This window comes from Streptomyces sp. NPDC001970, from assembly GCF_053594115.1.
On sequence record NZ_JBSFDW010000024.1, the window covers coordinates 1 to 113,963 of the forward strand.

A 113,963-nucleotide genomic window follows, 5' to 3' on the forward strand; every position below is an offset into this window, starting at 1 on the left:
ACTTCAGAACCAGTGAAGTCAGGATGATCAAGAGATCGCAGAGTGGCTCACTTTTCATCCGCCGTCCGTGGCCCTCGTTTCACCCGTTGCCGAGACTTTGCGAGAAGGGACCACAGCCTTCATGGCCGGCCACATCCAAGACCGCTGGTTCAAGACCGAGAACGGCCCCGACGGCAGGCCCCGCCGGGTCAAGACCGAACGCCACGGCACCGGCATGCGCTACCGCGCCCGCTACGTAGGCCCCGACGGCACCGAGAAGAGCAAGTCCTTCCCCGACAAGCAGAAGCGACTTGCGGAACAGTGGCTCTCACAGATCGAAGCAGACATGGCGCGCGGCCAGTACATCGATCCGAAGGCGAGCCGCATCACGTTCCAGCAGTACGCCGAGAAGTGGCTCAGCGCGCAGACCTCGGACATCGGTACACGCCACGCTGTGGAGATGCGGCTCCGGCTGCATGCCTTCCCATACATGGGTACGCGTCCGCTCGGGTCCTTCCAGCCGGGACACGTTCGAAGCTGGGTTCGTCAGCTTGAGGACACGGTGCCGGCCGCGTCGTACCGGCGCGCCATCTTCGGGAACGTCTCCGCTGTCCTCACTGCGGCCGTAGACGACGGACTTCTGTCGAAGAATCCGTGCCGAGCTGAGTCCGTCAAGGCCCCCAAGCCGTCGCCGACTCGGGTGAAGCCGTGGCCTGCCGAGTGGGTGTTCGCCGTGCGCGCCGGTCTCCCCGGTCGGTATCGTGCCACGGCCGACCTCGGGGGCGGCTGCGGACTGCGGCAAGGGGAGATCTTCGGACTTCCCACCGACGAGGCTGACTTCCTCGGCGGTTGGCTGCACGTTGCCTATCAGGTGAAGCTCGTAAGGGGGCAGCCGGTCTTCGCACCCCCCAAGGGTGGAAAGGAGCGGGACGTCCCGCTCCCCGGGGCGGTGGGCGAGGCTCTGGCGATCCACATGACGACCTACCCGCCCGTGGAGATCACCCTCCCGTGGCGCGAGCCCGACGGACCGCCCGTGACCAAGACGCTGTTCTTCACGAACGGCGAGGGGCAAGCCATCCGGCGGAACGCGCGAGCGCTGGAGTCATCCCCACGCCGGCCGCGGGCGAGAAGTACGAGAAGGCTCCTGAGCACGGTATGCACGCGCTGCGCCACTTCTACGCATCCGTGCTGCTGGACGCGGGGGAGAACATCAAGGCTCTGAGCCAGTACCTCGGGCACAGCGACCCGGGGTTCACGCTCCGGACGTACACGCACCTCATGCCCAGCAGCGAGGGACGCACCCGGAAGGCGGTGGACAGCGTCTATCGGACGGGCAGTGAGGCGAACGACGGCCCACAGACGGCCCAGGCGGCATGACCGAGCCCCCTACTGGCGGGAAAGACGCTGGTAGGGGGCTTCTTTGCGGTCTGATGCACTCAGATCATGCCGGACTGTCGCCGTCGCTGCGCGATGCACCCGCGAGTTCCGCCTTGCGCCGGTGCTCCGCGGCCTTCGCCTCGTAGATCGCGGCCATCCGAAGGTGGTACTCCGGTTTGTCCTGCTCGTAGATGTCGGGGATGCCGTCGAGGTCCTCGTCGCGCACCTCCTCCTCGTACAGCGCCTGGTACTTGCGTACGCGCAGCTTGAGCAGCACACCGGCGAACACAGCGGCGATGAGCGAGCCCATCAGGACCGCGGCCTTGACCTCGTCCATCAGGGCGACGTCCCCGGCGAAGGCCAGCTCGCCGATGAGGAGGGAGACGGTGAACCCGATCCCCGCGAGTGAGGCGACGGCGAACACGTCCGGCCAGGCCAGTTCGTCGTTGAGTTCGGCTCTGGTGAACCGCGCGGCGAGCCAGGTTCCGCCGAATATGCCGATCGTCTTTCCGACGACCAGACCGAGGACGACGCCCAGGGGCTCGGGCCTGCTGAAGACGTCGTGCAGCGAGTCGCCGGAGACGCTCACCCCGGCCGAGAGGAGCGCGAACAGCGGCACGGCGAGCCCGGCCGAGATGGGCCGTACGAGGTGCTCGATGTGCTCACCGGGGGAGTGCTCCTCGCCCTTCTCGTGGTGGCAGCGCAGCATCAGGCCCATCGCGACACCGGCGATGGTGGCGTGGACGCCGCTGTTGTACATCAGGCCCCAGATGACGAGGGCCAGCGGGATGTAGACGTACCAGCCGCGGACACCCTTGCGCAGCAGCAGCCAGAAGACGCCGAGGCCGACGACCGCCCCGCCGAGCGCGGCGAAGTTCAAGTCGTCGGTGAAGAAGATCGCGATGATCAGGATCGCGAAGAGGTCGTCGACGACGGCGAGGGTGAGCAGGAAGGCCCGTAGCGCGGCCGGCAGCGAGGTGCCGATCACCGCGAGGACGGCGAGCGCGAAGGCGATGTCGGTGGCGGTGGGCACCGCCCAGCCGCCCAGGGAGCCGCCGCCCGTGACGTTGACCAGGGTGTAAACGAGCGCGGGGACGGCCATGCCGCAGATCGCGGCGATGACGGGGAGTGCCGCGGCCTTGGGGTCGCGCAGCTCGCCGGCGACCAGCTCACGCTTGAGCTCGATACCTGCGACGAAGAAGAAGATGGCGAGCAGTCCGTCGGCGGCCCAGTGCTGGAGGGAGAGGTCGAGGCCGAGCGCGGCCGGGCCTATGTGGAAGTCGCTCACGGCGTCGTAGCCGGCGCTCAGCGGTGTGTTCGCCCAGATGAGGGCCGTGACCGCGGCGGCGAGCAGCAGAACACCACCGACGGTCTCGGTGCGCAGCGCGTCCGCGACGAAGGTGTGCTCGGGGAGCGACAGGCGTCCGAGGAACTTGCGGGTCGGGGGAGTGGGCGCGGCCACGGCAGGGACCTCCGGTCGTGTGGGCAAGGCGAAGCACATTGCCGACCAGACTTCCCGGCACACCTAGTTTTTCTTGTCACGCTCTTGATGTGTTCCTTAGTTTACCTAAGAGCGCGAGATGCACCGGAATCCTCACTTTAAGTGCAAACGCGACAAGCAGGGCACCCCGGCGATGCGCCGTGGATGCCCTGCTTGTCGTCGTGTCCTTCTGGGCTGGTCAGTCCTCCGAGGCCGCGGTCGGCAGCTTGGACTGGATGAGGTCCATCACCGAGGAGTCGGTGAGGGTGGTGACATCGCCGAGCTGACGGTTCTCCGCGACATCACGCAGCAGCCGACGCATGATCTTGCCGGAACGGGTCTTCGGAAGCTCGGCCACCGGCAGGATCCGCTTGGGCTTGGCGATCGGTCCGAGCGTGGCGGCCACGTGGTTGCGCAGATCCGCGACGAGTCCCTCGTCCTCGCTCGCCGTGCCGCGCAGGATCACGAACGCCACGATCGCCTGGCCCGTCGTCTCGTCCGCCGCGCCGACCACGGCCGCCTCGGCGACCTTCGGGTGGGAGACGAGCGCGGATTCGACCTCGGTCGTCGAGATGTTGTGCCCGGATACGAGCATGACGTCGTCGACCCGCCCCAGCAGCCAGATGTCGCCGTCGTCGTCCCTCTTGGCTCCGTCGCCCGCGAAGTACTTCGCCTCGAAGCGGGACCAGTAGGTGTCGATGAACCGCTGGTCGTCGCCCCAGATGGTGCGCAGCATCGACGGCCACGGCTCGGTCAGGACCAGATAGCCGCCGCCGCCGTTGGGGACCTCGTTCGCCTCGTCGTCGACGACGGTCGCGGAGATGCCGGGCAGCGGGCGCTGGGCGGAGCCGGGCTTGGTCTCGGTGACGCCCGGCAGCGGAGAGATCATCATCGCGCCGGTCTCGGTCTGCCACCAGGTGTCGACGATCGGGGTCTTCCCCGCGCCGATGTGCTCCCGGTACCAGATCCAGGCCTCGGGGTTGATCGGCTCACCGACCGAGCCGAGGATGCGCAGGCTGGAGAGGTCGAACTTGGCGGGGATGTCGTCTCCCCACTTCATGAACGTACGGATCGCGGTCGGCGCGGTGTAGAGGATCGTGACGCCGTACTTCTGCACGATCTCCCAGAACCGGCCCTGGTGCGGGGTGTCGGGCGTGCCCTCGTACATCACCTGCGTCGCGCCGTTGGCCAGCGGGCCGTACGTGATGTACGAGTGGCCGGTCACCCAGCCGATGTCGGCGGTGCACCAGTAGACATCGGTCTCGGGCTTGAGGTCGAAGACGGCGTGGTGGGTGTAGGCCGTCTGGGTGAGGTAGCCGCCCGAGGTGTGCAGGATGCCCTTCGGCTTACCCGTCGTACCCGACGTGTAGAGGATGAAGAGCGGGTGCTCCGCGTCGAACGCCTCGGGCGTGTGCTCGGCCGACTGGCGCGAGACGATGTCGTCCCACCACACGTCCCGGCCCTCGGTCCACGCCACGTCCTGGCCGGTGCGGCGCACGACGAGCACGTGCGACACACGGTCCACGCGGCTGATGGCCTCGTCGACCGCGGGCTTGAGCGCGGAGGGCTTGCCGCGCCGGTAGCCGCCGTCGGCGGTGATGACGAGCTTGGCGTCGGCGTCCTCGATGCGGGTGGCGATGGCGTCTGCGGAGAAGCCGCCGAAGACCACCGAGTGCGCGGCGCCGATCCGGGCGCAGGCGAGCATCGAGATGACGGCCTCGGGGATCATGGGCAGATACACGGCCACCCGGTCGCCCTTGGTGACGCCCAGCTCGGTCAGGGCGTTGGCCGCCTTGGAGACCTCGTCCTTGAGCTCGGCGTAGGTGAGGGCCCGGTGGTCGCCCGGCTCGCCCTCGAAGTGGATGGCGACGCGGTCGCCGTGGCCCGCTTCGACATGGCGGTCCACGCAGTTGTACGCCACGTTGATCTTGCCGTCGGCGAACCACTTGGCGAACGGCGGGTTCGACCAGTCGAGGGTCTCGGTCGGCTCGGTGGCCCAGGTGAGGCGCCGGGCCTGCTCGGCCCAGAAGCCAAGCCTGTCCGCCTCGGCCCGCTCGTACGCCTCGGCCGTGACGTTGGCGTTCGCGGCCAACTCGGCCGGCGGCGCGAACCGCCGCTCTTCCTTGAGCAGGTTGGCCAGGCTTTCGTTGCTCACGACATCTCCCTTTCCCAGGGCGTCCTATGTGCCTATGTGTCCCAGGCCATAGCTCACCAGCCGGATGGCCGGGTGACAAGAGCCTTCCGGGAATTGGTTTAGACCTGTGCGGCGCGGGTGGCCCCTCATCCCCGGGCGGTGGGGAGGAGGGGCCATACGTTCTCACGTATCTCGCGCCCGAACGGTTCAGGACGCGCAGCGTGCCCGGCCGGCCGGGCGGCTCCGCGCCGGGGTGGGCGGCCGACCCGGTGCCAGGGCGGGTGGCTCGGCGCCGGGACGGGTGGCTCGGCGCGTGGAGGGGAGGGCCGCGGCGCCCGGTCAGGCGGGCGTGTCCTTCAGCGCCGGCGGTACGGCGGTGACCCGGTCGAAGACCTCGTCGATACGGTCCGTCTCCTCGCCGCCCGCCAGCAGATACGCCTGAGCCTCGCCGACGTGGAAGTACATCCCGTGCAGCTGCAGAGTGCCCTCGGCGAGCCGTCGCGCCACCGCCTTGTGCGCGCGCAGATGTTCCAACTGCTGGACCACATTCGTGAGGCACAGCTGCTCCACCGCATCGGCGGGCAGCCGCCCGGAGATCCGAGCCAAGGAGTGCTGCCGCGAGGTCATCCGCTTCAGGCTGGGCCGGCCGTGGCGCAACCAGCGCCACAGCGGGGTCCGCGTGTCCGCGCCCTCCGGCGGGCCGGCCATCAGGGCCTGCATCGCCCCGCAGCCCGAGTGGCCGCATACGGTGATCGAATCCACCTGCAGGACGTCCACGGCGTACTCGATCGCCGCCGCGACCGAGTCGTCCCTGCTCTCCTCGCCGGGCAGCGGCACCAGATTGCCCACATTCCGCACGGTGAACAGATCTCCAGGACCGCTCGCCGTGATCATGCTCGTGACGAGGCGGGAGTCGGCACAGGTGAGGAAGAGCTGGGACGGGCGCTGGCCCTCGCGCGCCAGCCGCGCGAGCTCCTCCCGCACCAGCGGGGCCGTGTTGCGCTGGAAGGAACTGAGCCCGCTGGCCAGTTGGTGCTTGGGCGGCACCGGCCACCGCTCGGGCGCGGCGGCAGGGTGCTCTCCGCAGTGGTGGTTCCGCCAGGGCGTCCAGGGCCTGCAGCAGGCGTGCGACTCGGAGGCGGGCTCGGCGATCCGGCCTCCGGAGCGGCCGGTGAACGCGACCGTCCCGCCATGCGCTTCATGGGCCGCCTGCCAGTCGTGCAGCGCCTCGAAGGCCGCGTGGTCCATGAACGAGCCGTCCAACTCGACGACGGCGTCGGCGTCATGGGGCACTTTTCCCAGCACGCGGCTCAGCCGTGGCACGGCCAGAAACGTCAACTGGCCCCGCACCCTGACCCGGTGGATCCCCTTCTGCTCCTGCACGGTGATCCGGGTCCTGGTCAGCCGGTGCAGCGCGACCGCGACCGCCACTGCGATCCCGATGGCCACGCCCTCCAGCACCCCGGTGAACACGACGGCGGTCATGGTCGCCGCGTACACCAGCATTTCGCGGTTCCGCCGCACGCTGCGCAGATGCGTGATGTTGACCATCTGGATACCGACGACCATCACCAGGGCCGCCAGGGTGGCCAGCGGGATCAGATCGAGGGCGGGGACCAGCAGCAGTGCGGCGACCGCGATCCACAGCCCGTGCAGCATCGTCGAGTGACGGCTCACGGCGCCCGCCGCCACATTGGCGGAGCTGCGCACGGCAACACCGGTGACCGGCAGCCCGCCGAGCGCGCCCGACACGACGTTCGCCGCGCCCTGACCGGTCAGCTCGCGGTCGAGGTCGGCGCGCGGGATGCGGACCGCGGGCTTCTTGCGGCCCGAGATCAGCTTGTCGACGGCGACCGCGGACAAGAGGGACTCGACGCTGCCGACCAGCGTGATGGTGAGGACGGCGGCGGCGATGCCCAGCGCCGGCCCTTCGGGCAGCTCGGGCAGGGCGTGGCTGCTCCAGGAGGGAAGATCGACGCGCGGCAGCCTGAGCCCGGCGGCCACGGCCAGGGCGGTCGCGACGCCCACAGCCGCGAGCGCGGCCGGGATCTTCCGTACGGCCCGGCCGGTGCGCCCCGGGATACGTGGCCAGGAGAGCAGCACGGCGACGGTCAGGATGCTGACCGAGAGCGCAGCGGGATGGAGAACGGCCAACTGGCCGGGCAGCCCGCGGGCGTTGTCGACCGCGGAGCTCTGCGGGGTGCCGCCGAGGACGATGTGGAGTTGCGCGAGGGCGATCGTGACGCCGATGCCGGCCAGCATGCCGTGCACGATCGCCGGACTGACCGCCAGGGCGGAGCGGGCCACTCGCAGCGCGGACAGCGCGAGCTGAGTGAGGCCGGCGAGGACGGTGATGGCGCACGTGGTGCGCCAGCCGTACTGCTGGATCAGGTCGGCCGTGACCACGGTGAGTCCCGCCGCGGGCCCACTGACCTGCAGCGGGGCCCCGCCGAGCCGCCCGGCGACGACACCGCCGACGGCGGCTGCCACGAGGCCCGCCTGGAGGGGCGCGCCGGTGGCGAGCGCGATGCCGAGAGAGAGCGGCAGCGCGATCAGGAAGACGCCGATCGAGGCGGACAGATCGGCGCCTGAGATCCGGAAACCCTTGCCGGGGCGCCCGGGGCGCCCGGAGCCGCGGGACCCGCGACCGGATCCGACGGGCTGGGGGCGGCCGGGTCGGCGATCCTCGGGACCGTGGTCCTCAGGCTGGTGGTCCTCAGGCGGTTGCTCCTCGGGCGTCTGCTCGGCCTGCCCGGGTGTCTGCGGTGCCTGCCCGGGTGCAGTCCCGGGCGGACTGGGCGGGCGCTGGAGGCGGGTCGTGCCGACGTGGGCGGTGGTGGCCGAGGTGGGGGTGGCCGGCAGGGTGGCCGCACCGCGATCTTCGGGCTCGTCGCGGTTGGGGCCATTCATGCGAAAGGGGACGCAGGCGGACATGGTTCCCGTCTCCTCCGGGGCAGCGCGGTCGCGGAATGTGGGGGTCGCGGCCGTGGGTCACGGCGTACAGCGGCGGGATGGTCGAACCCGGAGCCTCGACCTGCCGCGCCTGGCTCGGCGTCAGCGCAGTCTCAACTCTCGGTAAATGGATCGTAATGCAGAGTAAAGACTGCGGCATGATTTTCGGGGCAAATAGGGCAGCTGTTCACCCGTTTCGGTGATTAATCACTTCGCCTCGGCTTGTCGCGATTCCGCCTCCTCGAATGGGTGCGAATTTGACGAACGCAGTCATATCCGCAGATAAGCAGAGAATCACTGCAAACGAGGGAAGAGGGTGGACGAATGCTGCCCGCCACGAAGAAGTTCGCTCTCGGTGTCGCCGCGGTGCTGGCCGTCGGCATGGCCAGTTGCTCCGGTGCCGACGGTTCCGGTCCCGGGTTCGGCCTACCCGGGACGAAGGACGGAGCCGCCGCCCCCGTCAGGGTGATCCGCCTCATCGGCGACGGCTCGACCGCCTACACGGGAGCCCAGCCCGGAGTGCCCAGGCCGAAGCGCCTGGAGCCCGGTCAGAAACCACCGCAGTTCGTGGTGTTCTCCTGGGACGGTGCCAGTGAGGACAGCCAGAAGCTCTTCTCCCGTTTCCGTGCGGTGGGCAGGAAGTACGACGCGACGATGACCTACTTCCTCAGCGGTGTGTATCTGCTGCCTGAGGAGAAGGCCACGAAGTACGACCCGCCCCAGCACCCGCGCGGCCGCTCCGACATCGGCTTCAACAACACCCGGGGAATCAGGGGCACCGTGCGAGAGCTGCGCGGTGCCTGGCTCGAGGGCAACGAGATCGGCACCCACTTCAACGGTCACTTCTGCGGCCCGGAGGCAGGCGTCGGCACCTGGTCGGTGGAGGAGTGGGAGAGCGAGATCAGCCAGGCCAAGTCCTTTGTGAAGCACTGGAAGACGAACGCCGGACTGAAGAAGGAAGAACCGCTGCCCTTCGACTACGAGAAGGAGCTCATCGGCGCCCGCACCCCCTGCCTGGAGGGGCGCGAGAACTTCATGAGGGCCGCGAGCCGACTGGGCTTCCGCTACGACACCAGCGGCGTCGGCGACCAGGTCTGGCCCAGGAAGGAGCGTGGCCTCTGGGACCTTCCGCTCCAGAGGATCCCCGTCCCGGGCCGCGCCTTCGAAGCGCTCGCCATGGACTACAACTTCATGGTCAATCAGTCGAGGACGAGCAAGGACGCGCCCCATATGCACAGGTACTGGGGAGACCAGATGCGCGACGGTCTGATCCAGGGCTTCGAGCGGGCATACCAGGGCAATCGCGCACCGCTGATCATCGGCAACCACTTCGAGTCCTGGAACGGCGGCACGTACATGCGCGCCGTCGAGGAGGCCATCGGGGCGGTCTGCGTGAAGCCGGAAGTCCGGTGCGTGTCGTTCCGGCAGCTCGCCGACTGGCTCGACGCTCAGGACCCGCAGATCCTGGCGAAGCTGCGCACGCTCAAGGTCGGCCAGTCGCCGAAGCGGGGCTGGGAGGCCTTCACGACCCCCCAGCCTGTCAGGCCCGCCAAGCCCGAGAAACCGGCCGGAGCCGCTGGGTCGGCCGAGTCCGACCGGTCGACCGCGTTCGCCAAGTCGGTCCTGGGCGGCGACGCCGTTTCGGGACCGGGGCTTGGAGTGCCGGGCCTGGTGTGGCCTCCTCGGAGCTTGACGGCTCCGGGTGGGTTGGCTCGCGGTGAGGTGCCCCTCGGCAGGGTGACTCGTGACCTTGTTGCTCCGCACCGACCCGGCGCGGTCGGGCCGGGCGCCGTCGGGGCCGGCCCGGGCCGGCCCGGCTCGCTCAGGCCGGCTGCGGGGCGCTGATCTCCGCGGCCGGTTCCCCGAGTACGAAGGCGGGGTCGATCTGCGCGGCCAGGTCGACCCCCGTCTTCGCGTTTCCCCAGCTCTTCGCGTTCTTCAGATGGAAGTGCACCATCTGGCGCGTGTAGCGCTCCCAGTCGCGGCCGCCGTACGACGCGTCAGCCTCGGTCTGCAGCGTCCGCAGCGCCGCGCGGTTGTGCTCCTCCAATTGCCCGAAGTGGGTCGGACGGCCCTTCTCCATCGCCCGCACCCAGTCCGAGTGCCCCACCGCGACGAGCAGATCCTCGCCCACCTGCTCACGCAGGAAGTCCAGATCGTCTTGACCCTGCACCTTGTTGCCCACGACCTTGAGCGAGACGCCGAAGTCCCGGGCGTACTCCTTGTACTGCCGGTATACGGAGACGCCTTTCCGTGTCGGCTCCGCGACGAGAAACGTCATGTCGAATCGGGTGAACATCCCGGAGGCGAAGGAGTCCGAACCGGCCGTCATGTCGACCACGACGTACTCGTCCGGGCCGTCGACGAGATGGTTGAGGCACAGCTCCACCGCCCCGACCTTGGAGTGGTAACAGGCCACCCCGAGATCGTCCTCCGTGAACGGGCCGGTCGCCATCAGCCGGATCTCGCCGTCGTCCAGCCGGACGGTTCGCGCGCAGGCGGCGTAGACGGGGTTGTCCTCCCGTACCCGCAGCAGCCGTGAACCCTCGCCCGGGGGCGTGGTCTTGATCATCGTTGCGGCGGACGCGATCCGCGGATTGGTGCCGCGCAGATAGTCCTTGATGAGCGTGAGCTGCGCGCCCATCGCGGGCAGCGCCCTGGCCTCGTCGTCGTCGAGTCCGAGCGCCGCGGCCAGGTGTTGATTGATGTCGGCGTCCACCGCGACGACGTGGGCCTGCTGTGCCGCGAGGTGGCGGATGAAGAGCGAGGACAGCGTGGTCTTGCCGCTGCCGCCCTTCCCTACGAAAGCGATCTTCATGTTCACCTACGGTAGCGGCTCGCATGCACACGGTGTCCGGAGTGCGTGAAGAAGACCACTCCAACGTGGGGTGGGCCTCGGTTGCGCGTAGCCTCGTTACCTATGAGTACGAACGCCTCTGACCCTCTTGCCGCACTGGGCGCCCTGCCCGGAGTCGCGGATGCCGTGGACTCCGTACGCAAGGCCGTGGACCGGGTCTACGGCCACCGGGTCATGCGCCGCCGCAGCAATGAGGTCGCATCGGAGGCGGCGCTGCGCGGAGCCCGTGCCTCCGCGGCACTCTCGGGTGCCGACTGGGCGCTCGAAGAGGTGCGCCGGCGGAGCGACTTCGGCAGTGACGGCGAGGCCCGTACCGTCGGCGCGGCCCTGAGGCTGACCGCCGAGTCCGGCCAGCTGCTGTCCATCTGGCGGCAATCCCCGCTGCGGGTGCTGGCCCGGCTGCATCTCGTGGCCGCGAGCGGCGCGGCACCGGACGAGACGGTCGGCCGTCCCCGTCTCGCGGGCGAGAAGGTGGACGAGCCGCTGATCGAGGCACCGCTGCCGGACGCGGACGAGATGGCGGGCCGGCTCGAAGGGCTTTCCGGGCTGATCATCGCGGGCAGTTCGGCTCCGGCGCTGGTGATGGCCTCGGTCGTGCACGGCGAGTTGCTCGCCCTGCGCCCGTTCTCCTCGTCCAACGGGCTGGTGGCCCGGGCCGCCGAACGCATCGTTCTGGTGGGCAGTGGGCTCGACCCCAAGTCGATCTGCCCGGCCGAGGTCGGCCACGCGGAACTCGGCCGCGAGGCGTATGTCACGGCCTTCGACGGCTACGTGTCGGGAACCCCGGAGGGGATGGCGGCCTGGATCGCGCACTGCGGCCGTGCGGTCGAACTCGGCGTACGGGAGTCGACGGCGGTCTGCGAGGCATTGCAGCGGGGCGCGGCGTAGGAGATCCGGGCGAGCCCGGCCCGTACAGGCCCGTAGCAGGCCCGTACAAAGGGTTGCGGCGGTACCGGAATTGGTACCGCCGCTGGCATGTCCGCCCAGTTACCAAGCGTCCTCGATATGTTGCCCATCAGGTCGGGAACTTTGCCCGTCACCTGGTGCGGCTGGCCCGTAATCGACGGGTCGACGTCGCGTGGGTGCCCGGCGTCCATACTTCGGTCCGTGGGCCTTTTTCTGCGTGATTGGTGATCCTCTCGGATGTCCCAGGTCTCGCGGGCCGTAAGTCCTTTGTACTCCAGCGGTCCGGTGAGCGGAACCCCTGGCTGCACTTCTTTACTTTTAACCTCAAATGCGGGCAAAGTTCGCGCTGCGGCGCCGACTGGCGAACCAGACCAGCCCAGCGGTGGCGACGGCGGCGCCGACGGCGGCCGCCGCGACCAGCCCCGGACGTGCAGGCATCGTGAACGCGGGGATCCGCTGCTTCAGCCGTACCGGACGGTTGAAGACGAGAATCGGCCAACCGCGTGACGCCGCCTCGCGGCGCAGCGCTCGGTCCGGGTTGACCGCGTACGGATGGCCGACGGACCGGAGCATGGGGACGTCGGTGACGGAGTCGCTGTACGCGTAACAGTGCGACAGGTCGTAACCCTCGGACTCCGCAAGCCCTTTGATCGCCTCGGCCTTGGTTGGCCCGTAGGCGTAGTACTCGACCTCTCCCGTGTAGCAGCCGTCGTCGCCGACGACCATGCGGGTCGCGACGACACGGTCGGCGCCGAGCAACTCGCCGATCGGTTCGACGACCTCCGCACCGGAGGTGGAGACGATCACGACGTCGCGACCGGCCGCGTGGTGCTCCTCGATGAGAGACGCGGCCTCGTCGTAGATGATCGGGTCGATCAGTTCGTGGAGGGTCTCGGCGACGATCTCTTTGACCTGGCGAACGTTCCAGCCTTTGCAGAGGGCGGACAGGTACTGGCGCATCCGCTCCATCTGGTCGTGGTCCGCGCCGCCTGCGAGGAAGACGAACTGGGAGTACGCGGTCCGCAGTACGGCGCGGCGGTTGATCAGTCCTCCTTGGTAGAAGGACTTGCTGAAGGTCAGCGTGGACGACTTCGCAATGACCGTCTTGTCCAGGTCAAAGAAGGCTGCTGTGCGCGGCAAGGAGTGGTTTTCCACGACGCTGAGCATAGGGGCCCACCATTCGGCGTAAGCTGGGGCGCGTGGGTTTGCCTGAGAAGGCTCTCGGGTACACCATGGAAGTCACGGATCGTTCGCGACCGTGCTAACCCGGTCCGACTCCTCCCCCCCCGAGTCGGCCGTGGGGACGACCCCCGCTCTCCCCCCCGGCGGGGGTCGTCGCATGTCCGGACGCATTTTCGTCCCTCGCGGTTGACCGCTTCCCACTCCTTCAGGCCTCTGCGGCGCTGTTCGTCGACGGTCCGGGTTCGTCACGCTGTGTAGTTGACAGGCTGCGCTCCGGAAGTTGCGCGGGAAGTCACCGGTATGGGCTACCGGGATATTCACAAGCCGCGAGTTGTCCACAGTTTTAGAGCAAGATCCACACGATTTTCGGGCGCGCTGCACGGTGATTCCGTCCGCGAACTTCGCGGGCCGAAGGAATCACGGATCAGGGCCGGTGCGCCGGCCTCGTGGCGCCCACTGCGGCAGTGGGTGAGAGGGGGAGAAATCGTGGCGAGTTCCATCACATCTGATACGTCCGGTACATCCGCAGCGTCCGGCGCGTCGGGAAGGTTCAGGGCACCCGGAGGGTTCGGCTCGCCTGGTGTGCGTGGTGCGCCCGCGGCCGGTGCGTCCGGGGTCTCCGGCGGACATTCGGGCTTCGGGGGGCGGCCGGTCGCCGGTGAACGGCGGAGTGGGCCTCTCATCGTCACGGAGGACCTGGAGCTTCTCGACGATCTGCTGCGGCTGTGCGCCGCGGCGGGCGCCGATCCACAGGTCCACCATGCGGTGCCCGAGGAGAGAGCGAGCTGGGAGAGTCCGCCGCTGGTTCTGGTCGGGGACGACGCCGCCGCCCGCTGCCGAGGGGCGACCCGCAGACCCGGTGTGCTTCTCGTCGGGAAGGATCAGGACGATCCGCAGGTGTGGCGGCGGGCGGTCGAGATCGGCGCCGACTGCGTGCTGCGGTTGCCCGACGCCGAGAGCTGGCTCGTCGACCGGATCGCCGATGTGGCCGAAGGCGTCGGACGGCCGGCACTGACGGTCGGCGTGATCGGCGGCAGGGGCGGCGCGGGTGCTTCCACGCTGGCCGGTGCGCTCGCGGTGACGGCGGCTCGGGAGGGGCGGCGCACGATGCTCGTGGACGGCGACCCGCTGGGCGGCGGTCTCGATGTGCTTCTCGGCGGGGAGCAGGCGGAGGGCAGACGCTGGCCCGACTTCGCGGCATCGAAGGGCCGGGTGGCGGGTGGTGCCCTGGAGGAGTCGCTTCCGTCGGTGCACGGGCTTCGGGTGCTGAGCTGGGACCGGGGTGATTCGGTGGTGGTCCCTCCGGAGTCGATGCGCTCGGTGCTGGCGGCGGCCCGCAGGCGTGGCGGAGTGGTCGTCGTGGATCTGCCCCGCCGCGTGGACGAAGGTGTCGCGGAGGCACTGGCCCAGCTGGATCTCGGGCTGCTGGTCGTGCCGGGCGAGCTGCGTGCGGTGGCCGCGGCGAGGCGTGTCGCGGCGACGGTGGGCATGGTGCTCGGCGACTTGCGCGTCGTGGTGCGCGGACCGTACGCATCGGGACTGGACGAGCGGTGGGTGGCCGACGCACTCGGGCTGCCGCTGGCGGGCGAACTGCCGGTGGACACAGGGCTGTTCGCCGACGTGGACGAGGGTATTCCGCCCGGCGCGGGTGCCCGGGGTCCGCTGGCCCGGTTCTGTTCGGCCCTCTGGGAGCGGGCATTCGCGGGCGGTGAGCTCTCATGACCGCGACGCTGCTCGATGCCGTACGGCAGCGGCTTGCCGAGAGCGGGGCCGAGCCGACCCCCGCCAGGGTGGCGGCGGCGCTGCGTGCGCAGGGCCGACTGCTCGGGGACGCGGAAGTGCTGGGCGCCGCTGAGGAGTTGCGTTGCGAGCTGGTGGGGACGGGGCCGTTGGAGCCGCTCCTCGCCGACCCCGAGGTGACGGACGTCCTGGTGTCGGCACCGGACCGGGTGTGGGTGGACCGGGGCGGCGGGCTCCAGCTCACCGATGTCAGCTTCTCCGACTCGGCGGCGGTGCGCAGACTGGCCCAGCGCCTCGCGGCGGTCGCCGGGCGGCGGCTGGACGACGCCCGCCCCTGGGTGGACGCCAGGCTCCCGGACGGCACCCGCATGCATGCGGTGCTGCCGCCGGTCGCGGTCGGCTCGACCTGCCTGTCGCTGCGGGTGGTGCGACCCCGGGCCTTCTCGCTGAGCGAGCTCGTAGCGGCGGGGACGGTTCCGCCGGGCGGAGACCGAGTGCTCGGGGCGCTGATCGAGGCCCGGGTGTCGTATCTGGTCAGCGGCGGCACCGGCTCGGGCAAGACGACCCTGCTGTCGACGCTGCTGGGGCTGGTCGGTGAGCGGGAGCGGATCGTGCTGGCCGAGGACTCGGCGGAGCTGCGGCCCGACCATCCGCACGTGGTGCGCCTGGAGTCCCGCCCGGCGAACCAGGAGGGCGCGGGCCGGGTCACGCTGCGGGATCTGGTGCGCCAGGCCCTGCGGATGCGGCCCGACCGGCTGGTGGTGGGCGAGGTGCGCGGTGCCGAGGTCACCGATCTGCTGGCGGCCTTGAACACGGGCCATGACGGCGGCTGCGGCACCGTCCACGCCAATACGGCCACCGATGTGCCGGCCCGGCTGGAGGCCCTGGGCACGGCGGCCGGGCTCGACCGGGCCGCGCTGCACAGCCAGTTGGCGGCCGCCCTGTCGGTGGTGGTCCATCTCGTACGGGACCGGGACGGGCGGCGCCGGATCGCCGAGGTGCATGTGCTGGAGCGGGATGCGGCGGGGCTGGTGGTGACCGTCCCGGCGCTGCGGTGGGGCGCGGCGGGCTTCGGGCGGGAGCGGGGCTGGGAGCGGCTGCGGTCGCTGATCGGGGGTGCGTGGTGACGACGGTGGCGATGTGTGCGGCGGTCTGCGCGGGCGTCGCGGCATGGACGACGGCCGGCGGAGATCGGGGGACGCGGCGGGCGAGGCTGGTGCTTGCGGGGGCGGGCGCCGCGGACCTGGCCCCCCGGTGGGACTGGGAGCGGCAGCTTCGGGTGGTACGGCGCCTGCGGCGGGAGTGGCTGTGCCTCCCGGTGGCGTTGGTGCTCGCTGTACTCGGGGCGTCCGTGCTGCCGCTGGTCGTCGGCGTGATCGCGGTGCCGCTCGTGAGGCGGCGGCTGCGGGCCGGTGAGCGGAGACGGGCGCAGGAGCGCAGGGCCGATGCGGTGATCTCGCTCTGCGGGGGGATCGCGGGCGAGCTGCGGGCGGGGCGCCAGCCCGGGCAGGCGCTGTTGACCGCGGGCCGGGCCACGGGGGCGCTCGGCGGGGCGGAGGCCGCGGTGCTCGCGGCCGCACGCTTCGGCGGTGATGTGGCTGCGGAGCTTCGGCGGGCGGCCCATGAACCGGGTGCGGAGGGGCTGGCAGGACTCGCGGCGTGCTGGCGGGTGTCGGTGGACGGCGGGGCGGGGCTGGCCTCCGGTCTTGACCGACTGGAGGCCGCGCTCCGGTCGGATCGGGACCAACGGGAGGGGCTGCGCGCCCAGGTGGCGGGGGCGTGGTCGACGGTCGTGGTGCTGGCTCTGCTTCCGGTGGTCGGGCTGGGCCTGGGCTGGGCGCTGGGAGCCGATCCGCTGCGGGTGCTGCTGCACACCCCTGTTGGCGTTGGATGCCTTCTGGTGGGCGGGCTGCTGGAGGCAGTCGGGCTGTGCTGGGCGGCGCGGATTGTGCGGGCGGGGGAGCTGCCATGAGCGGTGAGTTCGTCCACAGGCTGGGGGCGGCGATCCCGGCGGCGTCCGTCGCTGTCCTGCTGTGCTGCCTGGCCGCGGGATGGCGGCACGAGCGGCGGGTGCGCAGGCGGGTCGGAGCGCTGCTGGCGGTGAAGTACGGGCAGCAGCACAGGAAGTGGCTGCCGGAGTCCGATTCCGAGTCAGGTTTTGGGGCCTGGGTGCGGGAGTGGGTACTCCCGGCGGGAGCGGTGATCACCGGCTGGATCCTCGCGGGCGGAGTGACGGGATGCCTGCTGGGCGCGGCGGGGGCGTACGGCCTCAGGAAGTGGCAGCGGGGCCGTGCACGAGACAAGGCCGCGGGCGTGGACGCCTCGGCGGAGCAACTGCCGCTCGCCGCCGATCTGCTGGCCGCGTGTGTCTCGGCAGGAGCAGGGCCACGTGAGGCGGCGGAGGCGGTCGGGGAGTCGCTGGGCGGCCCGGTCGGCGGGCGCCTGGCGAAGACCGCGGCGGAACTGCGGCTCGGCAGTGAACCGGCGCAGGCGTGGGGGCGGTTCGGTGAGATACCGGGCGCGGCCGGGCTGGCCCGTTGTCTGGAGCGGGCCGGTTCCACGGGGGCGCCGGCGGCGGAGCCGGTCTCCCGGCTGGCCGCAGGTCTCCGGGCGGAGCGGGCCAGGAGCGCCGCGGCGCGGGCCCAGCGAGCCCAGGTCCTGATCACGGCACCGGTGGGGCTCTGCTTTCTGCCCGCGTTCCTGGCGATCGGCGTGGCCCCGGTGGTGATCGGCCTGGCGAGCGGGCTGCTGAAGGGCCACTGAAACGACCGAGATGAAGATCGAACAACGACCGAGACACGACCGAGATGGCAATTTGCCATCGGATTCTGGGGGTTGAGATGAGTTTCATGGCACGACTGAAGAGCCGGGCGACCCGTACGGGGACGAGTGCGCGGACATGGCTGGGCAGGAGGCGAGCGCGTCACGACGCGGGGATGACCACGTCGGAGTACGCGATGGGAACGATCGCGGCATGCGCCTTTGCCGCGGTTCTCTACAAGGTGGTGACGAGCGGGACGGTGTCGACGGCGCTCGAGTCGGTCATCGGGAAGGCGCTCAGTGCCCAGTTCTGACACCGCGGCTCCGGCTCCGCTTCCGGAAACATCGGTGTCGGCGGACCGGGGTTCGGTGACGGCGGAGGCGGCGGTGGCCGTTCCGGCGCTGGTGGTGTTCACGATGGCGCTGGTCTGGGCTCTGATGGCGGTGTCCGCGCAGATTCAGTGCGTCGACGCCGCCAGGGCCGGGGCGCGGGCGGCCGCACGATCGGAGCCCGAGGCAGCCGCGCTCGCCGCCGCCCGGTCGGCCGCCCCGAGCGGAGCTCAGGTCTCCCTGGGCCGGGACGGCGACCTGTGGCGGGTCCGGGTGGAGGCCCCGACACCTGGTCCGGGAGCGCTGTCGTTGACCCTCACGGCGGAGGCGGCCGCGCTCGCGGAGGACACGGTGGGGAGCGGCGCGCCATGAGGAGAAGCCGCGACCAGGGCTCGGCGACGGTGTGGGTGGCCATGGCGGCCTGCGCGATGTGTGCGGTCTTCGCCGTGGTGCTTGCCATGGGCCAGGCGGTCGTCGCACGCCACCGAGCGGGCGCCGCAGCCGACCTGGCGGCGCTCGCCGCGGCGGACCGGGCTCTCGACGGCGCGGGGACGGCGTGCGATGCCGCGGCGCGGGTGGCCCGCGCTCAGGGGTCGGCCCTGCTGCGGTGCGCGGTGACCGGCGAGATCGCCGATGTGACGGCCGGCGCCGCCCTCGGCCCGTACCGCCCGGAGATCAGATCCCGGGCCGGTCCTCCGGATGGCCCAGTGCCCCCTCAGCAGATTCGGGGAGTGCGCCCTCAGCTGCCTCCGGGTCCGGTGGGGAGGCCTCAGGGGCAGTGGCGTCCGGGGCCGGAGCCTCCCTGAGGAGGACCGTCAGCAGGCGGACGGCGGCGCGCTTGTGCAGCGGGTCGTTGCCGTTGCCGCACTTGGGGGACTGAATGCAGGACGGACAGCCCGCCTCGCACTCGCAGGAGGCGATGGCCTCGCGGGTCGCGGTCAGCCACTCACGGGCGGTGTGGAAGGCCCGCTCGGCGAAGCCCGCGCCGCCCGGGTGGCCGTCGTAGACGAAGACGGTGGGCAGCAGGGTGTCCGGGTGCAGCGGGACGGAGACCCCGCCGATGTCCCAGCGGTCGCAGGTGGCGAAGAGCGGCAGCATCCCGATGGAGGCGTGCTCGGCGGCGTGCAGAGCACCGCCCAACTGCTCCGGATTCACCCGTGCGGTCTCCAGCTGGTCTTCGGTCACCGTCCACCACACGGCCCGGGTCCGCAGGGTGCGCGGCGGCAGATCGAGCGTGGTCTCGCCGAGCACCTCGCCGGTGATGAGCTTGCGGCGGAGGAAGGAGACGACCTGGTTGGTGACCTCGACGGACCCGTAGCAGAGCCGGCCGGCGCCCCATGGGATCTCGGTGTCGGTGTCCAGGATGGAGATGGAGGTGGTGTCGCGGGCGGTGGTGGAATACGGCGGGTCTGCCTCCTCGACGAGGGCCACCGAATCCTCGAGATCAAGCTTCTTCACCAGATACGTGCGGCCCTGGTGGAGGTGGACGGCCCCGTCGTGGACGGCCGCGTGCGAGGCGGGCTCGTCGACCGTGCCGAGCAGCCGGCCGGTCGCGGCCTCGACGATCTGTACCGGCCGGCCGCCCTCTCCCCGGATGTCGGTGAGGTCGGCGGCCCGCTCGCGGCGCGTCCAGTACCAGCCTGCGGAGCGCCTGCGCAGCAGTCCGGCGCTCTCCAGCTGGGGCAGCAGCTCCGGCACGGCAGGGCCGAAGAGCGCGAGGTCGTCCTCCGACAGGGGAATTTCCGCGGCGGCAGCACACAGGTGTGGAGCGAGGACGTACGGGTTGTCGGGGTCGAGGACGGTGGACTCGACCGGCTGCTGGAAGAGCGCCTCGGGGTGGTGGACGAGGAACGTGTCCAGGGGGTCGTCGCGTGCGACGAGGACGGCGAGGGCGCCCTGCCCTGACCGTCCGGCCCGGCCTGCCTGCTGCCACAGCGAAGCCCTGGTGCCGGGATAGCCGGCGATCACGACCGCGTCCAGACCGGAGACGTCCACCCCCAGCTCCAGGGCCGTGGTGGCGGCCAGGCCGAGCAGCTCGCCGGAGTGCAGGGCCTGCTCCAGGGCACGGCGCTCCTCCGGCAGGTAGCCGCCCCGGTAGGCGGCGACCCTGCGGGCCAGCGAGCGGTCGACCTCGGCCAGACGTTCCTGGGCGATGACGGAGATCAGCTCGGCTCCGCGCCGGGAGCGTACGAACGCGACCGTGCGGACGCCCTGGACGGTCAGATCGGTGAGGAGGTCGGCGGTCTCGGCCGTGGCGGTACGGCGCACCGGGGCGCCCTTCTCGCCGTGCAGCTCGGTGAGCGGCGGCTCCCAGAGGGCGAAGACGAGCTCGCCGCGCGGCGAGGCGTCGTCGGAGACCTCCGTGACGGGCAGACCGGTGAGGCGGCGGGCGGCGACGGCGGGTTCCGCGGCGGTGGCGGAGGCGAGAAGGAAGACGGGGTTCGCGCCGTAGCGGGCGCATACCCGCCGGAGGCGGCGCAGGACCTGGGCGACATGCGAGCCGAAGACGCCCCGGTAGGTGTGGCACTCGTCGATGACGACATAGCGCAGGGTGCGCAGGAAGGAGGACCAGCGCGGGTGCGAGGGAAGTATTCCGCGGTGGAGCATGTCCGGATTGGTGAGCACGTAGTTCGCGTACTGGCGGACCCATTCCCGTTCCTCGACGGGCGTGTCGCCGTCGTACACGGCCGGTCGCACACGGTTGCCCAGCGGAGCCGCGAGCTGCTTCACGGCGCGACGCTGGTCGGCGGCGAGCGCCTTGGTCGGGGCGAGGTAGAGGGCCGTGGTGCCGCGTCCGTTGGCGGCCTCGGCGCCGTCGAGCAGCGTGCTGAGCACCGGCGCGAGATAGGCCAGCGACTTGCCGGAGGCCGTGCCCGTGGCGATCACGACGGATTCGCCGTCCAGGGCATGCTCTGCGGCGGCTGCCTGGTGGGCCCAGGGGTGCTCGATGCCCGCCTTCTGGATGGCGTTGATCACTTCCGTGCGGATGCGGTGGGGCCAGACTGCATGGCGGCCCGGTCTCGGGGGCAAGTGCTCCGTATGAGTGATGCGCGCAGCCCGGCCCGCCCCCGCGGTGAGCCGGTCGAGGACCGTGCCGGGGGAGGGGCGGCTTTCCCCGCTCTCGGGCGGTCGTCTGGGACGCTGATTCATGGCCATCGGCACCGAGTGTGTCACTGGGCTGACGGACAATGGTCCCAAGGCGTCGTGCATGGCTGCTGGTAAGTGATTGAATGCCATCGCGGCTGGCGATCCGTCCCTGGCTCCGTCGGGGAGACCCGAGGGGCGACCGCTCGATAGCAAGGTGCTGGAGGATCCGTGGACCTGTCCCTGTCGACTCGCAATGTGTCCGGCCCTGGTGGCGACCGCACGGTCGTCGAGGTCGGTGGCGAGATTGATGTGTATACCGCGCCCAAGCTGCGCGAGCAGTTGGTCGAGTTGGTGAACGACGGCAGCTACCACCTGGTTGTCGACATGGAGGGTGTGGACTTCCTCGACTCGACCGGCCTCGGCGTGCTGGTGGGCGGTCTCAAGCGTGTGCGTGCGCACGAAGGCTCGCTGCGCCTGGTCTGCAACCAGGAGCGCATTCTCAAGATCTTTCGGATCACCGGTCTGACGAAGGTGTTCCCCATCCACACGACGGTCGACGAGGCCGTCGCGGCGACCGACTGAGTCGACCGGAAGGCCCCGGCAGGGCCTCCGGACCGTTCTGTAGGGTCCGGAGACCTCCGGGGTGATCCGGAGAGTTCTTGAGGAAGGGCAGGGGTTCCGGGTGTGAATGCCCGGGCCCGGGAGATGCACGCTCGCACGCTCGCTCGTATGTCCGAGGGGGACCGCATGGCCACCGTTGAACTGCGCTTCAGCGCCCAGCCTGAGCACGTCAGGACGGCCCGTCTGGTGGCCGCCGCAGTGGCGCGCCGGGCAGGGGTCGACGAGGCCGTGCTGGACGAGGTCAGGCTCGCCGTCGGTGAGGCCTGCAGCCGGGCGGTCGGGCTGCACCGCAGCATCGGCATCACCGCCCCCGTGCGTGTCGTGCTCACCGAGGAGGAGAAGACCTTCTCGGTCGAGGTCGGTGACGAGGTGCCCGCTCCGGGAGCTTCGTCGGCCGGCGGCTCACAGGCGTCCGGCACCGGTATCGGCGCCGGCACGGCTTCCGGCTCCGCAGCGACGTCCGAGGACACGGACGGTGACGGCGGCGAGGACCAGATGGGGCTCGCGGTGATCAGCGGGCTCGTCGACGACGTCGAGGTCATCTCGGGCGAGGGCGGCGGCGTGATCCGGATGAGCTGGCCCAAGAATCCGGCCACGGTCGTACCGTGACCACTTGACCGGCGGTACGCGTCACGCTGACGAAGACGCGTTCGCCCACCCACCCGACAGGCCCTGCTGAGCAGGGCCTTTTTTCATTTCCCCGGATGACGGGCCAGGCGTCAATGCTTTTGACCCATTACCGCTTTCGGGGTGAATCTTGGGGCGCGATCTATTGCTGAGGAGCGAGTGAAGGTCAATTCCATTTGTCGCGCCCTGTTTTGATCAGGTTCCGCTCCCTACAATCCGTCCATCTTGAGCGCTGAACGTCAAGGAGGACGAATGGCGGGGCTCTTCAACCCACATCTGACCGACCACCCCACTTCACTCGCTGCCGCGGTACTCACCGACGACAACCGGATGATCGTGATTGTCATCGCGGCTGTCGCGCTCGCGGCGCTGATCGTCGCCCAGTTGCTGGTACGCCAGGTCCTGGCGGCCGGTGAAGGCACCGATTCCATGAAGAAGATCGCGGCAGCCGTGCAGGAAGGCGCGAATGCCTACCTGGCACGGCAGTTGCGCACACTCGGCGTCTTTGCCGTCGTCGTGTTCTTCCTGTTGATGTTGTTGCCGGCCGACAACTGGTCCCAACGCGCCGGACGTTCGGCGTTCTTCCTGGTGGGTGCGCTCTTCTCGGCGGCCACCGGATACATCGGCATGCGTCTTGCCGTACGGGCGAATGTGCGTGTGGCAGCTGCCGCGCGTGAGGCGACTCCGGCGGAGGGCGAGCCGGCAAAGGATCTGACGGCCGTCGCGCACAAGGCCATGAAGATCGCTTTCCGGACGGGCGGCGTGGTCGGCATGTTCACGGTGGGCCTCGGCCTGCTCGGTGCCTCCTGCGTGGTCCTCGTCTACGCCGCGGACGCCCCCAAGGTCCTGGAGGGCTTCGGTCTCGGCGCCGCGCTCATCGCCATGTTCATGCGTGTCGGCGGCGGCATCTTCACCAAGGCCGCCGATGTCGGCGCCGACCTCGTCGGCAAGGTCGAGCAGGGCATCCCGGAGGACGACCCGCGCAACGCCGCCACCATCGCCGACAACGTCGGTGACAACGTCGGCGACTGCGCGGGCATGGCCGCCGACCTCTTCGAGTCGTACGCCGTCACGCTCGTCGCCGCGCTCATCCTCGGCAAGGCCGCCTTCGGAGATCTGGGCCTGGCCTTCCCGCTGATCGTCCCGGCGATCGGCGTGGTCACCGCGATGATCGGTATCTTCGCGGTCGCCCCGCGGCGCGCCGACCGCAGCGGGATGAGCGCCATCAACCGTGGCTTCTTCATCTCCGCGGTGATCTCGCTGGCCCTGGTGGCCGCGGCGGTGTACGTGTACCTGCCGTCGTCGTACGCGGAGCTGGACGGCGTCACGGAGGCCGCGATCCTGGCCCACGGGGGCGACCCGCGCATCCTCGCGCTCGTGGCCGTCGCCATCGGCATCGTGCTGGCCGCCCTGATCCAGCAGCTGACCGGGTACTTCACCGAGACGACCCGCCGCCCCGTCCGCGACATCGGCAAGTCGTCGCTGACCGGTCCGGCCACTGTCGTACTCGCCGGTATCTCCGTGGGGCTGGAATCGGCCGTCTACACGGCGCTGTTGATCGGCCTCGGTGTGTACGGGGCGTTCCTGCTCGGCGGTACGTCGATCATGCTCGCGCTGTTCGCGGTGGCGCTGGCCGGCACCGGCCTGCTCACCACCGTCGGCGTCATCGTCGCCATGGACACCTTCGGCCCGGTCTCCGACAATGCCCAGGGCATCGCCGAGATGTCCGGCGACGTCACGGGCGCGGGTGCGCAGGTTCTCACCGACCTCGACGCCGTCGGCAACACCACCAAGGCGATCACCAAGGGCATCGCCATCGCCACCGCCGTTCTCGCCGCGGCCGCGCTTTTCGGCTCGTACCGTGACGCGATCGCCACCTCCGTCGCAGAGGTGGGGGCCAAGGCCGCGGAGATGAACCTCAGTCTGGACATCTCCCAGCCCAACAACCTGGTGGGCCTGGTCCTTGGCGCCGCGGTCGTCTTCCTCTTCTCGGGGCTGGCGATCAACGCGGTGTCCCGGTCGGCCGGTTCGGTGGTCTACGAGGTGCGGCGGCAGTTCCGCGAGCACCCCGGGATCATGGACTACACCGAAAAGCCGGAGTACGGACGCGTCGTCGACATCTGCACCAAGGACGCGCTGCGCGAACTGGCCACGCCCGGTCTGCTCGCCGTGCTGGCCCCGATCGCCGTCGGTTTCACCTTCGGCGTCGGCGCGCTGGGCTCGTACCTCGCGGGCGCCATCGCCACCGGCACCCTCATGGCCGTCTTCCTCGCCAACTCCGGCGGCGCGTGGGACAACGCCAAGAAGCTCGTCGAGGACGGCCACCACGGCGGCAAGGGCAGCGAGGCGCACGCCGCGACGGTCATCGGCGACACGGTCGGCGACCCGTTCAAGGACACCGCGGGCCCCGCGATCAACCCGCTGCTGAAGGTGATGAACCTCGTTGCCCTGCTGATCGCGCCCGCGGTCGTACAGTTCAGCTACGGGGACGATGCCAACGCGCCCGTGCGGGCCGTGATCGCGACGCTCGCGATCCTGGTCATCATCGGCGCCGTGTTTGTGTCGAAGCGGCGTTCCGTCGCCGTGGGTGACGAAGGCGACGCCGCGGAGCGTACGTCGAAGTCACCGGACCCGGCGGTCGTTTCGTAGGAACACGTCACGCCAGAGCGAAAACACCTGCTCAAGACACGGGCGGGCAGAGCGGATTGACGCGCTGCCCGCCCGTTCGCGTGCCCGGTGCCGCCTCGGTGAGGGCCCGTGGTGAGAGCCTTATCTCTCTTGGTGCAAATGGCTGCAATGGCCTACATACCGGACGTTTGTCATGCGATTGTCGTCCACTTGGCGTGTATGTTCCGGGCCGAGAGCCTTGGAAGGGACCGATCCGGTGAAGGTGAACAAGAAGCTTGCGGCCGCGCTGTCCGGCGGCGCTGTGGTGGTACTCGCGCTGTCGGGCTGCACCAGCGACGACGGCGACGACAAGGTGAATGCCTGGGCCAAGACGGTCTGCGACCAGGCACAGCCGCAGATCCAGAAGAGGGCCGACGCCCAGCAGACGATCATCTCGACCGCCGCCGACGGCAAGCCCGCGGACATCCAGGCCGCCGACTCGAAGGCCTTCCAGGACATCGCCGACGCCAACAAGGCGCTGGCCGCGGCGGTGCAGAAGGCCGGCACGCCTCCGGTCGACAACGGCGCGAAGCTGCAGCAGGACGCCGTCAAGGAGCTCAATGCCACGTCCGCGGCCTACGTCGAGCTGAAGAAGCAGATCGACGCGCTCAGCCCGAAGGACCAGCAGAAGTTCGCCGACGGCCTGCAGGAGGTCGCGGACGGTCTGGCGAAGATCGAGAAGATGGACCAGGACTCGCTGGCCAAACTGCAGTCCGGCGAGCTGGGGCAGGCGATGGCCAAGGAGCCCGGCTGCCAGAAGGTGAAGCCGTCGGGAACGGCGACCGCGAACCCGGGCTCGGGCGCCTCCAAGCAGGCGACCTCGCCGTCGAACGCCACGGGCCCGTCCAAGTCCGCCGGTTCGTAGAAGTCCTCCGGCGAGTAGTCGCCGGTCGCCCGCCGTCCACGATTCACGTTCACGGTCACCCGGGCCCGCATCCGGCGCGGGTGACCCCGTATCGGTCCGGCTGACCCGGCACCCGGCTCCTGCCCCCGCATCCGCGCGGCAGGAGCCGCCGCCGTATGCGACGGGTGAGAATGGGGCAGTGAGTACGACCAGCCCTGCCGCAGGCCTTCCCGCCCCCGACCGGTCCGCCCGGCTCCGCGACGCCCTGCTCGCCGCCGAGTTCACCGCCGACGGGCTGCTCGAGCTGCTCGGCGCGCCCGCCTACGCGGCGCTCGCCCGCAGCGAGACCGTCCCCGCGCTGCGGGCCACCCGGGGGGACTCCCCGCTGGAGACGCTCGTACGGCTGTTCCTCCTCCAGCAGACGGTGTCGTACGAGCGCGCTCGCGCGGCCCTGGCGCTGGACGAGGCGCTCGCCGACGGCTGGGTGGTCAAGGACGGCGACGGCGTACGCGCGACGGTGGACGTCCGGCCGTACGGCGGGCCCGAGGGCCAGGACTGGTTCATCGTCTCCGACCTGGGTTGCGCGGTCGGCGGTGCCGGCGGGGCGAGCGGTCGCGAAGAGGGTGTGGTGCTCGGCGTCGGCGGTGCGTCCACCACTCTCGCCGGCATCACCGTCCGCACGCCGGTGTCCTCCGCCCTCGACGTCGGCACGGGTTCCGGGATCCAGGCCCTGCACGCCGCCCAGCACGCGACCCGCGTCACGGCGACCGACCTGAACCCCCGGGCGCTGGCGTTCACCCGCCTCACGCTCGCGCTGTCGGGGGCGCCCGAGGCGGATCTGCGGGAGGGCTCGCTGTTCGCGCCGGTCGAGTCGGAGACGTACGACCTGATCGTGTCCAATCCCCCCTTCGTCATCTCTCCCGGTGCCCGGCTGACGTACAGGGACGGCGGGATGGGCGGGGACGATCTGTGCCGCACGCTCGTTCAGCAGTCGGGGGAGCGGCTCAGCGCCGGGGGGTTCGCGCAGTTCCTCGCCAACTGGCAGCACGTGGAAGGGGAGGAGTGGCAGGAGCGGGTGCGCTCCTGGGTGCCGCGCGGCTGTGACGCCTGGATCGTGCAGCGCGAGGTGCAGGACGTGACGCAGTACGCCGAGCTGTGGCTCCGGGACAGCGGTGACCACCGCACCGCCCCCGAGGAGTACGCGGCGCGGTACGACGCGTGGCTGGACGAGTTCGAGGCGCGCGGGACCAAGGCGGTCGGCTTCGGCTGGATCACGCTCCGGAAGTCCGGGGCGGAGCAGCCGTCGATCGTCGTGGAGGAGTGGCCGCACCCCGTCGAGCAGCCCCTCGGCGAGACCGTACGGGCCCACTTCGAGCGCCAGGACTATCTGCGCACGCACGACGACGCTGCGCTGCTCGCCGACGCCTTCGTGCTCGCCCCGGAGGTCGTGCAGGAGCAGGTCGGCCTGCCCGGCGCCGAGGACCCCGAGCACGTCGTGCTGCGGCAGAACCGCGGTATGCGCCGGGCCACGAAGGTCGACCATGTCGGCGCGGGCTTCGCCGGGGTGTGCGACGGCACGCTCAGTGCCGGGCGGATCCTCGACGCGATCGCCCAGCTCGTCGGGGAGGACCCGGTACTGCTGCGCGACCGTACACCGCAGGCGATCAGGCTCCTCGTGGAGGAGGGCTTCCTGGTGCCGGCGTCGGCCCCGGCTCGCGGGTAGCCGGTGCGTGGTTCCTCCGGGCTCGGGGCAGGCCCTGGCCAAGGGTTCCCATGTGAATCCGGCCATTGTTCGCACTGCGCTGCACTGTGGTGCACGACACGAAAACCGGAGGCAGCTCCTCCGATCTTTTCGGTCCCGAGGGTTCCGGACCGGGGTGCGAGCGGCGCCGCCCGGGTGAACCCTCGTCGCGTTCACCCGGAATTCGCGTGGGTGACGTCCGGAGGTGTCAGCCTCGGCCCCTGGGGCATCCCGGGACCAGGCCGAGGAGTGGGAGACGCGCATGGAGAGCGGGCCGGCGATCTTCGCGGGAACGGCATTCGCGCTGTTCGGAGCCGCACTGCTGGTGTGGACGGGGGCACGCGTCCTGCACCGCGCACCGGTCGCCCACGGAGCCAGTCCCGCCGCCGCGGCCACGCTCACCGCGATCTTCGGCACCGTTTTCCTCGTCGTCGGCGTCTGGTGTTTCGGCCGCGTCTGAGGAGTATGGAAGGAGCATCCGAGTAGTGCCCCAGCCGTCGCCCGCGTCGCATACCGGCCGCACTCCGACCGGCACGCCCTGAGGTCGGCCTGGGAGTCCGGGCGGCAGGAATGCCTGGAGTCGGGTTACCGTTCGAGTGGCCGTTGCGGGCTTTTGCCGTTTGACACGGGGGCGGGTTGTACCGTCACACTCCGCAGCGACAGCAGTGGCAGTGCGGCCCGTACGCCGTACGCCGTGCGCGTATGTGCCCACGAGCGTCGACCGGAGAGAAGAGCGAAGTTGTCCCCGACCAGCGAGACCGCACAGGGCGGCCGCCGACTCGTCATCGTCGAGTCGCCTGCCAAGGCGAAGACGATCAAGGGCTACCTCGGCCCCGGCTATGTCGTCGAGGCGAGTGTCGGGCACATCCGCGACCTCCCGAACGGGGCCGCCGAGGTCCCCGAGAAGTACACCGGCGAGGTCCGGCGCCTCGGTGTGGACGTCGAGCGCGACTTCCAGCCGATCTATGTCGTCAACGCCGACAAGAAGGCACAGGTCAGGAAGCTCAAGGAGCAGCTCGCCGAGTCCGACGAGCTCTACCTCGCCACCGATGAGGACCGCGAGGGCGAGGCCATCGCCTGGCACCTGCTGGAGGTCCTCAAGCCCAAGGTCCCGGTCAAGCGGATGGTCTTCCACGAGATCACCAAGGCCGCGATCCAGGAGGCCGTCGCCAATCCGCGCGAGCTGAACCAGCGCATGGTCGACGCCCAGGAGACCCGCCGCATCCTCGACCGTCTCTACGGCTACGAGGTCTCGCCGGTCCTCTGGAAGAAGGTCATGCCGCGGCTGTCCGCCGGCCGCGTCCAGTCCGTGGCCACCCGCCTCGTCGTCGAGCGCGAGCGCGAGCGCATCGCCTTCCGCTCCGCCGAGTACTGGGACCTGACCGGCACGTTCTCCACCGGCCGTCGCGGTGATGCGTCCGACCCCGCCGCCTTCACCGCCCGCCTGACCGCGGTCGACGGGCAGCGCGTCGCCCAGGGCCGCGACTTCGGCCCGGACGGACGGCTCAAGTCCGGCCAGGTGCTCCACCTCGACGAGGCGAACGCGCTCGCCCTCAAGGCGGCCCTCGAGAACGCGTCGTTCTCGGTCCGCTCGGTCGAGTCGAAGCCGTACCGCCGCTCGCCGTACGCCCCGTTCCGTACGACGACCCTCCAGCAGGAGGCCTCGCGCAAGCTCGGCTTCGGGGCGAAGGCCACGATGCAGGTCGCGCAGAAGCTGTACGAGAACGGCTTCATCACCTACATGCGTACGGACTCGACCACCCTGTCCGAGACCGCCGTCGCGGCGGCCCGGGCGCAGGTCACGCAGCTGTACGGCGCCGACTATCTGCCGGAGAAGCCGCGCACGTACGCCGGAAAGGTCAAGAACGCGCAGGAGGCGCACGAGGCGATCCGCCCCTCGGGCGATCGTTTCCGCACGCCGGCCGAGACCGGGCTGACCGGCGACCAGTTCCGACTGTACGAGCTGATCTGGAAGCGGACCGTCGCCTCCCAGATGAAGGACGCGGTCGGCAACTCCGTCACCGTCAAGATCGGTGGCGTCGGCTCCGACGGCCGGGACGCCGAGTTCTCCGCGTCCGGCAAGACGATCACCTTCCACGGCTTCATGAAGGCGTACGTCGAGGGCGCGGACGACCCGAACGCCGAGCTGGACGACCGTGAGCGTCGCCTCCCGCAGGTCACCGAGGGGGACAGGCTCGCCGCCGAGGAGATCACGGCGGACGGCCACGCGACCAAGCCGCCGGCCCGCTACACCGAGGCGACGCTGGTCAAGGAGCTGGAAGAGCGGGAGATCGGCCGCCCGTCGACGTACGCGTCGATCATCGGCACCATCCTCGACCGGGGCTATGTCTTCAAGAAGGGCACCGCCCTCGTCCCCTCGTTCCTCTCCTTCGCCGTGGTCAACCTGCTGGAGAAGCACTTCGGCCGGCTCGTCGACTACGGCTTCACCGCCAAGATGGAGGACGACCTCGACCGCATCGCGCGGGGCGAGGCCCAGGCGGTGCCGTGGCTGAAGCGCTTCTACTTCGGTGAGGGCACGGGCGAAGGTGGTGCGGCGGAGGCCGGGAACGGCGACGGCGACCACCTTGGCGGCCTCAAGGAGCTCGTCACCGACCTCGGTGCGATCGACGCCCGCGAGATCTCGTCCTTCCCCGTCGGCAACGGCATCGTGCTGCGCGTCGGCCGCTACGGCCCGTATGTCGAGCGCGGCGAGAAGGACGCGGAGGGCCACCAGCGCGCCGACGTCCCCGCCGACCTCGCGCCCGACGAGCTGACCGTCGAGCTCGCGGAGGAGCTGCTGGCCAAGCCGAGCGGTGACTTCGAGCTGGGCACGGACCCGGAGACGGGCCACGAGATCGTCGCGAAGGACGGCCGCTACGGCCCGTACGTGACCGAGATCCTGCCGGAGGGCACACCGAAGACCGGCAAGAACGCCGTGAAGCCGCGGACCGCTTCGCTCTTCAAATCGATGTCCCTCGACACGGTGACCCTGGAGGACGCGCTCAAGCTGATGTCGCTGCCGCGCGTCGTCGGCAAGGACGCCGAAGGTGTCGAGATCACCGCGCAGAACGGCCGCTACGGCCCGTATCTGAAGAAGGGCACGGACTCGCGCTCGCTGGAGAGCGAGCAGCAGCTCTTCACCATCACGCTCGAAGAGGCTCTGGCGATCTACGCCCAGCCGAAGCAGCGCGGGCGGGCAGCGGCCAAGCCGCCGCTGAAGGAGCTCGGCACGGACCCGGTGAGCGAGCGTCCGGTCGTGGTGAAGGACGGGCGATTCGGTCCGTACGTCACCGACGGCGAGACGAACGCGACCCTGCGGACCGACGACAGCGTCGAGACGATCACGCCGGAGCGCGGCTACGAGCTGCTCGCCGAAAAGCGCGCCAAGGGTCCGGCGAAGAAGGCCGCCAAGAAGGCTCCCGCGAAGAAGACGGCCGCGAAGAAGACGACGGCAGCCAAGAAGACGGCCGCGAAGAAGACGACGGCAGCCAAGAAGACCGCCGCGAAGAAGACGACGGCGAAGACAGCCGCGACGGCGGCCGCGAAGAAGACGGCGACGCCGGACGAGTAGCGGGACGCCGGACGCACGAGAGAACCGCATAAGAGAAGGAGGAGGGGGTCGCCGGCGAGGCGGCTCCCTTCTCCTCGATCTCGCCGCCCGCCGTTCTCGCCGCCCATTTGTTCGGGCTCGGCCTCCGAGGAGCAACCCGCTCCGGATAGGCTGGGCGGATGACGCGAGCCGAGCAGCCAACGGCCCCGAGCCCCACCTCACCCCCCGACGGCCTTGCCGCGGACTCACGCGAGCGCGCCGTACGGTCACTGCTGCGCGTACCCGCGCTGCGGCGCCTGTGGGAGGCACAGCTCGTCGGCGGCATCGGTGATGCCCTCGCCCTGCTGGTGCTGGTCCTGCTGGCACTTCAGGCTGCGGTCACCGAGGGGGCCTTCGGCGGCGGGTACCGGGGCGCGGCCTTCGCCGTCGCGGCCGTGTTCGGCGCGCGTGTCCTCGCCACGCTGCTCTTCGGAGCCGTACTCCTCGGTCCGCTCACCGCACTGACCGCGCCCAGCGGGCCTCTCGACCGCCGGTGGACGATGATCGGCGCGGACGGTGTCCGTATGGCGCTGCTCGTCATCGCGCCGCTGTGGATCGACTGGACCCCGGACACCGCGCTGGGGTACCTCCTGGCCACGGTCTTCGTCGCCGGTGTCGCCGAGCGGTTCTGGACGATCGCCCGCGAGAGCGCCGCGCCCGCGCTGCTGCCGGCGCCGCCTCTGGAGGGCGCTGCGGTACGTCCGCTTCCGGATCACCAGGACGCGCTGCGCAGGCTCTCCCTCCGGACGGCCTTCGCGGCCGTTCCCGCGGGGGCCGCCGCCCTGCTCGTCGCCACTCTGATCGGCAATCTGCTCGGCTCCGGCATCGAGTGGTTCTCGCTGCACCAGGCGGCCCTCGGCTCGTATGTCGCAGCGGGACTCTTCGCCGCGTCGCTGTCCGTCATGGCCGCCGTAGAGCTGCCGGACGCGCAGACTCCGCGCCCCCGCTCCCCGCTGGAGGGCCTGCGCCGCCCGTCCACGGGCAGCGGTCTCGACAAGGGGCGTACGGGTGCGGTGCCGCTGCTGGTCCTGGCCTGCGCAGCGATCGCCGGAGCCATCGCCTCCGCCGCGGCCGTCGCCGTGCTGCACGCCCGTGACCTGGGCGGCGGCCCGGCCGCCTTCGCGCTGCTCGTGCTCGCGCTCACCGGCGGCACGGGGGTGGGCATCCGCCGCGCCAAGGCCGTGCTGCCCGCCCTGTCGCGCCGCAGGCTCCTCGCCCTCGCCATCGCCGTCGCCGGGATCGCGCTGCTGGCGCTCGGGCTCGTGCCGGACACGGCGACCGTGCTGTTCATCGCGGTCGTCGCGGGTGTCGCGGCCGGTGTCGCCGCGCACACCGGGCATGCGCTGATCGACCTGGAGACCGAGGAGTTCCGCCGACCGCGGATCACCGAGCATCTGCAGGCCGTGGTCCGCGTCGCGATCGCTCTCGGTGCGATCGTCGCCCCGCTGCTCGCCGCCGCCATCGGCCCGCACCGCCTCGCCAACGGCGACTTCGTCTTCGCGCACGGCGGCGCCGCCTTCACCTTGATGCTGGTCGGCGCGCTGCTGCTGCCCGTCTCGGTGATCGTCCTCGCCAAGACGGACGACCGCTCGGGCGTGCCGCTCCGCCGTGATCTGGCCGACGCGGTGCGCCGCGGCGCGGACCCCGCGCAGTCACCCTCCGCGACCGGGTTCTTCATCGCCGTCGAGGGCGGCGACGGGGCCGGCAAGTCCACGCAGGTGGAGGCGCTCGCGGAGTGGATCCGGGCCAAGGGCCACGAGGTCGTCGTCACGCGCGAGCCCGGTGCCACGCCTGTCGGCAAGCGGCTCCGGTCGATCCTGCTCGACGTCTCGTCGGCCGGTCTGTCCCACCGCACGGAGGCGCTGCTGTACGCCGCCGACCGCGCCGAGCACGTCGACACGGTCGTACGCCCGGCGCTGGAGCGCGGTGCCATCGTCATCTCCGACCGCTACATCGACTCCTCGGTCGCGTACCAGGGTGCAGGGCGTGACCTGTCGCCGACGGAGATCGCCCGTATCTCGCGATGGGCGACGGACGGACTCGTTCCGCACCTGACGGTGCTGCTGGACGTCTCCCCGGAGACCGCGCGCGAGCGCTTCACGGAGGCGCCGGACCGGCTGGAGTCGGAGCCCGCGGAGTTCCATCAGCGGGTACGCGCCGGGTTCCTGACACTGGCCGCGGCCGACCCCACCCGCTATCTGGTGGTGGACGCCGGCCAGGACCCCGAGGCCGTGACCACGGTCGTACGCCACCGGCTCGACCAGATGCTTCCGCTCTCCGAGGCCGAGGTGAAGGCCCAGCAGGAGGCGCGGAAGGCCGCCCAGGAGGCGGCCCGCCGCAGGGCCGAGGAGGAGGCCGCGCGGAAGGCGGAGGAGGAGCGCCTGGAGCGCGAGCGCCAGGAGCAGCTCGCCAGGCTGCGTGCCGAGGAGGGGGAGCGCAAGCGCCGCGAGCTCGAGGAGACGCGGCAGCGCGAGGCCGAACGGCAGGCGGAGGAGGCCCGGCAGCGCGCCGAGGAGGCGCGCCGGCTGGCCGAGGAGGAGCGCCGTCGGCGCGAGGCCGAGGAGAAGATCCGCCGCGAGGAGGAGGAACGCCGTCGCCGTCAGGCCGAGGAAGAGGCCCGGCTGAGGGCGGAGGCCGAGGAGCGGCGCCGAGAGAAGCAGCGCAAGGCAGAGGAAGCCCTGCTGCGGGCCGAGGAGGCGCGGAGGGCGGCGGAGGCGGCGGCAGCCGTGCCGGGGGCGGACGCGCCGGGGGCGAACGATGTGACACAGACCGTGGAGACGCCGCGCCCGCGCATGGAGATGACGAAGCAGGACGACGAGACGACGGTCCTGCCGCAGGTCCCGGACGCGGCGGAGACGGCGGTGCTTCCTCCGGTACGGGACGAGAGGGCCGGGACCGCGGCCGACGAGACGGCGGTGCTTCCTCCGGTACGCCCGGACGCGGTACATCCGGATGTGGCGCGTCCGGGCGCCGGAGGCCCCGCGGACCGCGTGCCTCCGGGCATCTTCCGGGACGAGCAGCCCCCGGGCCCGGCCGAGCGCACACGCGAGCTCCCGCAGATGGACGAGGAGGGCCGCCCGCGGCGCCGCTCGGACTGGGCGGAGGAGACCCCGCTGGACGACCTGCCGACCCTGGCGGACGAGCTGCTGGGCCCGCATGACGACGACGAGGACGGCCGCCCGTACGGGAACAGGCGCTAGCGGGCGGCGAAGGGCGTAGGCCGCGCCGGCGTGGAGCTGCGCCGTCGGCCGCGTGCACCGAGGCTGCTCCGGAGTTGTCCACAGGGGACGGGGGCTGTCGGACCCCTGCCCCACAATGGGAACCCGGGGCAACACCTCGTACGACGTCGGAAGGCGGTGACGGCTGCATGGCCGTGTGGGACGACCTGGTCGGGCAGGAGCGTGTCCAGGAGCAGCTCGCCGCCGCTGCCCGGGACGCCGACGTGCTGGTCACGGCGGCGTCGGCGGGAGAGCGGCCGCCCGAGGCGTCCAAGATGACGCACGCCTGGCTGTTCACGGGCCCGCCCGGCTCGGGCCGCTCCACCGCCGCGCGGGCGTTCGCCGCCGCCCTGCAGTGCACGAGCCCGGACCGGGCCCTGGGCGGCGCTCCGGGCTGCGGATTCTGCGACGGCTGCCACACCAGCCTGGTCGGCACGCACGCGGACGTCGAGGTGGTCCGCACCGACCTGCTCTCGATCGGTGTGAAGGAGACCCGCGACCTGGTCCGTCGCGCCCAGCTGTCCCCGGCGGTCGGCCGTTGGCAGGTCATCGTCCTGGAGGACGCCGACCGTCTCACCGAGGGCGCGGGCAATGTTCTGCTGAAGGCCGTCGAGGAGCCCGCCCCGCGCACGGTCTGGCTCCTGTGCGCGCCGTCCCTGGAGGACGTGCTCCCGACGATGCGCTCCCGCTGCCGCCACCTCACCCTCCGCACCCCGCCCGTCGCGGCCGTCGCGGACGTCCTGATGCGACGGGACGGCATCGAGCCCGAGGTGGCGACGGCCGCCGCGCGCGCCACCCAGGGCCACATCGGCCGGGCCCGCAGGCTGGCCACGGACGAGCGGGCCCGCGCCCGCCGTGCCGCTGTCCTGAAGGTCCCGCTCCGGGTGGAGGACATCGGTGGGTGTCTCAAGGCCGCGCAGGAGCTCGTCGACGCCGCCGCGGAGGACGCCAAGGAGGTGTCGGAGGAGATCGATGTCAAGGAGACCGAGGATCTCAAGGCCGCTCTGGGCGCGTCGGCGGGCGGCCGGATGCCGCGCGGTACGGCAGGGGCGATGAAGGAGCTGGAGGACCGGCAGAAGCGCCGCAAGACCCGCACCCAGCGGGACAGCCTCGACCTCGCGCTCACCGACCTGACCGGGTTCTATCGCGATGTGCTCGCACTGCAGCTGGGGTCCGGGGTCGCCCTGGCGAACGAGGACGTGCGCGACGCGCTCGACCGGGTCGCGCTGAACTCCGGCCCGGAGCGGACCCTGCGGCGGATACAGGCGGTGCTGGCCTGCCGCGAGGCCCTGGAGGCGAACGTGGCACCGCTGCTGGCGGTGGAGGCGATGACGATGGCGCTCCGCGCCGGCTGACCCCGGGACCGAGACCGGGGTCCGAGACCGGGCGGCAGGGACCGTGACCGGGGGACACGAATTCCGGAAGCGCCCATACGGGTGCTAAGGGGCACGAAACCGCGCTCGGCGGTTAGGCTCCCAGAATGGACACCAGGCAACGCCTCCGGACCTCCGCCCTCGTGTGTGCCGCCGCCGTCGGGATGCTCATCTCGGGTTGCAGCAGTGGCAGTTCATTCTCGGAGGCGTCCGCGCCGTCCGGGTCCTCGGTCGCGTCCCCTCCGGGCGCGGTGTCGGCCGAGGAGCTGAAGACGTACTACGCACAGCGGCTGAGCTGGCGGGACTGCGGTGTGCCCGGCTTCCAGTGCGCCACGCTCAGGGCCCCGCTGGACTACGCGAAGCCGGACGGCCGGTCGGTCGACCTGGCAGTCGCCCGGGTGAAGGCGACGGGGCCGGGGAAGCGGATCGGCTCGCTCCTGGTCAACCCCGGAGGGCCGGGCGGTTCGGCCGTCAGCTACCTCCAGGGGTACGCGGGCATGGGCTACCCCGCCCCGGTCCGGGCCCGGTACGACATGGTGGCCATCGATCCCCGCGGCGTGGCCCGCAGCGAGCCCGTCGAGTGCCTCGACGACAAGGACATGGACAGCTACACCCAGACCGACCAGACCCCTGACGACAAGGCCGAGATCGCCAAGCTGAGCACGGCGTTCAAGGGCTTCGCGGCGGGCTGCAAGAGCCGGTCCGCCACGGTCCTGCCGCATGTCTCCACAGTGGACGCGGCCCGCGACATGGACATCCTGCGGGGCGTGCTGGGCGACGAGAAGCTGTCGTACGTCGGGGCTTCGTACGGCACGTTCCTGGGCGCGACGTACGCCGAGCTCTACCCCGACCGCGTCGGCCGGCTCGTCCTGGACGGGGCGATGGACCCCTCGCTCCCGGCCCGTCAGGTGAACCGCGATCAGACGGCGGGCTTCGAGACCGCCTTCAAGTCCTTCGCCGACGACTGTGTGCAGCGCGCGCTCTGCCCGCTCGGCACCACCTCCCCCGAGGACGCGGCGACTCGACTGAAGGACTTCTTCGCGAAGGCCGACGCACAGCCGATCCCGACCGGCGACAGCCGCCCCCTCACCGAGTCGCTGGCCACGACGGGCGTGATCGCCGCGATGTACGACGCGGGCGCCTGGCCGCAGCTCCGCGAAGCCCTGACCCAGGCGCAGGCCGGCGACGGGTCCGGGCTGCTGGCGCTGTCCGACTCGTACTACGAGCGGGAGCCCGACGGGACGTACACGAACCTGATGTATGCCAACGCGGCCGTGAACTGCCTCGACGCGCCGCCCGCCTTCACGACCCCCAACGAGGTCGATGCGGCCGTCGCCGACTTCGAGAAGGCGTCCCCGGTCTTCGGCAAGGGCTTCGCCTGGGCCTCCCTGAACTGTGCCTACTGGCCCGCCCCGGCGACCGGTTCCCCGCACCGCATCGAGGCGAAGGGAGCCGCCCCGATCCTGGTCGTCGGCACGACCCGAGACCCGGCCACCCCGTACAAGTGGGCGCAGGCACTGGCGGACCAGCTGTCCTCAGGAACGCTGCTCACGTATGAGGGCGACGGCCACACCGCGTACGGCCGCGGCAGCGACTGCGTCGACACGGCGATCAACACCTACCTCCTGGAGGGCACGCCGCCACGGGCGAACAAGCGCTGCACGTGACCGTGACCGGTGACTTGTGACCGACGACCGGCGAACGTGACAGCTTGGCCCTGAGGCTCCGGCGGCCCCTGCCCGGCGCCCCCGCTGCGTCGCGCCCCGCCCTCTCCGGCGGGGCGCACAGGTGATCGCCGGGCTGGTCAGGGGCACCCGGATTAACCCTGTAGACTTGGCGCCGCTGCTGATGCGAGCCTTCTCCTGCGGGGAGGGGTACATCCGCAGCTTGCCGCCTTAGCTCAGTTGGCCAGAGCAACGCACTCGTAATGCGTAGGTCTCGGGTTCGAATCCCGAAGGCGGCTCCGCTGAAGCCCAGCTCAGATTTCGTCTGAGCTGGGCTTCTTCGTTCGGTGGACGCGGTGGTGCCGTCGGGCCCGCGAGAGGTGACCTGAGTCCCTGTCCGCGCATTTTGTTCAGTGGCGATGCTTTTTATGAGCTCAGAGCCGAGCCGATCCCGTTCGACCCGACCGCATCGACTCCGAGGACTCCCGTGAACACGCTGGACGCCGCGATCGTCAATGTGAACGCGCGAGTCCAATATCGCATTCATGACCGGCGGCCGTGCCGACCGGAAGAGGGTCCTCCCCAGCTAGCGTGCGCTTGTACTCGCCGTCGTCCTCCTCGGTGCGCTGGGGTCCGTCAGCGTGGGTGTGGAACCTCGGACGTCGCCATGGGCTTCATGGCCCTGGCCAACATCCTCGCGATCCTCCCGCTGAGCGGGATCGCCTTCCGGCTGCTGAACGACTACCAGGCGCAGCGTCGGGCGGGCCTGGACCCGGTCTTCACCCGGGACCGGTTGCCGGACCTGAAGGGCGTGGAGTGCTGGGACGCGGACGCCACCGGCCCGGATGGACGTGCGCTGCCGGCGGTGCAGACCGACGCGGCTCCCGGGCCCGGCACAGGTTCCGCCGGCGGTCGGCGGGCCGTGCAGCCGGAGCAGATCGGCGCGCGCTGAGCCGCCTGTACGGATTCCGTACGGCCCGTACGGATCGAGGGCGGCACCTCACACGGGGCGCCGCCTCGGCGCTGCGTACCGGCACGCTCACGCAGCGGCCCGCACGCAGACGCACACCTCCGTCACTTGGCGTCGGAGTACCGCTCCACCACCGCCGTCGTGAACGGAAACCGCACCGGAGTCTCCCCGAACGCGATCCGCCCGGCCAGATCACCGGCCGCGCGGATCGCTTCGGCGACCGCCGCCGTCTCCTCCGCCGGGCAGTGCACGATCACCTCGTCGTGCTGGAAGAAGACCAGCTCCGCCCGCATGCCGGCCGTCTCCCTGCGGAGCGCGGCGAGCATCAGCAGCGCCCAGTCCGCCGCGCTGCCCTGCACCACGAAGTTACGGGTGAAACGGCCGCGGGCCCGCGCGTTCGTCGACGCGTAACCGGGGACGAACTCGCCCTGTACGGAGTCCTCGTCCGCACCGCCCTCCTGGGGGATGCCCGCTTCGTCGTCCTCGCCCGCGCCGGCCGCCGGAGGGCTTGTGCGGCCCAGCCAGGTGCGGACGAGGCGGCCCTCCTCGCCCGCGCGGGCCGCGTCGTCCACGTACGCCACGGCGAGCGGGAAGCGGCGCCGCAGGGCCGCGAGGTTCTTGAGGCCGTCGCCGCTGGTCTGGCCGTAGATCGCGCCGAGCAGGGCGAGCTTGGCATGGGCGCGGTCGCCCGAGAACGCCCGGTCGGACAGCCGGGTGTACAGATCGTCCGCGTGGCCCGCGACCTCCATCAGGCCCGGGTCGCGGGAGATCGCGGCGAGGACGCGCGGTTCCATCTGGTCGGCATCCGCGACGACGAGCCGCCAGCCGTCGTCGGCGACGACCGCCCGCCGGATCACCTTGGGGATCTGGAGAGCCCCACCGCCGTTGGTGGTCCACCGCCCGGAGACCGTGCCGCCGGGCAGATACTCGGGCCTGAAGCGCCCGTCCCTGACCCAGTCCTGGAGCCAGGCCCAGCCATGGGCCGTCCAGATACGGTACAGCTTCTTGTACGCGATCAAGGGCTCCACGGCCGGGTGGTCGATCTCCTCCAGTTCCCAGCGCCGGGTGGACCTCACCTTGACGCCGGCCTGCGCGAAGGCCTTCACCACGTCGGCGGGCAGATCGGGCCGCACCCGGCGCCCGAACGCCGCGGACACCTCGTCCGCCAGCTCGGCCAGGCGGCGCGGCTCACCCCCGCCCGCGTACCGCTCGCCCAGCAGCTCGTGCAGCACCTCCCGGTGCACGTCCGCCCGCCAGGGCAGGCCCGCTCGGTTCATCTCGGCGGCCACCAGCATGCCCGCCGACTCGGCCGCGGTCAGCAGCCGCATCCGGCCGGGGTGCTCGGTGGCCTGGTGTCGTCGCTGCTGCTCCGCGTAGACCTCCAGCAGTCCCTCGAAGGGGACGGTCACCGGCTGGGGCTCGAAGAGCGAGGACTGCGAACCCGGTTCGGCGGCGCGCTGCGGGGGATCGGGCGGTACGGGCGCGTTGCGCAGCCGCGCCCATGCGGCCGCCGCGGACCGGGGCTCGCCGAGGCGGCCCTCGTGTCCGAGCAGGAGCAACTCGGCGTCCTCCATGTCGTAGCAGCGCCCGACATGGACACCGGCGGCGAGCAGGCGCGGATAGACCTCGGCGGTGGAACGCCACACCCACCGGCCGTCCCGTGTCACCTCGGGCCGCGCCCGCACCGCCTCGACGAGATCGGGCTCCCTCCGGACCTCCCCCACGGGCAGCCCGTCCGGGCCGAGGGGGACGAGCAGTGCCCCGTCATCCTCGGCCGGGGCCAGGGCCCAGCGCTCGGTCATGGGTGCGAGTCTGGCACCGGCCACTGACAATGCCCGCTCTGGTCCGCCCCGGGCGTGGGGGGTGCCTCTATGTCCTTCGTCACGGTTGAAGGGCTCATGCGGTGATCGGTTCAGGGGTGCGGGATTCGTAGAACGTGCCGTCTCGGAGCATGGCGAACAGCACGCTGATGCGGTGGCGTGCGAGCCGGAGGGGGGCTTGGGTGTGAGGGTGGGGGGGGCGGCGGGACCTCCGGCTGCGGCCCCCACCTGGTGGAGCCGCGTGTCCAGGTCCTCCCTCAAGCGCCGGACAGGCCGAGAACGCACCGGTTCCGTCCCGGTGGCCCGGTTGTCCTCACGACAGCGTCCGCACCACCCGGGCCGGATTTCCCACCGCCAGTACGCCCGCCGGCAGGTCCTTGGTGACCACGGCCCCCGCCCCGACCACGGTGTTCTCGCCGATGGTCACCCCAGGGCAGACGATGACGCCGCCGCCCAGCCACACGTTGTCGCCGATGGTGATCGGCTCACCCTTCTCCCAGCCCTCCATCCGCCGCTGCGCGTCCATTTCATGGCTGGGGGTGAGCAGTTGGACATTCGGCCCGATCTGGACGTGCGCGCCGATCGTGATGGGTGCGGTGTCCAGGAAGACCGCGCCGAAGTTGATGAACGTGCCCTCGCCGATCCGGATGTAGCGGCCGAAGTCACACTGGAACGGCGGCCGGATGCGGACGTCCGCGCCGACCGAGCCGAGGAGTTCGGCCAGGATCGCGGCCCGGTCGGCGGGCGCGGCGCCGCCGTTGGCGTTGTACGCCGCGCAGAGGACGAAGCGTCGCTCCGATTCGGCGGCGAGCTCGGGGTCGTCGGGCAGATACCAGTCACCGGCCAGCATGCGCTGTTTGTTGTCGCCCACGACAGCCACCGTACGTGCCGTGCCGTGCCGTGACGAGGCACACTCCTGACGGCCTGTCACTCGCCGTTGCCTGCCCGGCCGCCGTTCCTCGTGACGGCGACCCTCGCGTACCACCACCGCCGTCGGCCTGTCCGACCGAGGGCGGGAGCCACCCCGCCGACCCCCGCCACCACCGCGATCAGCGCGCACGCCCCGGCCGATGCCCCGAGGGCCGTCCAGGGGACGTCCACCGTGACCGGGGCCGACAGGGTGGCCAGCGCCGCGGCCAGTCCCGTCAGGTTCACCGCGGTCACGGCTCCGCCCAGCAGCACGCCGATCGCCACGGCCAGCAGGGACTCGCCCGCGACGACCCGTACGACCTGGCCGCGTGTCGCACCGGCGAGCGTCAGCGAACGGAGTTCGGCGGACCGTACCGACCCCGCCATGAGCAGGGTGTTGGCGAGCACGATCGCCGTGTACACGAGCGCGATGCCCAGCACCACGACCAGTCCGAGGCGGGTTCGGGGGCTCGTACGGGGATGGGTGGCCGCGGCCCACGCGTCCGCCGTGCGCACCTCTCCGCCGGTGGCACGCAGGGCCATGGCGACAGCCGTCCGGTCCGCACCGGCCGCCGGCCGTACGTCGATACGGTCGAGGGGTGCCGCCGGCGCGTTCGCGGCGGTGACGTACGCGCCGTTGTTGCCGGTCCCGCCCGCCAGGACCGCCGCGATCCGCAGCGAGGCCGGCCGCCCGTCGCCGAGACGGACGTCGACGGTCTCGCCGACCCGGTGCTCGGCCCACTCCTCGTTGACGACGATGGACCGGTCGTCCAGGTCCCGCAGGTCTCCCGCGACGACCGGCAGCCGCGCGACGGTCGCCAGGGCCGCCGGGTCGGTGACCGCGCGGGCCTCGGACCTGATCAGGGCGGTGCGGTCCACCCGTACGAAGACGGCGGTCGTCGCCGAGCCCGAGACGACCGTCCCCGGCATCCGCCCCGGATGCCTCAGCGCCTCGCCGGTGACGATGAGATCGGCGGACGTCTGCTCGCGCGCCTCCGCACCCTTCGCGGCCGTCACGGTCGCCGCCGACCCCATGAGCGAGCCCGCCAGCGCCACCGTCACCAGCACGGGTGCCGCGACGGCGGCGGTACGGCGCAGTGCGGCAGCCGCGTTGGCGCCGACCAGCAGCCCGGTGGCCCCGGGCAGGCGCACGAGCCGGGCCAACGGCCGTACGAGCAGTGGGGACAGGGCGGCCACGGCCGAGATCAGGACCATCGGCTGTGTCGTGTACGTCTTGCGCTTGAGCAGATCGGCCGGGTCGGTCGCGAGCGTCCAGCAGAGCAGCACTGCGCCGGTCAGCAGCAGTGTGCCGCCCAGCAGCAGACGCCCGAACGGCATCGCACCGCTGTCGGCGTCGGCCTCGCGCAGCGCCTCCGCCGGGCCGGTCCGGCCGGCCCGGCGCGAGGCCGCCCACACCCCGGCGAACGCGACCGTCAGGCCCGTCCAGAACGCGGCGTGGTACGGCCAGGTGTGGTCGCCGATCGCGAACCACTCCGGCGCGATCCCGCCGTCGACCAGCAGTCGGGCGAGCCGCGGCGCCCCCCACGCGCCCAGCGCGCACCCGGCCGCCGAGGCGAGCACTCCGACGGCCGCGGCCTCGGTGAGCAGCAGCCGACGCAGCTGGCCGGGCGTCGCGCCCGCCGTGCGCAGCAGCCCGAACTCGCGCCGGCGCAGCGCGACCGCGAAGGCGAAGGTCGACGCGACGACGAAGACGGAGACGAAGGCCGTGACGCCGCCGGCGGTTCCGAGGAGGGAGTTCACGGTCATCAGCGCCTCCGCGTCCCGCTGGGGGTCCGGATCGGCGCGGCGGCGGTCGTCGCCGGTCAGGACCTGGGCACGGTCGCCGACGACGCGTCGTACGGCGGCGGGGTCGGCCGTCACTCCGACGGCGTTCGGGTGGGCGTCCGTGGCGACGGGACCTAGCGCCTGCAGGTCGTGCAGAAGTTCGATATCCACAGGCTGTGGATGAGCGAGCTTCTTCGACACCTCGGCGGTGCCGGGCCCGCGCTCGACCTCCACGGTCAGCGTGTCCCTGCCCATGACGACGACGGGAGCCTCCGCGAACCGCTCCGGCGGCCTGACCGGCGCGTCGAACGTCGACGCCAGCCCGAGCCCCATGGCGGCGAGCAGCCCGACCCCCAGCGCCAGGGCGACAAAGCTCCCGAGGAGCGTGGCCCAGCGTGTGCGCAGAGCGGCGAAGGCGACGGTCAGCACAGCGCACCTCCGGTCACGGCGGCGCCGTTGTCGCTGCAGCCCTCCAGATGCGTCATCGCCGCCGCGACCTGCCCCGCCGAAGGCGATGTCAGCTCGCCCACCACACGCCCGTCGACCAGGAACACGACCCGGTCCGCGTACGACGCCGCCACCGGGTCGTGAGTGACCATGACCAGCGTCTGGCCCTCCCGGTCCACCAGCTCCCGCAGCATCACCAGAACGGCCCGCCCGGTCGTGGTGTCGAGCGCGCCGGTCGGCTCGTCCCCGAACAGCACCGCGGGCCGTGTGATCAGTGCCCGCGCGAGCGCGACGCGCTGCTGCTGGCCGCCGGACAGTTCGGAGGGCCTGTGCCGGGCGCGGTCGGCGAGGCCGACGGCTGTGAGCGCCTCGCGCACCTGTGCACGGGACGGGCGGCGGCCCGCGAGACGCAGTGGCAGGGCGACGTTCTGCGCGGCGGTCAGCGACGGGATGAGGTTGAAGGCCTGGAAGACGAACCCGATCCGGTCCCGCCGCAGCAGCGTCAGCCGGCGCTCGCTCAGCCCGGTGAGCGTGGTCCCGCCCACCTGGACGGTCCCGGAGGTCGGCCGGTCGAGCCCGGCCGCGCACTGCAGCAGCGTCGACTTGCCGGAGCCGGAGGGGCCCATCACGGCGGTGAAGGTGCCGGAGGGGATGTCGAGGTCGACACCGTCGAGGGCCACGACGTCACGGTGCACGCGGCGCAGGCCGGTGAGCCGCACGGCGGTTGTTGCGGTCGTTGTCATGACGTCCAGGCTTCCGTCGCGAAGCCGCACGATCACGACCACTGGCGGGCGTCCTGGAGGTATGCCTGTCCCTACCCCCGCCCCTACGCCGCCTCTGGCCCTACCCCCGCCGCCGGGCCGGCCCCACGAGGGCATGCCCTTCGGGGCAGTCGTTCCGCCACGGCTCCTCCGGCTCGACGGAGAGCCGGTACGCGGCGCGCGGCCCCGCCCCTGGCCCTGCCCCGCCTCTGGCCCTGCCCCGCCCCCGGCACTACCCCCGCCCCTGGCTCTGCCTCCGCCCCTGGCTTCCGCTCCGGTCCTCGCTCCCGCTCCGGTCCCCGCTTCCGCTCCTGGCTCCCGGAATCGCAGGCCACGCTCGCTGTAGGCTCCGTCGACGTGAACGTGGTGGAGCGGGCGCTCGGCGGTGCGCTGTACGCCGACGACGACGAGGCGCTCGACACCGGCGCGTCGCTGCTGGCGGCCGACCCGGCCGTCGACGCGGAACTGACCCGGCGTGGCGAGGAGTTCGTCCGCCGGGCCTGGGAGCGGGGCTGGCAGCCCGCCGACGTCGTACGGATCGTCCGGCGCGACCTCGACGAGATGCACGTACGGCTGGCGGCCGGGCTGATCGCGAGCGAGACGCGGCGTTACGGGAAGGACCTGCCGCCGAGGTGGGCCGCGCAGCTGAGCGAACTGCCGAGTGCGTACGAGGGCCGGGCCGGTGACCGGTTCTCGTACGCGACGGCGCTGCTGGAGCTGTACCGGCTGCTCGTACGGCTGCCGGCGATCGAACCGGTGGGCCCGGTGCCCGGCTCACTCGTCCATCCGGCGCCGGCGGCGGGGGACGAGCCGCGCATGCTGACCCGGATCCGTGCGCTCCTCGCGAAGGCGGAGGCCACCGGATTCCCGGAGGAGGCGGAGGCGCTCACCGCGAAGGCGCAGGAGCTGATGGCGCGGCACAGCATCGACGAGGCGCTGCTCGCGGCGCGCGGCCACCGCGCGGACGTGCCCACCGCCTGCCGTATCGGGGTGGACGCGCCGTACGAGACGGCCAAGGCGATCCTCCTCGACGCCGTCGCCTCGGCGAACCGCTGCCGCGCGGTGTGGAACAGCGCCCTCGGCTTCTCCACGGTGGTCGGCTTCGAGCCCGACCTCGAAGCCGTCGAGCTGCTCTACACCTCCCTGCTGGTCCAGGGCACGACCGCGATGACCCGTGCGGAGGCCGAGCAGCGCGCGGGCGGCCGCAAACGCACCAAGACCTTCCGCCAGTCCTTCTTCCTGGCCTACGCCGACCGCCTCGGCACCCGCCTCACCAGGGCGGCTTCGCATGCGGCGGACGAGGCGGGCGCCGGGGAACCCGGTGTGCGCGGTGAACTCCTGCCGGTCCTTGCCGCCCGCGACGTCGCGGTCACGGCCCACACGGACCGCCTCTTCCCGGCGACGGTGAAGACCCGGGTCCGTGGCGCGACCGACGCGGCGGGCTGGCAGCACGGCAGGACGGCCGCCGACACGGCGCACATGCCGCCGCGCGCCGGCCGCGGCGAACTGCCTGGTCCGTAGGGCGGTTCCGCCGCCGGACCGCGGCGGATCCGGGCGGCAGTCCGGAGGGCGGCCGTGTGGTGGAGGGCCGGTCAGGACTGAGGGAGCGTCGTCGGCAGTTCGGTGGGGAGGCCGGACGGGAAGACCGACGGGGCGCTGCCCGGTTCCGTCTTCGTCAGGGAGTCCTTCGCGCCGGTGGACCAGGACACCACCAGGGTCGTGCTGTCGTTGGAGTCGACCGTCCCGGAGGTCCGTTCGGTGTCCCCGTCCGTGCACTTCAGGGACAGCGTCACCGTTGCGTCGTCCTTGACCTCGCCGTTGCAGACGTGCTGACCGGCGACGAGCGTGGCGTGGCTGTCCTTGACCGAGAGAGCGATGACCTTGCTGTCGCTCAGTCCGGCCCAGGTGCCTTCGAGGTCCGTGGGCCCGGCATCCCCGGAACCGGAGCCGCCGCCCGGGCCGCCGCCGGTCGCCCCGCTCGGCGTCGCCGTCGCCGGTGCGTCGCCGCGGTCCTTGTCCGGGCCGTCGCCGCTGCCGCAGCCGGTCAGCACGAGGGCCGCGGCCAGGCCTGCCGGGGCAACTCCCTTACCTACGAGCTTGTGCACGGTCCTGTCTCCTCGTCGCGTTCAAGACCGCGCCAAGCTACCAGCCCGCTACCAGGAGGACTTGGTCACTCCGGGCAGGTACCCCGCGTGTGCCTGCCGGCGCAGCCGCACCCGCGACAGGCCGAACTTCCCCACGTATCCGCGGGGCCTGCCGTCCACGCTGTCCCGGTTGCGGACCCGTGTCGCGCTCGCGTCGCGCGGCTGACGTCGCAATTCGGCCTGGGCTGCGGCCCGTTCCGCCCCGGGCGTGCGGGGCCCGCGGATGATCTCCTTCAGCTCCGCACGCCGCGCCGCGTACCGCTCCACGACCTCCTTGCGCCGCTCATTGCGTGCGATCTTGCTCTTCTTCGACATCAGACCTTCACCCCTCGGGCACGGATCCGGGCCACCGCGGCCTCGATCCCGATGCAGTCCACCGTCTTGATCGCCTTCGTGCTGAGCGTGAGCCGCACGTAACGGCCTTCGCTCGGCAGCCAGTAGCGCTTCTTCTGGATGTTGGGGTCGAAGCGGCGCGAGGTGCGCCGGTGCGAGTGGCTGATGGTGTTGCCGAAGCCGGGCTCGGCCCCGGTCAGCTCGCAGTGTGCGGACAACGTCACACGCCCTCTCTTTTGGAAATGGAAACCATTTCCATTTATCCTAGCGTGCATGGCCCGCAACGAACTACGCCCGATCATCAAGCTCCGCTCCACGGCGGGGACCGGCCACACGTACGTGACCCGCAAGAACCGCCGTAACAACCCCGACCGCATGACCCTGCGCAAGTACGACCCGGTCGTCGGCCGGCACGTCGACTTCCGAGAGGAGCGCTGAACCCGAGCCATGAAGCCCGGAACCCATCCCCCGTACGGCCCCGTCGTCTTCCGCGACAGGGCGGCGAACCACGCCTTCCTCATCCGGTCCACGATGACCGGCGACAAGACGATCGAGTGGGAGGACGGCAACACCTGTCCCGTCGTCGACGTCGAGATCTCCCACGTGAGCCACCCCTTCTGCACAGGCACGGCCCGCGTGCTCGACACGGCAGGGCGCGTGGAGCGCTTCGAGCGGCGTTACGGACAGCGCGAGGCCCGCTGATGGGAGGAACGCTCTCTGTCGCCCTGGTCGGCGGGCTGCACTCCGACGCCCGCAGGGCCGCTGTGGAGAAGCTGCTGGCCTCCGTGCCGGGCAGTGTCGCGCTCCACCACGACCTCGCGACCGCCGTCCAGGGCACGGTCGTCCGTACCGTCCGTGACGCCACCGGCGTCCTGTCCGCCGGCGACGCGCCGCTCGTCAACGACTGCGCCTGCTGCGCGCTGCGCGAGGACCTCGTGCCCGAGCTGGAGCGGCTCGCCGACGGAGGACTCACGCGGCTCGCGGTGGTCGAGTTGTGGGACTCGGTCGAGCCCAAGGCGATGGCCGAGGTCGTCGCCTCGCACGGCGGCGAGCGGCTGCGCGTCACGAGTGTGATCACCGCGGTGGACCCGGCGCTGCTCCTGCCGTATCTCGCCGACGGCGACGACCTGATGGACGCGGGGCTCGCCGCCGCCGCGACCGATCGGCGCACGGTCGCCGACACCTGGGCCCGGCAGCTGGAGTACCCGTCCGTGCTGGCGCTGGTCGACGGCGAAGGACCCCGAGAGGCTTCCGACGAGGACCGGGCGCTGCTGGCGCAGCTGCACCCGACCGCCCGTCAGGTCCGCCTGGAGGGCGGCGAGCTGGCCGAGGCGGCGCTCGCCGGTTTCGACGTCGAGGCCGCGGCGGCCGCGCAGCACCCGGCGTGCGCCCTGCTGCCGCAGGATGCGGAGGAGGCGGGGGTCACCACGTACGTGTGGCACCGCCGCAGGCCCTTCCACCCCGAGCGGCTCTACGCGGCCCTCGAGGACCTGACCTGCGCGGCCGCCCGCAGCCGCGGCCGGTTCTGGCTGGCCGACCGGCCGGACACGCTGCTGGCCTGGGACGCGGCGGGCGGCGCACTCTGCGTGGAGAGCGCGGGCCCTTGGCTGGCCTCGCTCCCGGACGCCGCCTGGGAGATGGTCCCGCCGGTACGCCGCGCCGCGGCCGCGCTGGACTGGCACCCCGAGCACGGCGACTGCTGCCAGCACCTGGTCTTCACGTCGCCCGGCCTGGACCGCGACGGACTGACAGAACTCCTGGAGTCCTGCCTGCTGACCGATGCCGAGTACGCGGAGGGGCCGGAGGCGTGGAAGCGCCTGCCGCCCGCTTTCGATTCCCTACTGGAGGTATGACGTGGCCCCGCGCCGCTCCGACCGCAAGCCGGTCGAGTCCCGCCCGAACCCCCTGGACCAGGCGGGCATCACATACATCGACTACAAGGACTCGGACCTGCTGCGGAAGTTCGTCTCCGACCGGGGCAAGATCCGCAGCCGCCGGGTCACCCGCGTCTCGGCCCGGCAGCAGCGTCAGCTGGGCCGGGCGATCAAGAACGCGCGCGAGATGGCGCTGCTGCCGTACGCGTCGCGCTGACGTACGTGCTCCGGGGCGGTCCGGCGGTCGCCCCGGAGGACGGACCACAATAGGTAGGGATTCCCCTACGCTTGACGTGTAGGGAAATCCCTACCTGTCGTGGTGCGCATGAACATCACCCACGCCTCGTTCGTCACCCTCCCCGTCTCCGACCAGGGCCGCGCCCTCGCCTTCTACCGCGACGTGCTCGGCTTCGAGGTCACCGCCGACGTCCAGATGCCGCCCGGTCGCTGGCTCCAGGTGGCGCCCAAGGGTGCGCAGACCGTCTTCACGCTCTCCGGGCCCGGGATGGGTGGCTTCACGCCCGGATCGGCCCGGGGGATCATGTTGGTCACGACCGATGTCGAGGCCGACTGTGCGAAGCTCGCCGCGGCCGGGGTCGCGGTGGACGGGCCCGACGACCTCCCCTGGGGGCGGATGGCCGGCTTCACCGACCCCGACGGCAACGGTCTGATGCTGCTGACGGAGAAGGAAGGCATGTAAGCCCCCATGGTCACCACCGGTGAACGCGAGGACCGGCTCTTCGCCGCGCTCGCGAACACCACCCGCCGCGAAGTGCTCCGGCTGCTGCGCGAGGGCGGCCCTCAGCCCGTCCAGGCCATCGCCGACCACTTCGACATGCGCAGGCCGAGCCTCTCGGAGCACCTCAAGGTGCTGCGGGAGGCCGGTCTCGTGTCCGAGGAGCGGTCCGGTCGGCAGCGTATCTACCGCCTCGAGGCGGCTCCGCTCGCCGACGTACAGGACTGGCTCCATCCGTACGAGCGGTTCTGGCGCGAGCGGCTCACGGGCCTCGGTGAACTGCTGGACCGTATGCCTGACGATGAGTCATGAGTTTCGCACGTGACGACGACGACCTCACCACCATCCGGGTCGACCAGTTCCTCGCCCACCCGCCCGCCAAGGTGTGGCGTGCGCTGACCGAGCCCGAGCTCATCGCCCAGTGGCTGATGCCCGGCGACTTCCGACTGGAAGTGGGGCACCGCTACACGATGACCTCCGTGCCCCGCCCGGGCACCGGCTTCTCGGGGACCGTGGAGGCCGAGGTCAAGGCCTTCGAGCGGGAGCGGATGCTCCGTGTCCGCTGGGCCGACGCCGACCCCGGCTCCAGCGTGAACTGGACAATTACGTGGACCCTGGAGCCGGAAGGGCGCGGAACGCGTCTCTTTCTCGTGCACGAGGGATTCGATCCGGACGACCCCGCCCAGCGAATGGCTCACAAGATCATGGGCGGCGGCTGGCGCTCGCATGTGATGCGGGCGCTGGAGGCCACGCTGGACCGGCTGTGAGCGAGGTTCGGCCGGGCCTGTAATCAAAGGACCACCCCGCGTGCACGTGCATTTGCTCATGCATCCGCACGTGAAACACAGCTATGATCCGAGACAGTTGACACCTGCACCTTGTAACTCGGGGAGCGTCCTGTGCACGACGTGTACAACGGCATGGCGGCGACAGAGCTTCACGGGGTCGTCTGGCAGAAGAGCAGGCACAGCAACTCCCAGGGCTCATGCGTGGAGTTCGCGAAACTGCCTGGTGGGAACGTTGCGGTGCGTAATTCGCGCTATCCGGACGGGCCCGCACTGGTGTATACGCCGGCCGAGATCGAGGCGCTGCTGCTCGGTGTCAAGGACGGGGAATTCGATCATCTGGCAGGCGGCTGACTCCCCGGATCCCAAGGGCGGTGAGTCAGCCGTACTCGGTCGTTCAGTCGTTCAGTCGTTCAGTCGTTCAGTCGTTCATGTCGTTCGGCTCGCTCCACAGGCAGCCGGAACAGCGCCCACACAACTTTCCCCGTCAGTGGCCCGGCCAGCGGATGCCATCCCCAGCTGTCGCTGAAGGAATCGACGAGAAACAGCCCCCGGCCGCATTCGGCGGAGTCCTCCGCCTCGCTCGCCACCGGGCTCTCCTGGCTCGGATCACGCACCGCGCACACCAGTCGTCCCGTCCAGCGCAGCAAGTGCAGCCGCACGGGCGGCTCCTGATCGCGCTCGCGCGGGGTGTCCGCCGGCAGGGCGTGGCGCAGCGCGTTGGTGACGAGTTCGGAGACGACGAGTGCGACGTCGTCGAAGCGGTCGTCCAGTTCCCACTGGGTCAGCGTTCTGCTCGTGAACTTCCGGGCGCCACGAACGGCTTCGTAGCGGGCGGGCAGGGCGCAGGACGCCGAGCTGGAGACGGCCGCGGGATCGATAGGCGGAAGCCCCTGCCGTAACGGCTCGAGCATGGTCGATCCATTCGTCCCCATGCGAGGCACTCCCGGGAATCGCGGCTGTGGCGCTACAACACGAACGAGTACGCAGGTGCGCGGGGTCCATGGTTCCGAATGAGGTGGGCAGATGCAAGGGCAGATGCACGTGCACGCGCCCGTCCTGTCCTGCCCCGTGCCGGTTCACTCTCTTTTCTTCCTCGAGCTTCTTTCACCCCCTTCCCATAGGCTTCCTATTTCCGTAATCGTTTGAGTACGGGGTGAAGCGTTTTGGTGGCAGAATCCGGGGCTCGGGGTTCGGGGGTGCTCCGTGACAGGGAAGAGATGGGGAGGGTGGGAGACGTGACCGCAGTGGAGTCGAGCGGAAGTGTGGTGCGGCGCATCCTGCTGGGCTCACAGCTGAGGCGGCTCCGGGAGTCCCGCGGCATCACCCGTGAGGCGGCCGGCTACTCGATCCGTGCATCCGAATCCAAGATCAGCCGTATGGAGTTGGGAAGGGTGAGCTTCAAGGCCAGGGACGTCGAGGACCTCCTCACGCTCTACGGGGTCACCGACGAGGCCGAGCGCGACGCCCTGCTCGGCTTGGCCCGGGAGGCCAATGTGGCCGGCTGGTGGCACAGCTACGGCGATGTGCTGCCCGGCTGGTTCCAGACGTACATCGGCCTCGAGGGCGCCGCCTCGCTCATCCGGATCTACGAAGTCCAGTTCGTCCACGGCCTGCTGCAGACCGAGGGGTACGCGCACGCGGTCGTCTCCCGGGGCATGCCCGGCGCGCCGCGCGCCGAGATCGACCGCCGGGTCGCGCTGCGGCTGGAGCGCCAGAAGGTGCTCGTGTCCGAGCGGGCGCCGCGCTTCCATGCCGTACTCGACGAGGCGGCGCTGCGCCGGCCCTACGGCGACCGGTCGGTGATGCAGGGTCAGCTGAGGCATCTCATCGAGATCTCCGAGCAGCCGAACATCACGCTGCAGGTGATGCCGTTCAGTTTCGGCGGCCACGCGGGCGAGTCCGGGGCGTTCACGATGCTGAGGTTCCCCGAGTCGGACCTCTCGGACATCGTGTATCTGGAGCAACTGACCAGCGCGCTGTACCTCGACAAGCATGAAGAGGTCGCCCTGTACGAGCGGGTGATGGAGCGGCTGCAGAGCGACTCGCCGGGTCCCGCGGAGAGCCGGGACGTGCTCCGTGGCCTACTCCAACTGAGCTGAGAACGACAGTACGATGACATGCCATCAGGGGTCTGCACCGTTTGCGCCTGCAGTAAGGGATCGTATGTCCTTCTTCACCGACCTGGCCCACCAGTACATCGACGGCGAGTGGCGGACCGGCAGCGGCTCGTGGGACATCATCGACTTCAATCCGTACAACGGTGAGAAGCTCGCCGCCATCACCGTGGCCACGGTCGCCGAGGTCGACCAGGCGTACCGCGCGGCGGAGCGGGCGCAGCGCTCCTGGGCTCGCACGAATCCGTACACCCGCAGGCTCGTCCTCGAGCGCGCCCTGCGCATCGTCGACGAGCGCGAGGACGAGATCGTCGAGGCGATCATCGAGGAGCTCGGCGGCACCCGTCTGAAGGCCGCGTACGAGCTCCATCTCGCCAAGGAGTTCCTGCGCGAGGCGATACAGCTGGCGGTCCGCCCCGAGGGCCGGATACTGCCCTCGCCGGTGGACGGCAAGGAGAACCGCGTCTACCGCCTGCCCGTCGGCGTCATAGGCGTTATCACCCCGTACAACTTTCCCCTCCTGGTGACCCTCAAGTCGGTCGCGCCCGCGCTGGCGCTCGGCAACGCGGTCGTCATCAAGCCCAACCAGAACACCCCGGTGGTCGGCGGCGGGCTGATCGCCAAGATCTTCGAGGACGCGGGCCTGCCGCCCGGTCTGCTCAACGTCCTCGTCACGGACATCGCCGAGATCGGTGACGCGCTCATCGAGCACCCGGTCCCGAAGGTGATCTCGTTCGCCGGCTCGGACCGCGTGGGCCGCCACGTCGGAGCGGTCGCGGGAAGCAACTTCAAGCGGTCGATCCTGGAGCTGAGCGGCAACAGCGCGCTGGTCGTCCTCGACGACGCCGATGTCGACTACGCCGTGGACGCCGCGGTCTTCAGTCGCTTCGTGTACCAGGGCCAGGTCTGCATGGCCGCCAACCGGATACTGGTGGACCGGTCCGTGGAGGCGGAGTTCACCGAGAAGTTCACCGCGAAGGTGGCGGCACTGCGCACCGGCGACCCGCGGGACCCGGAGACCCAGATCGGTCCCGTCATCAACAACTTCCAGGCAGAGGCGCTGTCCGGGCTGGTGGACCAGGCGGTGGCGGACGGGGCCGAGGCGCTCGTCCGCGGGCGTACGCAGGGCAATCTCGTCGAGCCGACGGTGCTGGCGGGCCTGCCGGAGGACTCGCCGCTGCTGCGGCAGGAGATCTTCGGCCCGGTGGCGCTGCTCGCGTCCTTCGACACCGAGGAGGAGGCCGTACGGATCGCCGACGACAGCCCGTACGGACTGAGCGGCGCGGTGCACACGAGCGACGTGGAGCGCGGTGTGCGGTTCGCACAGCGCATCGAGACCGGCATGTTCCACGTCAACGACTCGACGATCCAGGACGAGCCGCTGATCCCCTTCGGCGGCGAGAGGATGTCCGGGCTCGGGCGGCTCGGCGGGGACGCGACGGTGGAGGCGTTCACCACGCAGAAGTGGATCTCGGTGCAGCACGGCCGGACGAGGTTTCCGTTCTAGGTTTCCCGGGTTTTCCCGCTCGGCTCCCGCTTGAGGACAGAAGCTGACCGCAAGGGTTCGTAGCGTGTGAGGTGTCAGGACGGCACTTCATCAGGAAGGCGGACATCATGGTCACTCACGTTCCCGCGGAGGCCCAGGGCGACGAGCGCGGCGCGCTGCTCGCCTTCGTCGAGGCGCAGCGCGGCGCGGTCCGCAGGTCGGTCCACGGGCTGACCGAGGAGCAGGCGGCGAGCCGCCCCAACGCCAGTGAGCTGTCGCTCTCGGGATTGCTGAAGCATGTCGCCGAGACCGAGCTGAACTGGCTGCGGCTGGCGCAGCAGCGGCCGAACGAGCGGGCGCGTACCGAGGCGACCTGGGGCGACAGCTTCCGGCTCGTCGACGACGAGACGATCCCGGGGATGCTCGCCTTCTGGGAGGGCGTGGCAAAGGAGACCGAGGACTTCATCCGCTCGGTGCCGAGCCTCGACGACACGTTCCCGCTGCCGGAGGCGCCCTGGTTCCCCAAGGAGGGACGGTGTCCATGCGGTGGCTGATGCTGCACCTGGTCGAGGAGGTCGGCCGGCACGCGGGCCACGCGGACATCGTCCGCGAGTCCCTCGACGGCCGGAACGCGTTCGAGCTGGTCGCGCTGGAGCGGGGCGAGGTGTGGGGCGGCTGAGCCCGAGCACCTGGGGAAAGAGCCGCCGGCCTCCGCTCGACGTGTGCCCGCCGCGTCGCTGCCACACGCTTGAGGCATGACCAACGATGCCAATGACGTCCAGGCGGCGGCAGGGAGTCCGATCGTCGTGCTCGCGGTCGTGCCGGCCGATCCGCCCTACCGGTTGGTGGAGATCAACGGGGCCATGGCCGGAACCGCCCGCGACATGCTCGATGTGATCAAGCTCGCCTACCAGGCGGGCATGACTCACGTCGACCTCGACGACCCCTCGGTCGTGAGGTGGGTCGGCGGCGGCAAGTACAAGTGGCTTCCCTGACCAAGGGCTCCCCGTACCGCGCGTACCCTAGTCAAAGTTGAATAGGAGGGTACGCGGATGTCAGCGATCAGGTTGCTGGTCCTCGGAGCCGTACGGCAGCACGGGCGGGCCCATGGCTACCAGGTCCGCAACGACCTCGAGTACTGGGGCGCGCACGAGTGGTCCAACGCCAAGCCCGGGTCGATCTACCACGCGCTCAAGCAGATGGCGAAGCAGGGCCTGCTGCACGCCCATGAGATCGCGCCGTCGACGGCCGGCGGTCCGCCGCGTACCGAGTACGAGGTCACGGAGCAGGGCACCGCGGAGTACTTCGCACTGCTGCGCGAGTCCCTGACCTCGTACGACCAGAACATGGACGTGCTCTCCGCGGGAATCGGCTTCATCGTGGACCTGGGGCGGCGCGAGGCCGTGGAGCTGCTTCAGGAGCGGGTGCGCCGCATCGAGGAGTGGCGTGCGTCGGTCACCGAGTACTACACCCCCGAGGAAGGCCCCGAGTCGCTCGGCCACATCGGCGAGATCATGAACCTGTGGGTCCACTCGGCAGATGCCGGTGCGGCCTGGACGCGCGGGCTGATCGAGCGGGTCGAGGGCGGGGCGTACACCTTCGCGGGGGAGGGGGAGCCCTTCGTGGGGGTGCTCGCGGAGGGACAGGAGAACCCGTACGCGACAGGCGTCCCTCATGAGGGAGACCACTCCTAATCAAGTTTGACCAGTTGTGCTTGATGGCCTACCTTCAATGCCAGTAGTCAAGTTTGACTAATCTCCCCCTGGAGGGAAACGGATGACCGACGCGATCGTCGTCGAGGGAGTGGGCAAGCGGTACGGCGGCAAACGGGCCCTGGACGGTCTCGACCTGGCCGTCGGGCGCGGCACGGTCCACGGGGTGCTCGGGCCGAACGGAGCGGGCAAGACCACGGCCGTACGGATCATGGCGACCCTGCTGCGCCATGACACCGGCGTGGTGCGGGTGGCGGGCCACGACGTACGGACGGACGCCGCCGCGGTGCGCCGCCGCATCGGGCTGCTCGGGCAGCACGCCGCCGTGGACGAGGAGCTCGGCGGGCGGCAGAACCTGGAGATGTTCGGGCGGCTCCACCACCTGGGCGCCCGGCGGGCCGGCGAGCGGGCCGACGAGCTGCTGGAGCGGTTCGGCCTCGCGGACACGGGCCGCAAGGCGGTCCAGCAGTACAGCGGCGGCATGCGGCGTCGGCTCGACCTGGCCGCGTCGCTGATCACCGAGCCCGACGTGCTGTTCCTGGACGAGCCCACGACGGGGCTCGACCCGCGCGGCCGGGCGGAGGTGTGGGAGTCGGTGCGCTCGCTGGTCGGCGGCGGTACGACCGTCCTGCTGACCACGCAGTACCTGGAGGAGGCCGACCAGCTGGCCGACCGGATCTCCGTGATCGACCAGGGCCGGGTCGTCGCGGACGGCACGGCCGACCAGCTGAAGGCGAAGCTCGGCGGCGACCGGATCGACGTCGTCGTACGGGATGCGGCGGACCTGCCGCGTGCCGCTGTGCTGCTGCCGGGCGACCCGGTCGTGGACGCGGACCGGCGGCTGCTGAGCGCGCCGGTGAGCGACCGGATGGCCGCGCTGACCGAGACCGTACGCGCACTGGAGGCGGCCGGGATCGAGGCGGAGGACATCGCACTGCGCCGCCCCACGCTCGACGAAGTCTTCCTGCACCTCACGAAGGAGGTCGCCGCGTGAGTACGTACGTACTGACCGACTCATGGACCATGACCCGGCGCGAACTCGCCCACTGGGCGCGCCGGCCCGTGGAGGTCGTCATCGGTCTGCTCTTCCCGGTGATGCTGCTGCTGATGTTCGGCCATCTGATCGGCGGCGGACGGGGCGTCGACGGGCCGTACATCGGCTTCCTGGTGCCCGGCATGCTGGCGCTGAGCATGGCCTTCGGCCTCGAGGCGACGATGACGGCCGTCACCCAGGACCTCAACAAGGGGGTCATCGACCGCTTCCGGTCGCTGCCGATGGCGGACTCCGCGGTGCTCGTCGGCCGCAGCGTCGCGGATCTGCTCCAGTCGGCGCTCGGCCTGGTGGTGATGATCGGGGTCGGGTACGCGATCGGCTGGCGCTGGCACGGCGGATTCGGGGCGTTCCTCTGGGCGTTGGGGCTGCTGCTCCTGCTGCGCTTCGCGATGCTGTGGGTCGGCATCCATCTGGCGATGGTGGCGGGCAGGCCGCAACTGGTGCAGGCCGTCCAGATCCTGGTCTGGCCGATCGGTTTCCTCTCCAACGCCTTCGCGACGCCCGAATCGATGCCGGCCTGGCTGGGCGCGACGGTCGAGTGGAACCCGCTGTCGGCGACGGCGACGGCGGTACGGGAGCTGTCCGGCATCCCGGCCGGCAGCGCCTCGTGGGCGGCGGAGCACGCACAGATGCTGGCCCTGGCGTGGCCGTTGGTGCTGGTCGCGGTGTTCTTCCCGCTGGCGGTGCGCCGCTTCGTACGGCTGAGCCACTGAGGAGGCGTGGACGCCGACTCCTCGCGTGCTCCTCTCCGTCTCGCGCGCCGGACCCGCTCATCCGACAGTGCCGGCACGGCACGTCCCGGCTTCGTCGGGGCCGCTTCCGCCCTCCCCGGAACCTCCCGGATCAGGCTGCCCCCAGCTTCGACCGCCCTGCTGCGGCAGGACGACGGTGGTGGTCGTTCACTTCCACACGAACAACAAGCGCCTCACGGCGCACGCTCCGGCCGCCACAAAAGGCAGGGCATGAACGTCCAGGTCCTTGTCGATCCACTCGGAAGCCTGCCGTGGGCGTGACCCGCGCTGCGCGGCGCGGGCCAGGCCCACGCCGCGCAGCGCGGTGCACGCCCATCCGCGCCGCCAGCGCCCACGGCGTCACCGACGCCCTGGCACAGTCACGCGTGCCCTGCTGGGCCTCCGGGCTCCGCTCCGCGCCCTGGGAGGGACACCGCACCTCACAGGAAGAAAATTGCTACCGTAACGGTTTCAGACATAACCCGGGATGGCTTAGCCTTCCTTCGAGGTAAGGAGGTCGACGATGCCCCCGCGCACGACCGAGCGCAGCCCGCTGGCTCAGCAGCCGGAGGCTGATGTCGTCCTGCAATTCGTCAACACGCACCCCGCGGGACCCCACCGGTTGCAGGAGCGCTTCGGAAGCGCCCAGGACCTGCACGCATGGCTGCTGGAAAACGCCATGGGCTCGCAGACCACCCGCGTCACGGAGGCCGACGCGGCCGCTGCACGCGAGCTGCGCGAAGCCTTGATCACCGTGCTGCTCACCCACTCCGGCGACAAGGACACCACACCCGAGGTACTCGCTCGGGCGGAGGAATACCTGCGCCTCATCGCGTCCCGGTATCCGCTGATAACGGTCGTCACCGCCTCGGGGGCATCTTTGGAGACCGCACAGACCGGCGTCCCCGGGCTGTTCGGCGCCGTATTGGCGAACGTCACCGAACTCGCCCAAGCGGGCGTGTGGGACAGGGTGCGGGCGTGCCGGCACGAGCCGTGCCACTTCGGCTTCTTCGACCGGACGCGGAACAGCTCTGCCGTCTTCTGCGGCACGAAATGCGGCTCGCGGGCATCCATGCGGGCCTACCGGCAGAGGAAGAAGGAACTGGCTGCCACTACGCCGGCCTGACAGCGCCGTGACGCATGAGGGGAGAGCTTGCGGCCCCTGGGGATGCGGTGTCCGGCTGCACCGTTTGGAGGTCCGCCCACTTGCGTGCGTGGCGGGGACCACGCCGTCACCATCGCCTTCAGGACGGGCTGGGAAGGTCTGCTGCGGCGGTGACGGTTTTGCGGCGTCCATCGGATCGCCGGTGAGCAGCACCCAGGCCGCATCCCGTTTCTCCAGTCAGTGCAACACCTCGGTGATCCCGTCGTACGGGCGCGTCGGCGTGCGCAGGACCGCCTTGTAGTCGAACACACCGCGCGCACCGTCTGGCGGGTCGCCATCGGCCGGCTTCTCGGCGCCGGCGGGGTGGGTGAGGTCTGGCGCGGCGTCGACGAGCGGCTCGATCGCCCCGTCGCGGTCAAGGTCCTCGCCCGGCCGGGCGAGGAGACGCCGGCCACGTGCCTGTACGGGGAGGCGCGGGCCGCGGCCGCTCTGTCCCGCGGGCAGGTCGTCACCCCGCACACGCCGGCGAGGCGCAGGTGACCGGCGGCTCGTGTACCTGGTGATGGAGCTGGTCGAGGGCACACTGCTGAACCGGGTCCCCAAGCGCGGCCTGGCCGCCATGGCGGACGTGGTGCGCTGAGGACGGCAGATCCGCCAGGCACTCGAGGCGGCGCTCAGCGCCCTGCGGTCCACCGCGACGTCAAGCCCGCCCAAACCTCATCCGCCCTGGTGGGGGCGGGTGTACCGGGTGCCGTGGATGTCGACCGCGATTGCTCGAGTCGGCGCTCTCGCGCGGCCGGAGGTCGCAGTGGCATGACGATCGACCGTCCTGCTGCGACTGGCTGACTCGGGCCTGACGAACGCCTTCGCGATACCGCGCCTGCTGGTGCGACCGGTACACGGTGCTGCGCCGGCACCACGACCTGACCGCACGCCGACATGGTGCCGCCTCCCGGCCGAAGCGCCCGGCACGACCCCCGCACCGTCATCTCCATCAGGGCACTCTCGCTCGACGACGAAGTGACCGTGCCGTTGTGCGGGCGGCAGGAAATGTACGAAGAGCGCCGTCACCCGTTGCTGTCCGGCCTGCCGGCCGTCGTCCATCTCCCGAACGGGCAGGCGAAACGGCCCGAGCTGGGTTTGCCGTCGAACTGCGCGCAGCCGAGCCCGACGGCCCGCGCAGGCCGGGTAGTGACGTTCGCCTCCCCGCGAGAAGTTGCCCGTTATGAGCTAACGTATTACGGTCCTAACCATGGCGAACATACCCCGCCATGCTGAAGAGCCTCGGCGCGGCCCGTCCGAGCCCTTCTCCCGTCCCGCACGTGCCGCGCAGGCACTTTTGGTGTGGTGGTCGCCGACAAGCCGCCGCCTCGCCGCTGTAGGCGCTCGACGGAGAAGGGCATGCGGAGCCGCTCTGGGAGCACGGCTCAACGGCCGCGTCGACGACCCGGGCCGAGCCCGCTCGCGGAGTGGACCAGGGAACAAGCGCCTCGGTGCCGACCTCGGACACCCATGGAACCGGTGACTCGCGGGTGCGAGATTCACCGACGTCAAGAAAGAAAGAGCCCCCACATGTACATGAAGCTCGAAGTCACCGTGCTGCCCGTCTCCGACGTCGATCGGGCCAAGGCCTTCTACGAGGCGGTGGGATTCCGTCTGGATGTCGACAAGGCCGTCAGTGAGGACTGGCGCGCGGTGCACCTCACGCCGCCCGGCTCCGAGTGCTCGATCATGTTCGGCACCGGGATGACCTCCGCCGTGCCGGGCTCGGCGCAGGGCCTGTACCTCGCCGTCTTCGACATCGAGGAGGCCCGCGCGGAGCTCGTCGGTCGCGGCATCGAGGTGAGCGAGGTGTTCCACGACGCCGGAGGACTCCTGTACCACGGCCACGAGGCCGGAGAGGTCACCCACCAGGTCGAGGGACAGGGGCGGCTTGCCGGCCTGCACCCCGACCGCGCCTCCTACGGCTCCTTCGCCACCTTCAGCGACCCCGACGGCAACGGCTGGGTGCTCCAGGAGATCAAGCAGCGGTTCCCCGGCCGCTGACACCGCGTCAGTCACTCACAGGTGCGACGGGCCGCGACCAGCCTGGTGGCGGCCCGTCCGTTCAGCCCTTGGACGCGGCCCGGCGTGGCCGGCGGCCGGATCCCGGCACCGCGCGCACACGATCCTCAATCGCGCACGCGCTCCTCGATATCGGGGTCCCGCCTACGCCGTGACGCTCGAGAAACATTGCCAAAGGAAATTCTCACGAACATGTCTCCCATGGAGCCGCCGGCCCAGGACGGCTCCGGACGAGAGACGTCGTCACACCGCGCCCGGCGCGGATTCTCGCGACGCTCCTTCGTCGGCGGCGCGGCTGCCCCTGGGAGAGCACCTCCGCGAGCTGCGAAACCGCCTGATCAAGGCGGTCGGAGCGATCCTGCTCGTCACGGTCGTCGCAGCGCTCTTCTACAAGCAACTGATCGGATTCCTCATCGATCCCCTGCCTGGCTGTGCCCCGGGCGGACTGGTCGGCGAGAACGATGCGGAGCGCTGCGGCGTGATCTCCCTCAACGGTCTTCTCTCACCCTTCTCCCTCGCGCTGAAAGTGTCGATCACGGCGGGTGTCGTCGCCGCGAGCCCGGTGTGGCTGTATCAGTTGTGGGTTTTCGTCGCACCGGGGCTGCACCGCCACGAGAGGAAGTACACACTGGTCTTTCTCGGGGCCGGTATCCCTCTGTTCCTGTCGGGCGCCGCGGTGGCGTACTGGATCCTGCCCACCACGGCACGCGTGCTGATCTCCATCACCCCGGACAAGACCACCAACCTCCTGCCCGTCGACGACTTCCTCGACCTGGCCACCCGCATGGTCGTCATCTTCGGTCTCTCCTTCGAACTCCCGGTCTTCCTCGTGCTGCTCAACCTCGGCGGCGTGATCACCGCGCGCCGGATGACCGGCTGGTGGCGCGGCATGCTCATGGGCATCGCCGCCTTCGCAGCGCTCGCCACTCCCAGCACGGACCCGCTCAGCATGCTGCTGCTCGCCGCACCGATCAGCCTGCTGTACCTCGGAGCGTGCGCGACCGCCTGGTGCAACGATCGCCGCCGGAAGCGCACCGGCAGAGCCGAGCCGGGCGGAAGCCTGCAGGACACGGAAGCATCCCCCATGGACCTGACACCGGCGCCCATCGCCCCCCGCGACAGCACCGCCGTCAGCCGGCCGTGACGCGCCACTCCGGGCAGGCGGCGGACCACGCCGCCCGTGTCTCCACGACCCTGGCACAGAGGGAGGAGCCGGGGCGCGGCGCGCGCCGTTCCCCTGCTCCGTGCCCGTGCCCGTGCCGTACCTGTGCCTGTGCCTGCGCCTCAGTGGTGGAAGCCGGTGGCAGCCGCCTTGTCCTTGCTCTGCGGTGCGGTCTGGGCCCGCAGATCCGGCATGACGCGCTTCAGATCCTCCACCAGCAGCGCGGCGAGGTCCGCCGAGAAGCCGTTGCGGCAGACGAATCGGAGGACCGAAAGGTCCTCGCGGTTGGGCGGGAAGGTGTAGGCGGGTACCAGCCAGCCGTTCTCCCTGAGCCGCCGGGACACGTCGAAGACGTCGAAGTTCTTGACGCCCGGGGCCGTCGTGACGGCGAAGACCGGCAACTGGTCACCCCGGGTGAGCAGTTGGAAGTCGCCCAGTGCGTCGATCTTCTCGGCCAGACTCCGCGCCACGTCCCGGGTGGTCTGCTGCACCGCCCGGTAGCCATCGCGGCCGAGCCTGAGGAAGGTGTAGTACTGGGCCACCACCTGGGCGCCGGGCCGCGAGAAGTTGAGCGCGAACGTCGGCATGTCGCCGCCGAGGTAGTTGACCCGGAAGACCAGCTCCTCGGGGAGGTCCTCCGGCGCGCGCCACAGCGCCCACCCCACCCCTGGGTAGACCAGCCCGTACTTGTGCCCCGAGGTGTTGATCGACGACACCCTCGGCAGCCGGAAGTCCCAGACCAGGTCCTCGTCCACGAAGGGCGCCACCATCGCTCCGGACGCCCCGTCCACATGGACGGGGATGTCCAGGCCGGTGCGCTCCTTCAGCGCGTCCAGCGCCGCGCAGACCTCGGCGACGGGTTCGTACGACCCGTCGAAGGTGGACCCCAGGATCGCGATCACGCCGATCGTGTTCTCGTCGCAGAGGTCGGCCGCCGCCTGCGGGTCGAGGTGGAAGCGGTCGCCCTCCATCGGGACCAGCCGCGGCTCCACCTCCCAGAAGTTGCAGAACTTGTCCCAGCAGACCTGCACATTGACGCCCATGACGAGATTCGGCCGGGCTCCGGGGTACCGGTCCGCGTTCCGCTTCGCCCACCGACGCTTCAGTGCCATCCCGGCGAGCATGCAGGCCTCGCTCGACCCCGTCGTCGAGCAGCCCACCGTCGACGGCGGGTCCGGCGCGTGCCAGAGGTCGGCGAGCATGGCCACGCAGCGCCGCTCCAGTTCGGCCGTCCGCGGGTACTCGTCCTTGTCGATCATGTTCTTGTCGCGGCACTCCGCCATCAGCACGGCGGCCTCCGGCTCCATCCACGTCGTCACGAACGTGGCCAGGTTCAGCCGCGAGTTGCCGTCCAGCATCAACTCGTCGTGGACCAGCTGATAGGCCGTCGAGGGCGCCATCGGCCCGTCCGGCAGCTGGTGCTTGGGCGGCGCCGAGGTCATCGAACCGGTCGGATCCGCCTCCCCGTAGAACGGGTTGAGCGAGAGCCGGCGCCGCTCCTCGCTCTCCTCGTGGTGGGTACCGCCCTTGTGCAGTGCCATGTCCGATCGCCTTTCAGCGCAGGGGTGTGCCGTCGTCGTGGAGTTGCATCTGGGGCCGCCCGGTCACCAGCAGCCAGGCCGGCAGCAGGGCGATGCACAGCAGCGGGAACACGTGTGGGTCGGCGGCCAGGATCGCCGCGGCGAACAGGCTCAGCCAGCCCTGCCGGGTCACCGCCAGCAGCACCCCGAGCACCGCGCAGACCACCCCGAGCGTCGGATGCACCTCGGGCACGAGCGCGCTCACGCCAAGACCCAGGGCGACCCCCACGAAGATGCTGGGAAAGATCCGCCCGCCCCGGAATCCGCACGTCGCCGCGACAGTGAGGGCGGCCAGCTTCACGATCGTCATCAGCGCGAACTGCCCGGACGACCAGCCCGACGGGTCCGCCGCCAGCACCTTCACCTCCTCCAGGCCCTTGAACAGCGTGAGCTCGCCACCCAGCGCCCCGAGCAGCCCGAGCACCAGCCCGCCGACGGTGAGCGTCAGTACGGGGTGCCCGAGCCGCCGGAAGGCGGCATGGAGGTACGGGAACGCGTGGACGGCCGCCATCCCCACCAGCGCGCCCAGCGACGAGACCGCCAGCGCCGCCGGCACATCGCCCCAGCGCGACCCCGAGAGGGCAGGCAGCGAGAGATCGAACGTCGGATGCGCGATCAGTACGGTGGTCAGCGCCCCGGCCCCGCCCGCGATGAGCGGGGCGAACAGCTTGTCCCACAGCGCGCCGGGTGCCGGGCGCGCGGCGAGGGACTCGGTGAGGATCAGCGCGGCCGCCACGGGCGTGCCGAACAGCGCCCCGACGGTCCCCGCGGCCGCCAGAGCCGCCCACAGCTCCACGTCCGAGCCGCGCATCGCCTTGCTGCCCAGCCAGGCCGCGAGTGCGATGTTCGCGGCGGTGATGGGGTTCTCGGGGCCCAGGCTGACGCCGCCCGCCAGTGCGAGCATGGCCGCCAGCAGCAGGCTCGGCACGACCGAGGCGGGCAGCGGCGGGTCGACGAGCCCCGTCGTGGCCGGATCGGGCCCGGCGTGCCCGTACACCTTCCACACCACGAGCCCGACCGCGAGACCCGTCGCCGTGAGCACGGCGATCACCCAGGGTGCCGAGTACCGGCCGATGCCGATGGCGTCGGGCAGGACCTCCCACAGCACGTTCTTGAGCTGGTCCGAGACCTCGGTCACGGCGAGCAGAAGCAGGCTCGACGCGGCGCCGACGACCAGCGCGGGGAGGACCAGCGGCAGCAGTGCCCGCGCCGGGGTTGCCGCCGGGGGACGGTCGGTCGTCGTCACGCGGCTCACGATAACGGCACGAATGGTGCACAATCGGTGAACTCACCGCGCACCCGGGCTCCTCGATACGCCCACCGGCGCCCGACCCGGTGCGGACGCGCATCACGCCCGCGGGGCGATCAGCACGGCGGTGCCGTAGGCGCAGACCTCCGTGCCCACGTCGGCCGCCTCCGTGACGTCGAAGCGGAACATGAGCACGGCGTTCGCGCCACGCGCTCGTGCCTGCTCGACCAGGCGTTCCATCGCCTGGTTGCGCGTCTCCACGAGGGTCTTCGTCAGGCCCTTCAGCTCGCCGCCGATCATCGACTTGAGCCCCGCGCCGATCTGACTGCCCAGGTGCCGCGAGCGCACCGTGAGCCCGAAGACCTCCCCGATCACGTGCTGCACGTCGTGGCCCGGTACGTCGTTCGTCGTGACGACCAGCACATCGGGGTGCTTGCCCTGCCCGCCGCCGTAGTCATCGATGCCCATGGGGCACAGCTTCGTTGCCGTCAGTTCACCCCGCATCCGGAGAGGGCCGGTGGAACCCGTGGTCACCCGGATGCGTTGATAGCTTTGGGTTGCCGACACGCCGACCGACCCGCCGTACGGCACACGTGCACGCAGCCGATCGACCTTCAACACCACAGGAGCCCGGACCTCGTGAACACCCTTGCGCTCGGACCGAGCTGGCTGGACCCGGACTATCTGATCACCACGTTCGGTCTGATCGGCGTCCTCGTCATCGTCTTCGCCGAGTCCGGACTGCTCGTCGGATTCTTCCTGCCCGGCGACTCGCTGCTGTTCACGACGGGTCTGCTGGTGACGACCGGTGTCATCAAGCAGCCCCTGTGGGTGGTGTGCACGCTCGTGGTGCTGGCCGCGATCATCGGCGACCAGGTCGGCTATCTCTTCGGCCGCAAGGTCGGCCCCTCCCTCTTCAAGCGCCCGGACTCCAGGCTCTTCAAGCAGGAGAACGTGGAGAAGGCCCACGAGTTCTTCGAGAAGTACGGCCCGAAGTCCCTGGTCCTGGCCCGCTTCGTGCCCATCGTGCGGACGTTCACGCCGATCATCGCCGGTGTCAGCCGGATGAACTACCGCTCGTTCATCACCTTCAACATCATCGGCGGCATGCTCTGGGGCGCGGGCGTCACGCTGCTCGGCGCCGCGCTCGGCAAGATCGAGTTCGTCCACAAGAACATCGAGGCGATCCTCATCGCCATCGTGCTCATCTCCGTCCTCCCGATCGTGATCGAGTTCCTTCGCGCCCGGTCCAAGGGCAAGAAGGCGGCCGCGGCCGACCCGGAGGCCGCTGCCCAGGCGGCGCAGAACGCCTCGCGCGGCCGCCACGCCAAGCGTTGAGGCCCTCCTGCTGAAGGCCCGGGTTCTCCCTTGCCTCCGGCGGGGGAGAACCGGGCCCTGGTCGCTTCGGCGTGCGTCGACCGTCGATCCTGCTCGGTCCCTCGCGCGGCGTTGGCCGCACATTGATCGCGGCTTCCCTTTCGCTGTGTTCGACAGCGGCCTCCGGCCGCGGGCCGCGCGCCCCTTCGGCCCGCTCGCCGCCGCCGCAGGGCCCTGAGCCGCTAGAAGCCGCGCGTCCGCTTGGCCGCGCGGCGCCTGCCCGCCGCCGCCGGACTGCGCAGGAACAACCGGGCCAGCTCGCCGCCCAGGTTCACCCCCATCGCGATCGCCAGCGCCAGCGCCGCCGCCCTCGCCAGCGAGGCGAAGCCCAGGTCCATGTTGTTCTGCGCGATGTGCAGGACCCCGAAGTACATGGCGCTACCGGGCAGCAGCGGACCGATCGCCGCCGTCACGTACGGCAGTGACGAGGTGTGCTGATAGCGCGCCAGCAACTGCCCGAAGAGACCGACCAGCCCCGCCGCCACGGCCGTCGCGAGGACGGCCGAGCCTCCTGCCGTCACGGCGATCGCCGCGTAGATCACCCACGCGACCCCGCCGTTCGCCGCCGCGATCAGGACGGTGGAGCGATCCTGTTGCAGCAGGATCGCGAAGGTCAGGCACAGCACCATCGACGCCAGGATCTGCACCACGGGCCGCTCGACGATGCTCAGCGACCCCTCCGGACTGAGGTTCGCCTCGAACTGCACGCCCACGTACAGCACGGTGAGCACGCCGACCACGATCGCCACGAAGAAGTAGGCGACCTCCAGCAGCCGCGCCGACGCCGTGATGTAGAAGCCGGTGAGACCGTCCTGCACGGCCGCCACCAACGCCCGCCCCGGGATCAGCGCGAACAGCCCACCGGTGATGACGGCGGACGGCCGCAGATCCGCGTGGAGCGCGCTGAGCGCGACCCCGATCGCCGCGGGCGGCATCGCCGCCACCATGAACTGGTAGAACTCCGGCAGCCCGCGCCCCGCGCACAGCCACGCCAGCCGGTCGCCCAGCATCGCCCCGACCGCGGCCGCCAGGAACACCAGCGGCCCGCCGCCCACCAGCACCGACGCCGCCCCGGCCAGGACGCCCGCCGCCGAGGTCAGCACCCAGCCGGGGTACGGGTGCCGGTTGCGGCGGATCTCCGCCAGGCGCCGGTACGCCTCGTCCAGCTTGACGTCGTGGTCCTCGGCGCTGATGTCGGCGACGAGCTGGTAGACGGCGGTCAGCCGTGTGTAGTCGGTTCCCCGGCGCCGCACCGTACGGTTCGCCGTCACAGGATCTTCGACGAGCGACGGCTGGTACGTGATCGACAGCAGCGTGAAGGTGACGGTCGGCTCGCAGTGGTCGAGCCCGTGCGAACTGGTGATGGCGAGCATCGCCGCCTCGACGTCCTCGGCGCCCTCACCGCCCGCGAGCAGCAGCTCGCCGATGCGCAGCGTCAGGTCGAGCACGCGCGGCACGGCGGGCCCCGCCTCGCCGGGCGGCTGCACCGGCTCCGGCATCGGCCGCTCGCTCACCGGAATCCGCAGCATCGCGCGCATCCGGTCCTGCCACGGGGCGTCCTTGGACAGCTGGACCACCGGGGAGCCGTAGGCCGGGGTGTAGGCCGGCGGGGAATCCTTCGCCCGGTACGTCGACGGCGTGGCGAACGCCGAGCCCTCGCGCTCGGCCGCGGGCTCGGCCGACAGGCCCGTGGGAACGGCGAACTCGGAGGACGGATGGTCCTCCTCGGGCGGTCCCGGCTGCTCCACACCCTTCGGCGGGGTGAAGGCGCTGTGCGCCTCGTCCGACTGCGGCTTCCGGTCCTCCGCCGGCCTCTCCGGCTCCGCCACGACCGCTCTCCCGATTCCTCTTCCGCGACTGGGCACCGTGCTGCGCCCAGGCCGAGGCACTGTGCTGCGCCCAGTATGCGACGGGCGGTGCACCCCGTCTGGGGGTGCACCGCCCGGCCTGCTCATCGGGTGCGCGTCAGTGCGCGCCGCCCTGCGCCTCGAGACGCTTGTAGGAGGCCTCGATCTCGGCCTCGGCCTCGGCGCGGCCGACCCAGTTCGCGCCCTCGACGGACTTGCCGGGCTCCAGGTCCTTGTAGACCTCGAAGAAGTGCTGGATCTCCAGGCGGTCGAACTCGGACACGTGGTGGATGTCCCGCAGGTGCTCCACACGCGGGTCGGAGGCCGGGACGCACAGCAGCTTGTCGTCGCCGCCGGCCTCGTCCGTCATGCGGAACATGCCGATGGCGCGGCACTTGATCAGGCAGCCGGGGAACGTCGGCTCGTCCAGGATCACCAGGGCGTCCAGCGGGTCGCCGTCCTCGCCGAGGGTGTTCTCGACGAAGCCGTAGTCGGCCGGGTAGCTGGTCGAGGTGAAGAGGCGACGGTCCAGACGGATCCGGCCGGTCTCGTGGTCCACCTCGTACTTGTTCCGCGACCCCTTCGGGATCTCGATGGTGACGTCGAACTCCACGGGTGGCACTCCTCCATGATCAACACATAAGTAGGTGACGCTGTGCCCGGCGGACCCGCCGGGTGCCATGCTCGCGGCAGGGCGCAGTGATTAAGTGTCCCCTACGCAGGTGTGTGATCGCGAAAGGGGCTGGTCAGTGGTACCCGACCGCAGAACGTGGCAGCTCACGGCAGGCGCGGCCGTGGTAGGCCTCGCCGTCGCGGCCGGGGCGGTCGCCGCGGCCGGTCCCTGGGACTCCGGTCAGCGTAAGGCCGAGCGTGACCGGGCCGCTGCCCTGGCCCGCACAGGTGGCGCACATCACCAGCCCGCCGCGACGGCGCCAGCCGCGCCGCCCGGGCCCGCGCCCGCGCCGAGCGCCCCCGGAGTGCTCTCCGCGCCCGTCGCGCCGGCCGCCCCGCCGGCACCCGGGCCCGTCGCCAAGGCCCTCACGCCGCTGCTCCGCACCCCGGGACTCGGCCCCGTGCTCACCGCGTCGGTCGTCGACGTCGCCACCGGCAAGCAGGTGTACGGGAAGAGCGAGGGCACCCTCATGACCCCCGCGTCCACCATCAAGATCGCCACGGCGGTTGCCGCGCTCTCCGCCACCGGACCGGCCCACCGCATCCCCACCACGGTCGTCGCCGCCCCCGACTACCGCGGGATCACCCTGGTCGGCGGGGGCGACCCCACCCTCGACATGCCCCGGCTGCGCACCCTGGCGGACTCCACCGCGCGCGCCCTGCGCGAACACGGCGTCAGCACGATCCGGCTGTCGTACGACACCTCGCTCTACTCGGGGCCCGCCCGCCACCCGATCGGTCCCAACAACAACATCGCCCCGGTCAGCCCCCTGATGCTCAACGAGGGACGGCTGGACAACTCCACCAGCGGGCCCGCGCCGCGCGGCGGTGACCCCGCGCGCGACACCGCCTCCGCCTTCGTCGGGTTGCTCGGCGTGCGCGGCATCAACACCGAGGCGGGCCCGAACCCGGGCAAGGCCCCGGCCAAGGCCGTCCCCGTCGCCAAGACCCTCTCCGCGCCGATGTCCGCACTGGTCGAAAGGACGCTCACCAACAGCGACAACGATCTCGCGGAGGCCCTCGCCCGCCAGACCGCGATCGCGGGCCGGCGCCCCGCGAGCTTCGCCGGCGCGCAGACCGCCGTCACCGAACGGCTGAAGCAGCTCAAACTGCCCGTGGCCCACGCCAGGTTCGCCGACGGCAGCGGGCTGAACCGTGCGGACAAGGTCTCCGCCGGCCTCCTCACCGCCCTGCTCGCCCGCGCCGCCGACCCCGCGCACCCGGAGCTCCGCCCCGTCCTCACCGGCCTCCCGGTCGCCGGCTTCACCGGCACCCTCAGCGGCCGCTCCGAGGCCCGCACCGCCGGTCTGGTCCGCGCCAAGACCGGCAGCCTCACCGGCGTGGACACCCTGGCCGGCACGGTCGTCGCCCGCGACGGCCGGTTGCTCGCCTTCGCCTTCATGGCCGGCAGCACCCCCGCCTACGGCGCCGGCCGCCCGGCCCTGGACCGCATGGCGGCGGCGCTCATCGGGTGACGGAGTCCGGCTCCGCCCTCGAACCCCCGCGCCTCGATCGCCGGCCGGGCTCCGGATCGAGCCCGTCCGGCGATCGGGGACGGACACCCGGGCCTGCCGGACCGGCGCCGGGCACGCCCCGGAGTCTGAGGGCTCGACCCGGTTGGGGAAGGGACGGAGTGGGGAGGAAGACCGCAGGCTCCGGGCCCCTGGCCCCGGAACCGCCGCCCGGTGGGGCGCAACCCGCTCGCGCCATGGCGTCGACAACGTACGGTTGACGCATGACGAGCATCGGTGGTGCCGAGATGGTCGACTGGAACCTCGCGGTCGCGACCGCGACCCGCCTCGTACGGCCGGGCCCCGACGTCAGCCGGGACGAGGCACGCGCCGTCGTCGCCGAGCTGCGCCGGCACGCCAAGTCGTCCGAAGAGCACGTCCGGGACTTCACCCGGATGATCCCCGAAGGGCATGAGCCCGAGGACACCCCGGTCCTCGTCGTGGACCGGGCCGGCTGGGTGAAGGCCAACGTCGCAGGCTTCCGCGAACTGCTGAAACCGCTGCTGGACAAGATGCAGGAGCGCCGCTCCGCAACTCCCGGCGGCGCGATGTTCGGCGTCGTCGGCGGCAAGGTGACGGGTGTCGAACTGGGGATGCTGCTCTCGTTCCTGGCGTCCCGGGTCCTCGGCCAGTACGAGACCTTCGCCCCCTCCACCCGAGAACTGCCCGGTGCCCCGGGTTCCAACGGCCGCCTCCTCCTCGTCGCGCCGAACATCGTCCACGTCGAGCGCGAGCTGGACGTCGCCCCGCACGACTTCCGGCTCTGGGTCTGCCTCCACGAGGAGACGCACCGCACCCAGTTCACCGCCGTGCCCTGGCTGCGCGACCACCTGGAGGGCGAGATCCAGTCGTTCCTCGCCGAGACCGACGTCGACCCGATGACGGTTCTGGAGCGGCTGCGCGAAGCCGCCCAGTCGCTCGCCGGAGGCCGGCCCGAGGGCGAGGAGAACGAGGGCCGCTCCCTCGTGGAGATCGTGCAGACACCCGAGCAGCGGGAGATCCTCGGCCGGCTGACCGCCGTGATGTCCCTGCTCGAAGGCCACGCCGACTTCGTGATGGACGGCGTGGGCCCACAGGTCGTGCCGTCCGTCGGCGAGATCAGGGAGAAGTTCCAGCAACGCCGCGCCCGTGGCGCCTCGCGCCTCGACATGGCCCTGCGCAAGCTGCTCGGCCTCGACGCGAAGCTGCGCCAGTACCGGGACGGCGAGCGCTTCGTCCGGGCCGTCGTCGAGGACGTCGGAATGGACGGTTTCAACCGGGTCTGGACCTCGCCCAACACCCTGCCCACCAAGGCGGAGATCGCCAAACCGGCGGACTGGATCGCGAGGGTGCACCGTAAGGCAGACTGAGGCGCGGCAGGCGGCCGACGGCAGGAGGACGCCTCCCCAATCACCCATCCGAGGGACCGTGGGCGATGGGTAGGCGTGCAATGCTCGGGGAACGCCCCGGTTCTGTCACCATCGATGCACTCTGAGTGACTGATCCTCCCGTCATGACTCCGACGAGGCACCCCCAACTTCACGAAGGGCACCGGACATGGGTCCCCATCCTGCGGTCGCGGCGATACGCCTGGCGGTCCGCCGCGTACTCCACGACGTACTCAACGAACTGACCGAGATCCCACGCACCGCAGTCGGCGCCACGACAGGCACCGCGCGCCACGCGGGCGGGCGCTCCCCGGACCGGCGCCACATGGAGGGGCAGGGCCCCGACCGGTCACCGCTCGTCCTCGTCGCCTGCTCCGGCGGGGCCGACTCGATGGCGCTCGCCTCTGCCCTCGCCTTCGAGGCCCCCAAGCTGTCCGTGCGCGCCGGCGGCATCACCGTCGACCACGGCCTGCAGGCCGGCTCGAGCCTGCGCGCCGCCGAGGTGGCCGCCCGCCTCGCCGCCCTGCGCCTCGACCCCGTCGAGGCGATCGCCGTGACCGTCGGCCGCGACGGCGGCCCCGAGGCCGCCGCCCGCGACGCCCGCTACGCCGCCCTGGACGAGGCAGCCCAGCGGCTCGGCGCGGCCGCCGTCCTGCTCGGCCACACCCGCGACGACCAGGCGGAGACGGTTCTGCTCGGCCTCGCCCGCGGCTCCGGCACCCGCTCGCTCTCCGGCATGGCCGCCGTGTCCCCCTCCGGCCGTTACCGCCGTCCCTTCCTCCACCTGGACCGGCAGACCGCCCGCAAGGCCTGCCTCGTGCAGCATCTGCCCGTCTGGGACGACCCGATGAACGCCGACCCCGCGTACACCCGCTCGCGGCTGCGCCACGAAGGGCTGCCCGCCCTCGAGAAGGCGCTCGGCAAGGGCGTCGTCGAGGCTCTGGCCCGCACCGCCCAGCTCTCCCGCGACGATGCCGACGCCCTGGACGCCTGGGCCGCCGACGCGGACTCGTCCGTACGTGACGAAACCGGCCTTCTCGACTGCGCGAAGCTCTACGCACTGCCCCCAGCCGTCCGTCGCAGGGTGCTCCGCCGGGCCCTGGTCGCAGCCGGTTCACCTGCGGGTTCGCTCTTCGCACGGCATGTCGAGGAGGTCGAGCGGCTGATCACCGGCTGGCGCGGCCAGGGGGCCATCAATCTGCCCGGCCGCGTCGAGGCCCGCCGTCAGGGTGGCAGACTGGTCATTCGGCAAGGCTGAACCGGCAGCGGGCCGAGCGCCGGGACGCCGAGACAGAAAGCGACGCGGGTGAACGAGAAGGACATGGGCGCCGATCTCAAATCGGTCCTCATCACCAAGGAAGAGATCGACGCGAAGCTGGCCGAGCTGGCCGCGAAGATCGACGCAGAGTACGCGGGCAAGGACCTGCTCATCGTCGGAGTCCTCAAGGGCGCCGTGATGGTGATGGCGGACCTGGCGCGTGCGCTGTCCACACCCGTCACGATGGACTGGATGGCCGTGTCGTCGTACGGCGCGGGCACCCAGTCGTCCGGAGTGGTCCGCATCCTCAAGGACCTGGACACCGACATCAAGGGCAAGCACGTCCTGATCGTCGAGGACATCATCGACTCCGGACTGACGCTGTCGTGGCTGCTGTCGAACCTCGGTTCCCGTGAGCCGGCCTCCCTGGAGGTCTGCACGCTGCTGCGGAAGCCGGACGCCGCCAAGGTCGCGATCGACGTGAAGTGGATCGGCTTCGACATCCCGAACGAGTTCGTCGTCGGCTACGGCCTCGACTACGCCGAGAAGTACCGCAATCTGCCGTTCGTGGGCACCCTCGCGCCCCACGTGTACGGAGGCTGAGACGCGGACGCACCCCGGGGAACCCTTGCCGCCTTCCCGCCGTTGGAGCATGGGAAGGCGGTCCCGGGTGACAATGCTGGGGTACCGTCCGAAGAACAGTCTTTTCAGTTAAGTCTCACAGCAGCAGTCTCATAGCAGCATTTACCTACGGGCAGGAGGGACGGAGCGACACCGCTCCGTATGGATGGACGTGAAGCGATACTTCCGTGGGCCGGTCATGTGGATCGTGCTGGCCGTCCTCGCCGTGGTCGTGCTGATGCAGGTCGTCGGCTCGTCGGGCGGCTACAAGACGGTGGACACCGCCGAGGTTGTCCAGGCGATCTCCAAGAACCAGGTCGAGCAGGCCAAACTGACCACCGGCGACGAGCAGATCATCAAGGTCGAGCTGAAGGACGGCCAGAAGGTCGACGGCAGCGACAAGGTCCAGGCCAGCTACATCGGCAACCAGGGCGTCGAGCTCGCCAACACCCTGCAGAAGAAGTACGAGGCCGGCGAGATCGAGAAGGGCTACACCGTCTCCCCGGAGCGGCAGAGCCCGTTCCTCTCGGTGCTGCTCTCGCTGCTGCCCTTCGTGCTCATCGTGGTCGTCTTCCTGTTCCTGATGAACCAGATGCAGGGCGGCGGCTCCCGGGTCATGAACTTCGGCAAGTCCAAGGCCAAGCTCATCACCAAGGACACCCCGAAGACCACCTTCGCCGACGTGGCCGGGTCCGACGAGGCCGTCGAGGAGCTCCACGAGATCAAGGAGTTCCTGCAGGAGCCGGCGAAGTTCCAGGCGGTCGGTGCCAAGATCCCCAAGGGCGTGCTGCTGTACGGCCCGCCCGGCACGGGCAAGACGCTGCTCGCACGCGCCGTCGCGGGCGAGGCGGGCGTCCCGTTCTACTCGATCTCCGGCTCCGACTTCGTCGAGATGTTCGTCGGTGTCGGTGCCTCCCGAGTCCGTGACCTCTTCGAGCAGGCCAAGGCGAACGCCCCGGCGATCGTCTTCGTCGACGAGATCGACGCGGTGGGCCGCCACCGCGGCGCCGGTCTCGGCGGAGGCCACGACGAGCGCGAGCAGACCCTGAACCAGCTCCTCGTCGAGATGGACGGCTTCGACGTGAAGGGCGGCGTCATCCTGATCGCCGCCACGAACCGGCCGGACATCCTCGACCCGGCACTGCTGCGCCCCGGCCGTTTCGACCGGCAGATCGCCGTCGACCGCCCGGACATGCAGGGCCGTCTGGAGATCCTCAAGGTCCACCAGAAGGGCAAGCCGGTCGCCCCGGACGTCGACCTCTCGGCCGTCGCCCGTCGCACCCCCGGCTTCACCGGTGCCGATCTGTCGAACGTGCTGAACGAGGCCGCCCTGCTGACGGCTCGCAGCGACCTGAAGCTGATCGACAACCACATGCTGGACGAGGCGATCGACCGCGTCGTGGCGGGCCCGCAGAAGCGGACCCGGATCATGTCCGACAAGGAGAAGAAGATCACCGCGTACCACGAGGGCGGACACGCCCTGGTCGCGGCGGCCTCCCCGAACTCCGACCCGGTCCACAAGATCACGATCCTGTCCCGCGGCCGGGCCCTCGGCTACACGATGGTGCTTCCGGACGAGGACAAGTACTCGACCACGCGCAACGAGATGCTCGACCAGCTGGCGTACATGCTGGGCGGGCGCGCGGCCGAGGAGCTCGTCTTCCACGACCCGACCACGGGCGCGGCGAACGACATCGAGAAGGCCACGGCCACGGCCCGCGCCATGGTCACGCAGTACGGCATGACCGAGCGGCTCGGCGCCATCAAGTTCGGCGGCGACAACACCGAGCCCTTCCTCGGTCGAGAGATGGCGCACCAGCGTGACTACTCGGAAGAGGTCGCGGCGCTGGTCGACGAAGAGGTCAAGAAGCTCATCGAGACCGCGCACAACGAGGCCTGGGAGATCCTCGTCGAGAACCGCGACGTTCTCGACAACCTGGTCCTCGCGCTGCTGGAGAAGGAGACCCTCGGCAAGGAGGAGATCGCCGAGATCTTCGCGCTGATCGTGAAGCGCCCGGCCCGCCCGGCGTGGACCGGCTCCTCGAGGCGTACGCCGTCCACCCGCCCGCCGGTGCTCTCCCCGAAGGAGCTGGCACTGACCAACGGCGCTGCGGCGAGCGCGGCGAGCGCCTCGAGCACCACGGTGACCGATGTCACCAAGACCCCGGCCGAGGCGGTCCAGGAGGAGCGCCCGGAGGCCTGACCAGGCGGTTCTCGGGCCCACCGGCCCGAAACCCGGAATTAACGCCGCGCCTCCCAGGTTTTAGCCTGGGAGGCGTGGCGTTTTCGCGCCATGCCAGAGGACAGGAACGAGGCACACATGACCGACCCGGTGACGCTGGACGGCGAGGGCACGATCGGCGAGTTCGACGAGAAGCGTGCCGAGAGTGCCGTGCGTGAACTCCTCATCGCGGTCGGCGAGGACCCGGACCGTGAGGGGCTGCGCGAGACGCCGGGGCGGGTGGCCCGGGCGTACAAGGAGCTCCTGGTGGGCCTGACGCAGAAGCCCGAGGACGTCCTGACGACGACGTTCGACCTGGGCCACGACGAGATGGTCCTGGTGAAGGACATCGAGATCGTAAGTCTGTGCGAACATCATCTCTTGCCGTTCCACGGTGTCGCGCACGTCGGGTACATCCCGGCCACAACAGGCAAGATCACAGGGCTGTCGAAACTGGCACGCCTCGTCGACGTCTTCGCCCGCCGCCTACAGGTGCAGGAACGGCTCACGACGCAGATCGCCGACTCGCTCATGCGGATCCTCGAGGCCCGGGGGGCGATCGTCGTGATCGAGGCCGAGCACATGTGCATGTCGGTGCGCGGCATCCGTAAGCCCGGCGCCAAGACCACTACCTCGGCGGTGCGTGGTCAGCTGCGGGACGCCTCGACGCGCGCCGAGGCGATGAGCCTGATACTGGCGCGATAACCGGATTGCCAGTGGTGCCCGGTACGGCCACGATCAGCGGAGTTGGACCGCTGATCGTGGGGCGCCGCGATCGGGCAGGGGCTCCCGGCCGCCAGTGGACGGGGAGTGCACGGCTCGGACGGCTGTCACCGGGGTGACGGCCGTCAAGGCGGCTGAAGTGGCCGAGCCGGTGACGCACCACGCCACATTCATTGCGGCGCCGGGGCAGCTTTTGGGTGTGCCCGATGGCTGGGTGCACGCCAGGGGCGCGGCCGGGACCGTTGTCGCGTGGACCCATGCGCGCACGCTGCGCCGAGAGCGCGTGACCATACCGAGCTACGAGTTCGGCTGCTTCATCGGCGCGACCTGTGCGGACGGCACCGTCGGAAAGTACTACGTCTCTCGCGTCGTGAACGACGAAGGGTTCGCCTCGCGTACGCGACCTGCCTTACGGCTGCGACCGGGCTGCCCTGCCCGGCTGGAGCCGGCCACACGAGTCACACGACCGTCCGGCCATCTTCAGCGCGATGTCCCGGGGTTCGGGGTCGGAGCGGTCTCGTCGCATCCCGCCGACGCCTTGCGGCAGTACATGGCGGCGATGCGCATCAGGTCCTGAAGGTCCGCCAGCCTGCCGTCCCGGCCAAGACGCTCGCCCTCTACGGCTACCGGCTGGACCCGTACCCGACGGTCCTCGTGAACGGGCACCTGGTCCGTGAGCCGTGGTGAGCCCGGATCGGGCCGGTCACGCCGCCGGGACCTGGCCCTTGCCGTTGTCCTCGTCCTCCGGGAGCTTGCAGACGCGCTCCAGGAAGAACGCCGCGGCGATCACCGCGAAGCCCGCCAGGACGGAGAACGCCGAGTAGATCGCCTGGTCGCGGCGGGCCGGGATGTCGAGGGAGCCGAGCAGAAAGACGCCCGCGCCGCCGTACATGCCGCTCACGAGGGCCGCGACCAGGGCGCTCGCCTGGCCGAAGACGACGGCACGGGCCGCCATCAGCGGTTCCACGCCCTTCGCGCCGGGCCGGCGCTCTCGCTGGGCGCGCAGGCGGGACCGGAGCGACAGCGCGGTCGCCGTCAGCACCGCGGCGATCGCCGCGAGGACGATCGGCGCCGCGATCGGCACGCTCGGCAGCGTGCCGAACGAGTCCCACAGCCGCGCGCCGCCCCACGACAGCACCCCGGCCACCACGAAGAGCCCGGCCAGTACCCCGAGCCGTAGTTGCTTCACCGCGTGTCCTTCGTGTTGGCGACCCTGAAGAGCGTAACGACTAATCGGGCAGACGGAGTTCCAGGTCCGCGCGCGTCACGACGCCCTCCCGGCCCACGGTCGCCAGCAGCTCCGCGACGGGTCCGCGACCCGGCAGCTTGGCCTCCGGTTCCACGTCGTACCAGGGAGCCAGCACGAAGGCGCGCTCGTGCGCCCGCGGGTGCGGCAGGGTGAGGACGGGATCGTCGGAGACCACGTCCGCGTACGCCACGATGTCCACGTCGATCGTCCGCGGGCCCCAGCGCTCCTCGCGCACCCGGTCGTACGCCTCCTCGATCGCCTGGCCGCGCTCCAGCAGGGAGCTGGGCGGCAGCGTGGTCTTCACCACGACGACCGCGTTGAAGTACGACGGCTGGGAGCCCGGCACGACGCCCCAGGGCTCCGTCTCGTAGACGGGTGAGACGGCCTTCACCCGTACGCCGGGTGTGTCCTCCAAGGCGTCGATGGCGCCCTGGAGCGTGTCCAGCCGGTTGCCCAGGTTCGCGCCGAGGGCGATGACGGCCCGCTTGGGGTTCGACAGGGTGGTGTCCGCGGCGTCGACCTGCTCGACCACGGCGGCGGGCACGGGCTGCACGGTGGGGTCGCTCATCCTCGGCTCCGGGTGATCGTGACGGTCACATCGTCGAACGGGACGGTGATCGGGGCGTCGGGCTTGTGCACGACGACCTCGACCTCCTGGACTCCCTGGTGCTTGAGACACTGCTGGGCGATCCGCTCCGCGAGTGTCTCGATCAGATTCACGGGCTCGCCCTGGACGACGTCCACGACCTCCTCCGCCACCACCCCGTAGTGCACGGTCTTCGCCAGGTCGTCGTCGGCCGCCGCGGGGCGGGTGTCGATGCCGAGCACCAGGTCCACGATGAAGGTCTGGCCCTCCTCGCGCTCCCGGGGGAAGACGCCATGGTGCCCGCGGGCCTTGAGGCCGCGCAGCGCGACACGATCCACGCGAATCACTCCTGCTGTCGTAGGTCTTGCGCGCACGCTCCCGCGTGCGGGCGGCAGCAGTGCACGAATCGAATCTACCTGCGGACACCGACAGCGCCCGCCCATGGGGGCTATGGACAGATCTGCCGGCGACTGATAGCGCCGCGCCTACCCCGTCCGCCGGAAAACAACCTTCCACCAGGGCGCTTACCCGCTCAGGGGCCCGGCTCGTCGTCCTCTTCCTCGTCGGATTCGGCCAGAACGGGTGAACCGTGATGTGACCAGATCCTCCACCCGTCCGGTGTGCGCCGGAACACATTCGTGGCCACCACGAGCTGCCCGACGAGCGGTCCGAGCTCGCCCGCCTCCTCCGCGGGCCCGCCGCTCAGGATGTTCTCGGTGCAGGTGACGACGGCCGTGTCGCCGGCCACGCTCACCCGCACGTCGGTGAGGAAGAACTGGATGTACTCGGTGTTCGCCATGATCAGCGCATACGAGCGCAGTACCTCGCCGCGCCCGGAGAGCACCGGCCAGCCCGGGTGGACGCAGGAGATGTCGTCGCCGCCGTCGCCGTTCAGCCAGAGTGTGGAGATCTCCTCGAAGTCGCCGCGCTCCATCGCCTCGTAGAAGGCGGTGTTGGCCGCCTCGACCCCTTCGACGTCCGTGCGGGAAGTCACCGGGCTCCCTCGGCGGTCGCGGTTCCCTCGACGGCTCTGGCTCCCTCGACGGCCCTGGCGACGCGTACGGCGTCCGCCGTGGCCCGTACCTCATGGACCCGGACCGCCCAGGCTCCCTCGTGCGCGGCGATCGCGGAGACCGCGGCCGTGGCTGCGTCGCGTTCGCGGGCCGGGGGCGGGGTGGCGGCGCCCTCGGCCAGCACACGGCCGAGGAACCGCTTGCGGGAGGCCGCGACCAGCAGCGGGCGGCCCAGGGCGCGCAGGTCGGCGAGGTGGGCCACCAGGGCGAGGTCGTGCTCGGCGTGCTTGGCGAAGCCGAGGCCCGGGTCGATGACGATCCGTTCGGCGGCGATACCGCCGGTGACGACCGCGTCCATGCGCTCGCGCAGCTCGGTGACGACCTCGGCGACGACGTCCCCGTACACCGCACGGCTGTTCATGTCCTCGCTGAACCCGCGCCAGTGCATGACGACGAACGGCACCTCGGCGGCGGCCACGGCCGGGACCATCTGCGGATCGGCGAGGCCGCCGGAGACGTCGTTGACCAGCACCGCGCCGGCCGCGACCGCCTGGGCGGCGACCGAGGCACGCATGGTGTCGACGGAGACGGTGACGCCTTCGCCCGCCAGTCCCCGTACGACGGGGAGCACGCGGCGCAGTTCCTCGTCCTCGTCGACCCGGGTGGCGCCCGGCCGGGTGGACTCGCCGCCGACGTCGATGAGGTCGGCGCCCTCGGCGACCAGTTCGAGGCCGTGCTTGACCGCGGCCGTGGTGTCGAACCAGCGGCCTCCGTCGGAGAAGGAGTCAGGTGTCACGTTGACGACTCCCATGACCGCACAGCGGTCCCACTCCGGCAGGCCCGTGGCCGTGCCCCGTCCGCGCAAGGTACTCATGCGTCCAGCCTAGGCCCGTGCGCCGTTCTCCCATGCCGCTGCCGCTCTCCTACGCGGCGCGGACCTCGCGCTCTGCGGTGGTGGCCGGGCGGATGTGGGCGCAGGGGCGTGCCGTGCGGGTCCTCCGGCGGCGGAAGAGGCGGGGCAGGGCGAGGGTCACGAAGCCCTCCGCCTGCATCGCGGCGAAGCCGATCCGCGGCAGGTCGCGCGTGTTGCGGAAGACCACGAAGCGGGGTTCCCAGCGGGGCCGGAACTTGGCGTTGAACTTGTACAGCGACTCGATCTGGAACCAGCGGGACAGAAAGACCAGCAGCCCGCGCCAGGTGCGCAGCACCGGTCCGGCGCCCAGCTTCTCGCCGCGTGCGAGCGCCGAGCGGAACATCGCGAAGTTCAGCGAGACCCGCTCGATGCCCAGCTTCGGGGACGCCTGCAGGGCGGCGACGATCAGGAGCTCGTTCATGCCGGGGTCGGCGGAGCGGTCGCGCCGCATGAGGTCCAGGGACATGCCGTCGGCACCCCACGGGACGAAGTGGAGCACGGCCTTCAGGTCGCCGTACGGGGATGCCGCACCGTCCTCCTCCGTCCACCCCTCTCCCACCGTCGTCCTGCCTGAGGCTCCCCCAGGGCCTGTGGCCTGGGGGGATCCCCATCGCGCCGCCCCTTCTGTCCTGTGGGCGGTGGCGATGACGCTGTCGCCGTCCGAGGGGTCGCCGATCCTGCCGAGGGCCATGGAGAAGCCGCGCTCGGTCTCCGTACCGCGCCAGTCCTCGGCGGCGCGGCGTATCCGCTCCAGTTCGCCGTCGGACAGGTCACGGACGCGGCGGACGCGGGTCTCGTAACCGTTCCGCTCGATGCGCTTCACCATCTGACGCACGTTCCGCATCGCGCGCCCGCTGAGCGAGAAATCCGCGACGTCCACCACCGCCTCGTCGCCGAGTTCGAGGGCGTCCAGGCCGGTCTCACGGGTCCACACCTCGCCGCCGGTCTCGGAACAGCCCATCACGGCGGGAGTCCAGGAGTGGGCCTTGGCCTCGTCCATGAAACGCTCGATGGCGCCCGGCCAGGCCTCGACGTCGCCGATCGGGTCGCCGCTGGCGAGCATCACTCCGGAGACGACGCGATAGCAGACGGCGGCCTTGCCGCTCGGGGAGAAGACGACGCCCTTGTCGCGGCGGAGCGCGAAGTGGCCGAGGGAGTCTCGGCCGCCGTGCTTGGCGAGGAGTTCGCGCAGCCGGGCCTCGTCGTCCTCGGTGAGCCGGGCGGCGGGCTGCTCGGGTCGGAAGGCGAGGTAGATGGTGGTGACGGCGGTGAGCAGGCCGAGCGCGCCCAGCGAGTAGCCGACGGTCCAGTCGACGCCGCTCCGGTAGTCGACGGGGCCCTCGAGGCCGAAGAGGCCGAACAGGACGTGTTCGAGGCGGTCGGTGAGGCCGGGGCTGCCGACGACCTTGTACGGGTGGGCGCTGACGATCACCAGGCCGAGGCCGAGGGAACCGGCGCCCATCAGGACGAAGTTGGCGAGTGCCCACCAGCGGCTGCTCGGGTCGGGCAGCGCCGCGAACTGGCCGCGGTGGCGCAGCAGCAGCGCGAGCAGGGCCAGCGACAGCAGCACGCCGATGACGGAGTGGCGGTACAGGAACTGGGCGACCGCGCCCGCCGGCAGCAGGACGACGGCGGCCCGCCAGGCGCGCCGCTTGTTCCGCTTGAGGCCGTGGGCGAGGAGCAGCAGCAGGACGCCGGCGCTGAGCGAGAGCGCGGCGGCGAACGGGCCGAGGGCGCCGGGGAGCACCTCGGCGAAGGCGTGCATCCGGCTGTGCCGGAAGCGGGGGAACACGCCTGCGGCGATGTCGATCAGGCCGATGAAGGTGCAGGCCGTGCCGACCAGCGCGGGTACGGATTCGGCGCGGGGGCCACTGAGGATCCGGCGTACCCGAACCGGAACCAGCCCCGACTTATCCCCATCTACCGTGACAGACATCGCTTCCCGTGACTCCGAGAGAGATCGTGGAGTCCGTGGCCGCAGAACAGGCGGCTCGGACAATTTGCGCCCTCTAGGACGGCACTTCCGGGGAGCGGGTTCATCGCCTCTCAGGAAAATCTCACGTTCACGCCGTTCGTTCACGTCTCACGGAAGAAGCTCGATCGCCCCATGGGTCTTACCAGCAACACCGTTCTGGCGCTGGCCGTGCTGGCCGCCGTGGCTCTCTTCGCCACGACGATCTGGCTGTGGCCACGGCTGTCCCGCCGCAGTCGGCGCGCCGTGCTCGGCCGGGTGGGGCTGCTGCTCGCGACGCAGCTGGCGCTCTTCGCCTCGGCCGGTCTCGCGGCCAACAAATCCTTTCTGTTCTACGGCTCCTGGGCCGATCTGCTCGGCAGGGAGCAGGAGATGGGCGTGGTCGTGGACCACTCGCTGAGCAGCGAGCACATCAAGGTGACCGGCAAGCAGCAGCTGGACGTGCCGGGCGGTTCGCGGCCCGCGGTGGGCGGGCAGATCCAGAAGGTCGTGATCGAGGGCGAGAAGTCGGGCATCGACAGCCCGGCGTACGTCTATCTGCCGCCCGAGTACTTCCAGTCGGCGTACGCGAAGAAGCCCTTTCCCGCAGCGGTCGTCCTGACGGGGTACCCGGGCACCGCGGAGAACCTGCTCAAGGGCCTCAAGTACCCGAGAACGGCGTACCAGCAGGCCAAGGACAAGAAGATGCAGCCGATGATCCTGGTGATGCTGCGGCCCACCGTCGCGCCGCCACGCGACACCGAGTGCGTCGACATTCCGGGCGGACCGCAGACCGAGACGTTCTTCGCGAAGGACCTGCCGGCCGCCGTGTCGGAGGCGTACCGGGTCGGCACCGAGCCCCGTAACTGGGGCTTCATGGGGAACTCGACCGGGGGTTACTGCGCGCTGAAGATCGCGCTGCACCACCCGGACCGGTTCGCGGCGGGCGCGGGTCTGTCGGCGTACTACAAGGCCGCGGAGGACATGACGACGGGTGATCTCTTCCACGGGAACAGGAAGGAGCGGGACCGGGCGAATCTGCTGTGGAGCCTGGACCACCTGCCGCAGGGGAAGTCGTCCTTCCTCGTCACCACGTCCCGGCAGGGCGAGGGGAACCTGAAGGGGACGCTCGACTTCGTCAAGAAGGTGAGGGCGCCCGCCCGGGTCTCGTCCATCACGCTGGACAGCGGCGGGCACAACTTCACCACCTGGAAACGGGAGATCCCGCCGGCGCTGGTGTGGATGAGCAGCCGGCTCAGCGCGGTGTGACCTTCTCCACGGCACCCACCGTCTGCAGTTCCACTTCGGTACGGGGGATGTCCTGCGCGTCCGCGTCGATGGAGCGGCGCAGCGCCTCGTGGAGCCGGGCCGGGGTCAGCACGCCGAGGAAACGTCCCGTCTCCTCCCGGTCGATGACCGCGATCCACCCCGCGTCGTGCTGCAGCATCGTGGCGAACGCCTGCTTGAGCGAGGCGCCCACGGGCAGCCAGGCCTCCATCCGGCGGGCGTGGTCACGGACGGCTCCCTTGCCGCCCGCGGCCTGATCGGCGGAGATCCAGCCGTGCAGCTTGTCCTCGCCGTCCAGGACGACGGCCCAGCGTGCCGCGAGCTCGCGGGGCAGCGGGTCGTCGAGATGGACGACCGGGGGCTGTTCGAGGTCGCCCTCCTCGATGGGGGTGACGGACAGCCGCTTCAGCCCGCGGTCCGCGCCGACGAAGTCCGCGACGTACGGGGTGGCGGGCGCGCCCAGCACGGTCGCCGGGGCGTCGAACTGCTCGATCCTGCCGTGCCCGTACACGGCGATGCGGTCGCCGAGCCGCACGGCCTCCTCGATGTCGTGGGTGACGAAGAGGACCGTCTTGCGGACCGCCGCCTGGAGTCTGAGGAACTCGCTCTGGAGGTGGTCGCGGACGACCGGGTCGACCGCGCCGAAGGGCTCGTCCATCAGCAGGACCGGCGGGTCGGCCGCCAGCGCCCTGGCCACGCCGACGCGCTGGCGCTGGCCGCCGGAGAGCTGCTCGGGATAGCGGTCGCCGTACGTCCGGGGGTCCAGGCCGACGAGATCGAGGAGCTCGGCGGCGCGCTCCCGGGCCTTGGCGCGCTTCCAGCCCAGCAGATGGGGCACGGTGGCGGTGTTCTCCAGCACGGTCTTGTGGGGGAACAGCCCGACCTGCTGGATGACGTAGCCGATGTGGCGGCGCAGCTCGACGGGGTCCGTGGTGGATATGTCCTGACCGTCGAGGAATATCCGGCCGCTGGTGGGCTCGATGAGCCGGTTGACCATTTTCATCGTGGTCGTCTTGCCGCAGCCGGAGGGTCCGACGAGCGTCACCAGTTCGCCTTCGGCGACCTCGAGGGTGAGGTCGTCGACGGCCGTGGTGCCGTCCGGGTAGCGCTTGGTGACGTGCTCGAATCGGATCATGCGTCCCATTGTGGCGGGTGGGGACCGGCCATGTGTGAAGGGCGTGTTGCCGGAACGCGAAGCTCCTCGGCGATTGTCAGTGGCGGGGGTTAGGGTCGGTTTCGGTCGGACATTCGATGGTTCGACGGCGTGCGGTGGGCGATGGGCGACGGGGGGTGGGGCGGATGAGCGGGCAGAACTGCCTGGTCACGAACGACTGGATCTGCGGTGAATATCTCCGCTCCCGCAGCCAGGAGTTGATCGACGCCACGGTCCAGCATGTCTGGATCACGGTGGTGTCCGTGCTGATCGGGCTGGCCGTCGCCTTTCCGCTGGCGCTGCTCGCCCGGCGCAGTCCGCGCCTGACGGGACCGGTCCTCGGTCTGACGACCGTGCTCTACACGGTTCCGTCGCTGGCGATGTTCTCGCTGCTGCTGCCGTTCTTCGGGCTCTCCGCCGCCCTGGTGATCACGGGCCTGGTGTTGTATTCGCTGACGATCCTCGTGCGGAACATCCTGGCCGGCCTGGAGGCCGTGCCGCAGGAGGCGCGTGAGGCGGCGCGGGGGATGGGGTACGGGCCGGGCAGGATGCTGTGGGAGGTCGAGCTTCCGCTGGCCCTCCCGGCGCTGATGGCGGGCCTGCGGATCGCCACGGTGTCGACGGTCGCGCTCACCACCGTCGGCTCGATCGTCGGCCGCGGCGGTCTCGGCAATCTCATCGAGGACGCGCTGCCCAGCTTCTTCAAGGCCCAGGTGCTGACCGCGTCGGTGCTCTGCGTGCTGCTGGCCGTCGTCGCCGATCTGCTGCTGCTCGGCGTCCAGCGGCTGCTGACGCCCTGGACCCGAACAGGTACCGGCCGGACTCGGGAGGCCCACTGATGGGGGTACTGGCCGACGCCTGGTCGTGGCTGGCCACGGGGTCCAACTGGGCGGGGGAGAGCGGGGCCTGGCACCGCCTCGGGGAGCATCTGTACGTCAGCGGGGTCGCCCTCGCACTGGCCTGCGCGGTGGCGCTGCCGGTCGCCCTGTATCTGGGCCACGTCGGACGCGGCGGTGCCCTCGCCGTCAATGTCTCCAACGCGGGGCGGGCCATCCCGGTCTTCGCGGTGCTCGCCCTGTTCATGGTGTCGCCGCTGCGCACTGCCGGATATGTCCCGACCGTCATCGCGCTGGTGCTGTTCGCGATACCGCCGCTGCTCACCAACGCCTATGTGGGCATGCGGGAAGTGGACCGTTCGGTCGTGGAGGCCGCGCGCGGCATGGGGATGTCGGGCCGGCAGCTCTTCGCCCGGGTCGAGCTGCCGCTCGCGTACCCGATGCTCATGACCGGGCTGCGCTCCGCCGCCGTCCAGGTCGTCGCGACGGCGACGATCGCGGCGATGGTCGGCCAGGGCGGCCTCGGCCGCATCATCACGGCCGGTTTCAACACGTACAACACCCCTCAAGTGGTCGCGGGCGCTCTGCTCGTGGCCGTGCTCGCCCTCCTGGTGGAGGCCGTGCTGGTGCTGGTGGACCGCGTCTGCAGTCCCCTGCGCCCCCTGCGGAAATCCGTGTGACGACTCACTCCCTTGGATGGTGAACCTCATGAGCAGGACCTCGCGTATCGCGGGTGCGGTGCTGGGCGTCGTGGCCCTCGTCGGCTCGCTGGCCGCGTGCGGCGGCGACAGCCTGGAGCAGGAGAAGGGCGGTACCGGCGGCTCCGGCGGTGACGCGGGCGGTGGCAAGAAGGGCACGCTGGTCGTCGGGGCCGCGGCGTTCACCGAGTCGAAGGTGCTCGCCGAGCTCTACGCGCAGGCGCTGGGCGACGCCGGATACAGCACGTCCGTCACCACCGTGAAGAACCGGGAGCTGTACGAACCGTCGCTGGAGAAGGGCGAGATCGACGTCGTACCGGAATACGCGGCGACGATCGCGGAATTCCTCAACGCGAAGGCGAACGGCCCGAAGGCCCCGGAGGAGAAGCCGGTGGCGTCCAGCGATGTCGCGGCCACCGTCGCGGGGCTGCAGAAGCTCGCGGAGCCGCTCGGGCTGAAGGTGTTGCCCGCGGGCGGGGCGGTCGACCAGAACGCGTTCGCGGTGAGCAAGGAATTCGCCGAGAAGAACAAGCTCAAGACCCTTTCCGATCTCGGCAAGTCGAAGATCAAGGTCAGGATCGCGGCCGGGGACGAGTGTGAAGTGCGGCCGTTCTGCGCGCCCGGTCTGAAGAAGACCTACGGGATCGATGTGGCGGGCATCGATCCGAAGGGCGTCGGCACTCCGCAGGCGAAGCAGGCGGTCAAGGACGGTGAGGATCATCTGGTGCTGACCACCACCACCGACGCCACGCTGGAGAGTTTCGGTCTGGTGCTTCTGGAGGACGACAAGAAGCTCCAGAACGCGGACAACGTGCTGCCGGTGGTCAACGCCAAGGACGCCGGAGCGCAGGAGATAGCCGACGTACTCGGCAAGCTCACCGAGACGCTGACGACGCAGGATCTCGTGGAGCTGAACCGGAAGGTGGACGCGGAGCGAGCGAAGCCGGAGGACGCCGCCAGGGAGTATCTGGAGTCCAAGGGCCTGATCAAGAAGTAGCCGAGGGGCCGCTCAAGTAAGCGGCGGGTAAAGGAAGTCGGCCCGGTGCGGCAAAGTCGCCAAGAGATTGCCGGGCCGACTCCCCATTCGTCGCCTACGCACGGTAAATTTCAGGCCATGCCACGTGGACGCCACCGCCATTCCCCACCTCTGCACCGGCTCCTCCCGCCCTCCGCGGTCGCGGGAGCTTCGGTTCTCTGTGCCGCCGGCGCCTGGCTTTTTGCGGATCCCGTCTTGCTCCGCACCTTCGTCGCGGCAGCGGCGGCAGCCGCGGTCACCGGTGCGGTGCTCATGCGCAGCTGGGACCGGAGCGCGGGCCGTCGCGTCGCCGACCTCACCCGCCTGCGCGCCAGCGACGCCTGGAAGACCGAGGAGCGCATAGCCGAGCTGGAGGCCGACCTCGACGAATCCCGCGAGCTGCGCGTCAAGCTGGACGCGAAGCTCCGGTCCAAGCGGGTCGAGCTCGCCGGACTGCGCAACGAGCACGCCGCGCTGCTGCGGCGGTACGCGACCGCCGAGACGGAGCGGGCCAGCGCGCTCGAAGGCCGCCGGCAGCTCGCGATCGAGGCCGCCGCGCCCAAGGAGCTTCTCCCCGCCGGTTCCACGCCGACGCCGTCCGCGTATCTGCGCGCCGCCAAGGCCCTGGAGGAACTGTCGCGCAACGCGGCGGCCCAGCAGGCCAGGCACACCGTCGAGGAGGCCCGTCGGCGCGATCTCGCCGAGCGGGCGCGGGAGGCGGACGAGCCGCAGGGGAAGCACGCGGCGGCCGCCGGGGGAGAGCAGCACGCCCGCCCGTCGTCCGCCGTTCCCGCGAGGATTCCGGTGCCGGTTGCCGCTGCGATCGTTCCGTACACCGCACGCCAGGCCCCGCGCCCCCTGGGCGGCTTCGACTTCTTCGGCACGGGCGCCGGCGCGGGCGTGGCAGAGGCCGCCGCGCAGCTCGCGGCGGTCCAGAACGAGGACCTCGCGGACGTGGTGGGCGAGGAGGCGCTGGCCGCCGCCGGGGGTGGCGCCGAGGCGAAGCCCCGGGGGAAAACGGCTGAGCTCGCGGTGGGCAAGGTCATCGACCTGACGGCGCACGACGAGACCGAGCAGCTGGACGTGGCGGAGCTGCGCAGCGCGATCTCCTGACGCACCCGGGAGCCCGGACGAGTCTGCACGACATGACGCGTCCGGGCTCCTGGTGTGTCAGGAACCGTGAGGCGTCCGGGCTCCCGATACGTCGGGAATCGTGAGGCGTCCGGGCTCCCGATACGTCGGGAATCGTGAGGCGTCCGGGCTCCCGATACGTTGGGAATCGTGAGGCGTCCGGGCTCCCGGCCGTGCCCGCCGGGCTACTTGTCGATGTCGCCGACCACGAAGAACAGCGACCCCAGGATCGCCACCATGTCGGCGACCAGCGTGCCCGGCAGCAGCTCGGTCAGCGCCTGGATGTTGTTGAACGACGCCGAGCGGAGCTTGAGCCGGTACGGGGTCTTCTCGCCCTTGGAGACCAGGTAGTAGCCGTTGATGCCGAGCGGGTTCTCGGTCCAGGCGTAGGTGTGGCCCTCGGGGGCCTTCAGGACCTTCGGCAGGCGCTGGTTGATCGGCCCGGGCGCCAGCTCGACGAGCCGGTCCAGGCAGGCGTCCGCGAGGTCGAGCGCATTGTGGGTCTGCTCCAGCAGGCACTCGAAGCGGGCCAGGCAGTCGCCCTCGGTACGGGTGACGACCTTGAGGGTGCCCTGGAGCTCGCCGTACGCCAGGTACGGCTCGTCGCGTCGCAGATCGAAGTCGACCCCCGAGGCGCGGGCGATCGGGCCGGAGACGCCGTACGCGTGCGCGGCCTGCGGGGTCAGGACGCCGACGCCGCGCGTACGGCCGCGGAAGATCTCGTTGCCGAGGACGAGCCGGTCGTACACGTCCATGCGGGAGCGGACGTCGGCGACCGCCTCCCGGGCCCGGCCGGTCCAGCCCGCGGGCAGGTCCTCCTTGAGGCCGCCGACCCGGTTGAACATGTAGTGCATCCGGCCGCCGGAGACCTCCTCCATCACGGCCTGGAGCTCCTCGCGCTCACGGAAGGCATAGAAGACCGGGGTGATTCCGCCCAGTTCGAGGGGGTACGAGCCGAGGAACATCAGGTGGTTGAGGGCCCGGTTCAGCTCGGCGAGGAGTGTCCGCGTCCAGACCGCCCGCTCCGGGACCTCCATGCCGAGCATGCGCTCGACGGCCATGACGACGCCGAGCTCGTTCGAGAAGGCGGACAGCCAGTCGTGGCGGTTGGCCAGCATCACGATCTGCCGGTAGTCGCGCGCCTCGAAGAGTTTTTCCGCGCCCCGGTGCATGTAGCCGATCACCGGCTCGGCGTGCAGGATGCGCTCTCCGTCGAGGACGAGACGGAGGCGGAGCACGCCGTGGGTGGAGGGGTGCTGCGGGCCGATGTTCAGCACCATGTCGGTGCTCTCGGCTGCGCCGCCGATGCCGATCGTCGTCTCCGTCATGGGCGACAGTATCCCTCGCGGCGCGGACAGGGTGGGGCCCCGCCCAGGGGGCGGACACCCTCGACCGGCTCGGATCGGCCCTGAGGCCGCTGCGCGGGGCCTGGGCGCCGCCCCGGCCACCGAGCGGGCTTGCGGTCTGTGTGGCGCCGTCGGGTCTCGTGCTTTGTTGGGCCTTGTGCGCCGACGGGCTTGGCCGACGGGCTTGGAGGGACGCCTCGCCCGCGCCCGACAGGGCGTCCGGGGCAGGCGTCCGGGACAGGTCGTCGGGACAGGTCGTCGGGACTGGTCGTCGGGACAGTGGACCGGTGCGGAGCCCGAAGGCGCGGGGGCCGGGGCGGCGCTCCGGCTACGGGAAGGGGCGGGTTGGGGGAGGATCCGCCGGGACCCGCTGCAGCAGCCATGTGAAGTCGCCGAGGCCGCCGCGGGCGGTCAGTTCGGCTGCCTCGCCGGCCGACGACAGGGCGCGCAGGTACGCCACGGGGTCGGACGACGCCATGGCCAGGGGCGGGCGATCGCCTGTGATGCCGAGTCGGTGCAGGGCATCGCGCTGGGGCACGAGTTCGAAGCCCGCGCCGGTCCCGGCCGACGTGGCACCCGCGCACGCGTCCAGTGCCACGTGCGCCGTGATGTCGCAGCTGCCGTCCGGGACCGGAGGAACCTCCCGCCCCGCGCGGAAGCCCGTCAGCGTCCCGAAGGGCGGCCGCGCTCCCGCGCGGTGCGCATAGTCGACGGCGACCGCAAGCCCCGCGTCGAGCGTCGCGACCGCCGCCGCCCACGCCTCGTCGCGCGGCCGCCCGATCTCCGCCCGCGCCCCGGGCTCCATGAGCGGCCACCAGCGGTCCAGCCATTCCGCGTCCGCCCCGGTCACCGGCTCCCCGAGGCGTTCCTCGCCGTCCGGGCGGTGCACCAGGACGTACCGGGCGACTCCCGCCTCGTCCACCTCCGCGACGTCCACCGGAACGTTGTCCAGCCACTCGTTCGCGAACAGCAGTCCGGTCACCCCCGTCGGCGCCCGCTCGACCCACTCGATGCGCGGGTCCAGCGCCGCCTCCGGGCGTCCAGCGCGCTCGACGGCGCAGGCCCGTACCGGTCGACCGTCCGGCAGCCGCCCGCCGGGGAGCGCCGCCAGCACGGCCGTCAGCAGCTCCCCCCGCCCGGCGCCCATGTCGACCAGCGCGATCTCGGAGGCGCCCGGCAGGGACTCCGCGGTCTCGGCCAGGAGCCGGGCGACCGCGGAGGCGTACAGCGGCGAGGCGTGGACCGACGTACGGAAGTGGCCGGCCGGCCCCTCCGGTCGCCGGTAGAACCCGTCGGGGCCGTACAGCGCCCGCTCCGTCGCCTCTCGCCAGGAGAGCCAGCCGGCGGCCGGATCGTCCGGCGCCTGATATGTCGCCTCGTTCGTCACGCGTGCCAGTCTCCACCTTGCGGAGTAGGCGTCCGCCGACCGGATCGGCCCTCCGGTTGACCCATGCACCTTTCCGCTTTCCCTACGCTGGGTTACGTGCAGCGTCTCTACGACTTCATCCGCAGACACCCGACAGGCGTCGACAGCTTCTGGGCCGTCCTCCTCTTCGGGTTCTCCATGCTGTGGGTCGTCCAGGGGAACGAGGGGAACGAGCCCAGGATCGCGGCCGCCGTCATCGTCCTGCTCCTCTGCCTCACCGTCGCGCTGCGCCGCCGCGCACCCGAGAAGATGCTGCTGCTCGTGGCTGCTCTCGGCGTCGCCCAGCTCGCGCTGGACATCCACGTCAACGCGGCGGACTTCGCGATGCTCGTGATCATCTACACGGTCGCCGCGCACGACGGCCCTCGCTGGGCCTCCCACCTGGCGCTCGTCGGCGGACTGTCCGCGGCCACGCTCTCCCAGATCCGCTGGCCCGTCGAGAACACCGGCATCGGCGGAAGGATCTTCTTCACGGTCGTCATGAGCGTCCCGTTCGCACTCGCCTGGGTGCTCGGTGACTCGCTGCGCACCCGTCGCGCGTACTTCGCCCAGCTGGAGGAGCGTGCCTCCAGGCTGGAGAAGGAGCGCGAGGCGCAGGCCAAGGTCGCCGTCGCCGCCGAGCGCGCCCGGATCGCCCGCGAGCTCCACGACGTCGTCGCGCACAACGTCTCGGTGATGGTGGTCCAGGCCGACGGCGCCGCGTATGTCCTGGACGCCGCGCCCGACCAGGCCCGGCAGGCCCTGGAGACCATCTCCAGCACCGGCCGCCAGGCACTCGCCGAGATGCGCCGGCTGCTGGGCGTGCTGCGCACCGGCGACGCCCCGGAGAGCGGGGAGTACGTGCCCCAGCCGGACGTCCAGCAGATCGAGGACCTCGTCGAGCAGGTGCGCCATGCCGGCCTCGCCGTCGACTTCAAGATCGAGGGCACCCCGCGGCCGCTCCCCAGCGGCGTGGAGCTGACGGCGTACCGCATCGTGCAGGAGGCCCTCACCAACACCCGCAAGCACGGCGGCCCGGACGCGGGGGCGAGCGTGCGGCTCGTGTACTTCGACGACGGGCTCGGGCTGCTGGTCGAGGACGACGGCCGGGGAGCTGCGCACGAGATGTACGAGGACGGCGGCGCGGACGGCAGGGGCCACGGCCTCATCGGCATGCGCGAGCGCGTCGGTATGGTCGGCGGCACGCTCGACGCGGGGCCGCGGCCGGGCGGCGGGTTCCGGATCAGCGCACTGCTCCCGCTCAAGCCCGCCCACTAGAAGCCACTAGAAGCCACGAGAAGCCACGAGAAGCCCGAAGACAAGACGTCCATGAGACGCCCGAGGACGCCCGAGGACGCCCATGAGACGCCCACGAGACAAGGGACCCTGCACATGACGATCCGCGTGATGCTCGTCGACGACCAGGTGCTGCTGCGCACGGGATTCCGCATGGTGCTCGCCGCGCAGCCGGACATGGACGTCGTGGCCGAGGCGGGCGACGGGGCCGAGGCGATCGAGATCCTTCGCTCGACGGCCGTGGACGTGGTCCTGATGGACGTACGCATGCCGAAGCTCGACGGCGTGGAGGCGACGCGCCGCATCTGCGCGGAGCCGGACGCGCCGAAGGTGATCATCCTGACCACCTTCGACCTCGACGAGTACGCCTTCTCCGGGCTCAAGGCGGGCGCCAGCGGCTTCATGCTGAAGGACGTGCCGCCGGGCGAGCTGCTCGGCGCCATCCGCTCCGTGCACAGCGGCGACGCGGTCGTCGCGCCGTCCACGACCCGCCGCCTCCTGGACCGGTTCTCGCCGATGCTGCCGTCCCCGGGCGGGCCGCCGCAGCACAAGGAGCTGGCGCGGCTCACCGACCGCGAGCGCGAGGTCATGCTGCTGGTCGCACAGGGCCTGTCGAACGGCGAGATCGCCGCACGGCTCGTCCTGTCCGAGGCCACGGTCAAGACCCACGTCGGCCGCATCCTCACCAAGCTGAACCTGCGCGACCGTGTGCAGGTGGTCGTGCTCGCGTACGAGACGGGCCTGGTGCGGGCGGGCGGCGGGGCGGTCTGAGCGGTCCCGCCCACTCCGCGATCGAACACGTACACACCGCTGCGGCACCGGCTGCGCGGGGCGAGGGCCGCCCTTGTCCCGCATCCGCTCCGACCGACCCTGTCCTTCGGCCGGCCCTCCTCTTCGACCGACCCTGCGCTGCGACCGGCTCTCCTCTTCGACCGACCCTGCGCTGCGACCGGCCTCCGGTTCAGCGCAGGACGGTCTCCAGGAAGTCGCTGCCGAGCCGGGCCACGACCGAGACGTCCAGCTGGTGCAGTACGTACCGGCCGCGCCGCCGGGTCGTGATCAGACCGGCCTTCTTCAGGACCGACAGATGGCGCGAGACCTCCGGCGGGGTGATGCCGTGCGCGTCGGCAAGCTCGCCCGTCGTGTACGGGGCGCGGGCGAGGTTGCGGCACAGCCGCATGCGCATGGGGTGGGCGAGCGCCTCCATCCGGAGTTTGAGCAGCTGCACGGAGGCGAGGCCGGGGAGCTCGGGAGCGGCGACGGGATACTGCACGACCGGCCGCCAGCCGGGCGCGTGCAGCACCATCAGATGCGGCCAGCCGAAGCTGGACGGCAGGAAGGTGACCCCGGCGCCGACGGCGGGGTCGAGGGAGGTCGTGTGGCCCACCGTCAGCTTGTCGGCCGCGATACGGCCCGTCGCCTCGTCGAGCGAGAGCGCGGGGGACACGGCACGCAGCGCCTCCGCGAGGCCCTTGCGGCGCAGGATCTCGGTCTTGTGGCGGGCGTCGGCGGCGAGCTGGGTGCGGACGCGGTTCCAGGTGTCCGCGAAGAAGGCCTGTTCGCAGTCCTCGAAGAGGCGCCGCAGCCAGGTTCGTACGGAGGCGGGGTCGTCCAGCAGCCGCCGGGCGAAGTCCAGCTGCTTGGGGCCGCGGGTGGCGGCGAGCTCCAGCGCACGGTCGCGGTTCACGGGGCCGCCCACGGCGTACCAACTGGAGCAGGTGAACTCCATGGTGCAGGCGACGAACCGCTCGTCGTCGAGCCGGTCCATCATGTCCAGCTCCTCGGCGAGGGTGGCGCCCGTGCGGCCGTCACCGCGTATGCCGGAGAACGGCATGAACACGTCCGAGAAGGTCGACGTCCAGAGGAAGTCCGCCTCGTGCAGCCGGTCGGCGAGATCGGGCTTCAGCCCGGCCGCGGTGGCTGTCGCCCAGCCGTGGAGCCCCGGGTGGTGCCCGGGCTCGGCCAGTGCGTGCAGGGCGACGCCCAGCTCGGCGAGGGGCGAGATCTCGAAGAGGACGCGCTCGGGAGGCAGGCCCGCGATGTCGATGGTGACGCTCACGGTTCCTATGGTGCGGGGTGAGCGGGGCGGTCCGTCGCGCCGTTTGACGGTGCTGGTCAATCGACGCGCGAGAGTTGCGGTGCGGACGGAGCCTGGAGGCATGGACGCCATCCAGCAGCACCTCCTGGACACCTGCCGCGCCACCCGGCACCGCGCCCCCGTCCCGCCGCCTCCGGGCCGTGACGACTGGCGGACGCTCCGGTCCCTCCGCGACCACCACCGCTTCACCAAGGTCCTCGCAGGCCGCCCCCTCCATCCCCTGCGCACGGCCACGACCCGCCTCTTCCACCGGGGGAGCCCTCGCTGTTCCTAGGGCGCACCCTGTTGACCGCGTTGACCGCGTCCAGCGCGTCCCGGTGCCGCCGGACCCCGGCACCGGCGCGCGCCGACACCGTGCGCCTCCACAGGCTGTGGACAACCCGAAGCCTCGTCGAAACGCTGGCGTAGCATGACGAAGAATCGTCCGGTACCCCCCGCGGACTGGAACGGAAGGCCATCGCCGCGTGAACGCACCACCACCCTCATCCACCCCGCCCGCATCCGAGCCACTCGACCCCAGGGACCGCCCGGCCCGCCTCGCCGTGGGTGTCGTGGGAGCAGGCCGCGTCGGCCCGGCCCTCGCCGCGTCGCTCCGGCTGGCGGGCCATCGCCCGGTCGCGGTCTCCGGCGTGTCCGACGCCTCCCGTCGCCGCGCCGCCGTCCTGCTGCCCGACGTGCCGCTGGTCGCACCCGCCGAGGTCCTCGCCCGCGCCGAGCTGGTGCTGCTCACGGTTCCCGACGACGCCCTGCCCGGCCTGGTCGAAGGCCTCGCCGAGACCGGAGCCGTGCGCCCCGGCCAGCTCCTCGTGCACACGTCCGGGCGGTACGGCACGACCGTGCTCGACCCCGCCCGCCGGGCCGGCGCCCTCCCGCTCGCGCTGCACCCCGCCATGACCTTCACGGGGACGAGCGTCGACGTGCAGCGGCTGGCCGGCTGCTCCTTCGGGGTCACCGCCCCCGCCGAGCTGCGGCTCGCGGCCGAGGCGCTGGTCATCGAGATGGGCGGCGAGCCCGAGTGGATCGAGGAAGAGGCCCGCCCGCTCTACCACGCGGCCCTCGCCATCGGTGCGAACCACCTCGTCACCCTGGTGGCCCAGTCCATGGAGCTGCTGCGCGCCGCGGGCGTCTCGTCGCCCGACCACATGCTCGGCCCGCTCCTCGGCGCGGCGCTCGACAACGCCCTGCGTTCGGGCGACGCCGCGCTCACTGGCCCGGTCGCGCGCGGCGACGCCGGCACGGTAGCGGCGCACGTCGCGGAGCTGCGCAAGCACGCGCCGGGCACCGTCGCCGGTTATCTGGCGATGGCCCGTACGACCGCGGACCGCGCGCTGGCGCACGGTCTGCTCAAGCCGGAGCTGGCAGAGGATCTGCTGGGGGTACTGGCCGAGGGAGACAACCGATGAGCCGTGACGCCGGGCTGATCCACACGCGCGACGAGCTGAACGACCGCCCGGACCACTCGCCGGGCGGTCCTGTCGCCGTCGTCATGACCATGGGCGCGCTGCACGAGGGGCACGCCACCCTCGTCCGCACGGCCCGTGAGCACGTCGGCCGCAAGGGCACCGTCGTCGTCACCGTCTTCGTCAACCCGCTGCAGTTCGGCGCGGGCGAGGACCTCGACCGCTACCCGCGCACCCTGGACGCCGACGTGAAGACCGCGCAGGCGGCGGGCGCGGACCTCGTGTTCGCGCCGTCCGTGGACGAGGTCTACCCCGGTGGCGAACCGCAGGTCAGGATCTCCGCGGGTCCGATGGGCGAGCTCCTCGAGGGCACGTTCCGCCCCGGCCACTTCGACGGCATGCTCACGGTGGTCGCCAAGCTCCTCCACCTCACCCGGCCCGACGTCGCGCTCTTCGGCCAGAAGGACGCCCAGCAGCTGGCCCTGATCCGGCGGATGGTCCGCGATCTGAACTTCCCTGTGGAGATCGTCGGCGTCCCGACCGTGCGCGAGCCGGACGGCCTCGCGCTCTCCAGCCGCAACCGCTATCTGGCGCCCGACGAGCGGAGGACCGCGCTCGCGCTCTCCCGGGCCCTCTTCGCCGCCCACGACCGGCTCGCCGCCCAGCAGGCGCTGCGCGCCCGCGCCGAGTCCGCCCCCGCTCCGACGGCCCGTGCCGCCGCGCTCTCCGCGCTCGGCGAGGCCCGTGCGGCCGCCGACGCGCACGCGGTGGCCGCGGCCCAGCCGGGCGGCGGGGCCGATGCCGTACGGGCGGCCGCACGTGCCGTGCTTGAGGAGGCGGCCAAGGCGGTGCCGCCGCTGGATCTGGACTACCTGGCGCTGGTCGACCCCGCCGACTTCACCGAGATCCCGGACGCGTACGAGGGCGAGGCCGTCCTGGCGGTCGCCGCGCGGATCGGATCGACGCGGCTGATCGACAACATTCCCCTGACCTTCGGAGCGCCCGCATGACCGCGACCGGAAGTGGCCAGGACTCCGGCACCGGAACCGGCGCCGCCCTCCGCACCGACGACGGCCCCGGCACCCGCCCCGCGCCCGGCCCGGGCGTACGGCTGAACGCCCCCGCGCCCGGCTGGGCCATCGACGCCGATGTCGTCGTGGTCGGCTCCGGTGTCGCGGGCCTGACGACGGCACTGCGCTGCACGGCCGCGGGGCTGCGTACGGTCGTGGTCACCAAGGCCCTCCTCGACGACGGCTCCACGCGCTGGGCCCAGGGCGGTATCGCGGCCGCGCTCGGCGACGGCGACACCCCCGAGCAGCACCAGGCGGACACGTTGGTCGCGGGGGCCGGGCTGTGCGACGAGGAGGCCGTACGGACCCTGGTCACCGAGGGCCCCGACGCGGTGCGGCGGCTGATCGGGACGGGCGCGCAGTTCGACCTGGACGCGGGCGGGGACATCGCGCTCACCCGCGAGGGCGGCCACCACCGGCGCCGGATCGCGCACGCGGGCGGCGATGCCACGGGTGCCGAGATCTCGCGGGCGCTGGTCACGGCGATACGCGAGCGGGCGATACGCATCATCGAGCACGCGCTGGTCATCGACCTGCTGACGGACGAGGACGGCCGTGCGTCAGGAATCACCCTGCACGTCATGGGCGAGGGCCAGCACGACGGCGTCGGCGCGGTCCACGCACCCGCCGTGGTCCTGGCGACAGGCGGCATGGGGCAGGTCTTCTCGGCCACGACCAACCCGTCGGTGTCCACCGGCGACGGGGTCGCACTCGCGCTCCGGGCCGGTGCCGAGGTGAGCGACCTCGAGTTCGTCCAGTTCCACCCGACGGTCCTCTTCCTCGGCCGGGAATCCGAGGGCCAGCAGCCCCTGGTCTCCGAGGCGGTCCGGGGCGAGGGCGCCCATCTCGTCGACGCGTCCGGCATTCGCTTCATGGTCGGTCAGCACGAGCTCGCCGAGCTCGCGCCCCGCGACATCGTCGCCAAGGGCATCATGCGCCGCATGCAGGAGCAGGGCGCGGACCACATGTTCCTCGACGCCCGCCACTTCGGCGCCGAGATGTGGGAGACCCGCTTCCCGACGATCCTGGCGGCCTGCCGCGCCCATGGCATCGACCCGGTGACCGAGCCGATACCGGTCGCCCCCGCGGCCCACTACGCCTCCGGCGGCATCCGTACCGATCTCCACGGCCGCACCACCGTCCCCGGCCTCTACGCCTGCGGCGAGGTCGCCTGCACGGGCGTCCACGGCGCCAACCGCCTGGCCTCCAACTCGCTGCTGGAGGGCCTGGTCTTCGCGGAACGCATCGCCACGGCGGTCGCGACCGATCCGCCGCCTGCCGGGCCCGCCACGTCTGCGCCGGACCCGACGCCCGCGCAGCCCCCCGTGACACTGCTCCTCCCCGAGGCGCGGCACGAGATTCAGCAGATCATGACCCACGGCGCCGGCGTGCTCCGGTCCGCCGCGAGCCTCGACGCCGCCGCCGAGGCGCTGGAGGCGCTGCACCTGTCCGCGTTGAACGGTGCCGAGGAGTTCGGCAAGTCAGCCGAGCCCGGCGTGGAGGCCTGGGAGGCCACCAACCTCCTGCTCGTCTCGCGCGTCCTCGTCGCCGCCGCCCGCGAGCGCGCGGAGACCCGAGGGTGCCACTGGCGCGAGGACCACCCCGACCGCGACGACGCGGAGTGGCGGCGCCATATTGTCGTACGGCTCACTCCTGACCGCCATCTCGTCGTGCGCCGCACCGGCACCGAGTCCTTTCCCCCCGTCACCCCCCTTGCCCCCAGGGAGCCGCAACCGTGAGCACGCCCGAAGAACGTCCGGAGCCCGTGGACGTACCCCTGATCCAGATCAGCGCACCCGCCTCCGCCTCCGCGTCCGACGAGACGGCGGGCGGCTGCGGCGAGGGCTGCGGCTGCGCCGACGGGGTGTACGAGTGCGGTCTGGACCCCGCCCTCGCCGAGCTCCTCGCCGAGGCGGGCCTCGACCCCGTCCAGGTCGAGGACATCGCGCACCTCGCGATCGAGGAGGACCTCGACGGCGGCGTGGACATCACGACCGTCGCCACCGTCCCCGAGGACGCCGTCGCCACCGGCGACTTCACCGCCCGCGAGGCCGGCGTCGTCGCGGGCCTGCGCGTCGCCGAGGCGGTCCTCTCGATCGTCTGCACCGACGCGTTCGAGGTCGAGCGGCACGTCGAGGACGGCGACCGCGTCGAGGCGGGCCAGAAGCTGCTCTCCGTCACCGCCCGCACCCGGGACCTCCTCACCGGCGAGCGCAGCGCCCTCAACATCCTCTGCCGCCTCTCCGGCATCGCCACCGCCACCCGCGCCTGGGCCGGCCTACTCGACGGCACCAACGCCCGCGTGCGCGACACCCGCAAGACGACCCCGGGCCTGCGCGCCCTGGAGAAGTACGCCGTGCGCTGCGGCGGCGGCGTCAACCACCGCATGTCGCTGTCCGACGCCGCCCTCGTCAAGGACAACCACGTCGTCGCCGCGGGCGGCGTCGGACAGGCCTTCAAAGCCGTACGGGAGAAGCTCGTCGAGCTCGGCACCCCGGACCTCCCCATCGAGGTCGAGGTCGACACCCTCCACCAGGTCCGTGAGGTCCTGGACGCCGGTGCCGACCTGATCCTGCTCGACAACTTCACCCCGACCGAGACCGAGGAGGCGGTCGCCCTCGTCAAGAACCGCGCGGTCCTCGAGTCCTCCGGCCGGCTCACGCTGGCCAACGCCCGGGCGTACGCCGAGACCGGCGTCGACTACCTCGCGGTCGGCGCCCTCACCCACTCGTCCGCGATCCTCGACATCGGCCTCGACCTGCGAGAGGCCCGGGACTGATGCTCCTCACCATCGATGTCGGCAACACCCATACCGTCCTCGGCCTGTTCGACGGCGAGGACATCGTGGAGCACTGGCGCGTCTCCACCGACCCGCGCCGCACCGCCGACGAACTCGCGGTGCTCCTCAACGGCCTGATGGGCATGCACCCGCTGCTCGGCGTGGAGCTCGGCGACGGCATCGAGGGCATCTCCATCTGCGCCACCGTCCCCTCCGTGCTGCACGAGCTGCGCGAGGTGACCCGCCGCTACTACGGCGACGTCCCCGCCGTCCTCGTCGAGCCCGGCGTCAAGACGGGTGTGCCGGTCCTCACGGACAACCCCAAGGAGGTCGGCGCCGACCGCATCATCAACGCGGTCGCCGCCGTCGAGCTCTACGGCGGCCCGGCGATCGTCGTCGACTTCGGCACGGCCACGACCTTCGACGCGGTGAGCGCGCGCGGGGAGTACGCGGGCGGCGTCATCGCCCCCGGCATCGAGATCTCGGTCGATGCCCTCGGCGTCAGGGGCGCCCAGCTCCGCAAGATCGAGCTGGCCCGTCCGCGCAGCGTGATCGGCAAGAACACCGTGGAGGCGATGCAGTCGGGCATCGTGTACGGCTTCGCGGGCCAGGTGGACGGTGTCGTGGAGCGCATGAAGCGCGAGCTGGCCGACGATCCGGAGGACGTCACCGTGATCGCCACCGGCGGTCTGGCACCGGTCGTGCTGGCCGAGTCCTCCGCGATCGACGAGCACGAGCCGTGGCTGACGCTGATCGGCCTGCGGCTCGTGTACGAGCGGAACGTCTCCCGTATGTGACCGCCCGCCCGCCGCGGGTGCCCGCACGGGCCGGCCGGCCACGGGGCGCCGCGTCCGGGCCGTACGGGCCGGGCACGAGCCGCCACGCGAAGAGGCGCCGCGCCACGTATCCGGGGTAAACGAATTTTGTCCGATTAGCGCGTACTGTCGGCGCATGCCCACGCCATACGGATCCCGTGGCGGCATGGCGTTCAGCGCGGACGAGCTGCGTGTGCTCCGACGCGCCCTCGCCGTCGCCCTCAATCCCGCCCAGCCCCGCGAGAACGTCGTCCAGGACTGTCTGCGGCTCGCCGAGTCCGTGGACGAGGCCGTGAGCGAGGCGGGGCGGCTGCGCGCGTTCCTGCTCGCCGACCTCGTCCGCTACCGTGCCGCACTTCCCGGCTCGTCCGGCGGCTATCTGGAGCTCCTCCAGGACGCCCTGGCCGCCGGCTACGACCCCCACCCCGAGGATCTCGCGGCCCTGCGTGGCCTCCAGCACCGCACGCCCGTCGCGGCCGCGCTGCTGGAGCGCTGCCAGGGCCTCGCGGAACAGTCGGTGCGCGCCCGCCTCGCCCGCCGCACCATCACCTCCGCCGCGGTGGCCGCACCGGCCGCGCCCGCCTCCCGGGCGCGACTGACGGCCCTCCCCGGTGGGCTGGCCGCCGCAGGCGACAAGCCGGAGCCCCGCCCTGCTGCCCCGAAGCCGTCCCCCGCCCCCTCTCCCGCGCCGCGACCGGACCGTCCGATCCCCACGCCCGGCGAGGTCTTCCCCCCGCGCCGCAAGCCCACGCCCCCGCCGGAGGAGCGGGCTGCCGGATAGCTACTCTGGAGGGCATGGACTACGTATCCGCGCTCCTGCCCCCCGTTGTGATGGCCGCCTTCTTCATCGGCCTCGTCGTGACGATCGTCAAGAGCCAGGGCGGGCCCAACAAGGCCAAGGAGGACGCCGCCGTGGACGCGGCGATCGCCCGCACGGGGGCCGCCGGGCCGTCCACCCCGGCGGACCGCCCGACCGGGGCCTGAATCAGGGGCTGCCAGGCCCTGGAGGTCCCGACCCTCCTCATGGACGTACGGCCGCCCACGGCCGTACGTCCTTTTTCGTACCAGAACTACGTCAATAGCCATCCATTCAGACATCTCCCACTATGGTGGCGATGTGCCCCGCCAATTGGGAGAGCTCGAAGACGCCGTCATGACACGGATCTGGCAATGGAACCGCCCGGTGACCGTGCGGGAAGTCCTGGAAGATCTGCAGCAGGAACGGTCCATCGCCTACACGACCGTCATGACGGTAATGGACAATCTCCATCAGAAGGGCTGGGTGCGCAGGGAAGTCGAAGGGCGCGCCTATCGATATACCGCGGTCTCCACCAGGCCCGCGTACTCGGCCGCACTGATGAACGAAGCATGGTCGAAGAGTGACAACCCCGCGGCGGCCCTTGTCGCCTTCTTCGGCATGATGTCGCAGGAGCAACGCGAGGCGCTCCAGGACGCGATGCGCATCGTTCAGCCCCAGATCCAGGAAGGGGCTGCGGAAGGTGCGAGGGAAGAGCCCCGTGAGGCCTCCCGGCAAGCGCATCCCGAGCAGCACGGTGAGGGCGACGACGAGGCGGGTGGCGCGGGGCGGTAGCGTCCGGTCATGTCCTCAGCGCATCCGCTTCCCAATGCCGCAGCAAATGCCGTCACCGTACGGCGGGCCAGGACCAGCGATGTACCGGCCGTGCGTCGGCTCGTGGATCCTTACGTGAGCGAAGGCATCCTGCTCGACAAAGCGACGGTGACGCTTTACGAGGACATCCAGGAGTTCTGGGTCGCGGAACGCGATGCCGACGCCCGAGTGGTCGGCTGCGGCGCTCTCCACGTCATGTGGGAAGATCTCGCCGAAGTGCGCACTCTGGCAGTGGACCCTCAAGTGAAGGGTCACGGCATCGGCCGTCAGGTGCTGGAGCAGCTGTTGCACACCGCTCGCTGGCTGGGAGTGCGCCGGGTTTTCTGCCTCACCTTCGAAGTAGACTTCTTCACCGAGCACGGCTTCGTGGAGATCGGTGAGACTCCGGTCGACAGAGATGTCTACAGCGAGCTCCTGCGTTCCTATGACGAGGGTGTCGCCGAGTTCCTGGGCCTCGAACGAGTGAAGCCGAACACCTTGGGCAACAGCCGCATGCTTCTGCACCTGTGATCGAACCGGGGCGGAACGCGGACCGGAACGTGGATCGGAAGGCGGGCCGGAACGCCGACCGGTCTCTATGTCCGAATCGCGCATGTTTCCCGCGTTCTCGAGGTTCTGAACCTCTGCCGAGGGTTTGTGTTTTCCAGGGAAAAGCGGTTTCCTTTCCGCGTACTGCATTTTCGATGAAAGGAAATCCGGTGGCACAGAAGGTTCAGGTCCTTCTTGTCGACGACCTCGACGGCGGCGAGGCGGACGAGACCGTGACGTTCGCGTTGGACGGCAAGACCTACGAGATCGACCTCACCACCGCCAACGCCGACAAACTCCGCAGCCTCCTCGAGCCGTACGCCAAGGGCGGCCGGCGGACCGGTGGCCGTGCCGCGACGGGCCGTGGCAAGGGCCGCGCGGCCGCGACGGGCAGCAAGGACACGGCGGAGATCCGCAAGTGGGCCAAGGAGAACGGCTACAGCGTCAACGACCGCGGGCGCGTTCCCGCCGAGATCCGCGAGGCCTACGAGAAGGCCAACGGCTGAGCACTCGCACGTAGCAACCGGGCCCGGTGGCATGCATGCGCCGCCGTGGCCACGAGCCGTACGAGGTCGGGGGTGCCCCCAACGCCCCCGGGTCCGGCACTGTGCCCGACGGGGGCGAGCGCCGGCAGTGACGGTTCCACTTCGCGCCCCGGTTCCGGGGGCCGCACCCACCGGGCGGCCCCCTGCGTGACGGGAAAGCCGGGCGGTGCCGGGGCGGACATCCGCATACCCGTGCCGAGGGCGGTCAGATCGAGACCGATCCCGCCCCATTCCAGCCAGTCGAGCAGCCCCGGCAGTTCCTCGGCGCTGCCCGCGGCCATCAGCAGCCGCATCCTCGCCCGGCCCCCGGCCCGGGGGACCCTGCCCGTGATCGCGACCGGGCCGGTCCGTTCGTGCCGCCTGAGCAGGGCGAATCCCGCATCGGCGGGGAGCTCCAGCACATCGAAGCGGAGCCCGGTCGGCAGCTGCACCGGCCGACCGCCTGCCGTGGCCCACCCGAGCTCGTGCTCGTACCAGCGCGCGACGCCGTCGTCGTGCGGCGCCGGAGCCGGCAGCGGCAGATGGGGGAGCGGGACATGGGAGTCCATGCTCCGGGAACTTCCGAGTCCACCCGATGGTTACGCATTGTGGATGACTGATTGCACAGTGTGGCCGAAACTGGGGGTGTCGACGTATTCGAAGACGCAAGGATGTTCGCCCATAGCTGAGGGAACCGGCGTTCGCCGCATGGAGTGTCCGTGCTTGCGGGTAAGACATCCCTAGTGAGGACGGGCGACACGCAGTCTTCGCGGTCTCACGTTCGCCATCGGCGTACAGGTGGCACGGGTAACTGCCTGGCCTGCGGGAACATCGTCTCGCACCATCAAGTTAAAGCAGTTGTCGGCGTTCGGGGCAGGAGGGCAGCGACGGGTGTCGGCAGTTGGAATGAGCGGTCCCCGCTTGCGGGACTAAGCTGCGGAAGGACAGGGAGGGGATCGACCCCTTACTGACTGACCGCTCTGAGGAGCGATTAACGATGTTCGAGAGGTTCACCGACCGCGCGCGGCGGGTTGTCGTCCTGGCTCAGGAAGAAGCCCGGATGCTCAACCACAACTACATCGGCACCGAGCACATCCTCCTGGGCCTTATCCACGAGGGTGAGGGTGTCGCCGCTAAGGCCCTGGAGAGCCTCGGGATTTCGCTCGAGGCGGTCCGCCAGCAGGTGGAGGAGATCATCGGCCAGGGCCAGCAGGCTCCGTCCGGACACATTCCCTTCACCCCCCGTGCCAAGAAGGTCCTGGAGCTGTCGCTCCGCGAGGCTCTTCAGCTGGGCCACAACTACATCGGCACGGAGCACATTCTGCTCGGCCTGATCCGCGAGGGCGAGGGCGTCGCCGCCCAGGTCCTCGTGAAGCTCGGGGCCGACCTCAACCGGGTGCGGCAGCAGGTGATCCAGCTGCTCTCCGGCTACCAGGGCAAGGAGGCCGCCACAGCCGGCGGCCCGGCCGAGGGCACGCCCTCGACCTCCCTCGTCCTCGACCAGTTCGGCCGGAATCTCACCCAGGCCGCTCGTGAGTCCAAGCTCGACCCCGTGATCGGGCGCGAGAAGGAGATCGAGCGGGTCATGCAGGTGCTGTCCCGCCGGACCAAGAACAACCCGGTGCTCATCGGCGAGCCCGGCGTCGGCAAGACGGCGGTCGTCGAGGGCCTGGCGCAGGCCATCGTCAAGGGCGAGGTGCCCGAGACCCTCAAGGACAAGCACCTCTACACCCTGGACCTCGGCGCGCTGGTCGCCGGCTCCCGCTACCGCGGTGACTTCGAGGAGCGCCTGAAGAAGGTCCTCAAGGAGATCCGCACCCGTGGCGACATCATCCTGTTCATCGACGAGCTCCACACCCTGGTGGGTGCGGGCGCCGCCGAGGGCGCGATCGACGCCGCCTCGATCCTCAAGCCGATGCTGGCGCGAGGCGAGCTGCAGACCATCGGTGCCACGACGCTGGACGAGTACCGCAAGCACCTGGAGAAGGACGCGGCCCTCGAGCGCCGCTTCCAGCCCATCCAGGTCGCGGAGCCGTCGCTGCCGCACACGATCGAGATCCTCAAGGGTCTGCGCGACCGTTACGAGGCGCACCACCGTGTCTCCATCACGGACGAGGCCCTGGTCCAGGCCGCGACCCTGGCCGACCGGTACATCTCGGACCGCTTCCTCCCGGACAAGGCGATCGACCTGATCGACGAGGCCGGCTCCCGGATGCGTATCCGCCGGATGACCGCGCCGCCGGACCTCCGCGAGTTCGACGAGAAGATCGCGGCCGTCCGCCGGGACAAGGAGTCCGCGATCGACTCCCAGGACTTCGAGAAGGCGGCGTCCCTCCGCGACAAGGAGAAGCAGCTGCTGGCGGCGAAGGCCAAGCGGGAGAAGGAGTGGAAGGCCGGCGACATGGACGTCGTCGCCGAGGTCGACGGCGACCTGATCGCCGAGGTCCTCGCCACGGCCACGGGCATCCCGGTCTTCAAGCTGACGGAGGAGGAGTCCTCCCGTCTGCTCCGCATGGAGGACGAGCTCCACAAGCGCGTCATCGGACAGAAGGACGCCATCCGGGCGCTCTCCCAGGCGATCCGGCGCACCCGCGCCGGCCTGAAGGACCCGAAGCGCCCCGGCGGCTCCTTCATCTTCGCCGGCCCGTCCGGTGTCGGTAAGACCGAGCTCTCCAAGACGCTCGCCGAATTCCTCTTCGGCGACGAGGACGCGCTGATCTCCCTCGACATGTCGGAGTTCAGCGAGAAGCACACGGTTTCCCGTCTCTTCGGTTCCCCGCCCGGATACGTGGGTTACGAAGAGGGCGGCCAGCTCACCGAGAAGGTGCGCCGGAAGCCGTTCTCCGTCGTCCTCTTCGACGAGGTCGAGAAGGCCCACCCCGATATCTTCAATTCCCTTCTCCAGATCCTGGAGGACGGTCGTCTGACCGACTCCCAGGGCCGGGTCGTGGACTTCAAGAACACGGTCATCATCATGACGACCAACCTCGGGACCCGGGACATCTCCAAGGGCTTCAATCTGGGCTTCGCCGCCCAGGGCGACACCAAGAGCACCTATGACCGGATGAAGGCGAAGGTCAACGAAGAGCTGAAGCAGCACTTCCGGCCCGAGTTCCTCAACCGCGTCGACGACACGGTCGTCTTCCACCAGCTGTCCGAGGACGACATCATCCAGATCGTCGACCTGATGATCGCCAAGGTGGACGAGCGTCTGAAGGACCGCGACATGGGCATCGAGCTCAGCCAGGAGGCGAAGCTCCTGCTGGCGAAGAAGGGCTACGACCCGGTCCTGGGCGCCCGGCCGCTGCGTCGGACGATCCAGCGCGAGATCGAGGACCTGCTGTCGGAGAAGATCCTCTTCGGCGAGCTGCGCCCCGGCCACATCGTGGTCGTCGACACCGAGGGCGAGGGTGAGGAGAAGAAGTTCACCTTCCGCGGCGAGGAGAAGTCGGCCCTGCCGGACGTCCCGCCGATCGAGTCGGCGGCGGGCGGCGGCAGCGGTCCGAACCTGTCGAAGGACGCGTGACGCCGGCGCTGAGTGAGCGACCGAAGGGGCTGCCCCGGACCTGAGGGTCCGGGGCAGCCCCTTTTTCCGCGCCGGCGGCGGCCCTGGGCCTAGAGCGACTCGTCGAACGTCACGTGGACGTGTGGCGGGAAACCGTCCGTGCCCGAGACGCTGCTGCGGTCTCCGAGCACATGGACCTTCCGGAGCTGCTCCAGCGCGTGGAGCGGCGACAGATCCGCCTGCTGGTCCCGCCGGAAGAGATGCACCACGACGACGGAGTTCAGGTCCGGCAGCACGTGCGGGACCAGGCGCAGGGACGGCTCTGGGCTGCGCAGCTCGAGACGGAGACCGCTGACCGGTGGCACGACGTCGGCGAGCGCCAGTTGCACGTCGTCCACCACGATGTCGAGGGGCTCTGCGCCGTCCGGAGGGCCGGGAGGGCCTGGAAGGGAGAGGTCCGTGAGCGCGCGGCAACGGTCGAGTTCGAGCCTCAGCAACGCGTGAGCGTCCCGGAGGCAGGCGAGGTCCCTCAGCCCCGCGTTGAGGGAGATGCGGACTGTCGTGGGTGAGCACGCCCGCACCGTCTCGGCGATGAGTTCCTCCGGAAGGTCGCCCTGGAAGTGGATCGCGCGTCGGCCGCCGAGAGCGACCAGGGCCTTGGCCTGCTCGGCGTTGCGGATCGTGTACTGCAGGCCGTACGGATCGATGGCCGCGATCACCTCGGCGGCGTACTTCTCGGTGTCGTAGCGGTGCCAGGCCCAGGCGAGCTGGGACCGCACCCGCAGCGACGGGTGGGCCGCGTACCGGGCCAGGAACGGGATGGCCGCGTCTGCCGCGATGTGCGAGGCGGTCGTGACGGTCAGGCGGGCCGCTTCGTCGTCGGGTACGGCGTCGGGGCCGGGCAGCAGGTCGAGAACGAGCGGGCCCGCTGTGGCCAGTTTGCGCGCCTCCTCGATCGTCCGGGGCGGGATGACCTCCGCCGTACGGCGGCGCAGTGCCTCGCGGATGTCCGGGGAGATCTCCGTCGCCTGCTCCATCGCCGCCGCCGCGACCACCAGGATGCGCAACTGGATGAAGCGGTCCTCGGCCGCGTCTGCCGCTGCCAGCAACTCCGTGAAGATCTCTGCGCTTTCGCGGGGCCGGGCGTGGCCCACGCTCATGCGGATGACGTCCTCCCACTGGTCGTCCGCCGCGTGCCGGGTCAGGACGCCGATGTGCCATTCGTCGACGATGGCCTTGGCGGCCAGGTGGTCCTGGAAGGTGCGGTGGACGAAGCTCACGGCGCCGGGCGAGGCCTCGCGGAGCAGGCCGCTGCGATGGAGGAGGTGGGCGAAGACCGCTCGGGGTTCACCGGCGGCCGCGGCCTCGGGGACCGCCGGGATCGCGCCGACGACGAGTGACTCGGCGCGTGAACGGTCCATTTCCGTGCGCCCGTTGAGGGTGAGCCAATACGCGAGGCGCTGGATCAGCTGGATCTGTGGTGCTTCGGAAAGGTCGACCCCGGAGGGGGTGCCCATGTCGCGTTCCCGGTCGCGGCGGTCGAGCAGCATCGACAGCGCGGCCTCGTACAAGGCCTTGCGGCCGCGTGGGAGGAAGCCGCGCCGGTCGCGGTGCAGTGCGCAGATGAGGCCGCACATCAGCGGGTTGGTGGCGAGGAGGGCCAGGTCTCGCTTCGTACGGAGAGCGTCGAGCAGCGGCCGCTCGTACGACGCGGCATCCGGGCCCGCGGCCCGGTGCCATCGCTGGACGAAGGCGGTCACCTCGGTGTGCCGCATGGGGGAGAGGGTGAGCTCGGTGAAGCCCTCGGGGGTGAGCCAGCGGTCCCGTACGGCGGAGGGGCGCGAGGTGACGAGCCAGCGGTTGCCGGCGTCGTACGTGGCGAGCAGGTCGCGCAGCCAGCGGCGGGTGCGTTCGCGTTCGGCCTCGGGGATCTCGTCGATGCCGTCGACGAGGATCAGCCCGCGTCCGGCGGACAGGACGCGGTCGGCCCAGCTGTCGGGTGGGGTGAGCGGGCAGCCGACGGCGGCGAGGAAGTGGTCGGGGGCGGGGAGCCGCTCGCCGTGGCGGGTGAGGGTGCGCAGGGGCAGCACGAAGGGAACGCGGTCCTGGAGGTAGGTCATCCGCCCGTGCCTCTCGCCGTCCTGTCCGGTGGTGGAGACGGCGAGCCACTGGACGAGCGTGGTCTTCCCGGAGCCCGCGACTCCGCGCAGCAGGACCCTGTCCTGGCGGGCGAGGGCCTCGTCGGCCGGGGTGGTCGAGGCGGGTTCGGACCATGGCTCCGCCCGGCTCTCCGCCGGCGCCGTCGCCTCGGGGGTTTCCAGCGCTTCGTGTGCTTGCGGTGCTTCCAGCGTCTCCAGGGACAGATACGCCACGTCCAGCGGCCAGGCGTCCGGCGAGTCGTGCAGGTCGATGCCGTAGATCGTCAGGCTGCCGTGCTTCTTCGCGATGTACGAGAGGTAGCGGCGCTCGAAGGCCACGTCGCGGGCATCGCCGCGCGGTGTGCGCAGGATCAACTCGTCGATCTTGGCGATCGTCTCCGCCTGGGCCCGGCTCTGCTCGATCAGGGTGCGGGCGACGAAGGACGAGCGCTGCGTGAAGAACTGCAGGATGTGCAGGCAGGCCCACTCGGTGAGCGAGTCGAGGAAGAGAGAGGCGTCCGCGGACAGCCCGTGGACGCCGCCCGCCACCGCGGCACGGAGCTGTCGTGCCAGCTCCCGGTGGCCGAGGCGTACGGCCTGGACGTCGTCCATCTCCAGGTCGCCGAGGGCCAGCAGGGTGCGGGCGAGGGCACCGGTGACGGCCTCGGTCTCGTCTGCCGGGAACGGGCGCTCGGCGCGCCCGCCGCGTTCGGTCAGGGAGCGGCTGACGAGGGTGCCCGCCAGTTTGCGTACGTCCCTCTCCGTCAGCGTCCGCTTCTCGCCGCGGAAGGAGACGAGCCCGGAGAGCCGCACGGGCCTGTCCGTGAGCGCGGCGCCGCTGCCTTCCCGTACCAGGAGCTGCTTCAGGAGCGGCGCGATGGCCGCCGAGGCCAGCCGGGTGCCGACGAGTGCGGGCTCCATGCGTGATCCCCCCAGATCCTCGATCCCGGGCCGGACTGAAAGGGTCCGTTTTCCCCGGAAAATCGCCGTTTTCTGTGTGACCCACGACGCATCGGCCGGGTCGCGGTCGTGACAAGGCGCACAGGCCGTTCCGAGCCTACTAGGCCTCTTAGTGGGGGTTCCGGGTGCCGCGCGGGGGCTTTCGGGGGCGTCGGGAGGGACTTCCTGCCCGGTGGCGGCGGGCGGGCGGGGGATCCGGGGTGGGTATCCGTCCTGTAAGGCCTCTACGTGGGGTTAAACCGTCCTTCCTCAGGAGATTTCGGACTATGCCGGACGGGCGGTCCGGTCTCGTCAAGGGTCCCGCTCACACCGCCCCTACTACGACGAGATGTCGTAGATGGGCTGTTTGAGGCGGGTTGGGGGTCCGGGTTACCAAGGTGGGGCACCCGGTGCTCAGGCGCCGGGTCGGTACTTGCCCGATCAGCCCGGAGGTTCTCCCCGCATGTCGAAGCGCAACATCAACCGTCTCCGCCCGTCCGTGCTCCGTACCCGTGGCGCCGTCGTGGCTGCCGGACTCGGCGCCGTGATGGTCGTCGGTGCCGGTGCCGGTGTCGCCGCCGCCGATACGGTGAAGGCCTCTCCCGCTGTCGCTGTCGCCCAGCAGGCCAAGGCGCAGGCGAAGGCTGCCGAGCAGGCCCACGTGGCCGTCGAGCCCGCCGCCGCGAAGAAGGCCGGCTCCTGGGTCAAGCCGGTCTCCCATTACACCCTGACCGCCAGCTTCAATCAGGGCGGCGCGATGTGGTCCCACAAGCACTCCGGCCAGGACTTCGCCGTTCCGGTCGGCACCCCGGTCAAGGCCGCCGGCGGCGGTGTCGTCGTGAAGGCCGGTCCGAACGGTGGCGGCGACGGCCCCGCGTACGGCAACGCCATCGTGATCAAGCACGCGAACGGCAAGTACTCGCAGTACGCCCACCTGTCGAAGATCAACGTGGGCGTGGGCCAGAGCGTGAACGCCGGCAAGGTCATCGCCCTCTCCGGCAACACCGGCAACTCGTCCGGCCCGCACCTGCACTTCGAGATCCGCACGACCCCGAACTACGGCTCCGCCCTGAACCCGGCGACCTTCCTGCGCGGCGTCGGCGTCTTCATCTGACGCCTGCCGCCGGTGGCGACCTACGCCTGGACCTGCGGCCCCTGGTGGGCCTGGGTCACCAGATCGATGGCGACCTCGAGGACAGCTTCGCGCTTCTCCTCGGGGTCGCCTTCGACGTTCTGCATGAAGAACGTGCCCGCGTGCATGGTGAACAGCGCGCTGACGCAGCGGACCCGGTCGGTCATGCTGAGGTCCGGCTCCTGGACCAGCCGGACCAGCGTGACCATGCGCTCCTTGAAGGTCACGCCGATGCTGAGCTCCCGCACGGTGGCCTGGTTCTCCTGCATGAAACGGAAGAGCGGCGCGGCCCCGGTGAGGGCTTCCTGATAGCGGCGCAGGATCTCCTGCTTGGTCTCCAGAGTGCGCGGCTGCTCCTCGGCCCAGGCGATCAGCTCGTCGACCGGCCGGTTCAGGTCCTGGAAGAGGCTGATGACGATGTCTTCCTTGGTCTTGAAGTGGTAGTACAGCGCCGCCTTCGTGACCTGCAGCCTCTCGGCGATCTCGCGGAGCGAGGTCTTCTCGTAGCCCTGCTCGGCGAAGAGTTCCAGGGCCACGTCCTGAATGCGCTGCCGGGTGTTGCCTCTGGCCATGGGGCTCTCCTGGGGGCGTGCGTATCACCGAATTACTTACTTGACGCCCGGCTAGTTACGAGTCTACTTTCCCCAGTGTAGTGAACTAGCCGGGCGGCAAGTAAGTGGTCAGGGGCCAGGGAGTGGGATCGATGGCGGCGGGACAGGAAGCGGCGACGAAGGCGATACCCGAGGAACCCGGCGGGGCGCAGCCGCGCAGCGTCCGTGTCGTACTCCTCGCGTTGATGATCGCGATGCTGCTCGCGATGCTCGACAACATGATCATCGGTACCGCGATGCCGACGATCGTCGGCGAGCTCGGCGGCCTGGAGCATCTGTCCTGGGTGGTCACCGCGTACACCCTGGCCACCGCCGCCTCCACCCCCATCTGGGGAAAGCTCGGCGACATGTACGGCCGCAAGGGCGTCTTCCTCACCGCGATCGTGATCTTCCTGATCGGCTCCGCGCTCAGCGGCATGGCCCAGGACATGGGCCAGCTGATCGGTTTCCGCGCCGTGCAGGGTCTGGGTGCGGGCGGGCTGATGGTCGGCGTCATGGCGATCATCGGTGACCTCATACCGCCCCGCGAGCGGGGCAGGTACCAGGGCATGATGGCCGGCGTCATGGCCCTCGCGATGATCGGCGGACCGCTGGTCGGCGGCACCATCACCGATCACTGGGGCTGGCGCTGGAGCTTCTACATCAACCTGCCGCTCGGCGCGGTCGCGCTCGCCATGCTCACCGTCGTGCTGCACCTGCCGAAGCGGGACCGGAGCGCGGGCAAGGTGCGGATCGACTACCTGGGTGCCGTACTGCTCACCGTCGGCATCACCTCGATCGTGCTCGTCACGACCTGGGGCGGTACGGAGTACGCCTGGGACTCCGCCGTGATCATGGAGCTGATCGCGATCGGTGTCGCCTCGCTCGTCGGCTTCCTCTTCGTCGAGACCAAGGCCGCGGACCCGGTCATCCCGCTGCACATCTTCCGCAGCCGCAACTTCACCCTCATGTCGGTGATCGGATTCTTCGTCGGCTTCGTGATGTTCGGCGCCGTGCTCTTCCTGCCCCTCTTCCAGCAGTCCGTGCAGGGCGCGTCCGCCACCAACTCCGGACTGCTGCTCCTGCCGATGCTGCTGTCGATGATGCTCGTCTCGCTGATCGCGGGCCGCGTCACCACGAACACCGGAAAGTACAAGATCTTCCCGATCGTCGGCGGCGGACTGATGGTCGCGGGACTCTTCCTGCTCGCGCAGATGGACACCGGCACCTCGCGGCTCGCATCCGGGCTCTACATGGCCGTCCTCGGCGCCGGCATGGGCTTCCTGATGCAGATCACGATGCTGGTCGCGCAGAACAGCGTCGAGCTGAAGGACATGGGTGTCGCGTCCTCCGCCACCACCCTCTTCCGTACGCTCGGCTCCTCCTTCGGCGTCGCGATCATGGGTGCGCTCTTCACCGGGCGGGTGCAGGACGAGATGGCCGCGCGGGGCGGCTCGGCCGCCACCCAGCAGTCCGCACAGCTGGACGCGGCGAGCCTGGCGAAGCTCCCGGAGCAGGTGCGCGAGGCGTACCAGATGGCCGTCTCCTCGGGTACGCACGTGGCGTTCCTGCTCGGCGCCGCGGTTGCGGTGATCGGGTTCGCGGCGGCCTTGTTCGTCAAGGAGGTGCCGCTGAAGGGTGCGGGCCCGGCGAAGCCGGGCGATGCCGGAGCCGGAGTGAACAGCGGCACCGGTGCCAAGGTCGTGGAGGCTGTCTGACCAGCAGGTTTCTGAACGGCGGCCCTCGGTGCACAGGCACCGAGGGCCGTTGTCAGTGGGGCGTGCCAGCATCGTGTCCGTGGAGAAGCGCGGGTCAAACACCACCCCGGCGACGGCGCACCTCGCCCATCTGCGGCAGCTGCGCCTCGCCAAGGACGCCATGGACCGCGACTGGGCCGAGCCGCTCGACCTGGACGCGGTGGCCGCCCATGCCGGGTACTCACGCTTCCACTTCGTCCGCGCCTTCAAGACGGTCTACGGAGACACGCCCGGCCAGTACCTGTCGCGCAGACGGATAGAGCGGGCCGAGGAGCTCCTCCGTACCGCGGATCTCTCGGTCACCGAAATCTGCTCACTTGTCGGCTTCAGCAGTCTCGGCACGTTCTCGGCCCGGTTCAAGAAGCAGACCGGCCTGACACCGAGCGAGTACCGGACGAAGCACGTGGGGCGCGGCGCCGCACTCATACCCGGGTGCTACGCCCTGCTCTGGGCGGGGGGCTTCCCGAGCCGCGACTCCGAGGACCGCGCCGAGGACCGCGATTCGGAGGACCGGGATGGCAAGGAGCGCGATTCCGGGGACCGCGATTCCGAGGACCGCAATTCTGAAGAAGCCGGTTGACCGGGCCGCTGCCTACGGTGGCAGGGCAAGCACGACGAGCGTCGACCAGGAGCGCGAAATGATCAAGGGACTCGCCATCTCCACCGTCTGGGTCCTCGACCAGGACCGGGCCAAGGACTTCTACACCGAGAAGCTCGGTCTGGAGGTCCGTACGGACATGACGATGGGCGAGGGCGGCATGCGCTGGCTCACCGTGGGCGCGAAGGACCAGCCGGACGTCGAGCTGACGCTGATGGTCCCGGGCGCGCCGGCCATGGACCCCGAGTCGGCGGAGGCCATGAAGCGGCTCGTCGCGAAGGGCGTCCTCGGCGCCGGGGTCCTGACCACGGACGACATCCACGGTGACTACGCCAGGCTGAAGGAGAAGGGCGTGGAGTTCCTCCAGGAACCGCAGGAGCGTCCTTACGGCACGGAGGCGATCTTCCGGGACGACTCCGGCAATTGGTTCTCGTTCACGCAGCGCCGTGAGGGAGCACTGGACCTGGACAAGGACTGGGCCTGCTAGGAGTCAGACCGGGAGCCGGGGCATCGGGAAGCTGCCGGTGTTCGTCGGGGCGTGGTCCGGGAGCCAGAGCACCGCGATCGCGCCGCTCGCGGTGCTACCCGGGTCGGCGGCGCCCTCGGGGTTGGCGTTGCGGAAGGTCAGCCTGGCACCGAGGACTCGTGCCTGGCCGGCCGCGATCGTGAGGCCGAGACCGTGTCCCTGCCCTGCGCGGTCGCTCGCGCCCGTGCGGAAGCGGCTCGGGCCCTCGCGCAGCAGTGCCTCCGGGAAGCCGGGGCCGTGGTCGCGTATCCGCACGACCCGGCCCTCGATGGTGACCTCGACCGGTGTTCTGCCGTGCTTGGCGGCGTTGGCCAGCAGATTGCCCAGGATCCGTTCGAGCCGCCGCGGATCCGTGCTGACCCACGACTCGTGCACGACATGCACGACCGCGTCCGGGTCCAGTGCGGTGACGCGGCGGCTGACGAACTCGCCGAGCGCGATCTCCTGGAGCTCGGCCCGCTCCGACGCACCGTCCAGCCGGGCCACCTCCAGCACGTCCTCGACCA

102 protein-coding genes, 1 tRNA gene and 4 pseudogenes (1 of these 107 running past the window's edge) are annotated in these 113,963 nt (G+C 70.9%); 72 read left to right on the top strand and 35 right to left on the bottom strand.

The features are described from left to right. Positions 1-121 precede the first annotated feature (121 nt). Positions 122-1,356: pseudogene (locus ACWCP0_RS26015) on the top strand (tyrosine-type recombinase/integrase). A 64-nt stretch (positions 1,357-1,420) separates the two neighbouring features. Here the strand turns inward: ACWCP0_RS26015 and nhaA are convergent. The 3 genes from nhaA to ACWCP0_RS26030 all read right to left on the bottom strand — a co-directional run bounded on the left by nhaA (position 1,421) and on the right by ACWCP0_RS26030 (position 7,904). Continuing rightward, on the bottom strand, positions 1,421-2,818 hold the full coding sequence (gene nhaA / locus ACWCP0_RS26020; protein ID WP_451081310.1) for a Na+/H+ antiporter NhaA: 1,398 nt from the start codon (positions 2,816-2,818) through the stop codon (positions 1,421-1,423). A 217-nt stretch (positions 2,819-3,035) separates the two neighbouring features. Further along, on the bottom strand, positions 3,036-4,991 hold the full coding sequence (gene acs / locus ACWCP0_RS26025; RefSeq protein WP_451081204.1) for an acetate--CoA ligase: 1,956 nt from the start codon (positions 4,989-4,991) through the stop codon (positions 3,036-3,038). 318 nt (positions 4,992-5,309) lie between these two features. Beyond that, positions 5,310-7,904, bottom strand: coding sequence for a SulP family inorganic anion transporter (locus tag ACWCP0_RS26030; RefSeq protein ID WP_451081205.1), 2,595 nt, complete (start codon positions 7,902-7,904; stop codon positions 5,310-5,312). A 342-nt stretch (positions 7,905-8,246) separates the two neighbouring features. On the opposite strand from ACWCP0_RS26030, the gene ACWCP0_RS26035 reads away from it, so the two are divergent. Next, positions 8,247-9,767, top strand: coding sequence for a hypothetical protein (locus ACWCP0_RS26035; RefSeq protein ID WP_451081206.1), 1,521 nt, complete (start codon positions 8,247-8,249; stop codon positions 9,765-9,767). Here ACWCP0_RS26035 and ACWCP0_RS26040 read toward each other — a convergent pair. Then, on the bottom strand, positions 9,745-10,740 hold the full coding sequence (locus ACWCP0_RS26040) for an ATP-binding protein (protein WP_451081207.1): 996 nt from the start codon (positions 10,738-10,740) through the stop codon (positions 9,745-9,747). The two genes, ACWCP0_RS26035 and ACWCP0_RS26040, sit on opposite strands and share 23 nt — an antisense overlap. 102 nt (positions 10,741-10,842) lie before the next feature. On the opposite strand from ACWCP0_RS26040, the gene ACWCP0_RS26045 reads away from it, so the two are divergent. Beyond that, positions 10,843-11,667, top strand: coding sequence for an oxidoreductase (locus tag ACWCP0_RS26045; protein ID WP_451081208.1), 825 nt, complete (start codon positions 10,843-10,845; stop codon positions 11,665-11,667). Positions 11,668-12,009: 342 nt separating this feature from the next. On the opposite strand, the gene ACWCP0_RS26050 is transcribed toward ACWCP0_RS26045, so the two are convergent. Then, complete coding sequence (locus ACWCP0_RS26050; protein ID WP_451081209.1) at positions 12,010-12,852, bottom strand: HAD family hydrolase; 843 nt, start codon at positions 12,850-12,852, stop codon at positions 12,010-12,012. Between the two features lie 597 nt (positions 12,853-13,449). Here ACWCP0_RS26050 and ssd point away from each other — a divergent pair. The 7 genes and pseudogenes from ssd to ACWCP0_RS26085 form a co-directional block, all read left to right on the top strand. Next, positions 13,450-14,589, top strand: coding sequence for a septum site-determining protein Ssd (gene ssd, locus ACWCP0_RS26055; protein ID WP_451081210.1), 1,140 nt, complete (start codon positions 13,450-13,452; stop codon positions 14,587-14,589). Beyond that, positions 14,586-15,734 (top strand): TadA family conjugal transfer-associated ATPase, encoded by a 1,149-nt coding sequence (locus ACWCP0_RS26060; protein WP_451081211.1) that lies wholly within the window; start codon positions 14,586-14,588, stop codon positions 15,732-15,734. Before ssd ends, ACWCP0_RS26060 begins: the two co-directional genes overlap by 4 nt. A gap of 11 nt (positions 15,735-15,745) precedes the next feature. After that, positions 15,746-16,579, top strand: coding sequence for a type II secretion system F family protein (locus ACWCP0_RS26065; RefSeq protein ID WP_451081311.1), 834 nt, complete (start codon positions 15,746-15,748; stop codon positions 16,577-16,579). Further along, a complete protein-coding gene (locus tag ACWCP0_RS26070; RefSeq protein WP_451081212.1) occupies positions 16,576-17,370 on the top strand; it encodes a type II secretion system F family protein in 795 nt (264 codons plus the stop codon). Before ACWCP0_RS26065 ends, ACWCP0_RS26070 begins: the two co-directional genes overlap by 4 nt. 86 nt (positions 17,371-17,456) lie before the next feature. After that, positions 17,457-17,681 (top strand): DUF4244 domain-containing protein, encoded by a 225-nt coding sequence (locus ACWCP0_RS26075; RefSeq protein WP_451081213.1) that lies wholly within the window; start codon positions 17,457-17,459, stop codon positions 17,679-17,681. Then, the gene (locus ACWCP0_RS26080) at positions 17,668-18,069 is read left to right on the top strand and encodes a TadE family type IV pilus minor pilin (RefSeq protein ID WP_451081214.1); all 402 of its coding nucleotides are present in this window, start codon (positions 17,668-17,670) and stop codon (positions 18,067-18,069) included. Before ACWCP0_RS26075 ends, ACWCP0_RS26080 begins: the two co-directional genes overlap by 14 nt. A 56-nt stretch (positions 18,070-18,125) precedes the next feature. Beyond that, positions 18,126-18,332 (top strand): annotated as a pseudogene (locus tag ACWCP0_RS26085) (Rv3654c family TadE-like protein); the annotation flags it as partial. 40 nt (positions 18,333-18,372) lie between these two features. Here ACWCP0_RS26085 and ACWCP0_RS26090 read toward each other — a convergent pair. Continuing rightward, positions 18,373-20,934 carry a DEAD/DEAH box helicase gene (locus ACWCP0_RS26090; protein WP_451081215.1) on the bottom strand — a complete coding sequence of 854 codons (2,562 nt, stop codon included), beginning with the start codon at positions 20,932-20,934 and terminating at the stop codon, positions 18,373-18,375. 78 nt (positions 20,935-21,012) lie between these two features. On the opposite strand from ACWCP0_RS26090, the gene ACWCP0_RS26095 reads away from it, so the two are divergent. From ACWCP0_RS26095 to ACWCP0_RS26150, 12 genes are all read left to right on the top strand, one after another. Then, positions 21,013-21,366: an STAS domain-containing protein gene (locus tag ACWCP0_RS26095; protein WP_003967428.1), complete on the top strand. Its 354-nt coding sequence runs from the start codon at positions 21,013-21,015 to the stop codon at positions 21,364-21,366. A gap of 165 nt (positions 21,367-21,531) precedes the next feature. Continuing rightward, positions 21,532-22,014: an ATP-binding protein gene (locus tag ACWCP0_RS26100; protein WP_451081312.1), complete on the top strand. Its 483-nt coding sequence runs from the start codon at positions 21,532-21,534 to the stop codon at positions 22,012-22,014. Positions 22,015-22,284: 270 nt separating this feature from the next. After that, the gene (locus ACWCP0_RS26105; protein ID WP_451081216.1) at positions 22,285-24,681 is read left to right on the top strand and encodes a sodium-translocating pyrophosphatase; all 2,397 of its coding nucleotides are present in this window, start codon (positions 22,285-22,287) and stop codon (positions 24,679-24,681) included. 241 nt (positions 24,682-24,922) lie between these two features. Then, the gene (locus ACWCP0_RS26110) at positions 24,923-25,564 is read left to right on the top strand and encodes a small secreted protein (protein WP_451081313.1); all 642 of its coding nucleotides are present in this window, start codon (positions 24,923-24,925) and stop codon (positions 25,562-25,564) included. A gap of 178 nt (positions 25,565-25,742) precedes the next feature. Then, positions 25,743-27,266, top strand: a complete 1,524-nt coding sequence (locus ACWCP0_RS26115) for a DUF7059 domain-containing protein (RefSeq protein WP_451081217.1) — start codon at positions 25,743-25,745, stop codon at positions 27,264-27,266. A gap of 280 nt (positions 27,267-27,546) precedes the next feature. Next, positions 27,547-27,744 carry a hypothetical protein gene (locus ACWCP0_RS26120; protein ID WP_451081218.1) on the top strand — a complete coding sequence of 66 codons (198 nt, stop codon included), beginning with the start codon at positions 27,547-27,549 and terminating at the stop codon, positions 27,742-27,744. Positions 27,745-28,023: 279 nt separating this feature from the next. After that, on the top strand, positions 28,024-30,855 hold the full coding sequence (gene topA, locus ACWCP0_RS26125) for a type I DNA topoisomerase (RefSeq protein ID WP_451081219.1): 2,832 nt from the start codon (positions 28,024-28,026) through the stop codon (positions 30,853-30,855). Positions 30,856-31,013: 158 nt separating this feature from the next. Continuing rightward, a complete protein-coding gene (gene tmk, locus ACWCP0_RS26130; protein WP_451081220.1) occupies positions 31,014-34,073 on the top strand; it encodes a dTMP kinase in 3,060 nt (1,019 codons plus the stop codon). Positions 34,074-34,240: 167 nt separating this feature from the next. After that, positions 34,241-35,446: a DNA polymerase III subunit delta' gene (locus tag ACWCP0_RS26135; protein ID WP_451081221.1), complete on the top strand. Its 1,206-nt coding sequence runs from the start codon at positions 34,241-34,243 to the stop codon at positions 35,444-35,446. 125 nt (positions 35,447-35,571) lie between these two features. After that, entirely contained in the window at positions 35,572-37,131 is a 1,560-nt protein-coding gene (locus ACWCP0_RS26140; protein WP_451081222.1) for an alpha/beta hydrolase, read from the top strand. Between the two features lie 222 nt (positions 37,132-37,353). Further along, positions 37,354-37,427: transfer RNA gene (locus ACWCP0_RS26145), tRNA-Thr, on the top strand. 368 nt (positions 37,428-37,795) lie between these two features. Continuing rightward, positions 37,796-38,080, top strand: a complete 285-nt coding sequence (locus tag ACWCP0_RS26150; RefSeq protein ID WP_451081223.1) for an alanine:cation symporter family protein — start codon at positions 37,796-37,798, stop codon at positions 38,078-38,080. A gap of 122 nt (positions 38,081-38,202) precedes the next feature. On the opposite strand, the gene ACWCP0_RS26155 is transcribed toward ACWCP0_RS26150, so the two are convergent. From ACWCP0_RS26155 to ACWCP0_RS26175, 5 genes and pseudogenes are all read right to left on the bottom strand, one after another. Next, complete coding sequence (locus ACWCP0_RS26155) at positions 38,203-39,900, bottom strand: bifunctional 3'-5' exonuclease/DNA polymerase (RefSeq protein WP_451081224.1); 1,698 nt, start codon at positions 39,898-39,900, stop codon at positions 38,203-38,205. A gap of 331 nt (positions 39,901-40,231) precedes the next feature. Continuing rightward, entirely contained in the window at positions 40,232-40,789 is a 558-nt protein-coding gene (locus tag ACWCP0_RS26160; RefSeq protein WP_451081225.1) for a sugar O-acetyltransferase, read from the bottom strand. A 56-nt stretch (positions 40,790-40,845) separates the two neighbouring features. After that, positions 40,846-43,041, bottom strand: a complete 2,196-nt coding sequence (locus ACWCP0_RS26165) for an FtsX-like permease family protein (protein WP_451081226.1) — start codon at positions 43,039-43,041, stop codon at positions 40,846-40,848. Then, the gene (locus tag ACWCP0_RS26170) at positions 43,035-43,802 is read right to left on the bottom strand and encodes an ABC transporter ATP-binding protein (RefSeq protein WP_451081227.1); all 768 of its coding nucleotides are present in this window, start codon (positions 43,800-43,802) and stop codon (positions 43,035-43,037) included. Before ACWCP0_RS26170 ends, ACWCP0_RS26165 begins: the two co-directional genes overlap by 7 nt. Before the next feature lie 112 nt (positions 43,803-43,914). Beyond that, positions 43,915-44,004, bottom strand: a pseudogene (locus ACWCP0_RS26175) (prepilin peptidase); the annotation flags it as partial. Positions 44,005-44,186: 182 nt separating this feature from the next. On the opposite strand from ACWCP0_RS26175, the gene ACWCP0_RS26180 reads away from it, so the two are divergent. Further along, positions 44,187-45,341, top strand: a complete 1,155-nt coding sequence (locus ACWCP0_RS26180; RefSeq protein ID WP_451081314.1) for a DUF2786 domain-containing protein — start codon at positions 44,187-44,189, stop codon at positions 45,339-45,341. Positions 45,342-45,412: 71 nt separating this feature from the next. Here the strand turns inward: ACWCP0_RS26180 and ACWCP0_RS26185 are convergent, their stop codons facing one another. From ACWCP0_RS26185 to rpmB, 3 genes are read right to left on the bottom strand one after another with little or no spacing between them, the layout of a single operon-like run. Next, positions 45,413-45,925 (bottom strand): hypothetical protein, encoded by a 513-nt coding sequence (locus ACWCP0_RS26185; protein WP_451081228.1) that lies wholly within the window; start codon positions 45,923-45,925, stop codon positions 45,413-45,415. Between the two features lie 48 nt (positions 45,926-45,973). Next, positions 45,974-46,279 carry a 30S ribosomal protein S14 gene (gene rpsN, locus ACWCP0_RS26190; protein ID WP_451081229.1) on the bottom strand — a complete coding sequence of 102 codons (306 nt, stop codon included), beginning with the start codon at positions 46,277-46,279 and terminating at the stop codon, positions 45,974-45,976. After that, positions 46,279-46,515: a 50S ribosomal protein L28 gene (rpmB, locus tag ACWCP0_RS26195; RefSeq protein ID WP_451081315.1), complete on the bottom strand. Its 237-nt coding sequence runs from the start codon at positions 46,513-46,515 to the stop codon at positions 46,279-46,281. The genes rpsN and rpmB overlap by 1 nt, the downstream gene beginning before the upstream one ends. A gap of 55 nt (positions 46,516-46,570) precedes the next feature. On the opposite strand from rpmB, the gene rpmG reads away from it, so the two are divergent. From rpmG to ACWCP0_RS26235, 8 genes are all read left to right on the top strand, one after another. Next, positions 46,571-46,735 (top strand): 50S ribosomal protein L33, encoded by a 165-nt coding sequence (gene rpmG / locus ACWCP0_RS26200; RefSeq protein WP_451081230.1) that lies wholly within the window; start codon positions 46,571-46,573, stop codon positions 46,733-46,735. 9 nt (positions 46,736-46,744) lie between these two features. After that, positions 46,745-46,999 (top strand): type B 50S ribosomal protein L31, encoded by a 255-nt coding sequence (locus ACWCP0_RS26205; RefSeq protein ID WP_451081231.1) that lies wholly within the window; start codon positions 46,745-46,747, stop codon positions 46,997-46,999. After that, positions 46,999-48,150 (top strand): CobW family GTP-binding protein, encoded by a 1,152-nt coding sequence (locus ACWCP0_RS26210; protein WP_451081232.1) that lies wholly within the window; start codon positions 46,999-47,001, stop codon positions 48,148-48,150. The genes ACWCP0_RS26205 and ACWCP0_RS26210 overlap by 1 nt, the downstream gene beginning before the upstream one ends. 1 nt (position 48,151) lies before the next feature. After that, positions 48,152-48,388: a 30S ribosomal protein S18 gene (gene rpsR, locus ACWCP0_RS26215; protein WP_451081233.1), complete on the top strand. Its 237-nt coding sequence runs from the start codon at positions 48,152-48,154 to the stop codon at positions 48,386-48,388. Positions 48,389-48,496: 108 nt separating this feature from the next. After that, positions 48,497-48,871 (top strand): VOC family protein, encoded by a 375-nt coding sequence (locus ACWCP0_RS26220; RefSeq protein ID WP_451081234.1) that lies wholly within the window; start codon positions 48,497-48,499, stop codon positions 48,869-48,871. A gap of 6 nt (positions 48,872-48,877) precedes the next feature. Then, the gene (locus tag ACWCP0_RS26225; protein WP_351229582.1) at positions 48,878-49,219 is read left to right on the top strand and encodes an ArsR/SmtB family transcription factor; all 342 of its coding nucleotides are present in this window, start codon (positions 48,878-48,880) and stop codon (positions 49,217-49,219) included. Continuing rightward, positions 49,216-49,674: an SRPBCC family protein gene (locus ACWCP0_RS26230; RefSeq protein WP_451081235.1), complete on the top strand. Its 459-nt coding sequence runs from the start codon at positions 49,216-49,218 to the stop codon at positions 49,672-49,674. The genes ACWCP0_RS26225 and ACWCP0_RS26230 overlap by 4 nt, the downstream gene beginning before the upstream one ends. Before the next feature lie 132 nt (positions 49,675-49,806). Next, on the top strand, positions 49,807-50,046 hold the full coding sequence (locus tag ACWCP0_RS26235) for a DUF397 domain-containing protein (protein WP_351229578.1): 240 nt from the start codon (positions 49,807-49,809) through the stop codon (positions 50,044-50,046). A gap of 59 nt (positions 50,047-50,105) precedes the next feature. Here ACWCP0_RS26235 and ACWCP0_RS26240 read toward each other — a convergent pair whose 3' ends face one another. Further along, a complete protein-coding gene (locus ACWCP0_RS26240; protein ID WP_451081236.1) occupies positions 50,106-50,627 on the bottom strand; it encodes an ATP-binding protein in 522 nt (173 codons plus the stop codon). Positions 50,628-50,912: 285 nt separating this feature from the next. Between ACWCP0_RS26240 and ACWCP0_RS26245 the strand changes: the two genes are divergently transcribed. The 8 genes and pseudogenes from ACWCP0_RS26245 to ACWCP0_RS26280 all read left to right on the top strand — a co-directional run bounded on the left by ACWCP0_RS26245 (position 50,913) and on the right by ACWCP0_RS26280 (position 57,918). Continuing rightward, the gene (locus ACWCP0_RS26245; RefSeq protein WP_451081237.1) at positions 50,913-51,794 is read left to right on the top strand and encodes a helix-turn-helix domain-containing protein; all 882 of its coding nucleotides are present in this window, start codon (positions 50,913-50,915) and stop codon (positions 51,792-51,794) included. 64 nt (positions 51,795-51,858) lie between these two features. Beyond that, positions 51,859-53,316, top strand: coding sequence for an aldehyde dehydrogenase family protein (locus ACWCP0_RS26250; RefSeq protein WP_451081238.1), 1,458 nt, complete (start codon positions 51,859-51,861; stop codon positions 53,314-53,316). A 107-nt stretch (positions 53,317-53,423) separates the two neighbouring features. Next, a pseudogene (locus tag ACWCP0_RS26255) lies at positions 53,424-53,974 on the top strand (DinB family protein). 76 nt (positions 53,975-54,050) lie between these two features. Beyond that, positions 54,051-54,290 carry a hypothetical protein gene (locus ACWCP0_RS26260; RefSeq protein ID WP_451081239.1) on the top strand — a complete coding sequence of 80 codons (240 nt, stop codon included), beginning with the start codon at positions 54,051-54,053 and terminating at the stop codon, positions 54,288-54,290. Positions 54,291-54,347: 57 nt separating this feature from the next. Beyond that, complete coding sequence (locus tag ACWCP0_RS26265; protein ID WP_451081240.1) at positions 54,348-54,989, top strand: PadR family transcriptional regulator; 642 nt, start codon at positions 54,348-54,350, stop codon at positions 54,987-54,989. An 82-nt stretch (positions 54,990-55,071) separates the two neighbouring features. Beyond that, positions 55,072-56,001, top strand: a complete 930-nt coding sequence (locus ACWCP0_RS26270; RefSeq protein WP_451081241.1) for an ATP-binding cassette domain-containing protein — start codon at positions 55,072-55,074, stop codon at positions 55,999-56,001. Positions 56,002-56,030: 29 nt separating this feature from the next. Further along, positions 56,031-56,774, top strand: coding sequence for an ABC transporter permease (locus ACWCP0_RS26275; protein ID WP_451081316.1), 744 nt, complete (start codon positions 56,031-56,033; stop codon positions 56,772-56,774). A 541-nt stretch (positions 56,775-57,315) separates the two neighbouring features. Further along, the gene (locus ACWCP0_RS26280; protein ID WP_451081242.1) at positions 57,316-57,918 is read left to right on the top strand and encodes an ABATE domain-containing protein; all 603 of its coding nucleotides are present in this window, start codon (positions 57,316-57,318) and stop codon (positions 57,916-57,918) included. Between the two features lie 216 nt (positions 57,919-58,134). Here ACWCP0_RS26280 and ACWCP0_RS26285 read toward each other — a convergent pair whose 3' ends face one another. Continuing rightward, positions 58,135-58,416 carry a hypothetical protein gene (locus ACWCP0_RS26285; protein WP_451081243.1) on the bottom strand — a complete coding sequence of 94 codons (282 nt, stop codon included), beginning with the start codon at positions 58,414-58,416 and terminating at the stop codon, positions 58,135-58,137. A gap of 1,053 nt (positions 58,417-59,469) precedes the next feature. Between ACWCP0_RS26285 and ACWCP0_RS26290 the strand changes: the two genes are divergently transcribed. Both ACWCP0_RS26290 and tatC read left to right on the top strand, forming a co-directional pair. Continuing rightward, a complete protein-coding gene (locus tag ACWCP0_RS26290) occupies positions 59,470-59,943 on the top strand; it encodes a VOC family protein (protein WP_451081244.1) in 474 nt (157 codons plus the stop codon). 313 nt (positions 59,944-60,256) lie between these two features. Next, positions 60,257-61,105 (top strand): twin-arginine translocase subunit TatC, encoded by an 849-nt coding sequence (gene tatC / locus ACWCP0_RS26295; RefSeq protein WP_451081317.1) that lies wholly within the window; start codon positions 60,257-60,259, stop codon positions 61,103-61,105. A 140-nt stretch (positions 61,106-61,245) separates the two neighbouring features. On the opposite strand, the gene ACWCP0_RS26300 is transcribed toward tatC, so the two are convergent. The 3 genes from ACWCP0_RS26300 to ACWCP0_RS26310 all read right to left on the bottom strand — a co-directional run bounded on the left by ACWCP0_RS26300 (position 61,246) and on the right by ACWCP0_RS26310 (position 64,420). After that, a complete protein-coding gene (locus ACWCP0_RS26300; protein WP_451081245.1) occupies positions 61,246-62,664 on the bottom strand; it encodes a glutamate decarboxylase in 1,419 nt (472 codons plus the stop codon). A gap of 13 nt (positions 62,665-62,677) precedes the next feature. Then, the gene (locus tag ACWCP0_RS26305) at positions 62,678-63,949 is read right to left on the bottom strand and encodes an ion channel protein (RefSeq protein WP_451081246.1); all 1,272 of its coding nucleotides are present in this window, start codon (positions 63,947-63,949) and stop codon (positions 62,678-62,680) included. Positions 63,950-64,051: 102 nt separating this feature from the next. Beyond that, complete coding sequence (locus ACWCP0_RS26310; protein WP_451081247.1) at positions 64,052-64,420, bottom strand: YbjQ family protein; 369 nt, start codon at positions 64,418-64,420, stop codon at positions 64,052-64,054. A 171-nt stretch (positions 64,421-64,591) separates the two neighbouring features. On the opposite strand from ACWCP0_RS26310, the gene ACWCP0_RS26315 reads away from it, so the two are divergent. Then, positions 64,592-65,290, top strand: coding sequence for a DedA family protein (locus ACWCP0_RS26315; protein ID WP_451081248.1), 699 nt, complete (start codon positions 64,592-64,594; stop codon positions 65,288-65,290). A 221-nt stretch (positions 65,291-65,511) separates the two neighbouring features. Here the strand turns inward: ACWCP0_RS26315 and ACWCP0_RS26320 are convergent, their stop codons facing one another. Beyond that, entirely contained in the window at positions 65,512-67,158 is a 1,647-nt protein-coding gene (locus tag ACWCP0_RS26320) for a threonine/serine exporter family protein (RefSeq protein WP_451081249.1), read from the bottom strand. Positions 67,159-67,294: 136 nt separating this feature from the next. Beyond that, on the bottom strand, positions 67,295-67,789 hold the full coding sequence (locus tag ACWCP0_RS26325; protein WP_019888410.1) for an inorganic diphosphatase: 495 nt from the start codon (positions 67,787-67,789) through the stop codon (positions 67,295-67,297). Positions 67,790-67,970: 181 nt separating this feature from the next. On the opposite strand from ACWCP0_RS26325, the gene dacB reads away from it, so the two are divergent. The 7 genes from dacB to ACWCP0_RS26360 all read left to right on the top strand — a co-directional run bounded on the left by dacB (position 67,971) and on the right by ACWCP0_RS26360 (position 76,126). Further along, positions 67,971-69,323, top strand: coding sequence for a D-alanyl-D-alanine carboxypeptidase/D-alanyl-D-alanine endopeptidase (gene dacB / locus ACWCP0_RS26330; RefSeq protein WP_451081250.1), 1,353 nt, complete (start codon positions 67,971-67,973; stop codon positions 69,321-69,323). Positions 69,324-69,583: 260 nt separating this feature from the next. Beyond that, positions 69,584-70,708, top strand: a complete 1,125-nt coding sequence (locus ACWCP0_RS26335) for a zinc-dependent metalloprotease (protein WP_451081251.1) — start codon at positions 69,584-69,586, stop codon at positions 70,706-70,708. 187 nt (positions 70,709-70,895) lie between these two features. Next, positions 70,896-71,984: a tRNA lysidine(34) synthetase TilS gene (tilS, locus tag ACWCP0_RS26340; RefSeq protein ID WP_451081252.1), complete on the top strand. Its 1,089-nt coding sequence runs from the start codon at positions 70,896-70,898 to the stop codon at positions 71,982-71,984. 63 nt (positions 71,985-72,047) lie between these two features. Further along, positions 72,048-72,587: a hypoxanthine phosphoribosyltransferase gene (gene hpt / locus ACWCP0_RS26345; RefSeq protein WP_093660903.1), complete on the top strand. Its 540-nt coding sequence runs from the start codon at positions 72,048-72,050 to the stop codon at positions 72,585-72,587. Positions 72,588-72,771: 184 nt separating this feature from the next. Further along, the gene (gene ftsH, locus ACWCP0_RS26350) at positions 72,772-74,808 is read left to right on the top strand and encodes an ATP-dependent zinc metalloprotease FtsH (RefSeq protein WP_451081253.1); all 2,037 of its coding nucleotides are present in this window, start codon (positions 72,772-72,774) and stop codon (positions 74,806-74,808) included. A 117-nt stretch (positions 74,809-74,925) separates the two neighbouring features. Continuing rightward, positions 74,926-75,531 carry a GTP cyclohydrolase I FolE gene (gene folE, locus ACWCP0_RS26355; protein WP_451081254.1) on the top strand — a complete coding sequence of 202 codons (606 nt, stop codon included), beginning with the start codon at positions 74,926-74,928 and terminating at the stop codon, positions 75,529-75,531. Between the two features lie 133 nt (positions 75,532-75,664). Then, a complete protein-coding gene (locus ACWCP0_RS26360; protein ID WP_451081255.1) occupies positions 75,665-76,126 on the top strand; it encodes a hypothetical protein in 462 nt (153 codons plus the stop codon). Positions 76,127-76,252: 126 nt separating this feature from the next. Here the strand turns inward: ACWCP0_RS26360 and ACWCP0_RS26365 are convergent, their stop codons facing one another. The 6 genes from ACWCP0_RS26365 to ACWCP0_RS26390 all read right to left on the bottom strand — a co-directional run bounded on the left by ACWCP0_RS26365 (position 76,253) and on the right by ACWCP0_RS26390 (position 81,246). Next, complete coding sequence (locus tag ACWCP0_RS26365; protein ID WP_451081256.1) at positions 76,253-76,738, bottom strand: DUF3180 domain-containing protein; 486 nt, start codon at positions 76,736-76,738, stop codon at positions 76,253-76,255. 40 nt (positions 76,739-76,778) lie between these two features. Further along, positions 76,779-77,366: a 2-amino-4-hydroxy-6-hydroxymethyldihydropteridine diphosphokinase gene (gene folK, locus ACWCP0_RS26370; protein ID WP_451081257.1), complete on the bottom strand. Its 588-nt coding sequence runs from the start codon at positions 77,364-77,366 to the stop codon at positions 76,779-76,781. After that, positions 77,363-77,722, bottom strand: coding sequence for a dihydroneopterin aldolase (gene folB, locus ACWCP0_RS26375; protein WP_451081258.1), 360 nt, complete (start codon positions 77,720-77,722; stop codon positions 77,363-77,365). The genes folK and folB overlap by 4 nt, the downstream gene beginning before the upstream one ends. A gap of 194 nt (positions 77,723-77,916) precedes the next feature. Next, positions 77,917-78,378, bottom strand: coding sequence for a nuclear transport factor 2 family protein (locus ACWCP0_RS26380; protein ID WP_451081259.1), 462 nt, complete (start codon positions 78,376-78,378; stop codon positions 77,917-77,919). Then, complete coding sequence (gene folP, locus ACWCP0_RS26385; protein ID WP_451081260.1) at positions 78,375-79,271, bottom strand: dihydropteroate synthase; 897 nt, start codon at positions 79,269-79,271, stop codon at positions 78,375-78,377. The genes ACWCP0_RS26380 and folP overlap by 4 nt, the downstream gene beginning before the upstream one ends. 49 nt (positions 79,272-79,320) lie before the next feature. Further along, complete coding sequence (locus ACWCP0_RS26390) at positions 79,321-81,246, bottom strand: phosphatidylglycerol lysyltransferase domain-containing protein (protein WP_451081261.1); 1,926 nt, start codon at positions 81,244-81,246, stop codon at positions 79,321-79,323. A gap of 171 nt (positions 81,247-81,417) precedes the next feature. Between ACWCP0_RS26390 and ACWCP0_RS26395 the strand changes: the two genes are divergently transcribed. After that, positions 81,418-82,530, top strand: a complete 1,113-nt coding sequence (locus ACWCP0_RS26395) for an alpha/beta hydrolase (RefSeq protein WP_451081262.1) — start codon at positions 81,418-81,420, stop codon at positions 82,528-82,530. Here the strand turns inward: ACWCP0_RS26395 and ACWCP0_RS26400 are convergent. Further along, the gene (locus ACWCP0_RS26400; RefSeq protein WP_451081263.1) at positions 82,517-83,683 is read right to left on the bottom strand and encodes an ABC transporter ATP-binding protein; all 1,167 of its coding nucleotides are present in this window, start codon (positions 83,681-83,683) and stop codon (positions 82,517-82,519) included. The two genes, ACWCP0_RS26395 and ACWCP0_RS26400, sit on opposite strands and share 14 nt — an antisense overlap. Before the next feature lie 164 nt (positions 83,684-83,847). Here ACWCP0_RS26400 and ACWCP0_RS26405 point away from each other — a divergent pair, with 164 nt between their 5' ends. The 4 genes from ACWCP0_RS26405 (at position 83,848) to ACWCP0_RS26420 (ending at position 87,363) form a co-directional block, all read left to right on the top strand. Then, positions 83,848-84,540, top strand: a complete 693-nt coding sequence (locus ACWCP0_RS26405) for an ABC transporter permease (protein WP_451081264.1) — start codon at positions 83,848-83,850, stop codon at positions 84,538-84,540. Beyond that, entirely contained in the window at positions 84,540-85,217 is a 678-nt protein-coding gene (locus ACWCP0_RS26410) for an ABC transporter permease (RefSeq protein WP_451081265.1), read from the top strand. The genes ACWCP0_RS26405 and ACWCP0_RS26410 overlap by 1 nt, the downstream gene beginning before the upstream one ends. Before the next feature lie 28 nt (positions 85,218-85,245). Further along, a complete protein-coding gene (locus tag ACWCP0_RS26415) occupies positions 85,246-86,232 on the top strand; it encodes an ABC transporter substrate-binding protein (protein ID WP_451081266.1) in 987 nt (328 codons plus the stop codon). 117 nt (positions 86,233-86,349) lie between these two features. Further along, positions 86,350-87,363: a hypothetical protein gene (locus tag ACWCP0_RS26420; RefSeq protein WP_451081267.1), complete on the top strand. Its 1,014-nt coding sequence runs from the start codon at positions 86,350-86,352 to the stop codon at positions 87,361-87,363. A 203-nt stretch (positions 87,364-87,566) separates the two neighbouring features. Here the strand turns inward: ACWCP0_RS26420 and ACWCP0_RS26425 are convergent, their stop codons facing one another. After that, positions 87,567-88,709, bottom strand: a complete 1,143-nt coding sequence (locus ACWCP0_RS26425) for an NADH-quinone oxidoreductase subunit D (RefSeq protein WP_451081268.1) — start codon at positions 88,707-88,709, stop codon at positions 87,567-87,569. 346 nt (positions 88,710-89,055) lie between these two features. Further along, entirely contained in the window at positions 89,056-90,114 is a 1,059-nt protein-coding gene (locus tag ACWCP0_RS26430) for an SAM-dependent methyltransferase (RefSeq protein WP_451081269.1), read from the bottom strand. Between the two features lie 96 nt (positions 90,115-90,210). On the opposite strand from ACWCP0_RS26430, the gene ACWCP0_RS26435 reads away from it, so the two are divergent. Together ACWCP0_RS26435 and ACWCP0_RS26440 are read left to right on the top strand one after the other, a co-directional pair. Continuing rightward, on the top strand, positions 90,211-91,410 hold the full coding sequence (locus tag ACWCP0_RS26435) for a sensor histidine kinase (RefSeq protein WP_451081270.1): 1,200 nt from the start codon (positions 90,211-90,213) through the stop codon (positions 91,408-91,410). 114 nt (positions 91,411-91,524) lie between these two features. Next, a complete protein-coding gene (locus tag ACWCP0_RS26440; protein ID WP_351231747.1) occupies positions 91,525-92,199 on the top strand; it encodes a response regulator transcription factor in 675 nt (224 codons plus the stop codon). Between the two features lie 190 nt (positions 92,200-92,389). Here ACWCP0_RS26440 and ACWCP0_RS26445 read toward each other — a convergent pair whose 3' ends face one another. Further along, complete coding sequence (locus ACWCP0_RS26445; protein ID WP_451081271.1) at positions 92,390-93,487, bottom strand: DUF5937 family protein; 1,098 nt, start codon at positions 93,485-93,487, stop codon at positions 92,390-92,392. Positions 93,488-93,587: 100 nt separating this feature from the next. On the opposite strand from ACWCP0_RS26445, the gene ACWCP0_RS26450 reads away from it, so the two are divergent. The 11 genes from ACWCP0_RS26450 to ACWCP0_RS26500 all read left to right on the top strand — a co-directional run bounded on the left by ACWCP0_RS26450 (position 93,588) and on the right by ACWCP0_RS26500 (position 102,254). Next, positions 93,588-93,800 (top strand): hypothetical protein, encoded by a 213-nt coding sequence (locus tag ACWCP0_RS26450; protein WP_451081272.1) that lies wholly within the window; start codon positions 93,588-93,590, stop codon positions 93,798-93,800. A 190-nt stretch (positions 93,801-93,990) separates the two neighbouring features. Next, the gene (locus ACWCP0_RS26455) at positions 93,991-94,929 is read left to right on the top strand and encodes a Rossmann-like and DUF2520 domain-containing protein (protein WP_451081273.1); all 939 of its coding nucleotides are present in this window, start codon (positions 93,991-93,993) and stop codon (positions 94,927-94,929) included. Then, entirely contained in the window at positions 94,926-95,936 is a 1,011-nt protein-coding gene (gene panC / locus ACWCP0_RS26460; protein ID WP_451081274.1) for a pantoate--beta-alanine ligase, read from the top strand. Before ACWCP0_RS26455 ends, panC begins: the two co-directional genes overlap by 4 nt. After that, entirely contained in the window at positions 95,933-97,735 is a 1,803-nt protein-coding gene (locus tag ACWCP0_RS26465; RefSeq protein WP_451081275.1) for an L-aspartate oxidase, read from the top strand. The genes panC and ACWCP0_RS26465 overlap by 4 nt, the downstream gene beginning before the upstream one ends. Continuing rightward, complete coding sequence (gene nadC, locus ACWCP0_RS26470; protein WP_451081276.1) at positions 97,732-98,775, top strand: carboxylating nicotinate-nucleotide diphosphorylase; 1,044 nt, start codon at positions 97,732-97,734, stop codon at positions 98,773-98,775. Before ACWCP0_RS26465 ends, nadC begins: the two co-directional genes overlap by 4 nt. Next, positions 98,775-99,572 (top strand): type III pantothenate kinase, encoded by a 798-nt coding sequence (locus ACWCP0_RS26475; protein ID WP_351231761.1) that lies wholly within the window; start codon positions 98,775-98,777, stop codon positions 99,570-99,572. The genes nadC and ACWCP0_RS26475 overlap by 1 nt, the downstream gene beginning before the upstream one ends. Before the next feature lie 184 nt (positions 99,573-99,756). Further along, positions 99,757-100,371, top strand: coding sequence for a hypothetical protein (locus ACWCP0_RS26480; protein WP_451081318.1), 615 nt, complete (start codon positions 99,757-99,759; stop codon positions 100,369-100,371). Positions 100,372-100,385: 14 nt separating this feature from the next. Beyond that, positions 100,386-100,574 carry a hypothetical protein gene (locus tag ACWCP0_RS26485; protein ID WP_451081277.1) on the top strand — a complete coding sequence of 63 codons (189 nt, stop codon included), beginning with the start codon at positions 100,386-100,388 and terminating at the stop codon, positions 100,572-100,574. A 133-nt stretch (positions 100,575-100,707) separates the two neighbouring features. Beyond that, entirely contained in the window at positions 100,708-101,181 is a 474-nt protein-coding gene (locus ACWCP0_RS26490) for a BlaI/MecI/CopY family transcriptional regulator (RefSeq protein ID WP_451081278.1), read from the top strand. 9 nt (positions 101,182-101,190) lie between these two features. Next, positions 101,191-101,730, top strand: a complete 540-nt coding sequence (locus ACWCP0_RS26495; protein WP_451081279.1) for an amino-acid N-acetyltransferase — start codon at positions 101,191-101,193, stop codon at positions 101,728-101,730. Between the two features lie 188 nt (positions 101,731-101,918). Then, positions 101,919-102,254: a histone-like nucleoid-structuring protein Lsr2 gene (locus ACWCP0_RS26500; protein WP_451081280.1), complete on the top strand. Its 336-nt coding sequence runs from the start codon at positions 101,919-101,921 to the stop codon at positions 102,252-102,254. Here ACWCP0_RS26500 and ACWCP0_RS26505 read toward each other — a convergent pair. Next, positions 102,233-102,841, bottom strand: a complete 609-nt coding sequence (locus tag ACWCP0_RS26505; protein ID WP_451081281.1) for an SCO3374 family protein — start codon at positions 102,839-102,841, stop codon at positions 102,233-102,235. The two genes, ACWCP0_RS26500 and ACWCP0_RS26505, sit on opposite strands and share 22 nt — an antisense overlap. A 428-nt stretch (positions 102,842-103,269) precedes the next feature. Here ACWCP0_RS26505 and ACWCP0_RS26510 point away from each other — a divergent pair, with 428 nt between their 5' ends. After that, on the top strand, positions 103,270-105,798 hold the full coding sequence (locus ACWCP0_RS26510) for an ATP-dependent Clp protease ATP-binding subunit (protein WP_451081282.1): 2,529 nt from the start codon (positions 103,270-103,272) through the stop codon (positions 105,796-105,798). Positions 105,799-105,887: 89 nt separating this feature from the next. On the opposite strand, the gene ACWCP0_RS26515 is transcribed toward ACWCP0_RS26510, so the two are convergent. After that, entirely contained in the window at positions 105,888-108,836 is a 2,949-nt protein-coding gene (locus tag ACWCP0_RS26515) for an NACHT domain-containing protein (protein WP_451081283.1), read from the bottom strand. Positions 108,837-109,317: 481 nt separating this feature from the next. Between ACWCP0_RS26515 and ACWCP0_RS26520 the strand changes: the two genes are divergently transcribed. Then, positions 109,318-109,968, top strand: a complete 651-nt coding sequence (locus ACWCP0_RS26520) for a M23 family metallopeptidase (RefSeq protein WP_451081284.1) — start codon at positions 109,318-109,320, stop codon at positions 109,966-109,968. A gap of 20 nt (positions 109,969-109,988) precedes the next feature. Here the strand turns inward: ACWCP0_RS26520 and ACWCP0_RS26525 are convergent, their stop codons facing one another. After that, positions 109,989-110,558 carry a TetR/AcrR family transcriptional regulator gene (locus ACWCP0_RS26525; RefSeq protein ID WP_451081285.1) on the bottom strand — a complete coding sequence of 190 codons (570 nt, stop codon included), beginning with the start codon at positions 110,556-110,558 and terminating at the stop codon, positions 109,989-109,991. A gap of 131 nt (positions 110,559-110,689) precedes the next feature. Between ACWCP0_RS26525 and ACWCP0_RS26530 the strand changes: the two genes are divergently transcribed. From ACWCP0_RS26530 to ACWCP0_RS26540, 3 genes are all read left to right on the top strand, one after another. Further along, positions 110,690-112,294 carry an MDR family MFS transporter gene (locus ACWCP0_RS26530; protein ID WP_451081286.1) on the top strand — a complete coding sequence of 535 codons (1,605 nt, stop codon included), beginning with the start codon at positions 110,690-110,692 and terminating at the stop codon, positions 112,292-112,294. Between the two features lie 160 nt (positions 112,295-112,454). Beyond that, positions 112,455-112,913, top strand: coding sequence for a helix-turn-helix transcriptional regulator (locus ACWCP0_RS26535; protein WP_451081319.1), 459 nt, complete (start codon positions 112,455-112,457; stop codon positions 112,911-112,913). Positions 112,914-112,971: 58 nt separating this feature from the next. After that, positions 112,972-113,418, top strand: coding sequence for a VOC family protein (locus ACWCP0_RS26540; RefSeq protein WP_451081287.1), 447 nt, complete (start codon positions 112,972-112,974; stop codon positions 113,416-113,418). 3 nt (positions 113,419-113,421) lie between these two features. Here ACWCP0_RS26540 and cseC read toward each other — a convergent pair whose 3' ends face one another. Further along, a protein-coding gene (gene cseC, locus ACWCP0_RS26545) for a two-component system sensor histidine kinase CseC (protein WP_451081320.1) crosses the window boundary here: on the bottom strand, positions 113,422-113,963 show its 3' portion. It continues 1,021 nt past the right edge of the window; only the last 542 of its 1,563 coding nucleotides appear in the window; its start codon lies off the right edge, out of view — the gene reads right to left on this strand; the stop codon is at positions 113,422-113,424.

Coding starts and splice junctions, on each gene's coding strand:
- ACWCP0_RS26030 (WP_451081205.1), bottom strand. CDS start 7,904: ATGTCCGCCTGCGTCCCCTTTCGCATGAATGGCCCCAACCGCGACGAG.
- ACWCP0_RS26035 (WP_451081206.1), top strand. CDS start 8,247: ATGCTGCCCGCCACGAAGAAGTTCGCTCTCGGTGTCGCCGCGGTGCTG.
- ACWCP0_RS26040 (WP_451081207.1), bottom strand. CDS start 10,740: ATGAAGATCGCTTTCGTAGGGAAGGGCGGCAGCGGCAAGACCACGCTG.
- ACWCP0_RS26045 (WP_451081208.1), top strand. CDS start 10,843: ATGAGTACGAACGCCTCTGACCCTCTTGCCGCACTGGGCGCCCTGCCC.
- ACWCP0_RS26050 (WP_451081209.1), bottom strand. CDS start 12,852: ATGCTCAGCGTCGTGGAAAACCACTCCTTGCCGCGCACAGCAGCCTTC.
- ACWCP0_RS26060 (WP_451081211.1), top strand. CDS start 14,586: ATGACCGCGACGCTGCTCGATGCCGTACGGCAGCGGCTTGCCGAGAGC.
- ACWCP0_RS26065 (WP_451081311.1), top strand. CDS start 15,746: ATGTGTGCGGCGGTCTGCGCGGGCGTCGCGGCATGGACGACGGCCGGC.
- ACWCP0_RS26070 (WP_451081212.1), top strand. CDS start 16,576: ATGAGCGGTGAGTTCGTCCACAGGCTGGGGGCGGCGATCCCGGCGGCG.
- ACWCP0_RS26075 (WP_451081213.1), top strand. CDS start 17,457: ATGGCACGACTGAAGAGCCGGGCGACCCGTACGGGGACGAGTGCGCGG.
- ACWCP0_RS26090 (WP_451081215.1), bottom strand. CDS start 20,934: ATGGCATTCAATCACTTACCAGCAGCCATGCACGACGCCTTGGGACCA.
- ACWCP0_RS26100 (WP_451081312.1), top strand. CDS start 21,532: ATGGCCACCGTTGAACTGCGCTTCAGCGCCCAGCCTGAGCACGTCAGG.
- ACWCP0_RS26105 (WP_451081216.1), top strand. CDS start 22,285: ATGGCGGGGCTCTTCAACCCACATCTGACCGACCACCCCACTTCACTC.
- ACWCP0_RS26120 (WP_451081218.1), top strand. CDS start 27,547: ATGGAGAGCGGGCCGGCGATCTTCGCGGGAACGGCATTCGCGCTGTTC.
- tmk (WP_451081220.1), top strand. CDS start 31,014: ATGACGCGAGCCGAGCAGCCAACGGCCCCGAGCCCCACCTCACCCCCC.
- ACWCP0_RS26135 (WP_451081221.1), top strand. CDS start 34,241: ATGGCCGTGTGGGACGACCTGGTCGGGCAGGAGCGTGTCCAGGAGCAG.
- ACWCP0_RS26140 (WP_451081222.1), top strand. CDS start 35,572: ATGGACACCAGGCAACGCCTCCGGACCTCCGCCCTCGTGTGTGCCGCC.
- ACWCP0_RS26150 (WP_451081223.1), top strand. CDS start 37,796: ATGGGCTTCATGGCCCTGGCCAACATCCTCGCGATCCTCCCGCTGAGC.
- ACWCP0_RS26155 (WP_451081224.1), bottom strand. CDS start 39,900: ATGACCGAGCGCTGGGCCCTGGCCCCGGCCGAGGATGACGGGGCACTG.
- ACWCP0_RS26170 (WP_451081227.1), bottom strand. CDS start 43,802: ATGACAACGACCGCAACAACCGCCGTGCGGCTCACCGGCCTGCGCCGC.
- rpsN (WP_451081229.1), bottom strand. CDS start 46,279: ATGTCGAAGAAGAGCAAGATCGCACGCAATGAGCGGCGCAAGGAGGTC.
- rpmG (WP_451081230.1), top strand. CDS start 46,571: ATGGCCCGCAACGAACTACGCCCGATCATCAAGCTCCGCTCCACGGCG.
- ACWCP0_RS26205 (WP_451081231.1), top strand. CDS start 46,745: ATGAAGCCCGGAACCCATCCCCCGTACGGCCCCGTCGTCTTCCGCGAC.
- ACWCP0_RS26210 (WP_451081232.1), top strand. CDS start 46,999: ATGGGAGGAACGCTCTCTGTCGCCCTGGTCGGCGGGCTGCACTCCGAC.
- ACWCP0_RS26220 (WP_451081234.1), top strand. CDS start 48,497: ATGAACATCACCCACGCCTCGTTCGTCACCCTCCCCGTCTCCGACCAG.
- ACWCP0_RS26225 (WP_351229582.1), top strand. CDS start 48,878: ATGGTCACCACCGGTGAACGCGAGGACCGGCTCTTCGCCGCGCTCGCG.
- ACWCP0_RS26230 (WP_451081235.1), top strand. CDS start 49,216: ATGAGTTTCGCACGTGACGACGACGACCTCACCACCATCCGGGTCGAC.
- ACWCP0_RS26240 (WP_451081236.1), bottom strand. CDS start 50,627: ATGGGGACGAATGGATCGACCATGCTCGAGCCGTTACGGCAGGGGCTT.
- ACWCP0_RS26245 (WP_451081237.1), top strand. CDS start 50,913: ATGGGGAGGGTGGGAGACGTGACCGCAGTGGAGTCGAGCGGAAGTGTG.
- ACWCP0_RS26250 (WP_451081238.1), top strand. CDS start 51,859: ATGTCCTTCTTCACCGACCTGGCCCACCAGTACATCGACGGCGAGTGG.
- ACWCP0_RS26260 (WP_451081239.1), top strand. CDS start 54,051: ATGACCAACGATGCCAATGACGTCCAGGCGGCGGCAGGGAGTCCGATC.
- ACWCP0_RS26265 (WP_451081240.1), top strand. CDS start 54,348: ATGTCAGCGATCAGGTTGCTGGTCCTCGGAGCCGTACGGCAGCACGGG.
- ACWCP0_RS26270 (WP_451081241.1), top strand. CDS start 55,072: ATGACCGACGCGATCGTCGTCGAGGGAGTGGGCAAGCGGTACGGCGGC.
- ACWCP0_RS26275 (WP_451081316.1), top strand. CDS start 56,031: ATGACCCGGCGCGAACTCGCCCACTGGGCGCGCCGGCCCGTGGAGGTC.
- ACWCP0_RS26280 (WP_451081242.1), top strand. CDS start 57,316: ATGCCCCCGCGCACGACCGAGCGCAGCCCGCTGGCTCAGCAGCCGGAG.
- ACWCP0_RS26290 (WP_451081244.1), top strand. CDS start 59,470: ATGTACATGAAGCTCGAAGTCACCGTGCTGCCCGTCTCCGACGTCGAT.
- ACWCP0_RS26300 (WP_451081245.1), bottom strand. CDS start 62,664: ATGGCACTGCACAAGGGCGGTACCCACCACGAGGAGAGCGAGGAGCGG.
- ACWCP0_RS26310 (WP_451081247.1), bottom strand. CDS start 64,420: ATGGGCATCGATGACTACGGCGGCGGGCAGGGCAAGCACCCCGATGTG.
- ACWCP0_RS26335 (WP_451081251.1), top strand. CDS start 69,584: ATGACGAGCATCGGTGGTGCCGAGATGGTCGACTGGAACCTCGCGGTC.
- tilS (WP_451081252.1), top strand. CDS start 70,896: ATGGGTCCCCATCCTGCGGTCGCGGCGATACGCCTGGCGGTCCGCCGC.
- hpt (WP_093660903.1), top strand. CDS start 72,048: ATGGGCGCCGATCTCAAATCGGTCCTCATCACCAAGGAAGAGATCGAC.
- ftsH (WP_451081253.1), top strand. CDS start 72,772: ATGGACGTGAAGCGATACTTCCGTGGGCCGGTCATGTGGATCGTGCTG.
- folE (WP_451081254.1), top strand. CDS start 74,926: ATGACCGACCCGGTGACGCTGGACGGCGAGGGCACGATCGGCGAGTTC.
- folK (WP_451081257.1), bottom strand. CDS start 77,366: ATGAGCGACCCCACCGTGCAGCCCGTGCCCGCCGCCGTGGTCGAGCAG.
- folP (WP_451081260.1), bottom strand. CDS start 79,271: ATGAGTACCTTGCGCGGACGGGGCACGGCCACGGGCCTGCCGGAGTGG.
- ACWCP0_RS26390 (WP_451081261.1), bottom strand. CDS start 81,246: ATGTCTGTCACGGTAGATGGGGATAAGTCGGGGCTGGTTCCGGTTCGG.
- ACWCP0_RS26395 (WP_451081262.1), top strand. CDS start 81,418: ATGGGTCTTACCAGCAACACCGTTCTGGCGCTGGCCGTGCTGGCCGCC.
- ACWCP0_RS26400 (WP_451081263.1), bottom strand. CDS start 83,683: ATGATCCGATTCGAGCACGTCACCAAGCGCTACCCGGACGGCACCACG.
- ACWCP0_RS26405 (WP_451081264.1), top strand. CDS start 83,848: ATGAGCGGGCAGAACTGCCTGGTCACGAACGACTGGATCTGCGGTGAA.
- ACWCP0_RS26410 (WP_451081265.1), top strand. CDS start 84,540: ATGGGGGTACTGGCCGACGCCTGGTCGTGGCTGGCCACGGGGTCCAAC.
- ACWCP0_RS26415 (WP_451081266.1), top strand. CDS start 85,246: ATGAGCAGGACCTCGCGTATCGCGGGTGCGGTGCTGGGCGTCGTGGCC.
- ACWCP0_RS26420 (WP_451081267.1), top strand. CDS start 86,350: ATGCCACGTGGACGCCACCGCCATTCCCCACCTCTGCACCGGCTCCTC.
- ACWCP0_RS26425 (WP_451081268.1), bottom strand. CDS start 88,709: ATGACGGAGACGACGATCGGCATCGGCGGCGCAGCCGAGAGCACCGAC.
- ACWCP0_RS26440 (WP_351231747.1), top strand. CDS start 91,525: ATGACGATCCGCGTGATGCTCGTCGACGACCAGGTGCTGCTGCGCACG.
- ACWCP0_RS26450 (WP_451081272.1), top strand. CDS start 93,588: ATGGACGCCATCCAGCAGCACCTCCTGGACACCTGCCGCGCCACCCGG.
- panC (WP_451081274.1), top strand. CDS start 94,926: ATGAGCCGTGACGCCGGGCTGATCCACACGCGCGACGAGCTGAACGAC.
- ACWCP0_RS26465 (WP_451081275.1), top strand. CDS start 95,933: ATGACCGCGACCGGAAGTGGCCAGGACTCCGGCACCGGAACCGGCGCC.
- ACWCP0_RS26475 (WP_351231761.1), top strand. CDS start 98,775: ATGCTCCTCACCATCGATGTCGGCAACACCCATACCGTCCTCGGCCTG.
- ACWCP0_RS26480 (WP_451081318.1), top strand. CDS start 99,757: ATGGCGTTCAGCGCGGACGAGCTGCGTGTGCTCCGACGCGCCCTCGCC.
- ACWCP0_RS26485 (WP_451081277.1), top strand. CDS start 100,386: ATGGACTACGTATCCGCGCTCCTGCCCCCCGTTGTGATGGCCGCCTTC.
- ACWCP0_RS26495 (WP_451081279.1), top strand. CDS start 101,191: ATGTCCTCAGCGCATCCGCTTCCCAATGCCGCAGCAAATGCCGTCACC.
- ACWCP0_RS26505 (WP_451081281.1), bottom strand. CDS start 102,841: ATGGACTCCCATGTCCCGCTCCCCCATCTGCCGCTGCCGGCTCCGGCG.
- ACWCP0_RS26510 (WP_451081282.1), top strand. CDS start 103,270: ATGTTCGAGAGGTTCACCGACCGCGCGCGGCGGGTTGTCGTCCTGGCT.
- ACWCP0_RS26515 (WP_451081283.1), bottom strand. CDS start 108,836: ATGGAGCCCGCACTCGTCGGCACCCGGCTGGCCTCGGCGGCCATCGCG.
- ACWCP0_RS26520 (WP_451081284.1), top strand. CDS start 109,318: ATGTCGAAGCGCAACATCAACCGTCTCCGCCCGTCCGTGCTCCGTACC.
- ACWCP0_RS26525 (WP_451081285.1), bottom strand. CDS start 110,558: ATGGCCAGAGGCAACACCCGGCAGCGCATTCAGGACGTGGCCCTGGAA.
- ACWCP0_RS26530 (WP_451081286.1), top strand. CDS start 110,690: ATGGCGGCGGGACAGGAAGCGGCGACGAAGGCGATACCCGAGGAACCC.
- ACWCP0_RS26535 (WP_451081319.1), top strand. CDS start 112,455: ATGGACCGCGACTGGGCCGAGCCGCTCGACCTGGACGCGGTGGCCGCC.
- ACWCP0_RS26540 (WP_451081287.1), top strand. CDS start 112,972: ATGATCAAGGGACTCGCCATCTCCACCGTCTGGGTCCTCGACCAGGAC.